Below are 82,249 nucleotides of genomic sequence, written 5' to 3'. Positions count from 1 at the left end.
CGAGGAGAATCCCGATCGCTGTTCGGGTGTTCGACCGCAGGATCTCGATGTGGTCGGAGCGCGGCTCCGTCAGGACGGGCTCGTCACCCCGCTCGGTGTCCCGCATAAATCGGCTGGTTGAGTATGATTGGAAGGATTACTTAACGCTATGGGGCGGACGGTGGATCGCGTACAGTCCCGACGCGGACCGTTCGATGCAGGCCGCCTGACGCGGACTGTTCGACGCAGGCCGCCTGACGCGGACTGTTCGACGCAGGCCGCCTGACGCGGACTGTTCGACGCAGGCCGCCTGACGCAGGTCGGACCCACCGTCGCAGTCCGACTATGCGGAGAGTATATACAGAGTAAGCGAGAGGGTTGGATACGAACGTCTTCCTATGCAGCGTGTCGATCCTTTCGTCCCGACGACGACGCTCGCCGAGCGCATCCGCGACGGGGACGTCGCGCCGAGCGATGCTGTCGCGACATACCTCGACCGCATCTCTCGGGACAATGACGACCTCAACGCCTTCATCACCGTCACCGACGAATCAGCGCGAAGAGCGGCCGAGCAGGCCGATCGAGCGGTCGACGACCCCGAAGAAGCACTCGGACCACTCCACGGAGTTCCGATCGCTCTCAAGGACTTAGAGAATCCGAAGGCCGGCGTTCGGAACACGCTGGGGTGCGTCCCGTTCGCTGACGCCGTCGCCGAGCGGACTGCAACGACGGTACAGCGGTTCGAGAAGGCCGGAGCGATCGTCCTCGGGATGACGAACGTCCCGGAACTGGGCCACGCTGCGGTCACGGACAACGAACTCCTCGGGCCGACCGCGACCCCGTTCGACGGCGACCGAAACGCCGGTGGGTCCTCGGGCGGCAGCGCCGCCGCCGTCGCCGCCGGGATGACGTCGGCGGCGATCGGCAGCGACGCCGGCGGATCGGTACGCATCCCGGCCTCGTTCTGCGGCATCTACGGGTTGAAGCCCTCGTTTGGCCTCGTCCCGCTGGACACTCGCCCGAACGCGTTCGAGAAGAGTGTTCACCACGACGTGAAAGGGCCGCTGACCCGGACCGTCGCCGACGCCGCTCAGGTGATGGACGTCTTAGCCGGCTACGACTCGACCGATCCCGACAGTCTCCCGTTCGAGATGGACTTCCTGGGGGCCGTGAACCGCTCGATCACAGACCTCCGCATCGGGTACAGTCCGGACCTCGGCGTGTTCGACGTCGATCCCGCCGTACAGTCGGTCGTCGAGGACTCGCTCTCGGCGCTCGTCGACGCCGGGGCGACGGTCGAGGAGATCAGCCTCGATCACGGGCTCACGGCCGACGAACTCAAAGACGCCTTCCTCACGACCTGGGCCGTCCACCTGCGGAGCATCACCCGAAACATCGAACAGCACGCCGAGATCGACTTCTCACAGCGACGAGACGAACTCTCGGACTCGCTGATCGAACTGCTAGACATCGCGGCCGACCGGGGCGTCGACGACCTCGCCGACACCGGCATCGTCCGGACCCGGATGTTCGACGCCATCCAGTCGGTGTTTGAGGCGTACGACCTCCTCGTGACGCCGACGACGGGGACGACGGCCCCGGACCTCCGACCGACGCACGACCACTGGGACTGGGTGGCGCGGCGGTTGCTCACGTGGCCGTTCAACTGGACGGACCACCCCGCCGGCACGGTACCCGCCGGGACCGACGACGAATCAGCACCGGTGGGGACGCAACTCGTGGGGCCGCGCTTCGGTGACGAGACCGTGCTCGCTGCGAGCGCCGCGTTCGAGCGTGAGCGGCCGTGGCAGTACCTCTACGAGTGAGCGTCGACTGCGGCGCTGTTCGACCGGCGCGGGCCAGCGCGCTCGCGGGAGACGGAGAATGGGCGCGAAAAGCAATCGACATTTTTGCGAGGAGCTTCGACGGGTGGGTATGGAAGACCTCGGTACCCCGGTCCTCGACAACCACCTCCACCTCGACCCGGAGCACGGCCGCGGACTCGAGGCCGTCCGCGACTTCGCGCGGCTCGGCGGGACGCACCTGCTCGTCGTGAACAAGCCGTCGTGGCTCCTCGGCGTCGAGGCCGAGACGGGCGACGACTTCGACTCCGTCTTCGAGACGACCGTGGACGTCGTCTCCGAGGCCAGCGAGTTGCTGCCCGGCCGCGCGTGGCCCGTACTCGGCGTTCACCCCGGACTCGTCTCACGCCTCGTCGAGGACCGCGGATTCGCCCCCGAGGAGGCGAGCGAACTGATGCGCGCCGGCCTCGACCGCGCTGCTGAGTTTGTTCGCGCGGGCGACGCACTGGCCCTGAAGTCAGGCCGACCGCACTACGAGGTCTCCGATGCGGTCTGGAGGGCCTCCAACGACGTGATGCGCCACGCGTTCTCGCTGGCGGCCGACCTCGACTGCGCCGTCCAGTTGCACACAGAGGCGGCGGACGATCTGACCAAGATCGCCGAGTGGGCCGAAACGCGGGGACTGCCCGCGCACCGCGTGGTCAAGCACTACGCCGGCGGGATGCTCGCGGGGCCGACCCCGAGCGTGATGAGCGAGAAAGATCGGCTCGAAGTCGCCGCCGACCGGGCCGAACCGTTCTTGATGGAGACGGACTTCGTCGACGACCCGGACCGGCCGGGTGCGGTCCTGGGCCCGAAGACGGTCCCGCGTCGCGTCCGCTGGCTGCTCGACGCGGGCCACGACGATGCCGTCGCCAACGCGCACGTCGAGACGCCCGACCACGTCTACGGGATCGACACCGAGGCGACGCTGTCACGGTAGCGCCGAGAGGCGGCCCGAGAGCGCACCGGAACGCGAGGGCGACCGAAACACGCCGTGATCTCCACATTCACCCCCGCTACGGGCCTCTCTTGACCCGTCGTGACCGCCTCGTTCCAGCGCTCGACAAGAAAGGCATTTGAATCCCGGCGGGAATGGTGCAGTATGACCGAGGCCGAAGAGACCTACTACACCGAAGAACGCTGGCACAACTGGCTTTCGCGCGTCGAAGAAGAGGACCTCGATCCGGAGAACGAAGACTCCGCGCGCCTGCTGTTGAATCTCCAGGACGACGCCGCCATCGCGATCGCGAAGATCGTCTCCGCTTACGAGGACGACCGTCTCGACGACGACGAAGCGATCGACGAACTCGAACGCGTCCGCACGATCGTCCTCTCTGAGCCCGAACTGGACATCGAAGACGACGCCGCGCGCGAGGACAAAGAGATGCTCGTCGACGGCGTCCAGACGAGCCTCGTCTGCGTCTTCTACGCTGCCGAGGAGTACATCGTCGCCGGCGCGGCCGAAGAGGTGCCGCTCACCGAGTACGTCGAGGCCGCCGCCGCGGCGGAGGCGGAAGACGACATGGACGCGGCGCTTGGCTATCTGGTGCAGGCGGGCACGCGGATCATCCACGGCGACGAACTCGATATGGCGATCGCCGAGGACCTGGAGTACGGGCTCGTCTCCGAGTGGGTCAACGGACTCGACAGCCTCCAGAGCGCGATGAGCGACCCCGAGGTCGTCGAAGAGGAAGACTGACCGACTCGGCCGTACGCCGCGTCACGAGCGGCGGACCCGCCCGGCGGATCACGGCCTCGGTATCACCCGACGGGCGGCACGTTTTTATCTGGCAATCGCACATTCGGAGGTATGGATTTCCGGGGGGACGAGCGGGCCGTCACGGTCCAGATCGGCGCTGTCCTACTCCTCGGGTTTCTCGTCGTCACGCTCTCGCTGTATCAGGCGACGGTGGTCCCCGACCAGAACAGCCAGGTCGAGTTCCAGCACAACCAGCGCGTCCAGGCGGATATGCAGGAAGTCCGGAACGCGATCCTCGGGACCGCGGCGACGGAGTCCTCCGCGCCCGTCGGGGTCGAACTCGGAACGCGGTATCCCTCCAGAGTCGTCGCCGTCAATCCGGCACCGCCGAGTGGCTCCCTCTCGACGACTACCCTCGGGAACATTAGCATCCAGAACGCTGAGGCGAACGACAGCACGACGGCAACCGCGGACTACCCCGAGACCGACGACTTCTGGGACGGGACGCCGCGCAACTACACGACGACGTCGCTCGTCTACCAGCCGAACTACGCGAACTTCCAGAACGCGCCGACGACCGTCTACGAGAACGGCGTGGTGTACAATCGCTTCCGTTCGGGGAACCTCACGCTGACCGGGCAGCCGGTGGTCGCCGGATCGCGTATCTCACTCATCGTGCTCTCGGGAGACCTCTCTCGGAGCGGATCGGGAACGCTGACCGTCGATCCCCGCGCGGTGAGCGTCTCGACGCGGACAGTCAGCATCTCGAACGACAGCGACGGCGGCGACGTCTCGGTGGTGCTCCCCTCGCGGCTGGACAACGAGACGTGGGAGGGCTTGCTTGATCAGTCCGGTCAGTACGACCCCGACAACAGCTCCGACACCGCACACGTGTACGCCGTCGAGAACCGCCCCGACGGCGTCGAACTGTTCTTCGAGCCGGGGGTGACCTACCAGCTGAAGCTCTCGAAGGTCGGCGTCGGCACGAACATCGGCACCACCGAGCCCGCGTATCTGACCAGCGTCGACGACCTCGTCGAACAGCCCTTCGAGGACCGGACGTACCCCTTCGTCGTCGAGTCACGCGATCGGTACAACAACCCCGTCCCCGCGAACGTCCTCGCCGCCAGCGAGCGGACGTCGATTCCGAACGGCGTGACGGTCGAACCGGGACGGTACCGATACCAGTACACCGCGCCCGCACCCGGCGACGACTGGGTGAACATCACCTACCGGCGAGCCGCCGACGGCGACGAGTACAACGTCCGGAGTACGTCGTTCGACGGGAGTCTCCCCGAGAACGTCCAGTACACTCCCGAGATTCAGTCGGCGGCTGGTGGTGGAGGTGGCGATGGTGGTGACGGCGGTAGTGGGGGACCCGATCCTGGCGGTGACAACGCCTTCGGGAGCCTCAGCCAGCAGTCGTTCAGTGGCGGTCCGGACCAGGGGTACGTGAAGTTCACTGTCACGAACCAAGAGGCGTCGTCCTTGACTATCGAATCAATCTCGATCGACTCGGACGGTGCAAACCGTATCTTCGAGCAACAGGGAGGAAGCGATGAAGGGAACACCGAGATGTACCTCGCGTCCGACGGTTCGTCCACGTTCTACGAATCCGGAGACAGCGATGGAGATTACTATACACTGGGGAACACGCGACAGCTCAGTAGCTCGATCACGGTCAATTCTGGCAGCGACTTGACCGTGACCTTCGCACAGTTCCGAAACGGGGGTTCGGAAGCAAATATGGAGAATGACCAAGTGAGCGTGACGTTCTACTACTCCGACGCCAACGCTGACCCGACGACGGTTACGTTCCAAGTCCAGCCGTGATCACTGCTCGGTACTCCACGGAGATTCAAATCTGATATTCTAAGACGAGGTTTCAATTCCGTTCGATACGAACAGTCGGCAATGACCGCTCCGACTGACCACCGCGCCCAGACGGAATCCCTCGCGAGCCTGTTGCTCATCGCGGTGGTCGTCGTGAGCGCGACGACGTTCGGAGCGTACTACGTCGCCTCGACGACGGGCGGGGCCGGTGGCGGAGCGGCGGGCGGTGCCGGCGGCGCGGTCGGAGCCGAGGTCGACGTCTCGATCGCCGCCACCGAGCGCCAACTGACGTTGTCACACAACGGCGGTGCGACGCTCTCGACGGCGGACCTTCGCGTGACCGTCGAGAACGCTTCCGGCGAATACGACTTCGGCTTCGAGAACGGGACCGTCCGCGGCGGCGACGCTGACGGACGGTTCGAGCCCGGCGAGACGTGGGCGCTGGACTGGACCCAGTCCGCGGGCAGCGAGGTCACGGTGACGCTCGTCGACGCTTCGTCGGGGATCGTCGTCAGCCGGAGTCTGACCGTCGAGTCGTCCACGACGTCCGACGGCGACGGCTCCGCCGAGGGCGCAGGCGCGGGTGAGTTGACGATCGCCGTCGACGCCGGGGACGATCGGCGGGTGTCGGGCGAGGCGGGATCCGCCGTCGGACTGAACGGGAGCGTTCCGGACTCCGCCGACAATCTGGCGTACGAGTGGCGCGTCGTCGACGACGACGGACTCTCCCCGGACGCGATCGAAATCACGAACGCGGAGACGCTCGACCCGACCTTCGAGGTCCGCGAGAATGTCACTGACCGGAACCGGACTGTGACCGTCGAGTTCACCGCGGAGAACGGGACCGCGTCCGGGAGGGATTCCGTCTCCGTCACCGTCGAGGCGATCAACCGCCCGCCGGTCGCTGACGCGGGCGAGGATCGGACGTGGGACGGTGACGACGAGGACAGGGATGGATCCGAAGACGGCCGGGGACCGCCGGACGATAAGCCCGGACCACCCGAGGAATCTGAGAAAGACGGGTCCAACTCGATCAGGGCACCCGGATCGGCTGTGGTCCGCCCGGCGGTGACGATCGATTCCGCGCCCGTGTTCGCGGACAGTGACGGAGGCGACGTGGACCTCGATGACCCGTACGTCGAACTGAACGGAAGCGGAAGCTTCGACCCCGATGGCGACGACTTGCAGTACGACTGGCAGGTCGTCGACCGCGGCGACTTCCAGAGCGACGAACTCGATCTGGTCGATGCTGACAGCACCAAGCCCAAACTGGTGCTCCTGGCGCTCCCCGAAGAGGAGTATCGGAACGTCACGGTCGAATTGACGGTGACCGACACGTCGGATGCAACCGACTCCGATCGAGTGAACGTGACGGCGGTCCCGACCGACGAGTTCGAGCGAGAGGATATCGGGCCGCCCTGGATCCCTGACTTCTTGGAGAAATTATTCGAGCGGTTCTTGGGCGATCGACCCGATCAAAATGATGGGCCGAGCGACGGGCCGGAGGACGAAGACAGTATCTTCGGCTCTCTTCTGAGGCTGCTGGAGTGACTGAAAGGCCCGAGTACGCCTCTACGCACTCTCCAATAATTCGACACGTGTCGACACCGGCATCGACACATCAATAAGCGATACGGGAGACGTGGTAGCTATGACTGCCGTCGGCATCGACGCGATCGAGATCAGGACGGGGAAACTTCGGCTCGACCTCCCGAACACGTTCGCCCCGGTCAAAGGCGAAGACCCCGGAAAGTACACGAAGGGGATCGGAATCGAGTACTCCTCGCTCCCCGACGTGTACGAGGACATCGTCACGATGGGGGCGAACGCCGCCAAACAGTTGCTGGACCGGAAGGGGCTCACGCCCGAGGACATCGGCCGGATCGACGTCGCGACCGAGTCCGCCTTCGACAACTCGAAGCCTGTCTCGACGTACATCGCGGGCTGTCTTGAACAGGTCTACGACGGCGACTTCCACCACGCGAACAAGGGCGAGCGGAAGTTCGCGTGCCTGGCGGGCACCCAGAGCATCGACGACGCGTACAACTGGATCCGCGCGGGTCGCAACAGGGGCCGCGCGGCGCTCGTGATCGCGACCGACACGGCGCTCTACGAGCGCGGCGATCCCGGCGAGGCGACGCAGGGTGCGGGCGCGGTGGCGATGTTGATCGACGAGGACCCGGACATCGTCGCGCTCTCGACCGAGCAGGGGTACGGTAGCGCCGACGAGACCGACTTCCTCAAGCCGAATCAGCAGTTCCCGAGCGTCGACGGCAAGCGGTCGATCAAGGTGTACCTCGCTCGGATGCGCGAGGCGCTCGAAGACTACGAGTCGGTCACGGGCGACACACACCCCGACGACTTCGTGTACTTCCCGTTCCACACGCCGTATCCGGGGATGGTTCGGAAGGCCGCGCTGCTCGGCTACCGCCACATCACGCGCGGGACCGAGATCGAGGACGCCCTCGCCGACGACATCGGGATGCAGCCCCGCGAAGACGACTACCCGGACCGCGAGGCGTACGAGGACGCGATTCGGGCGTATATGGACGAACTGAAAGAGACCCGACGGTACCAGGAGTGGTACGAACGGGCGATCGATCCGACCGTCGACATCTCGGGACAGGTCGGCAACTGGTACACCGGCTCGGTGCACGTCGCGCGGCTCTCAGCACTCAGTGCGGCCGTCGAAAACGACGTGGATCTCGTGGGCAAGCGGCTGCTCGTCGGTTCGTACGGCTCCGGAGCGCAGGCGGAGATCCACAGCGAGACGGTGCAAGACGGCTGGCGCGAGGCCGTCGAGGCCGTCGACGTGGCGCCGCAGTTAGACGCCCGATACGACCTCGATTTCGACGAGTACGAACTCATCCACGACGTCCACAACCACGAGAAGGAGGCCGATGTCGAGGAGTTCACCGCGCCCGAGGACGAGTTCGTCTTCACCGGCTGGGGCCGGATGAACGAACGGCGCTACGAGTACATCGAGTAGGCTGTCGGGCCGCTCCGCCAGCGTGACTCAACAGCATCCGTCTTCTGGCGACCACCGGCAGGCGTCGCCCGCCATCAGGTCGCGCTCTTCAATGTGAGCTGACAGACACGCGTAGTTGCAGAAGTACGTGGGTGATCCACAGTCGTCGTCGCAGTCGCGGACGCAGATCGGATCGTGATCGAAGATCTGCGAGTCACAGTACGCGCACGCCTCGTCCGTGTCGGGAGTCGAGACCGTCGCAGTGGACATATCGGGTCCACGTGGGCGGCTGAAGAAAGTCTTACGTGGGGTTGCCAACTGATCGAGCGGGCAGCCGCTCTACGGGAGTCGTCGCAGATCCTCCAGCGTCTCCTCTAGGTCCCGGTTCGAGATGGCCAGCGAGAACCCATCGATCGTCGCCAGCGACGGGGCGTGCTCCCAGAGGTCGTCCTCGGTGAGGCCGTGGAGGATGACCGCGTTCGGCGTCGGGTTGACGACACGCATCGCGACCAGGGGCGATTCCCCGCGCGTGACGCCGGTGAAGACCAGTGCGCGCGACGTCGACTGGCCGTAGAGACGGTAGAACTCCTCCGAGGAGAGACGGGTGATTGCCTCGATGCTGTTGATGACCGTGTGGCCGCTGATCCGATCCTGATCACCGCGGACGAGTTCGGTCGCGTCCATCGCATCGTAGAGCGTCTCCAGCGGGATCGACGTCGGGTACTCACGAAGGTCCTGGACGATATCGCTCTCGAAGCCGGCCGAGATGACGCGGGCGTACTGGCGGATTCGGCCGCCGCCGCGGGACTCGTCGATCGCTAAGAGCGCCTGGACCATCCGGCGGACGACGCCGATGCCGGGACTCTCTCTCCGCCCGCTCTCGTAGTCGGAGATGACCGACGAGGAGACGTCTAACTGTTCGGCGAGGGCGGTCTGGGAGACGTCGAAGTCCGTCCGCCACTTCCGGAGCGTCGCGCCGGGGTCGTCGCTCAAGGTGATCTCGCCCGCGATGCGGCGCGCCAACTCCTCTCGGGGGACCGTGGTCACGGTCGGGCGCCTCCGTCACTCGCTCGCACTCGGTGCATTCTGCCCGGAGGTGGACGAGACAGGTGCAAAAGCGTATCGAAGGTGGGGTTCGACGAACGACGACGCACACTCGGCGTGACACCGGGAAGAGGGGCGAAGCATTATATCACAGCACGGGACCAGCGGGGATGTGGTCTGAGACTGACCCCGCGTCGGACCGCGGTTGTTCGGCACGTCGACGCGGGGCCGCGAGGCGTGCCGACTGTTCGCCAGGGGTTTCAGTCCCCACCGAGAGGCAGGCGTGATCCTCGTCGCGTCGATTCTGGTCGCGACTCGATCTGCAGGAACGTTCAAGTCCGCCGGCGCGTCAGTACCCGTCGGTGCCTTCGACCCTCGTTCACGTGGCGATTGCGCTCCTGCTCGCGGCCGGACTTCTCGGTGAGGCGTTCGATCGCCGGAGCGCGCTCGTCGTCGTCGGCGTGACGGTCCTCCCCGATCTCGACGTCGCCGTCGAGCCGCTGCTCTCGGGCGCGCACCGATCCGTAGGTCACACGTTCCTGCTGCCGGCGCTCGTGCTCGTCGTGCTCCTCTGGGAGACGCGACTCCGGTCGGCTTCGTCACTCCGCGAGCGCTACGGGCAGCGCGGCGTGCAGGTCGCCTTCGTGGCTGTGGGCTGTCTGTTCGGTGCGGCGATCGTCCCCGATCTCGTGGTAGGCGGCGTCAACGCCTTCTACCCGCTCCACGACCAGTTCTACACCGTCGACGGACGGCTGTTCTACTCCACGGATCGGGGATGGATTCAGACGTTCGTCGACCTCTCGCCGCCCGCCCAGACACAGGATGGGCCGCGAACGACGGCGAACTTCGACTTCCGGACCGTCCTCGACTCAGAGCCGACGCTGGGCCAGGACGGTGGCGACGGGGGGAACGCCGACAGCCAGCAGCGCGTCGAGCGGCTCTTTCCCGTCGCGATGACGGGATTTCGCGCGTGGTTGCTCCCGCTGTCGGCGTTCGTGACGGCCGTCCGGCTCCGGCAGGCCGACTGAGCGGCCACGAATGGGTGCGTTCTTGTCGACGCTCGATCGAACACGCACGATGACCGATCCCGCAGATGCGATCACGATCCGCCCGTACGACCCAGCAGCCGACGACGCGAACGCGCTCTGGGCGTTGAAACGTCGTTTCGAGCTGGGACTCGGCTCCGGGACCGGCAGCGACGAGAAGGAAGCGACGTACGCCGCGAAACTGACCGACGACTACCGCGATCGGTGGCTCGCGTGGGTGCGTCAATGCGTCGAAGAGGACGCCGACTGCGTCGTCGTGGCCGAGCCCACGGCCGGAACCGACGGGTCGGCCGAGTCGACGCCGCCGTTCGTCGGGTACGCCTTCGTCCTCCCAGAGTCGCTGGCGTTCGTCTGGGACGCCGCCGTGCTCAACGAGATCTACGTCCGGCCGGCACAGCGCGGCACGGGCGTCGCCGACGATCTCTTCGAGTCCGTCCTCGCGTGCGCTCGCTCGCAGGCGCTCCCGCTCGATCGGATCGTACTCGACGTGGACCGCGAAAACCCGCGGGCGAGGGCGTTCTACGATCGATACGGCTTCGAGCACTGGGGCGAGATGGTCGCCCGGGAGCTGTGAGTCACTCCCCGCCGGCGAACGATCCCAGGGCGCCGCCTACCGCTCCGAAGACCAACGGGTAGGCGAGGCCGGCCAGGAGGATCGCGGTGACGAGCGTCGGCCCGGCTGACGCGTCGCCGACCGGAATGGAGAACAGGAACGCGCCGACGAGCGCGAGCGGCAGGTAGGTGACGGTTGTTGTCACACCCGCAACGCTCCCGGAGAGGGCTCCATCGGCGCGGCTGACGACGCCGACGACCGCTCCCGCGATCAGCAGGACGACCGGCGGGAGCAGAAAGAGCCACCCGGGGAACGTGTCGCCCCGGCCGACGAGGTTCACTGCCGTCGATCCGAACAGCCCGGGGACCTCTGTCGTGACGTAGTGCGCGTTGAAGAACACCCAGCCGACGAGCTTCCACGTTCCGGGATCGCCGGTCGCGAGTTCGAGGACGCGGGACGCCAGCGAGTTCGAGAGCTGTTGGCCCGCCACGGCGTAGGTGAGGGCGTACGTCAACAGGAACGCGAGGGCTCCGCCGGCGGCGCCGATCAGCGTGGTTCGAGCGTGCGGCACCAGACTTCCCTGTGACGACGAAGAGCGTGACATCGATAGAAGATGTCCGCCCGCTCGTAGGTATCTTCTGGTTGACGGATTTGGGGGGCGCGATCAGTCTTGACGGGGCCGTTCGGTGCCAGCACGTCCGTCTGGGCGCTCGGCGGTGATCAGGTGCACTGCGTCGGGTGCGACGACGACTCGGAGTCTCGACCCCGCGTCGACCGCGAGCGACTCGAACTCCGGCGGCGACACCGTCGCCGTCAGCGTGAGCGGTGCGTGCTCCAGTTCGACGACGACGCGGTACTCGTCGCCCTCGTTCAGCCAGCGGCGGACCCTCGCTTCGACGAGGGCTTCCCCCGGATCTAGACTCGCTGCGGGTTTACGAAGCCGAACGCGAGACGGGTGCACACACGCTGTGAGCGTCGAACCGACGGCCGGCCCGGAATCGGCGTCGGCGGCGACTTCGAACCGAACGTCGCCGACGCGGAGCGTCACCGTCTCCGGGTCGCGAGCGGCGACTGACGCCTCGAAGATGTTCTCGTTGCCGGTGAAGTCGGCCACGAACCGTGTCGCGGGGCGTTCGAGGACGGCAGTCGACGGCCCCGTCTGCTCGACATTCCCGCCACGGAGCACCGTGATTCGATCGCCGAGCGCCGTCGCCGTCCGCTGATCGTGCGTCACCAGCACTACCGGGATCCCGATCGTGTCGAAGAGGTCGTGGAGTTCGCTCCGGAGGCGGCGGCGGATCGGCGCGTCGAGACTCGATAGCGGCTCGTCGAGGAGCAGTGCGTCGGGCTCTGTCGCGAGTGTCCGGGCGAGCGCGACCCGCTGTCGCTCGCCGCCCGAGAGCGTCTGTGGCCGCCGATCGAGTACATCCTCGATCTCCAGCAACTCCGCCAACTCCGCGGCGTACGCCGGATCCGAACTGGCGTAGGCGATGTTCGCTTCGACGGTCATGTTCGGAAAGAGCGCGCCGTCCTGGAACACCAAGCCGACGTTCCGACGCTCCGGGGGGAGCCCCTCGATCGATCGGCCGTCGAGCGTGATCCGGCCCGCGTCCGGCTGGAGAACGCCCGCGATCAGCCACAGCAACGTCGTCTTCCCGCAGCCCGAGGGCCCGAGAACCGAGAGCACTTCCCGATCGACCGTGAGATCGATTGGACCGAGATCGAACCCGCTGTAGGCCCGTTCGAGCCCTTCGAGTTCCAGACTCATTCCCACGGGTTGGATGCGACGGTGTTGAGGATGGCTAACGCGGCGATCGACACGACAATCAGGATGATCGCGACCGGATACGCGTCTTCGAGGCCGAGCGAGACGAACGACACCCAGATCTGGACCGGCATCGTCCGGGGGTAGTACGCCAGCATCATCGTTGCTCCGAACTCGCCCATCGCCCGGGCGAAGGCGAGCGTCACCCCCGCGAGGATTCCCGGCCCGGCCAGCGGGAGCGTGACGTTCCGGGCCGTCGCCCAGCGGCCCTTCCCCAGCGACCGCGACGCGTACTCGAGCGTTGGATCGACCGCCTCGAACGCCGCCTTCGCGGTCACGACGACGAACGGCGAGGCGACGAACGTCTGGGCGAGGACGACACCGGCCAGCGACCGAGTGAGTGGGATCCCGGCCGTGGACGCGAGGCTCCCGACCACCGTGTTCGGCCCGACCACGGTGAGCAACACGACGCCCCCGACGGTCGGCGGCAGCACCAGCGGGAGGATCACGGCGGCGAGAACGAGGTTCTTCACGACCGCGTCGGTGCGGGCGAGCCAGTACGCGAGCGGCAACCCGAACAGCGTGGCCAGGACTGTCGTGATCGACGCCGAGAGCAACGAGGTGCTTGCCGCGCCCAGCACAGTCGCGTTCGTCATCTTTCCGAGGACCTCGCCGGGCGGCACGGCGAGGAACAGCGAGGCCATCGGCGCGAGATAGTACACGAGCAACACGCCGCCGAGCAGCAGCGTGACCGTGAGCCAGTCCAAGCGTCGAACCGCCCCGGCTCGAGTGGAGTGCGCTGCCATTTTGCTCAGATGAGAACCGTGAGTTGGGAAATACCGTCGGTCAGCGAGCGGTCGGTTTCGCGGTTCGATCGAGTCGTGGTCGGTCCCCCAACCGCCTCACGGACTCGACTGGGAGGGGTTCCCTCGTAGATCGGAAAGCCGTCGCGACGGACGAACCCCGATTCGGTGAGGTAGTCTCCGGTGGTGTGGACATCGAAGACCGACAGGGCCGCATCGCTCAGCGTCCGGATCGTCGAGGCGTAGCCGATAGTGCCGCCTCGGACCTCTTGGCCGCTCCGCAGCGTGTACGAGACGGTCCCGTACCACGCCGACTCGTGTGCGGGGTTGCTGAGGTCTATTTGGTCCGGGAGTTCGACGTAGTCGTAGCCGCGCTCGACGGCCATGTTCCGGTACGCGAAGGCCGCATCGATCGCGCCGGCCTCGAACTGGCTGAGCAGCGATGTCTCCGGATAGATCTGGTTCCGTTCGAGGAGCCGCGCTCGCAGGTCCGACGCGCCATCGTAGTACCGCGAGGCGAGTTCGAGCGTGAACAGCGTGCGGTAGCCCAGGGGATCGAGGTCCGGGTCCGTCCGCCCAATGCTGACGTCACTGTCGGCCAGCGAGTCGTACCACTCGTCCTGCCCGGCCGCCGCGACGCGCTGTCCGCCGTCGGTGTCCGGGTTGTAGACGATCACGATCGCGTTGCTCGCGAACACCGAGTACCACGGCGGCGTGATCGGGCCCTCGAAGAGCGCGGTGTCAGCGACAGTGACGATATCGGGGTCGCGCTGGCCCTCGGCGATCATCCGTGCGACCGTCGCCGACCCGTGTGACTCGATTCGCACCGGAACGTCGACCGCGGGCTTCAGTCCGTTTTCGAGCGCGTGCTGGAGGCTCCCGGCAGAGAGGATCGCGACCGTCGCGGACGACCCGCTGTCGCCGCCCGCCGTCCCCGTCACCGACCCAGTCGGAGTCGCGCCCTCGGCTCCGCCCCCGCTGCCGGCACAGCCCGCTAACCCGGCCGCAGCGGCCACGCCGGCGGCCCGCAGGAACCGGCGTCGCGTTCCGCGGGCGTCCTCTTTGGCCATACGCGATAGACCGTTCTTTGAGGGAAAAGATTAACTCAAACACTTCTGTTTGATCGGTATGGTCGCTGTCGAGTCGACGACGCTGACCGAGCGCCAACTGGAGGTCCTCGAACTCAGAGAGCGAGGGCTGACGCAGCAGGAGGTGGCCGAGCGACTGGGCACCACGAACTCGAACGTCAGCGCCGTCGAGCGGGCGGCCGAGGCGAACGTCGAGAAGGCCCGGCGGACCCTGGAGTTAGTTCGAACGGTCCGCTCGCCGGTCCAGTTCTCCGTCGACCCGGGCACGAGCTTCGACGAACTCGTCACCGCCGTCTACGACCACGCCGACGAGGCCGGGGTCAAGATCGACTACTGCCGCCCGGAACTCTACACGCACCTGTACGGATCACTCGACGGCTGTACGAAACAGAACGAACTCACCTCGCCCATCGAGGTCGGTATCACCAACGACGGCGAGGTCCAGGTGTTCACCGATGCGCCGTGATCGCGAGACGAGTCCGATGCGTCACCCGTGAGGAGCACGCCGTCACTCGATACCGACAGACGGCTTCTCGCGCCGGCCCGTGATCGTTTCGGGGGTGAGGCGGTAGAGGTCGTACGCTAATTCTCGCGGATCCTCGTCGTACACGGTGAAGAACGGGATGTCGATCGCGCGGATCGAATCGACGACAGCCCCGTCGATGCTCGCCTCGGGCACGTCCGTCAGTGGGCCGCGGACCACGACCGATACCCAGCCCTCGTCGGACTCGTTCGAGACGACGAGCGCGACACCGTCGGAACTGTTGAGAAACCGCCGCTTTTCGGAATCCTCACCGAAGCCCAGTCGGAGATACACCTCGCCGGCGTCGCCGTCGTAGCCGTACGAGATGGGAATCGCGTACGGCTCGTTGTCGTCTGCGAGCGCCAGCACTCCCACGCCGCCCGTTCCGAGAACCTCGTCGATCGCTGATCGGTCTAACACCACCGCGCTCTCTTCATCACTCATACCTACCCGTTCGCCACGTACACTCATAAATTGTTGCTCGAATTGCACGAACGCCCGTGGCAGACGTCCGGACCCCGCTACTGACGCTCCGCAATCACTAAACGCGCGACCGACTACACTCCGACAATGACCGACTGGACCGAGCGGTACCGTCCCACGACGCTCTCTGCGGTCCGCGGCAACAACAAGGCCCGAGACGCACTCAAAGAGTGGGCCGAGACGTGGGACGACCACCGCGAACCCGTCGTTCTTCACGGGTCGCCCGGCGTCGGCAAGACGTCGGCGGCGCACGCGCTGGCGAACGATATGGGGTGGGAGGCCGTCGAACTGAACGCCTCCGACGAGCGGACCGCGGACGCCATCGAGCGCCTCGCGGGGCGCGCCTCCCGGAACGCCACGCTCTCGGGATCGGTCGGCGACGGTGGTGACGGCCGCCAACTGGTGATTATGGACGAGGCCGACAACATCCACTACCAGTACGACCGCGGCGGGGCGAAGGCCGTCACCCAGTTGCTCAAAGAGTCGAATCAGCCGATCGTCCTCATCGCCAACGAGTACTACGAGATGTCGAACGGCCTCCGGAACGCTGCACAGGAGATCGAGTTCCGCGACGTCTCCGCGCGCTCGATCGTTCCCGTCCTGCGCGACATCCTCCGGAAAGAGGGCATCGAGTTCGAGGCGGAGGCGCTCGAACAGATCGCCGAGGCCGACAGCGGCGACCTCCGCGCGGCGGTCAAGGATCTCCAGGCGACCGCCGACGGATCGGACCGCGTCACGCCCGAAGACGTCACGACCGGATCGCGGAACCGCTCGGTCGGGCTCTTCGAGTTCCTCGACGCCGTGCTGAAAGAGGAGTCCGCCCAGGACGCGCTCCAGACGGCCTATGCCGTCGACGAGACGCCAGAGGACCTGTTGCAGTGGATCGAGGACAAGGTCGGCCTCGTCTACGAGGACGACGAACTCGTTCGTGCGTACGACTTCCTCGCGAACGCCGACGTCTGGACCAGTCGCGTGTATGCGACCGACTACGACTACTCGTGGTGGCGCTACGCCACTGACAACCTCGCCGGGGGCGTCGCGGCCGCACGCGATCACACCCGCGGTGGCTGGACGCGCTACGGCGGCGCGCCGTACCGCTCGACGCGCGATTCGACGCGCGACGAGGTCGTCCGATCGATCGCCGAGTCCGGCGGCTTCTCGATGTCGACCGCGCGCCTCGACGTGCTGCCGTTTCTCGCGGCGATGACGCACCACTGCAAGCCCCGCGATCTCACCGTCGCGATGGCGGCGTGGTACGACCTCGACGAGGCCGCGGTCTCGTACGTCACGGGCAGCGGCGAGACCACGAACAAGGTCCAGTCGATCGTCGAGGACGCGGCCGAACTTCGCTCGGAGGCGGTTGAGGACCACGCCGACGGTGCGTTCGCGGGCGGACGCCCGGCGGACTCCGACACCGCCGAGGCGGACGCCGACGCGGACGACGGTGCCGACGACGACAGCCAGCAGACGCTGGCTGCCGACGTGCTCGACGACGGCGACAGCGACCCGGAGGACGCGGACGACGCCGCGGCCGACGACGACGACGGGCAGGCCGGCCTCTCGGACTTTATGTGAGTCGCCGCGGGCGGATACGGAGGCAAAGCCACCGCGCCTACGCGGTCCGACCGGGCACCGCGAACCGCGTCGCCGTCACGTCGATTGCGACGCCGAGGAGCGCGCCCGGAATCGAGCACAGCGCGCCCACGACGGCCCCGAGGACGGTTCCGGACACGAGCAGTCCGATGATCGCGCCGCCGACGCCACCGACCACGTATCCCGTGGTCGCACACCGAACGCTCCTGGCGTACGCAGTGTCGCGCAGCAGGAACGTCACGAGCGCGCCGAGGGCGATCGGGCCCCCCTCCCCGAGCAGCGCGACGAGCAGGCCGACGGCGAGCGCGCTGAGCAATACGCGGAGGAAGCCGACGAGCGCGCCGGCCGAGAGATCCAGACTTTCGACTCCTGGGACTGTTCCTGAGGCGAACAGGAACACGCCGAGCACGATGCCGAGACCGTGGACGGCGAGGAGCGTCGCGTCGAGGCGACTGCCCGTCACGCTCGCCAGAAGCAGACTCACGCCGGCGAGAAGCGGGAGGACGAGCGCGACGGCGGCGACGCCGAGGAGGACGACGAAGCCGGCACCGGGGACGTTGGTCATCACTCGACGCTTTCGCCCCGGCCGATAAGTGCTTTGTCGGCGACTGCGGCGCTTCGTGCGGTCCGAACAGCGTCCTCATAGTGTTTACTCTCATCTCTTACCGCCGGGCGCTGCCAACGGGGGTGGCGCTCAGCGGTAAAAAGTGAGAGTAAACACTATCAGAGGATCTTCGAGAGGAACTGTTCGCCGCGCTCGGTGTTCGGGTCTCCGAAGAACGACTCCGGCGCACCGGATTCGACGATCCGCCCCTCGTCCATCAGGACGACGCGGTCGCCGACCTCACGGGCGAAGCCCATCTCGTGAGTGACGACCATCATCGTCATCCCGTCGTCAGCGAGTTCCCGCATCACGCCGAGCACCTCGCCGACGAGTTCGGGATCGAGCGCGCTCGTCACCTCGTCGAAGAGCATCACTTTCGGATCCATCGCCAGCGCGCGAGCGATCGCGACCCGCTGTTGTTGCCCGCCGGAGAGCTGATTCGGATACGATGTCGCCTGTTCGAGCAGTCCGACGTCTTCGAGTAGTTCCTCGCCTCGCTGCCGGGCGGTGTCCGCGTCGATCCCGCGCACTTTCCGCGGCGCGAGCGTGACGTTCTCCAGCGCCGTCTTGTGGGGGAAGAGGTTGAAGGACTGAAAGACCATCCCGATGCGCTGGCGGAGCCGGTTGATGTCGCCGTCGGGGTCGGAGATGGACTGCCCATCGAGGCGGATCTCGCCCGCCTGGATCTCTTCGAGCCGATTCGCACACCGGAGCAGCGTCGACTTCCCCGACCCCGAGGGGCCCACGACGACGCACACGTCGCCGTCGGTGACGTCCAGCGAAATCTCCTTGAGGACGTGCGTGTCGCCGAAGTACTTGTCAATGTGGTCGAACTCTAAGATGACGTCGTCACTCATTCGTCTCACCACCCCAGTCGGCGCGGTCTTCGAGATACGTGACGAGTCGCCCCATCGGGATCGTGATCGAGAGGTACGCGATCGCGACCAGCACCAGCGGCGTCCACGGGTCGAAGGTCGCGCTGTTCACGTCGCGGAACTGCTGGATCAGTTCGGGGATCGCGATCACCGTCAGGAGCGAGGTGTCTTTCACGAGAATGATCTGGTCGTTACCGACCGCTGCCAGGGCATTGCGCCACGCTTGCGGGATGACGATCTCCCGCATCGCCTGCACGTAGCCCATCCCCAGCGACCGGGCGGCTTCCATCTGTCCGTCCGGAACGGCCCCGATGCCTCCGCGGACCGCTTCGCCGACGTACGCGGCGTGGTTCAGTGTCAGTGCGATGATCGCCGTCGGGAAGCCCCAGTTCTGCACCGGGAACGTCCCCGGCCACAGCGTCGGGACCCCGAAGTAAATGACGAAGATCTGAAACAGCAGCGGTGTCCCGCGGAAGAACTGGACGTAGGCCGCGGAGATCCCACTCGTGATCCGGGTCTTCGAGACCCGGGCGAGTCCGACGAAGATGCCGCTCGACACCGAGAGCACGCTGCTGATACCGACGATGCTGAGTACCAGGCCGTACGCGCTGATGAACTGCGGAAGAATCGTCGGGACCAACCCGAACTGGACCTGCGAAGCGAGAATGTAGAGCACTAAGAGAACGACGCCCAGTGCGAAGAAACTCGACACGGCGACGCCGAGGTACTTCAGCGTCCGGTCGTCGAGAAACCCGTCGGCGACAGCGTTGGCTTCCGGCGATGCGCTCGAGTATGAGTCTGCCATAGGTGGGGTAAGAAAGCGGAGCCAGTTGAGATTAACCCGAGAAGTACTCCGAGTAGATCTCGTCGTACGTGCCGTCTTCCTTGATCGCCGCGAGCGCCTCGTTGACGCGCTGACGGAAGGCGTCGTCGTCCTGCCGGAACGCGATACCGTAGTTCTCGATCGTGAGTGTCAGGTACGGCGGGGCCTCCTGATCGCTCTCGGCGGCGACGCCCTCGCCCTCGAGGAAGACGACGTCGTCGCGTCCGTTGGCGAACTCGGCGTTGACGGTGTTGTCGTTGATGACGGCGTCGACCTGCCCGTTGATGAGCGCCTGGAACGCGCCGTTGATCTGGTCGTACCGGTTGAGTTCCAGTTCGCCGTCGAACTCCTCCTGCAGCTGTTCGGCCGCCCCGGCGCCGGTCGTCCCCTTCTGGACGCCGACTGGCCGGCCGCGGAGGTCCTCGCGGGAGGTGATCTCACCGTCGTCGCGGACGATGACGGTCTGGTACGCGGTGAAGTACGGATCCGAGAAGTCGACCTCCTCGGCCCGGGTCTCGTTGATCGTCATCGCGGACATGATGATCCGGAAGTTGTTGTTGTTCAACGAGGGGATGATCGAGTCGAAACTCGTGGGCTTGAACTCGTAGTCGACGCCCAGTTGCTCCTCGAAGACTGCCGCCGCGATGTCGACGTCGAAGCCCGTCAGTTCGCCCGAGGTCGTCTCGTACTCGAAGGGACGGTAGGGGATGTCCGAACCGATCACGACCGTCTCGGGAACGACGGACTCCGTCGTCTCCGCCTCGGTCGTCGATTCGGTCATCGAATCGCCGCCCTCGGTCGGCGTCTCGGTCGCTGTCTCCGTCGAGTCTCCGCCCGATCCGCCGCCAGTACACCCGGCGACGAGGCCGCCGGCCAGAAGACCCGTTCCGGTCTTCAGGTACGTCCGTCTGTCCATAGCAAGGTTGCATTATATAGAGGAATATAACAACGTGTCGCTTTGGCACCACGTCCGTTCACCTATCGGACACGTTTTCGACCGACCGAATGGAGAGCAAGCAGCGACTCGAACAGATTAACGACTCCAGTGGGAGACGGTCCCCACTCCACCGACCCGTTCGGTCGGTCCTCAATCGCCGCCCGGGACGCCCCGAGCGTCCGAACCGACGCCGCCCCGGCGGGCAGTGAGCCACGCGGTCGCGACGAGGGCGAGCGCGAGCAGGCTGCCCCCGATCGAGACGTACTGGAGCGTTCCGCCGTAGACCAGCCGTCCCACGACGAGGAGCGAGACGACGACCAGTCCGGCCGTCGCCGATAGCCGCCGGACGCGCCGGACCCCGGCGGACCGGTCCGGCGTCGCCCACACCGCCGCGGCGAGCAGCGCCGCGTAGGCGCTCAGCCCGAGGAAGTAGTAGGCGGCCTGGACCGGCGGCCCGAACGTGAGGAATGTGTGCGGGGCCAACAGCAGCAACACCGGGAGTAGTACGCCCGCGACGCCGAGCGCCTGTCGCGACTGAGCGAACGGCGCGTACGCCAGCGCGGCCGCGAGCGCGACGCCGGAGAAGATGATCGACGCCGTGCCGAAGTGCGCGAGCAGTACCACCCACTGGTAGGTCGTCACCGTGAGCGCGCCGAGGATGATCTGGGACGGCAGCAGGACCGTCGAGCCGGCGAGCGCGAGGCGGATCCGCCGGTCTGCGCCGCGCCGCCACGCGAGGATCGTCGTCCCGAGGACGACGAAGCCGGTGATCATCGCGACGAAGCGGTGGAACCACTCGATGAAACTGCTCCAGTTCGCCGGGAACAGGCCGAGGAAGCCGTCACAGAGCGGCCAGCGCCCGGCGCACGTCAGCCCCGCGCCGGACGCGGCAGTGTACACGCCGAGAACCATCAGGATTCCCGTGAGCGCCGCCGAGACCCCGACGAGACGACGAAGACGCACGTCCATACTCGACCGTCGGATCCGGAGACACTTGAATCGCTCTTTCGGCGGGCCTCGCCGTGTCGATTCGACACGTTTCAGTGGGTTCCGCGGGAACGTGCGCGTATGAGTGACGAGACGCCGCCGGAGGATCGCGCGACGGCGGCTGACGGCGACGACGACGCCCGGCGCGTGGTCGATCGGACGGACGAACACCTCGAACACCGACGCGAGCGGCTGTCGGCCCACCTCGACCGCGAGGGACTCGACGCCGTCTGGTTCGCCCGGCCGAACTCGTTCGCGTGGCTCACCGGCGGCAGCAACGTCGTCGACCGCGACGCCGACGTCGGGGTCGCGGCCGCGGGGTACACCCGGGCGGACGGGTTCGTCGCCGTCACGGATACCATCGAGGCCGACCGGCTCGCGCGCGAGCAGCTTCCGGAGCCGTTCTCCCTCACTGCGACGCCCTGGTACGAGTCTTCGCTCGCTGAGGCCGTCGCCGATGCGACCGACGGGGACGGCGCTGCCGACTTCGACGTCCCCGGGTTCGAAGCGGTCGATGCGAGCCCACTGCGTCGCCCGCTCTCTCCCACAGACATCGAGCGCTACCGCACGCTCGGCCGCGAGGTCGCGGCGGCAATCGAACGCGTCGCGCGCGAACTTCAGCCCGCCGACACCGAACGCGAGGCGGCCGCCGGCCTCCGGATCACGCTCGCGAGTCAGGGCATCGAAGCGCCGGTCGTCCTCGTCGGCGGCGACGAGCGCGTACAGCAGTACCGACATTTCACGCCGACCGGTGCCGAACTCGGCTCGTACGCGCTCCTCTCGGTGACGGCCGAGCGCGGCGGACTCTACGCCAGCGCGACGCGGACGGTCGCGTTCGCGGACGCGCCCGAGTGGCTGACGGACCGCCACGAGACCGCGATGCGCGTCGAGGCCACCGCGCTCGATGCCACTCGCCGCGCTGTGCGTGAGGGGACGGACGACCCCACGATGCCGTCAGTCGAGACCGCGGGCGACGTCTTCGACGCCGTCGCCGACGCGTACGACACGCTCGGCGAACCCGAGGAGTGGCGAGCGCACCACCAGGGCGGCGCGACGGGGTACGCGGGGCGCGAGTGGCTCGCGACCCCTGAGAGCGACGAATCGGTCGAGGCGCCGCTCGCGTACGCCTACAACCCCAGCGTTCGGGGCACGAAATCCGAGGACACCGTGCTCCTCACCGGGGACGACGTCGAAGTGCTGACGGGGGGCGAACGCTGGCCGACGCAGCGCGTCGAATCCGCGATCGAGGGCAGCGACTTCGCGATCGAGCGTCACGCGGTCCGCCGACTCGACGACGCGTGACCGGAGCCGGAAAACACGACTCGCCCCCGAGTTGTGATTCGTTGTCTGTCGAATCGGCCTTCGACAGGTATCTTTTTTTGTGCCGGTATCCTCGCCGCCGCTATGGGACTTGACGACGACGCGCGGGAGTATCACCGTGAGGATCCTCCCGGCAAGATCGAGATTTCGACGACGAAGCCGACGAACACCCAGCGGGATCTCTCGTTGGCGTACTCGCCGGGCGTCGCTGCCCCGTGTCGCGACATCGACGCGGACGCGAGCCGCTCTTATGAGTACACCGCGAAGGGGAACCTCGTCGGCGTCGTCTCGAACGGCAGTGCCGTCCTCGGTCTGGGCGACATCGGCGCGCAAGCCTCCAAGCCGGTGATGGAGGGGAAAGGCGTCCTGTTCAAGCGGTTCGCCGACATCGACGTCTTCGACGTGGAACTCGACCTCGAGGAACCGAGCAAGATCGTCGACACCGTTCGGGCGATGGAGCCGACCTTCGGCGGCATCAACCTCGAAGATATCAAAGCCCCCGAATGCTTCGAGGTCGAGTCCCGCCTGCGCGAGGCGGTCGACATCCCGATCTTCCACGACGACCAGCACGGCACGGCGATCATCTCGGGCGCGGCGCTGCTGAACGCCGCCGACGTCGTCGACAAGGATCTCGAGGATCTGCGGGTCGTCTTCTCCGGTGCGGGCGCGTCAGCGATCGCGACAGCGCGGTTCTACACCTCGCTGGGCGTCCAACACGAGAACATCGTGATGTGTGACTCCTCGGGGGTCATCGGGACCGACCGCGCGGAACTCAACGAGTTCAAAGCGGAGTTCGCGTCCGACACGGACGACGACACCCTCGCGGAGGCGATGGCGGGTGCCGACGTGTTCGTCGGTCTCTCCGTCGGCGGGATCGTCTCCCAGGAGATGGTGGCGTCGATGGCGGAGAACCCGATCGTCTTCGCGATGGCGAATCCCGATCCCGAGATCGATTACGAGGCGGCGAAGGCCGCCCGCGACGACACGGTCATTATGGCCACTGGCCGCTCGGACTATCCCAATCAGGTCAACAACGTCCTCGGCTTCCCCTTCATCTTCCGCGGTGCGCTCGACGTCCGTGCGACCGAGATCAACGAGGAGATGAAGCGCGCTGCGGCGGAAGCGCTCGCCGACCTCGCACGCCAGGACGTCCCCGACGCCGTCGTCAAGGCCTACGGCGACCAACCGCTGCAGTTCGGTCCCGATTACGTCATTCCGAAGCCGCTCGATCCCCGCGTGCTCTTCGAGGTCGCGCCCGCGGTCGCGGAGGCAGCGATGGAATCGGGCTGTGCCCGGACGGACGTCGATCTCGAAGCCTACGAGGAGCGCCTCGAGGCCCGCCTGGGCAAGTCGCGTGAGATGATGCGCGTCGTCCTCAACAAGGCGAAGTCCGACCCCAAGCGGGTCGCGCTCGCGGAGGGCGGCGACGAGAAAATGATTCGCGCGGCCTACCAGATGCGCGAACAGGGCATCGCTCACCCCATCCTGGTCGGTGACACCGACGAGATCAGACAGACGGCGACGGACCTCGGCCTGGAGTTCGATCCGGAGATCGCCGACCCCTGGAAGGGCGACTGGGACCACTACGCCGACCGCCTGTACGAACTCCGGCAGCGCGAGGGCATCACCAAGCGCGAGGCCCACGAACTGATCCGCGGCGACAGCAACTACCTCGCGAGCGTGATGGTCGAACAGGGCGACGCTGACGCGATGCTGACGGGACTGACTCACCACTACCCGTCGGCACTCCGTCCGCCCCTGTCGATCATCGGCACCGCGCCCGACGCGGAGTACGCGGCCGGCGTCTATATGCTGACGTTCAAGAACCGCGTCATCTTCGCCGCCGACACGACGGTCAACCTCGATCCCAACGCCGACGTGCTGGCGGAGATCACGAAACACACGGGCGAACTCGCCCGGCGGTTCAACGTCGAACCGCGCGCGGCGATGCTGTCGTACTCGAACTTCGGTAGCGTCGACAACGAGGGGACCAGAAAGATCCGCGACGCCGTCGAATCACTCCACGCCGACGCGGACGTCGACTTCCCGGTCGACGGAGAGATGCAGGCCGACACCGCGGTCGTCGAAGACATCCTGAACGGCACCTACGAGTTCTCCGATCTCGAGGACCCCGCGAACGTGCTCGTCTTCCCGAACCTCGAGTCGGGGAACATCGGCTACAAACTGCTACAGCGCCTCGGCGGTGCAGAGGCGATCGGGCCGATGCTCGTCGGGATGGACAAGCCGGTGCACGTCCTCCAGCGCGGCGACGAGGTGAAAGACATCGTCAACCTCGCCGGGGTCGCTGTCGTCGACGCGCAAGAGTAGCGAGTCGCGACCGCGGTCACTCCCGGTCACTCCCCGGTGACCGAGACGGCGTTTGTCCACCGGTTCCGCCCAGCAACCGGGGCGCGAACGCGCGCTCAGGGCGACACGAATTCGACACCGCCGATCTCGAATCGCGCGCCACCGGCCTCGCCGTCCGTACAGCGGATCCACCAGCCGTGCGCATCGGCGACCTGCTTGGCGATGTTCAACCCCAGTCCCGTCCCGGTGCGTGTCGTCGACGTGCCCGCCTCGAAAATCGCCGCGCGGTCGTTCGATGACACACCCGGTCCGTCGTCTTCGACGTAGAATCCTCCCTCGAAATCGCCCACCGTCACGGTGACCTGGTCGCCGCCGTGCTCGACGGCGTTTCGAGCGAGGTTCTCAAGCAGTTGTCGGAGACGGCTCCGGTCGGCCAGGATGTGCCGGTCGGTGTCGGTCACGAGGGTCCCGTCGGCCGTCGGCACCGTTCGCCAGCAGGTCTCGGCGACCGAAGCGAGGGCGACGGATTCCATCCCTGACACCCGCTTGCCGACTCGCGACAGCGTCAGGAGGTCCTCGATCAGTGCTTCCATCCGGTCGTGCGCGGTGACCACCTCGGCGAGATGGTCGCTGTCACAGGCGTCGCTCAGCAGTTGGATTCGGCCCTGTGCGACGTTCAGTGGGTTTCGGAGGTCGTGGCTGACGATGCTCGCGAACTCCTCGAGGCGCTCGTTCGTCGCCCGCAGTCGCTGTTCACGGGCTTTCTGGGTCGAAATGTCTCGCGTGTTGACGACGTAATAGCCGTTCGGGGTTGGATTGCCCGAGGCGATGGACTCCACCCAGGTGTAGGACCCGTCGGCCTGTTCGTGTCGGTATTCGACCTCCTCGACGGTGGATTCGTCGCTAACGACAGACAGAAACGCGGCGACGACCCGCTCGCGGTCGTCCGGATGGAAGTACTCGGCGACCTGTTCGCCCACGAGTTCGTCCTGTTCGAATCCGAAAATGCGCTCGATCGCGGGGCTCTCGTACTGAACGATGCCGTCGCTGTCGAGGACGGTCAGGAGATTCGTCGAGTGTAACGGCAGCGCATCGAGCGCGACCCCCGGCCCGGAACCCGGCGACGCGGACGAATCCGTCCGTCTGTCGCGATTCATACACACCTATGCGAGCGGGCCGATATGGCTCTTTCTCCCCGTTCTGGGAGGCCGCTGCCACTATCGCGAGGACGGACTCTCTCTCGGGCTCCGGGCCGTCCCGCCGGACCGTTCAGTCGCTCGCGCGCCCCTCGAATCGCGAGGGCGGCGGGTACTGCGGTTCGGCGTTCGCTTCGCCGCCAGCGCTCCCACGGGGCGGTTCGCTCCCCCCGAGGGGTTCGGGGACGACGCAGCGATCGGCCCGCCGATTCACGTGTGCGTATTCACGCGGTGCGTTCGCGAGCGGGTGAGCCGGGTTCTCACGACCGTCGAGTCGCGCTGCCCGCAGTTCGTCGAAGCCCGCAATCCGCGCACAGATGCCCCGCCAGTGGGACTCGCTGCCGGGCGGGATCCGCTCGCCGCCGGTCGGCCGCCACTCGGTGCCGTCGCCGGCGCCCGCGAGCACCTCGCCGTTGACCGCTCCGGCGAGGTTGTCGTGATCGACTAACACGCCGATTCGGGCGTCGTCAGGCGTCCGCGCCGCCAGCACGTCGAGTCCGAGGTGCAGTGCGCGATACTCGGCGACGTTGTTGTTCGGCGCGGCATCCGGCACCGAGAGTCGCGCGACGCGGGTGCCGTCGTGCGCTTCGATCACAACCCCGAGGCCGCCGCCGTCGCCGTCGCGACGATACGAACCGTCGGTGGCGACGTAGAAGTGTCGGTGGTGCGTTCGCGGCGGGTGCGCGATGTGTGGCGTCGGGGAGTCGTCGAACAGGTCACGCAGCGTCGACCGGCCGTGAGCGGCCATACGCTCACTATCGCCCGCTGATTGTTAAAGATATCTCAGGTCAGAGCCGCCGCGACCAGACCGGTCGTCGCATCGCGTCTCCGGAATAGTTAGACCGGGGGCCGACGAACCGTCCGGGTATGACCGCAACTCCGACCCTGCTGGCACGCGATCTGATGACCGAAGACGTCGAGACCGCCTCCCCCGACGACGACGTGAGCGAGGTCCTCGGACGACTCGCCACAGTCGGTTTCAACGGCTTCCCCGTCGTCGACGACGCGGGGACGCTGGTGGGAATCGTGACCCAGCACGACCTCGTCGGCCTCTTCGAGACCCAGGACCGGACGCTGTGGATTCCGGTCGGCTTTCCGCCGTTCATAGAGACGCTCACCTACGCCATCGACGTCTCCTGGGACGATCTCGATCTGGGCGTCGACCTCCTGCAGAACGCGGACAAACCGATCCGTGAGGTGATGACCGAAGACGTGGTCTCGGTCGCACCCGACACCGCGCTCGACGAGATCATCGACCTGCTCGCGGACGACGACCGCGACATCAACCGCCTCCCAGTGGTCGAGGACGGCGCAGTCGTCGGTATCGTCGCCCGTCAGGACGTCCTCCGGGCGATCCGCGACGAACGACGGCGCGACGCCGAGTGATCTGCCACGCCGAGGCACCGAGGGATCTGCCACGCCGAGGCACCGAGGGATCTGCCGCGCTGAGACAGGGGGACCCGCCACAGCACGCCCTGTCTGTACACCGCGGGAATTCCGAGGTTACAGCGCGTCGGCTCCCTGTTTCTCGTTGAGCGCATCACTGATCAGGACGGCCTCTCCGGCCTCGGTGAAGCCGTACGTCGTCGCGTTGGCGCCCCCGTCAACCACGATCGCCAGCCGCCCGGCGTAGGTGTCGTCGTCCGCCTCGTACTCGTCGATGACGACGACGTCGTATTCGTCGATCGACCAGGGGCCACCGTAGGCGTAGTGATCGTTGAACGCGGTCTCGACCGCCGCCAGTTCTTCGTCGGTCGGCTCTCGGTAACTCTCAGTCACAGGCGGGTCGTCACCCTCTCGGGTAAAAAAGCATCGTGAGAACGAAACGTTGAGGGCCGGCCCTGTCTCAGTTCCGCTGTGACACGCTATCGGAACGTGCTGCTGTTCGTCCTTCTCGCGGCCGCGTGGGGCTCGGCGTTTATGGCCATCAAGGCCGGTCTGGCGTACATCCCTCCCGTTCTCTTCGCGGCCCTTCGCTACGACGTCGCCGGCGTGTTGATGCTCGCGTACGCGTTCTACGCCACCGACCGCCCGATCCCGCGGGGCCGTGGCCAGTGGGCGCTCGTCGCTGTCGGGGCTACGCTCCTCATCGCCGGCTACCACACGCTGCTCTTCGTCGGCGAGGCCGACCCCGCAGTCACCTCCGCCGCCGCGGCCGTCATCGTCAGTCTCAGCCCCGTCCTGACGACTGGATTCGCTCGCCTGTTCCTGCCCGACGAACGTCTCACGGCCCTCGGAATCGCCGGGCTACTCCTCGGCCTCGTCGGCGTCGTCGTGCTCTCGAATCCCGACCCGCAGAACCTCCTCGCGGGCGGCGCGGCCGCGAAACTGCTCGTCTTCGGGGCCGCGGCCGCGTTCGCGCTCGGGTCGGTGCTCACCCGGCGCATCGAAGCCGAACTCCCGATCGAGACGATGGAAGCGTGGTCGATGGTCTTCGGCGCACTCATTATGCACGGCATCAGTCTCGGGCTCGGTGAGTCCCTCGCCGACGCCGTCTGGTCAGTCGAATCGCTCGCGGCGCTGTCGTACCTCTCGCTCGTCGCGAGCGCGCTCGGCTTCCTGATCTACTTCGACCTCCTCGATCGCCTCGGACCGATCGAGATCAACCTCGTCTCCTACGTCGCCCCGATCGCTGCGGCGCTCGCCGGCTGGGCGTTTCTCGCGGAGGTGCCGACGGTCAACACCGTCGCCGGCTTTGTGATCATCTTCGCCGGCTTTCTGCTGTTGAAACGCCGCGCCATCCGCTCGGAACTGCCCCGGCTCCGGCGGCTGGTCTCTCGATCCTGAGCCGCCCGTTGCGTGTCCTCCCGGGCGGTGCGGAATCGCACCGAGTCACCGAACCACAGCGATTCGGGGCGTCAAGAGCCGAGAGCGGTGAGCGGTGGCGAATGCGCCGAGCGGCGGCGAGGACAGCCAGAGCGATGAAGGCTGAAAAGGAGACGAGAGCAGCGAGAGCGATGAAGGCGAAAAAGGAGACGAGAGCAGCGAGAACGACGAACGCGGCGGCGAGTCCGCTACAGTTCGATGTCGTCGGTGTGGAACGCCCCTTCGTCGACTTCGGCGTCGTACTCTTCGATCGCGGTGAGGATCATCTCGAGGGTAGCTTCGGGGGTCCACCGGGCCGTGTTGACCGTCAGGTCGTAGAACGACTGATCGGTGATGTCGATGTCGTAGTAGGAGTCATAGCGGCCGGCTTCACTGACTTCCCGGACGCGCATCTCCGCCTCCATCTCGTCGCGGTGACGGGTCCGGTCGACGCGGACCTCCGCGGGGGCGTCGAGCCAGATCCGGAGGTCGGCGCGGTTGCCGGCGAGCCATCCGGCGAGCCGAGATTCGAGGATGAACGGCTTGCTCGAAGCGCCCCACTTCTCGGCGATCGTCCGGAGCCGACGGTCGAGCGCGCGATCGATCTCGTCGGTCTCGTCGGTCTTCGCGATGAGTTGGGACAGCGAGAGGTCGCGGTCCTCGGCGAGCTGTCGGAAGATGTCGCCACCGGAGACGTATCCGCAGTCCAGCGCCGCCGACAGTCCCTCACAGAGCGTCGTCGCCCCGCAACCCGGCGGTCCCGAGACCGTGATGAAGAGGTTGCTGTCGACCGACCGCGCCGTCGGGACGTCGTCGTCTGTCATAGATATCCCGGACTTATCACGGGAGCACAAAAAGCCGCTGGAGTGGGCTCGTCGCTGGTCCACGGAACTGTGTGACGTGCCATCGCGACTGCGGACGAGTGCGAGTGCCGGCTCATCCGCGCCCGATCGGCTCTGGGACTCCACAGCAACGAAGAAAGATCAGCGCCCAGTATAAACGTTCTACGCGGATCTCAGGCGTTCGTAAAACGTCGAGCCACCCTCATGTTCGCCGATGAAGCGAACTGAACACACCGCAACGCTCGCGCAGTTATATGCCTCTCCCCGTGTATGAATGGAATGAGGTTCCCCACGATGTCAACCGCTCTCCCCCCGTTCGGTTCAGAACGCCTCAGTCGCGTCCGCGACGCCGTCAGTTCGCGCTCGACGGCCGTCCGCCCCAGCGAAACGCTCGTCGCCCCGCTCAGGTTCGTCGCCTTCTGGGCCGCAATCGCTCTCCCGTTCCTGTACCTCCCGCTCTTAGTCGGGGGGCTCACGGGCGGCGAACCCACGGTATTCGGCGCACTGCTGTTCGCGAACGTCGCTGCGCTCGTCCTGGGTCACGACTACCACTCCGACGCCGACCGCGCCTGAGGCCTGCGCCCGCCCTCCCGACGGCCGTCAACGCAGCGCCCTCCCGACGGCCGTCAACGCAGCGCCCTCCCGACGGCTGTCACCACTTCACACGCACTCCTTCGAACCGCCAACGGTTACGGCGCGGCGGTTCTTGCTCACGTATGACCGACGACGCCGACGCCAGCGACAGTGACAGCGGTGCCACCGACGCTGACGGCACTGCCGCCGACGCACCGACCGACGACGAGTACGTCGAAACGCTCCGGGCGAACCGCGCCGAGAAAGACGAGTTCTTCGGCTCGCACCCGCAGTCACCGATCCCGCCGGAACACCGCGACGACTTCGAGGGACTCGACTACTTCGCTCCGGCCCCCGATCTTCGAGTCGAGACCACCGCGACGGTTCACGAGGACCCGGAGCCCGTGCCGATGGAGACGACCGCCGGCAACGAGGTCCGCTACGTCCGCGTCGTGACGTTCGCCTTCGAACTCGACGGTGAGTCCCACGAACTCCACGGGTACAAACAGCGCCCCGACGACGATGAGGAACCGGTCTTCGTCCCGTTCCGTGACAAGACGACCGGTCAGGAGACCTACCGCGGCGGGCGCTACATCGAACTCCACCCCGAAGGCGACCTCGCCGATGGCGAGACGGTCACCATCGATTTCAACCTCGCGTACACGCCGTTCTGCGCGTTCAGCGAGACGTTCTCCTGTCCGCTCCCGCCCGAGGAAAACTGGCTGGAGGTCGCCGTTCGCGCGGGCGAGCGGGACTGGTCACCGTAGTCGCTCCTCGCAGTGCTCCGCTGTCGACGCCGCTTAGTCCCACGACAGGCCGACTGAGTGCGTGGGCGCATCGAGCGGGCTCGTCGGAAGATCCGCCTGCACGTCGGGGTCGTTGTAGCCGCCGGGCGCGACGTCGTTCGGCCCGTCCGGGTAGAACAGTGACGCGAGCAACTGGATCTGCTCGCGCCCCACGCCCAACTCGAACTGGCCGCCGCCGTACAGCTGTACGTCGTGCGCTTCGGCCCACTCGATCGTCGCGAACAGCGACTCGATACTGCCGAATCGCGACGGTTTGATGTTCAGCCACTCCGGCTCGAACGGCAGCGCCTCGACGGACGCCACCCCGGTGATCGGGTAGTCCCACGAGACGCGGCGGTCCGCGCCGTCGAAGAGCGGCCGCGTCTCGTCGGTGAAGGCGGGATCCTCGAACACGGCCTCGGGGAAGGTATCCAGCAACCGCTCGTAGAGCGCCGGGTCCGGTTCGGTGTCGACCTCGGTGTCCTCATAGAGCCCTTTCAGGTCCAGAATCCGGACCGCGTCCGTCGCCGCCACGTACTCGATCACCGCCTCGGTCCACTCGGGAGTCGGATCGAGTTTGAACTCGCTGTCCGGATACGCCTCACGGACCGCAGCGAGCCTGTCGGTGCTCGGCGGCTCACCCAGTCGCATCGAGACGACGAAGCGAAGCGGCCGGGGCTCGCGGCCGATTACCTCGCCCAGTGAGAGCCCGTTCTGACGCAGCGCTAGATCCAGCGCCGCCGATTCGAGCGCCCAGCGCCGGTAGGGGTATCCGGTCTCCCGCTCGGGTGCCTTCGTCGGGAACAGTTCCAGGTCGTCGAGGTGGGCCGAGAACGACGCGACCGTGTACTCGCCGGTGAGGTCGAACGGCGGCACGTCCGCCAGCGCGTCGTGGTCCTCGGTGTCGTAGGTGACGTCCTCGCCCCGACCGGTGTGCGCCGCTCCGTCCCCGTCCGGACCCGAGAGGTGGAACGTGGTGGTCGTCCGGACGAATCCGCTCGAAGTATCGCGGTCGCGACGCGTCCGATCGGTCGACTCGATCGTGAGCGGGAGATCCGCGACGGCGTCGAAGAGGTCGTTCATCCAGCGACTGTTGGTGGAGCGGAGTGAAAAGCGACGGGTCGGCCCGCGACGCCCGGACTACGACCCCCGTTCGAGCCGCGCCTCGAGCTTCTTCGCTCGCGTGGCCAGGGCGGCGAACGTCGCGAGGAAGGTGAGCACGACCGCGCCGGCCGCTGCGAGTTGGAGAGCGGTCGATCCGCCGATCACCGCGCTGTCGGCCACCGGGAGGGCCGTGTGATGCGGGTCGCCGACGATCGGGACGAAGTAGTCGACGACGTCGTTGAGGCCGTACCACGCGAGCGCGACCCCGACTGCGCGGACCGGGAAGTCGGCGATCCGGTGGAGGACGAACGCCTCGAGTACCATCGCGAGATGGCTCACGAACAGGAAGACGTAGAGCGGGAGCCAGGTCGTCTCGAGGAACGGCCCCGCGAAGACCGCGAGGACGTACGGCGTCCACAACCCAAGCTTCCAGCAGCCGAAGAACGCGAGCGCGGCGAGGTACTCGTTGGTCCGACCCAGCTTCCAGCTCGCGAACGCCAGGGCGATGAACAGCGTCGCCATCGGGCTGTCAGGGACGAACGGCCACATCGCGACCGGTTCGGCGGCGAACTGCCACGTGACGAGCGGGTCCGACAGCGGCAGCGGATGGAAGCCGTAGTACCAGAACCCGAACGCCGTGCCGAGGAGGTTGATCGCGACGACGACCCACGCGATGCGGAGGCCGAGGTTCTCGAGCCACCGGGGAAGCGGTGCGAGCCACCGCGGGAGGGCGTCTCCAGCGGGGAGGCCGACGTCCGAGACGAGCCGCTCCAACCGCGAGGACGGCGCGGGAGACGATGCCATTATCGACCGCTCGGCGCGCGGCGAAAAAGCCGTGCCGGTTCCGGAACCTCGTCGCGACCGGATCACGGCTGGTCGCGTGCCCGCGGACGCGGGCGTGAGTGATCCGTTTAAGTACGTCCGACCGCAACTGAAGTGTATGGCTGAGGAGACCGATCTGTCCGAACTCCGCCGTGGGACTGAACTCGTCAAACGCGGGTTCGCGCAGATGCAGAAGGGCGGCGTCATTATGGACGTCGTCGACGCTGAACAGGCGAAGATCGCCGAAGAGGCCGGAGCGGTTGCGGTGATGGCGCTGGAGGCTGTGCCCGCAGACATCCGCAAGCGCGGCGGCGTCGCGCGGATGCCCGACCCCGCCGACGTGAAAGACATCGTCGAGTCGGTGTCGATTCCGGCGATGGGCAAATCCCGGATCGGCCACACGAAGGAGGCCGAGATCCTCCAGTCCGTGGGCGTCGATATGATCGACGAGAGCGAGGTGCTGACCCCCGCCGACGATCGCTACCACATCGACAAGCGAGACTTCACCGCTCCGTTCGTCTGCGGCGCGCGCAACCTCCAAGAGGCGCTCCGCCGGATCGACGAGGGCGCGGCGATGATCCGCACCAAGGGTGAGGCCGGCACTGGCGACGTGAATCAGGCCGTCCACCACCAGCGCAACATCAAGAGCTCGATCCGCGAACTCGTCGGCAAGACGCACGAGGAGCGCGAGAAGTGGGCACGCGAGCACGAAGCGCCCGCCGACCTGGTCCACGAGACCGCCGAGATGGGCCGGCTCCCGGTCGTCAACTTCGCTGCGGGCGGCATCGCGACGCCCGCCGACGCGGCGCTGATGATGCATCACGGCTGCGACGGCATCTTCGTCGGATCGGGAATCTTCGGCGCGGAGAACCCGCCCGCGATGGGCCGGGCCATCGTCGAGGCCGTCAACAACTGGGACGATCCGGACACGCTCGCCGAGATCGCCTCGAACCTCGGCAAGGGGATGAAGGGCGAGGCCAACGCCTCGATGCCCGAAGAAGAGAAACTCCAGGGCCGCGGCGTCTGATCGGTTTCCGTTCCGCACTCTTTCTAGTCCGTATCTCCGTATCGACTCTCGAAGCAGCGCCCGAGCAGCAACAGAATCGAATCCCGATCAGTACAGCGTCGCGCCCTCGCTGACGCGTGTCTGGTACGCCCGCGAGTCGACGTCGACGCCGGCGAAGGCGTCGACCATCGCTGCGGCGACGTGTCGCTGATCGGCCTCACGGCAGGCCGCGATCACCGCCGGGCCCGCCCCGGAGACGGTGACGCCCGTGGCACCGGCGTCGAGTGCGGCCGCTCTGACGGCGTCGTAGCCGGTGATGAGGTCCGCCCGCGCCGGCGTGACGACCCGCTCGTCCATCCCGGTCCCCACGAGTTCGGGATCGTCGCGACACATCCCGACCGAGAGCGTCGCGGCCGCCCCCACGGTGTGGACGACGTCGGCCATCGACGCCGACTCGGGGACGACGGCCCGCGCGTCCCGTGTGGAGACGGCGATCTCCGGGAGGCACGCGACCAGCGGGATTGACGCGTCGACGGTCGTGACCGCGCCGTCACGGGCGACGGTGAAGCCGCCGAGTAGCGCCGGTGCGACGTTGTCCGCGTGGGCCTCGCCCGACACGACCGCCTCGCCCTCGGCGGCGACGGAGACCAGTTCCCGTCGCGACCGGCCGCGGTCGTAGAGGGCGTTCAGCGCGACAGCCGCCGCGGCGGAACTCGCCGCTGAGGAGCCGAGTCCCGAAGAGGGGCGAACGCCCTTGTCGATCTGGATGTGCGCCGGGGCGTCGAGGGCCTCTGCGACCGCGCCGACGACGTTCTTCTCCGGGTCCTCGGGGATGTACTGGCTGCCGACCCCGGTCATCTCGATCGTCGTCCGGTCGGCCTTCTCGACGCGGACGACGTCGGCGGGACGGTCCAGGGCCACGCCGAAGACGTCGAACCCGCTGCCGAGATTCGCGCTCGTCGCGGGGGCCCTGACCGTCTGCATACGCGTCAGATTGCCCAACACCGGGTAAAAAGGTAGCGAACGATCAGCGGACGGCAGTCGTCTCGTGGCCCGCCGTGACCGCCGTGGAGCGGAATACACTTTTGGGCCGCCGCGATAGTGGACGTATGATCGGCGTCGTCGGCGGCGGGATCGCCGGACTCGCGGCCGCCCATCGGCTGCAGCAGCAGGGCCACGATATCCAGGTGTTCGAGGCAACGGACCAGATCGGCGGCCTGGCAGCGACCTACGAGACGGCCGGTGACCAGATCGAGCAGTTCTACCATCACCTGTCTAAATCCGAAGAGACCATCGTCGAACTCGCCGAGGAACTCGGGTTGGGTGACCGGATCGAGTGGCGCGTCGGCACCAACGGCTACTACGTCGACGGCGTGGTCCATCCGCTGGACACTCCCTGGGAGATCCTCGCGTACCCGCATATGAGCCTCTACGACAAGTTCCGGCTCGGGATGCTCACCCAGGGGATCGACGTCCGCGGGCTCGTCCCCAACTTCGACGCCTACGACGACCTCTCGGAGTACGAACACGACACCGTCCGGGAGTTCGTCGAGGAACACACCACCGAGAGCGTCTACGAGAACTTCGTGGACCCGCTCTTGGATGGGAAGTACGGCGATCGGAAAGACGACATCTCCGCGGCGTGGTTCCTGGGTCGGGTCCGCTTCCGCGGCGAGCGCGACCTCCTGCGCGGGGAGATCCTCGGCTACTTCGACGGCGGCTTCGGACGTCTGTTGGACGCGCTCGTCGACGCGGTCGGCCGGGCGAACATCACGACGAACGCACCGGTCACCGACCTCACGGTCGACGACGGGGCGGTCCAGTCACTGACGGTGGCGACCGAGGGCAGAGGCGACGGTCCCGCCGGCGACGTGGCCACCGAAACCCACGATGTCGACGCCGCGGTGGTCGCGACGATGCCGAACGTGCTCGAATCCCTCACGGGGTACGCCTGCGACATCGACTTCCAGGGTGCGGTCTGCGGACTGGTCACGATGGAGGAGTCGCTCCTCGACACCTACTGGCTGAACGTCGCACACGACGCCCCCTTCGGGGCGCTCATCGAACACACGAACTTCGTCGAGCGCGAGCGGTACGGCGGCGATCACCTGCTGTACGTCGCCGCCTACGTCCAGGACAGCGAGGAGGAACTCTGGCAGCTGGACGACGACGAGGTCCGGGAGACGTGGCTCGCAGAGATCGAGTCGATGTTCCCCGACTTCGATCGCGAGGTGGTCTCGCAGTTCCGCATCGCTCGCAACCCCCGCGCCGCACCGATCTACGAACGCGGCTATCTCGATCTCGTGATCCCGTACCACCTCGACGAGGACGTCGGCGAGGGCGTCTACTACGCCGGGATGGCCTCCGCGGCGCAGTATCCCGAGCGATCGCTCAACGGCGGCGTCGTCGCCGGCTACGAGGTGGCGGACCGGATCGACGATCGACTCGCTGGAACCACTGGAAGTGATGCGACAGCGACGCCGGAGCACCAGCCCGCGGGCGAACGGGACGCGCCGTCGGCAGACGACGTCGAGTCTGAGACGACGTCCTAGCCGAGAACGCGGGCAAACCCAGCACGTGCGCGTTCAGGCCTCTGACTCGTCAGTCTCGCCGTCGACGTTCTGCATTCCCGGGGCGACCTCGACGTCGACGTCCTCGGGGGCTTCCTGCCCGCCGACGTGGATCTCGCCGTCGTCGTCTTCGACGTAGACGTCGTCGGCGAAGCCGCCGACTGCGTGCGGGTGCTCGGGCTCCTCGAGCCGCTCGGGCGTCGAGTCGGCGGCGGGAATCTCCTGGGTGTGGAAGTCGCCGAGGGGATTCGCGATGTCGATGTCGTAGCGCTCGAAGAACGCCTCGTAGCGCTCGTAGTGTTCTTCGAGTTCCTCGGCCGGGAACTCCATCATCTCGGTCCAGCCGTGGTTGTAGAAGTCGAAGTTGGCCTGGATGTGGGTGATCTCGCGGGCTTCGGCCTCAGAGAAGCCCTCTTCGAGGGCTCTGACGTAGGTGTCGAAGGTGCACTCGAAGAACGCCGCCATATGCGGCTCGCGTTCCTCGCGGTGTGACGGATCGGCCTTCTCGCCGAAGACGCGCACGTGGAGGTCGACGAGTTTGTCCGTCGCGATGTCGCCGACGACCGGCATCGTCAGCGCTTTCTTTGCCGCAAAGTGGCGGATGTTCTGGCGGAGTTTCATCGAGTCCGCGTAGGGACCGGTCGGCCTTGAATGACACGCGTTTCCGAGCCGCTGCGTCCGGTGACCGCCGTCTGATCCGGCGTCTCCGCGGACGAGGAACCCGCTCTGGTGCGACAGGGCCCAGGTGCGTGGCGAACAGTCGGCACACCGCGCGTAGCGACGTCGTATGAGCGTCGCTTCTCCCCGCGTCGACGTGCCGAACGACCGCTGCCCGACGCGGGACTCTCATCAGGTCACGCGCGTTCTGGCCCCGGGTTAGTATAAAACGCTTCGTGCGGGCGAACTCCGAGGGGCCACAAACGATCGGGAGAGCGAGTCTCGTCCTGTTTCCGGGCTGATCAGTCGTCTTCGCTCGCGCCCCAGGACTCGACGCGACGCGGCCGGTCAGAGACCGCTTCGACGTCGATCGGCTCGTCCTTGGTGTCGAGGGCTTCGAGCGCGGCGAAGGCCGAAGCGGTCGTCGAGAAGTAGGTGATCTCCTCTTCGACGCAGACCTCGAGCGGGTCGCGATCGCGCGAGACCACGAGATCGATCCTGCCCTCACGGAGCGCCGAGGCGAGTTCCTCGTGGCTGTCGAACTCGACCAGGTCGAAGTGCGCCGCGTACCCCTCGCGGAGTGCCCGCGCGTCTTCGGTGTCGGGCTCGGGGAACTCCTCGGCCGAGAGATCGACCCACGCGGTCCCCGACTCGGGGATCGGCTTGCCGGTCGAGTCCTGCGCTTTGTCGTAGGCCTTTCCGAACGTGGACGCCGTGCCCATCACCTCGCCCGTGGATTTCATCTCGGGGCCGAGGCGGGGGTCCGATCCCGGCAGGCGGTCGAACGGCAGGACGACCTCCTTGACGCTCACGTCCTCGGGGATCTTCTCGTCGACGTCGAGGTCTGCGAGCGTCTCGCCGGCCATCACCTTCGCCGCGAGCTTCGCGATCGGGACGTCCGTCGCCTTCGAGACGAACGGAACCGTCCGCGAGGAGCGGGGGTTCGCCTCGAGGACGTACACCTCGCCGTCCTTCACGGCCAACTGGACGTTCAGGAGTCCGACCGTGTCGAGCGCGGTTGCGATGTCCTCTGTGACCTCGCGGACGCGCGCCATCGTGTCCTCGGTGAGCGAGCGCGGCGGGATCATACACGCCGAGTCACCCGAGTGGACGCCGGCGCTCTCGACGTGTTCCATCACGCCGCCGATGATCGCGCGCTCGCCGTCGGAGACGGCGTCGACGTCGAGTTCGATGGCGTCCGCGAGGAACTGATCGATGAGGATCGGCTTGTCGGGGGAGACCCGAACGGCCTCCTCGATGTACTCTTTGAGTTCCGCATCGGAGTGGACGACGTCCATCGCGCGGCCGCCCAGTACGTAGGAGGGACGGACGAGCACCGGGTAGCCGATGTCGTTGGCCAGTTCCAGCGCCTCGGCCTCGCTCGTCGCGGAACCGCCCTCGGGCTGGAGGATGCCGAGGTCGTCCATCAGACGGTTGAAGCGGTCGCGGTCCTCCGCGAGGTCCATCGCGTCGACGCTCGTGCCCAGGATCTCGCAGTCGAGTCCCCGGCGGTCGATCTCGGACTTCAGCGGGTGCCCGATGTTGACCGAGGTCTGCCCGCCGAACTGGACCATCACGCCGTCGGCGTCGGCCGCCTCGATCACGTCGGCGACCTCCTCGGCGGTGATCGGCTCGAAGAACAGCCCGTCTGAGGTGTCGTAGTCGGTCGAGACCGTCTCGGGGTTGTTGTTCACGACGTGCGCGTCGATCCCCATCTCACGCAGGGCCTGGACGGCGTGGACCGAACAGTAGTCGAACTCGACGCCCTGGCCGATCCGGATCGGGCCGCCGCCGACGACCACGACGCTCTCGACGTCGCGATCGACGCGGAGTTCGCCCGCGGCGGCGTCGCCCTCGTAGGGGCCTCTATAGAACTCCGGCTTGCGCGAGGAGTAGTAGTACGGCGTCTGCGCCGCGAACTCGCCGGCGCAGGTATCGACCTGCTTGTACGTGCGGCCGGGGACGTCCGTCTCGATCTCGCTGACAGTCGCGCCGGTTGCCGAGGCGATTTCGGCGTTCGTGACCCCCGCGGTCGCGGCAGTCGTGAAGTCGCCTTCCTGGGCGGCGTCCATCGCCTTCGAGACCCGCTGGTACCGCTCGAGGTACCACGGTTTGATGCCGGTCAGTTCCTGGACCTCCGCCACGGAGTAGCCGCGGTCGAACGCCTCGAAGATGGCGAACGTCCGATCCGGCGTCGGCCGTTCGAGCAGTTCGGTCTCGAGGACCTCGTCGGAGACCGTCTCGACGTCGGTCGCGGGCTCGTACTCCGTCGAGCGGATCGCCTTCAGCATTGATTCCTCGAACGTCCGTCCGATGGCCATCGCTTCACCCGTGGACTTCATCGCCGTCGAGAGCGTGAAGTCCACGTCGTCGAACTTGTCCTTGGGCCACCGCGGAATCTTGGTGACGATGTAGTCGATCGCGGGCTCGAAGGCGGCGGTCGTCTCGCCGGTGATTTCGTTTTCGATCTCGTGGAGCCGCTTGCCGAGCGCGACCTTCGCCGTCACGCGGGCGATCGGATAGCCGGTCGCCTTCGAGGCGAGCGCGGAGGAACGGGAGACGCGGGGGTTCACCTCGACGACGCGGTACTCGCCGCCGGGCGTACCGTCGTCGTGCCAGGCGAACTGGATGTTACAGCCGCCCTGAATGCCGAGTTCGCGGATCACTTCGAGGGCCGCGTTGCGCATCTCCTGGTGGCCCTCGTCGGGGATGACCTGCGAGGGCGTCACGACGATCGACTCCCCGGTGTGGATCCCCATCGGGTCGATGTTCTCCATGTTGCAGATGATGATACAGGAGTCGTCGGCGTCCCGCATCACCTCGTACTCGAGTTCGACCCAGCCCGAGATGGACTCGGTGATGAGCACTTCGTTGTTGCGTGAGAGGCGGAGGCCCTTGCGGACGCGCTCGTACAGTTCCTGTTTCTCGTGGACGACGCCCGATCCCGACCCGCCGAGCGTGTAGGTCGTCCGGGCGATGACCGGGAGGCCACCGACCATCTCGACGGCGTCGTCGACGCGGTCACGGAGATCGTCTTCGGTGAGGCTCTGGACCTTCTCGCCGTCGTCGAGCGAGATGGTAGTCGACGCGGGGACGGGCTGGCCGATGTTCTCCATCCGCTGGCGGAAGAGGTCGCGGTCCTCGGTGGCGTAGATGGTGTCGAGCGGCGTGCCCATAATCTCGACGTCGTGTTCTTCGAGGATTCCCTGTTCGGCCAGTTCGGCGGTGACGTTCAGTCCCGTCTGTCCGCCGAGGCCGGCGATCACGCCGTCGGGCTCCTCTTCGCGAATGATCTCCGCGATGGCCTCCGGCGTGATCGGCTCGATGTAGACCCGGTCGGCCATCTCCGGGTCGGTCATGATCGTCGCCGGGTTCGAGTTGACGAGGACGACTCGGGCCCCCTCTTCCTGGAGCGCGCGACAGGCCTGCGCGCCGGAGTAGTCGAACTCGGCCGCCTGTCCGATCTGGATGGGTCCGCTACCGATGAGCAGGATCGTCCGATCCTCGGACGCTGCTCCACTCGAGGTGTCCTCGTCAGTCATCACTCCGAGTGAGTCCGCACATCGTAATAAGCCCGGCGAAACACTACGAGATGCGAAGTTGGATTTCGAAATTCGTAACAACCTCGGAGGGACGCCACAGCGGTCGATGCGGGTCCCTCCGTCTCGTCCGGGACGGACACGGGCGAGCGAAATCCGACGCCGACAGCAGACTGGGAGTGGGAGCGACGCAGGACCCCGAGCGCCCGACGCACCGCTGTGAGTGGGCGTACGGCGCACACGGTTGAGAGCATCGCCATCGGGCGACTGGAGACGCGAGAATATCCGTCCCCGGTCCGGGGGCCGGCACGAACGGCGTGGCGTGGAGCGCTACTCGGCGAGTCGGTAGCGGTACGGACTCCCCTCGACGACCTCGATGGGTTCGCCGCGGTCTGCGGCCTGGCCGAGGACCGTCGCGACGCGATAGGAGGAGTCGAACGCGTCCACGCCGCGCTCGCGTAACCGGCCGAGGATCTGGCTCGCGGTCAGCGGCTCGTCGGCGGCGGCGAGGACGTCGCGGATGTCCTCGAACCCGGACGGCCGAATCGTACTCATATCCGCATACAGGACCGCTAACGGCTTATGTTTCAGTGTGACGCACGTCTGACGGGCCCGGAAGCAGTCGGCCGATCTTCGCGTCAGACGTGTGAGACGGCGGTCCGACGGGCTGAGGGATCCGAGACCGTCGTGATTCCGATCGGATCCCTGTGAGTCCCGCGGGCGGTCCTACTGCGCGTAGACGTCGTCGCCGTCGAGGTCGCGCTCGGCGCGGTACTCCGCAACGAACTCACTCACGTCGAAATCTAGCATCTGCCGCTCGAACTCTGAGACTGCGGACTCGTCGTCGGCGTGGCTGACGGCGTGTTCCATCAGCTCCACTACGAGTTCGACCACGACCTCGTGTAACCGCCGTGAGTCGAAGTCGGTCACCCAGACGATCCCCGCGCCGACGTCGCCGTCGTCGGAGACGTCCGCGGAGGCCACCTGTTCGGGGAACTCCTCGAGGACGATTCCCATCAGGTGTGCGGTCCCGAACTCGGGCATCTCCTCGCTCGTCGTCTCGACGGCCTCTCGCAGAACCGACACCAGAAAGTCGGGTAGGAACCGTTCCGCGGGGTGCGCGTCCATCACGACGGCGTGGCGCTCCCCGCACCCGCACTCGAACTCGCGCATTCCCAGATCGAGCGAGCGGACGCCCTTCGCCTCGCCACAGGGCAGATCGAGCGTCTCACCACCGCCCGAGGGCTGCGGTCGCGTCATAGGCTGCGTTGTCGACGCCTGCGGTTAAACGTCGCGTTCGAACGTGGGAGAGGGGACTCCAGGCTGCCTCGATCGCGAGACGCGGTCAGTCGCTCGCCGTGGCGTACAGGAGCGGACCGACGACGAGCAGTGCGATACCGAGGAAGAGATAGTGGACCGGCACGAGCGACTGTGGCGTCAGTGCGAAGACGAGCCCGAATACGATCGCGTTGAGCGCGACGAGCTTCTGCGATCGCAGGGGGAGTACGCCCACCGTCGCGAACGCGAAGACGAGCAGCAGCGCCTGCCCCACGTTGTAATTGAGCAGAAAGCTGTCGACGAGCTGTAGGGGGAGCATCCTTACTCGGGAGTTCGGCGCGAATCGAGTATTAAAGTTCCGTTCTCCGCGGCACGTTGGCGCCTGCAGCACCGGGGCCCTCCCGGAAGCGCTCAGACCGGCAGCCGTCGTCCAGCGATCACGGCGCTGAGACACCCCAGGCAGACGACCGCCAAGCCGGCGGCGTAGGTCCCCGTGAGATCGTAGAGGGCACCGATGAGGAACGGCCCGAGGAAGCCGCCGACCTCGCCGACAGCGAAGACGAGTCCGACGGCCGTTCCCGTGAGTTCGGGGCCGACACCGTCGATCTCCGCGGGGACCATCCGGACTAGGGGCGACAGTCCGCCGACTCCGAACCCGACGGCGAGCGCGCCGCCGACGGGGATCGCGAGCGGAACCGGCGCGAACAGCAGCGTGGCGGTTCCGAGCGAACAGAGACCCGCACAACCGGCGAGCACCGACCCCCGCTGGCCGAGGCGGTCCGACGCCGCGGGAACGACGAGCGTCCCGACGGCCTGTGCGACCACGAACCCGCTCACCAGTGAGGCCGCGAGCGCCGCACCGACGCCGCGCGACTGGAGGACGGTCGCGAGCCAGTTCTGCAGTCCGTGCGTGACGAGCAGGTAGACGCCACCGACGACGACGAGGAGCCGCATCGGCCGGTTCGAGAACACCCGACCGAGGTCCTGCGTGAGCGCAGCCATCGAGAGCGTCGGGCGGTCGTCGGTTCCCCTCGCGCCCGCGGTGTGTCCGATGGCGTCGAGCGGTGCCTGCCGGACGATCACCCACCAGAGGAGCGCGTACGCGAGCACCGCGACGCCGGTGTACCGAAACAGCGGCCGCCACCCGCCGAGGGGACCGCCCAGCACGGCGCGCCCGATGCTGAAGGCGGCGGCCGTCCCGGCCAGTGACCCGACGACGTACATCGACGAGGGGGTGCCCGACCGCTCGGGCGGGAACAACTCGGAGACGAGTTTCGGCAGGCCGAACGTGATGGCTGTCCCGCCGACGCCAACGACCACCGTGAGTGCGAGCAGCGCCGGGAAGGTCTCAGCGGCCGCGCGCCCGATCTGTGCGCCACCGAACAACGTGACGCCCGCGCCGATCGCCCTGTACGGTCCGACGTAGTCGGTCACGACCCCCGAGAAGAGCGAGACTGGCACGTACGTGAGCGGGATCGCGCCCGTGAGGACCCCGGCCTGCGTACTCGTCAGCCCGAAATCGGCGACGATGGCGTCGAGCCACGCCGGGAGCGAGAACCAGACGAACGTCAGCGAGGCGTACGCGATCGCACCGAGTCCCACGAGCGCGTAGCGGCGTCTCCTCGACACACTCGTCGGTCGCCCGGCAGGGGGGTCAATGGTGGGGTTCCGGCGGCATTCGTCCCGACTCGCCGGCGTCAGTTCGGACCGGAGATGTCCATCGGTCTGATCCAGCCGTACCAGACGGCGAACACCATCCCGCCGTACCCGAGGACGAACACGAGTTCGCCGAGCGCGTTGTAGCCGAGTTCACCCAGAGACCGACGGACGATCCCCGAGCCGGCGATGCCGACGAGCAGAATCACGAGCAAGAGCACCTTGTCCCGCGTGAGTGCGAAGAGTTGTCCGTTGCCGGAGTCCGTATCGGGATCGTCTTCGGCCATCGGCTTCGATTGGACCTGCAGACTCCTGAATGACTCGGTCCGCGTTCGGGTTTCACCCGCCGCGCGTCCCCGGTACGGGGTACTGCCCGCCACGAACGACGTCGAGCAGCACCCGACGAGTCGATCCAGCAGCGAGGTTGTGCGAACTGATCCGGGACCGGACCGACGACGACTCGCCACTGCTCGGATCCGACTTGCCACTGCTCGGATCGCACTCGCCACTGTTCGGATCTAACAGCAGACGGCCGCTGGCGCGCTCGTGGGGACGAGCGGTGCGACGAGCACGCTCCAGTGATCGGTCCGCCGGGGACCCGTTCACTCTTCGGCACCGTCCGCGACGCGTGATCCCGTATCGCCGTCCGGACCGATGGCGGCGGCCGGATCGTCGCCACGGACGCCCTCACGAACGGCGCGGCGGACCCCGACTTCTGCGATCGACGCCGCGCAGTCTGCGGTCTGACGGATCGCCGCGACTGCCTGAGCGACGCGATAGTCTGCGCCGGCGGTCTCGAAGAGCCTTCGCTCGATGGCGTCGACCGACTGCCGGACCGCGTCCCGTCGCTCGAACACCGACCAGAGATCTCCTGGACTCGGACCGGCGACGGCGTCGGCGGCGACTTCGACTGCCTCGCGGGCGTCCGCTGCGGCCGCCTCGATCGCCGCCGTGGTGTCGGACGGGTCCTCGCGTCCGAACGCGTCCGCGTCGACCTCGACGGCGATGTTCGCGATCTGCTCGGCGTGTGCGGCCACGTTCGCGAGTTCCCGCGCAGTCCGGTAGAACCGAAACAGATCCAGGCGGCTCTCTCCGAGGGTGTCGACTTCGTCCAACCGCGTGAGGCTCCGGACGAAGTACCGTTCGATCATCGCGGAACACCGCTCGGCGCTCGTCCCCCCGCCCACGCTGTCGAGGCTCTGGTCGGGATCGCAGAGCGCGCTGGTCGCCGTCCGGTGTCGTGAGAGGGCGACGAACTGGAGTTGTCGAAGCGACTGCCGGACGGACACCGCGTCGGCGTCCAAGACGCTCTGCACGAGGACGTGCTCGTCGGTCTCCGCACCGATGGTGACGCCGGCCATCGCCCGCACGGCCGATCGGATCGCCGTCCGGTGATCGCTGGGTAACTGCCCGTCGCCCTCCAGCCGGATCTCGCGTGCGCCGGTGGCGTACGCGGCCTCCAGGACTCGTCGGAGCCGGCCGGGCCGCTCATCGCACGACAGCGACACGCGGAGTTCGTCGATCTCGGCGTCGTCCGTCTGGATCACGAGCACGCCATCGAGGTGGGCGTGCAGGTCGACGACGTCGCCCGCAGAGAGCCCCTGCTCTGTCGCCCACTCTCGCGGCAGCGACACGGTGAACGTTCCGTTGCTTACTTGCTGGATCTTTCGGGTTTCCATCTGTGTGCGGATAGACGTGGCGCGCTCGTCGGCCTGTTCGACTCCGACCCTGCGGTGCTGCGGACGTCTCAGCCGAACTTCCCACTGATGTAGTCGTCGACGCGCTGGCTCTGTGGATCCGCGAAAATCTGCTCGGTGCGGCCGTATTCCGCAAGCCTGCCGCCGGTGAGAAACACCGCAGTCTGATCGGAGATCCGCTCGGCCTGCTGCATGTTGTGCGTGACGATGACGACCGTGTACTCGCGGGAGAGTTCGTGTATGAGTTCCTCGATCTTCGAGGTCGCGATCGGATCCAGCGCCGACGCAGGCTCGTCCATCAGCAGGACTTCTGGATCCGTCGCCAGCGCGCGGGCGATACAGAGTCGCTGCTGTTGACCACCCGAGAGACCGAGCGCGTTGTCGTCGAGTCGATCCTTGACTTCGTCCCACAGCGCCGCCTGCCTGAGCGAGCGCTCGACGAGTCGCTCCTCACTCTCCTCGTCGCTCCGTCCGAACAGTCGTGCGAGGAGTCCGGTGTCGATGGTCCCGTGCTTGCGCGGCCCGTACGAGATGTTCTCCCGGATCGACTTCGGGAACGGGTTCGGTGACTGGAACACCATCCCGACGCGCTTGCGGAGTTCGACCAGATCGACGCCCTCCTGGTAGAGTTCGTTCTCGTCCAACTGAACCGAGCCATCGACGCGGGCCGAGTTGATCCGGTCGTTCATCCGGTTGAGACAGCGCAGGTACGTCGATTTCCCGCAGCCGGAGGGGCCGATGAGCGCCGTGACGCTCCGTTCGGGAATGTCCATCGAGACGCCTTTGAGCGCGTGCTCGTCGCCGTAATGAACGTCCAGGTCCTCGACGGCGAGTTTCGCCTCGCCGTCGAAGTCGTAGTCGGTCCACTCCGCGCGTAGCTGTTCGTCCGATTCGCCGGTCGTCGTCTGGCGTGGCTGCGCCGTCTCAGCCCCTTTCTGTGGGGATTCGATTTCACTCATAGTTCAGTCTCCTCCGGAAGTAGTACCGCGTCACGATTCCGACCGCGTAGAACGACAGCACGACAGCGAGCAGGACGAGCGCCGTCGCCCACCGGAACTCGTCGGGGTTGCCGACGTTCCCGGATGCGCCGACGCCTGCAGTGATGAGCGCATAGAGTTGATAGGGGAGGGCCGAAGTCGCTTCTAAGAGTTGGGGGTTCGCCACGAACGGCGGCGACGCGGTGAACTGGAAGCCGCCGAGGACGTTCGCGGTCTGGCTCCCGGGAACGAACACTCCGCCGGCCATCGTCAGGAGGATGGGGGCGGTTTCGCCGGCGATCCGGCCGACGCCGAGGATGACGCCGGTGACGACGCCGGGAAGTGCGGCCGGGAGCACGACGCTGCGGATCGTCTGCCACTTGGTCACGCCGAGCGCCGCGCTCGCGTCGCGGTACTCGTCGGGCACCGCGAGCATCGCCTCGCGGCTGGTGATGACGACCAGCGGCAAGAGCATGAACCCGAGCGTCAGCATCCCAGAGAGCAGTGATTTCCCGTTGCCGAACCGCGGGATGAGGAACGCGAACCCGAACAGGCCGAAGACGATGCTCGGGGTGCTCCACAGCCCGTTGGTCGCCACCTCGACGACCTGCGTGAAGCGGCCGCGTTCGGCGTATTCGGTGAGGAAGATCGCCGCGCCGACGCCGAGGGGCACGGCGAACAGCACTGCCCCCACGACGAGCCAGAACGTCCCTACGATCGCCGGGAGGACGCCGTTGAATTCGTTGAGGAGGCCGACGCCGTTCATCACGAACGGCCAGGCGACCGGCAGCGAGAACGAGAACCCGAAGCCGAACAGCGAGATCGTCGACTGCGGGCCGACGCCCGCGCCGACCGCGACGCCCCGGAACAGGCCGGGGAGCCCCTTGAACAGGGTGAACGCGACGAGGGAAAACAGCACTGTCACGATCGCGCCGGCGTTGAGATATATCAGGAGGTAGGCACCGGCGCGCCGGCCGCGAGCGCCGAACCCGCCGTAAGCCTTCGCGGCCGCCCACCCAGTGAGCAGCGCGCAGAAGACCGTCAGCACCGGGATCATGAACTCGGCCGTCAGCGACGCCTGCTGTTCCCAGCCGAGGCCCCACACCGACTGGGCGCCGACGAGGTCGCTCAGGAACACGAGTCCCGTGAGGACCGCCACCGCGCCCGCGGGTGCCGTCGAGCCGATATCCTCGCCGGGGAGCACCGTGACGGCGAACCCGACCCCGCCGGTGAGGAGGGCGGCGGGTAGCCAGCCGACGAGCCCGAGGCCGAACAGTTGCGACGCGACGATTCCGCCGCCGACGAACCACACGAGCGCGAACACCACGGCGGCGACCGCGCCCGCGTCCGGCCGCGGGTTCGTCTCTACCACACTGAACCGAGAGCCGAGACCGAACGTCACGACTGCGCCGCCCTGCACGACGAGGAGCGCGCCGAGCAGCGTCAGCGTCGGGAATCCAACGAGCGTCCCCGTGAGCGCGATCAGCTCGAACATCGCGGCGAATCCGAGTCCGAAGAGCACTGCCGCGATGCCGATCGAAATCGCTGCGACGGCGACCGCGGTGGTGGTGTTCGAGCGGATCAGTCGCGTCCGCGTGGCGCCCGACATCAGACGTCGCCTCCGAACTTCTTTCGCATCCGCCACTCGATGTACTGCGATCCGATCGAGATGACGAGGACGGTGACGAAGAGGATCACGCCGGCGACGAACAGCGCGTCCATCTGGAGGCCGTCGGCCTCGCCGTAGTTCCGCGCGATCAGCGACGTGAGCGTCTCCTGGCCGTAGAAGACGTTGTACAGCGGGTCGGTGATCCGAGGAACGCCGCGGAGCATCACCGTCGCGGCCATCGTCTCCCCGATCGCTCGGCCCACCCCGAGCAGGACCGCGGCCGACACGCCCGAGAAGGCCGCCGGGAGCGTGATCGAGGTCATCGTCTGCCAGTCGGTCGTTCCGACCGCGAGCGACCCGCTCTTCATCGACTCAGGCACGGTGTTGAGCGCATCCTCCGCAACGGAGACGATCGTCGGGAGCGCCATCAGCCCGACGACGACGCCGACGAACAGGTACGTCCCCTGTCCGAGGATCCGGAACTGATCGGAGGCCCACGGACTCAGGACCGTGAAGCCGATGAACCCGTAGACGATCGAGGGGATCCCAGCGAGGATCTCGACTCCGGGCTTGACGAACTCGCGAACGGGCGCGGGAGCGATCTCCGAGAGGAACAGCGCCGCAGCGATCCCGAGCGGGGCGGCGACGACTGTCGCGATGACGGTGACCATCACCGTCCCGTGGATCATCGGGACCATCGAGTACCGGATCGGCGACGAAACCGCGTCCCAGTTGGGCTGGGTGAACATCCTGAGGCCCGGCACGGAGACACCGAGGACCGTCGTGCTCTCGTAGACGAGAACGGGGACCGACTCGTAGAAGATGAACGTGATGATCAACAGCAGGATGACGATCGTCGAGACCGTCATCGTCAGCATAAGCAGTCTCGCCGTGAGTCCTTGATAGCGGATCCAGCCGTACCCCGCCGCCCCCAGAAAGACTGCGAAGGGGACAATCGTGTAGGCCGATACGAGGAGGAATCCGACGAACGCGCTCAGGAGCGCGAGCGACATCACACCGACGACGGCGAGCGCTTCTCGATCAGTCGTCGCGAGGAACTCGCGGAACCGTCGGACGTGCCGTGCGAGCGTCTCAGCGCCCGTCTCTGTCTCAGCCGCTTGTGCCATCGTTGCTCTGTGTATGCATTGAATGAATGGTGAAGGGACGAGGCGGTGGAGTGTGTCCGCAGTCGAACCGAGCGACCCTACATCTGCTCGGGCAGTTTCGCCTTCTCGGACTCGATGTCGCTCGTCGGCAGCGGGATGTAGTTGTTCGCCTCGACGAACACCTGCTGACCGAAGTCAGTCAGGAACATATTCATAAACGCTGCTTCGCGCATATCGGTCCCCTCCGGCGTTTCGTCGGTGATCTTCGTGTACTGGTGGAGATCGCGGTTGAGGGGGTAATCGGAGTCGAAGATCGTGTTCTCGGCGTCGCGGTCGGGCTCGTACACAGTTCCCTCGAAGTTGATCGCGATCGGCGGCGCCGACTCGCTCGTGAACGCCAGCGCCATATACGCGATCGCGCCCTCGTTCTGGGCGACGGCCGTCGCGACCTGCTGGTTCTGGCCGAAACGGGTGTTGACACCCGGCATCGGCGCGTCGGCGCTGCCGAGCATATTCAGGCGGAACGAGGTGTCTGTGCCGGAGCCCTCCGCGCGGCCGATAACGTAGATCTCCTGGTCGGGGCCGCCGACCTCGCTCCAGTTGGTGATCTCGTCTTGGTAGATCTGCCTGACCTCCTCACCGGTGAGCTGCTGGACGCCGTTGTCGTAGACGTCGCCGCTGACGACGACCGGCTGGCCGTCGCGGCCCAGCACGTGGTCGACGACCTCCTCTTCGGCTTTGCTCTCACTCCACCCCAGTTCGGCCGTGATCGGGCCCGAGGAGTTGCCGATGTCGACGAGGCCGTCGACGACGGACTGACACCCGGTCCCCGAGTGGCTCAGCCCGATGCTCGTCGGGAACGGCGGCGTCGCCTGCTCGCCGCTCGGCTCGAAGCCGTAGAGGCTCGCGAAGTAGTCGGCCAGCCGCATATCCGGTTCGCCGAGCGCCTCCCAGCCCGGGACCGTATTACCCTCTTCGGGGTTCGACCCCCAGTACTCCCCGTCGCTCGGCGGCGCGTTCGAGTTCCAGTAGGAACTCCCCTTGTTCGCGATGGGATAGACCGTCGACGATCCCTCGGCGGTAAGCATCGACGGGCCGTCGCTCGAACTCGAGGACCCGGACTGAGACTGGGTCGATCCCGACGTCGATGCGTCTTCTCCCGACGATCCCTCAGTCTCGGTCTCCGACCCCGACTGAGAGGAACAACCGGCGATGCCGGTCACTCCGATAGCCCCGGACGCGACGAGGAATTTCCGACGTGATACGCGGTCTCCGAAGCGCTCTGATTCGCGCGTCATCACCTGGATGCATCCGACTTCACGCAAAAGTGGTTTATAATAGGGATATCCAGCAGTCGGGTCCCGACGGTTCCCGTCCGGATCGCTCCCCTCCAAGACGTATCTCCACAGACCGCTCGATATCGCTATATATCCCCCCGTACGCCTCATAGCAGGACCGAAACCCTCCCGCCGAGACCGACCCACCGATGACGACGAACCGAGACGAGCGTCGGCGCGCGGTGATCGGGCAGTCGACGGAGGAGGCGGTAGACGCGATCGTCGCGGCCGACCCGACACGCGATCCCGAGGACGTCCGATCAGCACTCGACCACGTCACCGAGGACGGCCACGTGACGCAAGCGGGCATCGAAGCGACCGTTTCGGACGTCGCGAAACGCCTGGCGACAGCGGAGACCCGCGTCGAACTGGCAGCGTCGGCACTCGACGACGCGATGGCGGCCGCGGCCGCGTACGACGACATCGACGTCGTCGCGGCACGCCTCGAACAGTATCGCTCGACGCTCGACGCGGCCGCGTCTCGGGTGGACCGACTCGGATCGGCCCTCGCGAGCGTTTCGACCCCCGCGGACACCGTCGAGTCGGTCTACGAATCGGTCGTCGAACTCCGCGAGATCGCCGCCGACGCCCGAGAGGCGCAACAGCAGGCCGATCAACTACAATTGGACCTCGACGACTTCGAGGCCTGGCTCGCCGACCCCGACCGCCGGCGGCGGGGCATCGAAGAGGATGTCGATGTCGTCGAAGACACGCTCGACACCGTTGCGGGTGAGGACGTCGAGAGCGCCGAGGCGTGGGTCGACGGCGTGCTTCGACTGGAACTGCTCTCGCTTCTGGTGGCGGATCTCCGGAGCGAACTCGCTGAGCTCCAGACGATGGCCACGCGGGACGGCGTCGGTGAGGCGTACGGGAGCGAGATCGAGCGGCGCCTCACGGAGATCGAGTCACGGGCGGGCGCGATCCGCGAGCGGCTCGAAGGCGGTGCCGAGTCAGCGTGGCGTGCGCAATACGCGGACCGCATCGCGTCGTTTCGAGACGTGATCGAGGCGGCGGACCCCCCCGTCGCATGGGGCGAAGTCCAATCGGAACTCCGACGGGCCCAGTCGCTGGATGAGCCGTACCCCCGGTGAGCCGACCGATCACTCGCCGTCGACTCGCCGTCGCATCGCCCGGAGATACCCTTCGGCTGTCTCGTCGTCGACTTCGAGCGTCGCTCGAACCGTCTCACACCCACGCAATAATCGCTCCCGCTCCGCGTCCGTGGGAACCTTGTTCGCCGTGACCGACTCGACGGTATCCAGCAGCTCGTCGGCGCGCTCGGGTTCACCCTCGGCGACGTGGGTCGCCGCGGCGTCGAGGAGTTGTGTGAGCGCGGCCTGAACATCCGGCGGCAGCGGCGGCGATGACGCCATCTTCAGGACTCCGTCGTTCGTTTCTGCTCGCCCCAGAATCCGTCGTGCTTCTCGACAGCGAGGTCGTCGGTCACGCGCACCTGACACGCCAGCCGCAAGCCCGAGTCGGGGTCGTGGGGCGGGATCGACAGCCGCAGCCGTTCCCGACGCGTCGGTTCGCCGGCGTCGCCGCGGATCTCGACCGCACACGTGCCACAGCTCCCGTGTCCGTGACACGAGACCGCCCGAGGGCCGTTGTGGACGGACGCGTCGGCCGCCAGTAACACGTCCCGCAGCCGCTCGCCGGACGCACAGTCGATCTCCTCCCCGTCGTACTCGACAGTCGGCATATTACTGAATACGGCATCGAGGGCCTTGGGCTGTGTGGCGGCGGCCGGGTGCATTCAGGTCAGGAATCGCCTCTCTCGCTTCGGAAATCGGGGAATGGACGCTCCCGCCGGACCTCACCGGCACGAAGGCGTCGATGACACCACGCGACCCGCGAGACCCGGTCTCGTCACGCCGCTCTCGGCGGGACCGCGTCACGCTGACCAGACGAAGACGTCGGTGGCCGTGGCCGCACCCACCGCGAGACCGCCGCCGTCGAGGCCCACGCCGGTGAGGTTGCTGGTCAGCGAGGTCTCGAGGTCCCATTCCCATCGACTCCGCGCTCCGTCGGACGTGCGAGCCACGGCCACGAGCCGGCGACGGTCGGTCGTTGGCACGAGGAGTTCCACCCGCCCGTCGCCGTCGAGATCGGCCGCGAGGGCGCCACCGAGAGTGCGGGATCCGTACACGTGCGAAGACACTCCATCGAGGGTTGCCCGAACGCTCAGATCTCCGTCCTCGAGCCGGTAGTACTCCAGTCTGTGCGTGACGTGCGGCTTCAACACGGCGGCGAGTTCTGTGGAGCCGTCGGGACCGAAGGGGCCGACCGCGAGCTGGTGTCGCCAGCCGGGGCCGTCGACGGGACCGGTCGCGATGCGCTCGCCGGCCACCGAGTAGACGGCGATGCGTGCGCCGCGTTCCGCGTCGGCAATCGTGGTAACGATCTCCGGTTCGCCATCGCCGTCGAGATCAGCCACGAGCGGCTGGAGCCCCTCGAAGACGAGCGGGGCATCGAGTTCAGTTCGAGCGACTATCCTCGAGTCCGTCGGATCGACCACGACCAGAGACGACGGTTCCAGTTGGTCACCGAGTGCGCCGTGTCTGTAGCGATCCGTCACGTCCCCGTAGACGACGTACCTGCCGTCTCCGACCGCGGCCGGTCGGGCATCGGTCGGGGCCTCGACGGGCAGCCGATGGCGCTCGTCGCCGTCGACGACGAGGTCCCCGTTGGCAGCCACGTACAGTCTGTGCGTCCCCGCCGGTCCGGACGCGACGATCTGGCCGCCATTCCGGCTCATACTCGAAGGATGGTCGAGCACCGTCGGCGCTGCGCCACCGCTGGCGACGACTGGCGGGCGTTCGGGCGACTGGTGGTGCAGGCGCATCTCGTCGGCGACCCTCCCACCGGTGACCTGGAACCGGGTCGCGGTCCCAGCCGCTGTACTCACGGTCCAGTAGCTCCCCCGCGGTGCCGGATGGGCGACCAGCCACTCCGGGCGAGCGTCGACCGCGAACCGAACGGGCTCGCTGTCCCGAAGGTCCGCGGACCCAGACACGAACCGGTTGCCAGTCGGCTGGGGGTGGGTGTACCAGTAGGGCCCCGAGGCGGGCTCGGTCGCTTCTTCGGGGGTCGACTCGACCGTGGACGTCGACTCGCCGCGGCGACCCCCACAGCCCGCGAGCCACAGCAGGGCGGCAGGGCTGGCTCTCAGAACCGTTCGGCGCTGTGGCATCGCCGGAAAATGGGTCAGCAGCGGGGTAAACGTACTTACTGCCGCGCCGAGCGGACCTTGGGAAGGGCTCCACGGATCGCGACCGTCAGTGCGAATACACCAACTCCTGCGACCTGTACCAAGAGACTCGGGCCGAAGGCGATGATCAGGAACAGGAGCGCCCGAAAGGCCCGTTCGTAACTGGGGAGCTTCCGTCCGAATTCGATTCCCATCGTCACCGAGAGCGCGACCATCAGGGCGACGAACTGGACGACCAGCGCGATCGGCGTTTCCGGGAAACTCCAGAAGATCAACTCTGGATTGAATACGAACATAAACGGAATCAGGAACGTTGGACCACCGAGACGCAGTGACTCGATGGCGGTCTCGATGAATTCGGCTCCCGAGATGGTGATCGCCATCGCCACAGCGAGCGCCACCGGTGGGGTGATCGCCGAGAGCAGCGCATAGTAGAAGACGAACATATGGGCGACGATCGGTTCGACGACGAAGCCCTGGAGCGTTGCGAGTTCGACGATGACGGGCGCGATAATCGTCGCGACGAGCAGGTACGCCGCGGGCGTCGGAATCCCGAGTCCAAACAGTAAGGCCAGGATCATACTGATGACGAGGATGCCGACGAATGAGGTCCCCGTGAGCGCCGACAGTGCGAACGTGATCCGGTTGGTGAGACCTGTCGCACTGAAGATGTTGATGACGACTGCCAGCGCCGCGAGCAGCGCGACGAACGGGGCGGCCGAGGCACCGCCTTCTCTGAGTCCAGCGGCGATTTCGCCGAGGTATTGACGAACGGCACCGGCCCCCGCCCCTTCGCGCCAGAGCAGATAGAGGAGCCGTGTCCCAAACAGCGTCAGGATCGTGTACATCCCGCTGTACAGTGGCCCGAACCGCAGAACGATCAGGAGGTAAATCAGGACAACGAGCGGCACGAGAAACTGCGCGCTCTTGAGCAGGAACACGGAACGGGGTTCCTCGGACGTGTCGTCCATATCGACTCCCGTGTCCGACGCCGAGGCGGATTGTTCTTCGTTTGCCTCGTCGCGCTCCGACCAGTCGTACCATAGCGACCACTGATAGACGCCGTAGCTCGTCACCGAGTAGTACAGTATCGCTGGAATGGTCGCGGCGATCGCAACGTCGGCGAAGGGAATTCCGAGGATATCAGACATAATGAACGCTGCCGATCCCATAATCGGCGGCAGCACCTGTCCGGCGGTGCTGGCGACGGATTCGATCGCACCCGAGTGCTTCCCGAGAATACCGCGCTCTTGCATCAGCGGGATGGTGAACGATCCGGTGGCGGCCACGTTGACGCCCGCACCGCCCATCATCGTTCCCATAAACATACTGGAGACGACAGCAGTCTGCGGAACGGCACCACTGAATGCACCTTCGAGTCGCTCGGTGAGCTGGAGGATGAGATCGAAGCCGCCGAACATTCGGACGATCCCAGCGAAGATGACGAATATCGCGACCCACGTCGCTGCGATCTGGGTGAGGAACCCGTAGACCCCCTGTAAGGAGATGGTGTTCTTGAAAATTATCGTCTCCAACGAGATGCCGCCGTGAGCCAGGATACTCGGGAGCTGCGGGCCGCCCACGCCGTAGATGACCGTCACTACGACGAGTGCACCGAGGATCCAGCCGAACTTATCGGCGGTGACGATCGTCACGAGGACGATCAACGACGCACCGATGATGATGTCGACATTGTTGTAGACGACGAACGCGCCGGTCTCAAGCCATCGGTCGAAGACGACTTGGACGTATCCTACCGAGACGACCGAGAGCGCCGCTAAACTCAGCATAACGAGTGCGAGCACGCGGGGATAGGAGGCCCCAGTCTTTCCGTCCCACGTCCGTCGAGCGCGGGCGAGGAAATACGCCGTCAGCGACAGTCCGAGGACGAGGTTCGTGAACAGTTGCTTCGGGAGATACGAGTCGACAGCGTAGGCGATCACCGCGACAGAGAGCAGCAGCGCTGGCACGCCGACGAGGAAAGATTGAACGTCGTCGAACCCCGCTGCGTCTCGGAACCGCTCCATAATGTTAGGGCTCAGAAGCTCCCTTCTGTGAGGCTTTCATCCCACAGATCGTTCTCCTTGAAGAATTGTACAGCACCGGGGTGGACTGGCACTTCAGCGTGAAGCGCCGCCGTCCACAACGAGTCGTCAGAGAACAGTTCCCAGGCTGGATGCGCGTCGACCAGACCCTGTCTGTTGTCCCAAAGCGCGCTCAGGAGGTTGTAGATACTGTCGGCGGACACTTTGTCAGTGGTAAAGTGGGGATAGTCGACACGAACGGTCGTCGTCTCGGATTCTTGGGTGTACTCCTCGATGCTGTCACCGAAGGCGTCGTTCGACAGCGTCTGCAGGGAGAGCCACGGGTGCTCTTCGATCATCCCCTGTGACTCCTCGGACAGCCCGAGTAGCCGGATCTCGTTGTCGGAGTACATTTGTTGCATAAAGCCGGGAGTAAGTCCGCTCACGATACCCGGACCACCGGCAGCGTCGACGCGGCCAGCGCTGAACTCCTGGGCGATCTCAGTGACGCCTTGATGTACTAGTTCGTAGTTCTCCTCACCGACAATGTTGTCGAGCGCCTCTCGGTAGTACGCTTGGTACGTCGATCCCTGGGGACCGGTTGCGATGGATGCCCCCTCCAGGTCCGACCAGTTCTGGTAGTCGGAGCCGGTCGGCACCACCACCGGTTCGATGAGCGTCGTCTGCGTCGACATCTGATAGAGGTCGTGGTTGAAATCGACGCTACCGAAGGGTCCTGCACGCTCGACAGCGTCGAGCCCGGCCTTCGCCGTACCGAAAGCCAACTCGCTCTGTCCGCCGACGAGTCGCGACATCGATTCACCACTCGTCCCGGAGACCACGTCGAGGCTGAGGTCGGTTTCTCGATCGAGGACGCCAGCCGCCGCGTTGTGCATCAGGAAGGTGACGCCGTTTTGTGGCCCAGAGATGAGTCGAAACGTCGAGAAGTCCTCAGGCTCGGGTCCACTCTGCGTCGTCTCGGTCTCTCCGCCGGTGTCGCCGGAGCTATCGTCACCACTGGAGTCACTGTCGCCACCAGTACCGCCTCCCATACATCCAGCGAGTGCTGTCACTGCGGCCGTTCCACTGAGGTACTTGATCGTCTCCCGGCGTGTCGGCCCGTTGTTCATCATAATTCATTCTTCGTGTGTTATTCGACCATTATAATTGTTTCTGAAATCTTATGTTTCGTCTGTGTGAATGCCGTTTGTTGCCTTCAAGACGTAAAAATCACGCCTTAGAAATTCTATAAGAAAAATTATCTAAATGTGCTACTATTTACCCTCTCCGGGTACCGAGAGGCTACCGTCACTTCTCCCAATATTGGCCGAAGATATATCACGTATCATATGAAATTCTATGGCGAATGTGAACGGTTCGCAAGAGCGAAACAGCGGCTCAGTCGATCATAAAATTAGTTATCGATCCAACAAGTACAGTATAAAAATGCTACTAATTTTTTCGCTCTAAGTTATGCGGACGTTCAGTCCGGTCTTCGACGGGTGCAGATTCGTATTTAAGGCTGAGTTCGATCTCGTTCTTGACGCCCAGTAACCGGTCTGAATAGTCATCGACGAGCGTTTCCTCGTCAAGGCGGTGAGCCGGTCCGGCGATACAGATTGAGCCGATCGGGGACCCGTCGTCCAGTTGGATGGGAACGCTCACCGCGTTACCGCCACTGACCGCCTCTTCGAGATGGACGGCGAATCCGCGCTCGCGGATCTCTTCTAGCTCCTCGTACAGTGCGTCCTCCGCTGTGATCGTCTGCTCCGTGTACGCGGGGAGCCCCCGACTGGTGATGATCGATTCGACGCGTTCCGGAGCCATCTGCGCGAGGATCGCTTTCCCGGCCGAAAATGCGTGAAGATAGCCTCTGAAGCCGACGCGGGTGAAGGAGCGGTAGAGCTCGTCACCCGACTTGAGATAGATGTACACCGCGAATCCGTTCTCTTCGACGACACACCAGACTTTCTCGCCGACCTGGTCAGCCAGCGCATCCACCTTAGGCTTCGCAGCGTAGTACAGCGGATGGCTTCGTTGGGCCTGAATTCCGTAGTCGAGATACAGTTGACCGATTCGGTATCCGCCGTTGTATTCGGCGATGTATCCGGCCTCTTCGAGCGTATTCAGATGTCGGTACACCGTGCTCTTCGCGCGGTCGAGATCGCTCGCGACTGCAGAGAGGGACGCCGGACCGTTCTCCTTGAGATACCGGAGAATGTCGAGCGATTTTCGGGTCGCATCGACGTGCTTTGCACTGTCACCCGTCGACGACTCCCCGCTCTGGTCTGTCATACGAGTTCCTCTCACCCGTCACAGAAAAGTTTCACTCTCGCGAACAGGATCGAATATCCTACTTGTACGTACGTTATCGGGGCTCAGCCGGAAGGTATAATCCGCAAATCGGCAATGGCTACCTATGACTCGTAGCGTTGATCGCGGGATGGTGAGTGGCGTATGGAAGTGACGCTCTTGGGGACCGCAAACCCGATCCCGACACTGGACCGTGCGGGCAACGCGATCCTCCTCGAGATCGACGATCACCCGTATCTGATCGACTGTGGTCCCCGGACGGTGTACGAACTGCTGCGGAACGAGGTCGATCCGGGGGCGATCGACCAGCTCTTTTTCACCCATCATCATATGGACCACAACCTCTCGTTCTTCCACCTCGCGATCGTCGGCTGGACGGCCGGTCGAGAGTCACTCCAGATATATGGTCCGACGGGGACTGATGCCCTCATCGATGGCCTGTATGAAGTATGGGCGGAGGACCTGGAATACCGTATTGAGGCTGGCTATCCCGCCGAAGGGATCGAAAACATCAGCTGGGATCGCGTCACGTCGGACTTCGAACTCGAAACTGAGTCGATGGCGGTCGAAGCACTCCCGGTCGAACACTCGATCGAGACCTACGGGTACAAATTCACGGAGAAATCGACCGACTCAACCGTGGTTCTCTCTTCGGATACGGCTCAATTCGATGGCCTGTCGGAGTTCGCTGCTGACGCTGACGTTCTGGTGATGACTTGCGGGATCACGCCGGTCGGTGACGTTCCCGACGATGGGTTCATCTGGGAGAAGTACACGGAACCCTACCCGGAAGACCAACGGAACGTGCTGATGAACTATCACGTCACACCGACACAGGCCGGTACGATCGCGGACGAGGCGAACGTTGATACACTCGTTCTCACACACTTCACCCCCTATCCTGACCGAGAGGAGATTGAGGCCAAAGCCGGTGCCGTCTTCGATGGCGAGGTCGTCGCTGCCGAAGACGGGTACTCGTCAGTGGTGTGAGTTCTTCGCGCGAGTGGGGTGGTTGTCAGTGTGGTGGTGGGCGTGAAACAGCGGCGAGACGATTCGCCGTCGGAGAGAGTGTGGCACCGAAGCGAACCGGACGGCTGATCCAGCGGACGTCTGCCACGGACGATCGCTCGGAGCGGACGGTCTAGTTCCCTATCGAAGGGAACTGTCTGTGCCACAAGTTCGCGATACGACATAGCCCACTGCGGCGATCTGACGACAGTTCCCAATCGATACCCGTTCGGCATCTTATTATTGTAGGGTGAGAAGGAAGGCATCAGTATGACTGGTGCTGGCGAGGAATCACCGGCGAGACATCACGGAGGCGATATTGATCTGGACGAGTCTGTGGACGTCGAACCGTCGTCCGAGCTCCAATTCTGTGATATCGAAGGGTTAGAAGAGCGAAAGCGTCGGCTTCGAGAGTCAGTCGTCGATCCGGCAGTCACCGACCGTCACGAAACGATCGGTGCCAGCGGGATCCTGATACACGGACCCTCCGGGGTCGGGAAGACCCATCTCGCCCGGGCACTCATCGGCGAACTGGGATTCGATCAGATCACGATCACGCCGACGGATCTCCCGCTCGAGTCGCCTGACGAGACAGCACAACTCCTCGTCGATCTGGCTCAGTTCGTTCGATCTCGGGCCCCGTGCGTCCTGTTCTTCGACGAGTTCGACGCTATCGCACCGACTGACGACGAAGACCAGTACGGACGGCCAAGCCAGGTCGGAGCCGCTCTCAAATCTACTCTGGATACGATCGACGCCGCGGAAGAGAACGTCATCGTCGTTGCGACGGCGACGCACCTGAGTGACGTCGAACGCACGGTCCGCCGGTCAGGCCGGATCGACATCGTGATGGGGGTAGACACTCCGGAGGAGAGCCGTCGTCGGCAAATCCTCGCGACGGAGGTTCGCTCGGTCACCACCCACGCCGACGCGCTCGACGCCGTCGAAGCCGACATCGACTTCGAGCGCTGTGTCGAACTCACGAGTGGGTTTGTGACGGCGGAGATCGTCGCCGCGGTGGAACGCGCCGGCCAGATCGCGATCGCCGACGCGGCGTCGGAACAGGCCCGGATCGACCAGACTGCACTCCGGACGGCACTCGAAGAGATCGGCCAACGCAAGGGTCGCCGTGAGCACAGTGTGAGAGATTCCACGACCGGGGCCCCAGACGACGAGGCGGTGGCGCACTCGACCGACCGCGAGGCTCAGCAGGACAGCCCCGAGGCGTCGTCGAGCGACGCTCGACCGGGGAGCCAGAACGACGTCGCGGAAGCACAGAAGGACTCGGACGACAACTCCCGTGGCATCGAAGGGCACGTCCCACATCTGGTCGGGTCCCCGTCGATTCCCGACGTCACGTACGACGATATCGGCGGCCTCGACGCAGCAAAACGACGCCTGCGGGAGTCTGTGGTCTGGCCCAAAAAGTACCCCGAGCAGTTCGACGCACTCGACATCGACCCCCCTACGGGAGTGCTGCTCCACGGGCCGCCAGGAACCGGAAAGACGATGCTGGCCAAGGCAGTGGCGAACGAGAGCGATCACAGCTTTCTGTCGGTGAAGGGGCCGGAAATATTCGACAAGCACTTCGGCGAATCCGAACAAGCAGTACGGGACCTCTTCCGCAATGCCCGAGGGGTCGCGCCGGCGCTGATATTCTTCGACGAGTTCGATAGCATCGCTGCCCAGCGGGGCGGGTACAGCGCCGGGAGTGACGTCACCGACAGCATCGTCAACCAACTGCTAGCGGAGCTCGACGGGATGGATCCGCTCGGAGATGTCATCGTGATCGCGGCGACGAACCGGGTCGATATGCTCGATCCGGCGGTGCGCCGCCCGGGTCGATTCAGCATCGAGATACCCGTCTCCCGTCCCGACGAAGCGGGCCGTGAGGAGATCTTCCAGACCCACCTCCAGGATCGACGGCTGGCTGACGAGGTCGGCCCCGAGTGGTTGGCCCGCGTGACTGACGACAGATACTCCGGTGCGGACATCGCCGCGCTGTGCGACGAAGCCGCGATGACTGCACTCAGGGGCGCTATCGACGACGGCAGTGCTCCCGAGACGATGGCCGCAGACAGCGAGACACAGATGGATGAGACACCGAGTATCACGCGCGCGGATTTCCAGCAAGCGCTCGCCCGTGTCGATCCGGCGAGCGATGACCGCGACTCCGACACGCAGTCGCTGCGCTCGTACCGGTGAGAACATCGATGCGTCTGATCGTCCGTGGCACGACGACCTCGCCGACGGGAACATAACGGGGTTCTGATAGGAGGCCTTTTGAGCGGCGCGGCCAACGGTTTATATATGACCGGCGCCCCGGATCCGCACGACCCGCCGCGGGTGATGAGTACTCAACACCCCGACAACGCAACGGTGCCGTTCTTTGCGGAAGGGGATGTAATCGAGGGTGAAACCGAAGTGCGAGAAGCGTACTACGCCTACTCTCACCTCGGCTGTGACGAACAGATGTGGGACTTCGAGGGCAAAGAGGGCGACGAGTACGCGGTCAAGAAGTTGCTCTCGCGGTTCGACGACTACTTCGCCGACGAGCGACTCGGCGCCGAGAACCGGCTCACGCTGCGCGGACCCAACCCCGACCTCGAGGAGTCCGAGGCGAAGATCCTCCTCGAGATTCTGGAGTCGATCCCCCGGTCGTATGACGCTGCTGAGGCGTTCTACCGGAACCTGCGCAATATCGACGGCGAGGGCGAACACAGGACGGTCGCTCCCATCCACGAAGTGATCGTTCCAATGGTGACCTCCGCGAGCCAGGTCAACGCCGTCCACGACTACTACGAGGACTTCGTCGTTGGCAAGGCCGACCGCGCGATCGACGGCCGCACCGTCGCCGACTGGGTCGGCCCCTTCCGCCCCGAGGAAATCGCGGTCATTCCACTCATCGAGGACCGCGAGTACCTCCTGAACGCCGACGAGATCCTTCGGGGCTACCTAGAGGGGCGAGACCGCGACGCCCAGCGAGTCTTCCTCGCCCGCTCGGATCCCGCGCTGAACTACGGCTCTCTCGCGGCCGACCTCGTCAACAAGGTGTCGCTTCGCCGCCTGTACCACGCGGCTGCGGACCTCGACGTGGAGCTCTATCCGATCCTCGGCGCCGGCCCCGCGCCGTTCCGCGGCGGACTCACTCCGGACACCGTCGACCGCGTGCTGGACACCTACCCCGAGGTGGAGACGTTCACCGTCCAGTCCGGCTTCAAGTACGACTACCCGCCGCAGGACGTCCAGGCAGCCATCGAGCGGCTGCGCACCGCCGAGCGTGACCGTACCGCCCCGGAGGTGGACGAATCGCGGTTGCTCGCTGTCGCCGATCGCTCGGCCGAGCGCTACTCCGAGCAGGTGAGCGAGGTGGCCCCGACAGTGAATCGGCTCGCGGAATACGTGCCTCAGCGTCGCGACCGCAAACTGCACGTCGGCCTGTTCGGCTACTCCCGCGAGGTGGGCGAGATCGAACTACCGCGGGCGATCACCTACACCGCCGCGCTGTACAGCATCGGCTTCCCGCCCACGCTGATGGGCCTCGCTGGCCTGGAAGCGGACGACTGGGCCGTCGTCGACGACTGCCTGCCGGGGTTCCGCGAACTCCTAGCGAGCGCTGCCCGGTACTACAACCCCCGCTCGCTGTCGGTGCTGCCCCTGGACGAGGACGAGGTGCGACCCGCACTGGACCGTGTGGACGTTACCCCTGATCCCGACCACCGCGCTGCGACCGACGAGGTGATCGACGCACTCGACACGGGTGGCGACGTTCGATCCGGCATCGTGCGTGCCGCCCGGTGCCGACAGTTCCTGGGGTGAGCACGTCACTCTCCGGACACTCGGACTAACGGACAGATTGAACCGTCCGGTTCTCGATCTATTTCTCTCACAGGCACATCGATCGGGGGGCCAAGTCCGAACGGCGACCCGGAGCTAAGCGTCACGCTTACCGACGCGTACTCCTCGCCAGTCGACGATTTCGGCGACGGGGATACGACCGTCTCAGCGACTGACTGGGACGGGTGGTCGCACTCCCACCTCGCAGGAACGTCGTCGGATTTCTCCGCGGTTTCCACCGATCCGATCTCGGGAGAACACTCGGGCCGCATACGGACTGAGGGGGCCGAAGCAGAGATATTAGTAACGCGGTCCTCCGAGACGCAATCGAACTTATCGCTAAAAACGAGGATCTCCCAAAACACCGGCAACTCGAACGATTACTTCAAAATCAGGCCCGAAACTGGAAACGGAGATCGCTTCGGGTTCATCCAGTTCAAGCACGGTGATATCATCGAATGGCGGACGGGTTCATCAAGCACCACGCTCAGGGACTCCTGGAATGCTGATACCGTCTACGAGATTCGATTCGGGTGGGATTTCGCCAACGGCCAAGCGACGATATATATAAATGGTGTCGAAGAAGGCACTGTCCAACTCGAAAACTCTCCGAGTGGACTCGGGGCCGTATCGATCAACCCGGACGCAGACGGAGGATCCGCGACGATTGACCACTATATCGACGATGTGTCGGCCGGAGAGTCCGTAGACTCAGTTGATCTTACCGTCTCAGACGGGAACGGCGCATCAAAATCATTCACCGGCCTGAGCGTTGGCAACACAGCCACGAAAGAGTGGAGCGACCTGAGCACGTCATCGTCGAAACTCGATTTCTCGACTGCCGCAGATGTCGGCGGGTGGATAAACGTCTCGGCAGACATCCGCGAAGAGACCCAAACAACGGATCCCACGGCTGAACTTAACAACGTCTCGAAGAGCTACAGCGGCACGCTCGCCGGCGGGGAGACTATGTCGTTCACCTTCGACTCGTCGGTCCTCAAGGACGAGACGAACCGGCTGAACGTCTCGGTCGGCGACGGAACGCTCTCCGCAGACGCTCCCGATCCAGTCGTCTATCTCGAGTACTCCCACGAGGCGTCGAGTTCGATCTCGACCGAGTATTTCAGTAACGGCCTCGTCGAGCGCTACAATGTCTCGAATACGTTCTCGGCGACACAAACCGACGCCACACTCGAGGTGCCGTTCTCCTCGACGGTCTACCGCCTTGCCGAACTCGAGTGGTCGATCAACGACGGCTCTTGGAGCAGCGTCCCGGACAGCCGGTACTCGTGGTCGAACAACACCCTCGTCGTTGATCTGAAAGACGGCGATACGGACGGTGACGTCGACGCGGGCACAAAGATCGAAGTTCGCACCGAGGGCCGGATGGTCGACGTGGCGAACGGCGCGATCTCGGTGCCCGAACCGACCGATCCCGATGCGGCCCAGATTGACAGCAAGATCCAGATCGAGAGCCGCTCGAGCGATTTCAGCATCGGCATCGAGTCCGGTGAGCGAATCCACTACGCTTACAAGGAGAGTTGGGATACGACCGAGGACTCGAGCGTGGTCGCCGCCGATGGTTCCCAGCAGATCTACCTGCCGAACGCCGACGCGGGAGACACCGCGTGGATCACGACCGCGCCGATCGAGGTCATCCCGCAGTCCGGTGACGCTCGCGTTCGCGTGACGGATCCGGACGGGCCGACGATCAAGATCAGCGGCGGACCGAGTGCGCTCGGTGACGACGTCCAGATCCGCTACTACGCGGTCACGGACGGCAAGACCTACGAGGCGTATTCGGTCAGCCGAGAGCGTCCGGTCTCGAAGGATACGGCGGAGAACGGCGCCGCAGTGTTCTCGATCGACGATAGCGAGGAGACGATCCGCCTCCAGCTCGCCGGGAGCGATTCCGGCGGCAGTGGTGGGGACTCCTCCTCGATCAGCGTAGGCTCGTGGCCGCAACCCGATCCGGGCACGACGCTCCAGGAGATCGGCGTCGTCGTCGCGTGGGCGGCGCTCGTGGTGCTATTGGTCGCGGCGACGGGGCGCTCGGAAATCGCCGGCCGCCGGCGTTGGATCCTCGTCGGCACGATCGGGATCGGTACGGGCCTGCTCTCGATCGAGGTGCTCCGGCCGGGCACGATTTCGACGGCGATCGGGACGGGACTCCAGGACGTCGTCCCGCTAGCCGGGCTCGCGGCGATCGGCGTCGCAGGCTACTCGATCGTCTCGTGGTGGCAATCGCGTCAGAAAGAGGCCGCCACGCCAGAGACGTCGGTGAGCTTCAATCTGAGAGGGAACGAGTGAGATGTTCGCGGACCTCGCTCGGCAGGCGGTCACGGCGCTCGGGATCAAGGGCGTGAGCACGGTCGCGCTGGTGTTGTTGGTCTCGATCGCGCTGTACGCTCACAAGGCTGCCTCAGCGGGGCAGAAGGTCGTCTACGTGGGTTCAACGCTTCAGCACGACCTGAAAATGGTCGCAATCGTGCTGACAGTTTTGCTCGTCCTCGGGGTAGCGACGCTGGATGTCCAGCGGGGACAGGAACTACTCCAGGCCGGCCTCGAGGAACTCCGGCGCTCGGGGATCGTCGATCGACTCGTAGGGATGGTACGATGAGCCGCCTCGCTGATCTGAGTCTCGAGGACCTGCTAACGCTTGGGGGCCCGAGGATCCGTGGGATCGTGCTGTTCGCAGGGCTCGGGATCCTAGCGCTGGTGAACTACCTCGATCTCGTCGGCGTGCTGGGACTCGGGTGGATGAACGACACTGTCGGGTGGGCTGCCGCCTTCTGGACGGGATTCGTCGCCCTGCTGATCAACTCCCGGCGGGAACTCCACAAGCGGGTGAAAGAACTCGGTGCGCTGCTCGTCTTGGTGTTCGGACTCGTCGCGGTCGGCCTCGTGACGTCGCCGGGTCTGGGGCCGACGTACTGGTACCACGAGACACTCGTGGGACAACTGACGTGGGCTGCGGCACCGTCGGTCGGGAACGCAGGGATCGTCCTCGGAACGGCGTACCTCGTGGTCCTCGGCATCGAGTGGATCTCGGAGTACTGGTATCTCCGACAGACGACGGCCGAGGAGCGCATCCTCGAGGAAGATCCCTGAGCACGATCAACAAGGCCGTCCCTCGGGTTCGTGCGTCCGGTACGCGGTGGCGGCTATGCACCCGCTCGCTGAACTGCCACGCGTCTACCCGGCGTGTGGACGTGATCGACAGCGTGTCTGATCGAGTCAGCCAAACGATTTTACGCTGTCAACGTCAACGTTGACAAGAGAGATGGCCACCGCAGACGAGCAGATCCGGATCAGTGACCGGGTAAAAAAGCGACTCGACAGCCGGCGACGGGAGGGCGAGTCCTACAACGACGTCCTCGATCGGCTGCTTGGAGAGACGGCTGATAGCGACTTCGAGGGCGGATTCGGGTTGTTGTCGGAGGCCGAAGGTGAGTGGATTCGCGATCAGCGCGCCGACGCGAAAGACGAGCGGAAAGAGCGGATGCGCGGACTCGGGGACGTATGAAGGTCCTCGACGCGAACTTTCTTATCGACTATCTCAGCGGTGTCCCAGCGACGAAAGAGTACTACGAGGCTAACGGCGGCGACGACGAGACCTGGATTATCCCGACACCAGCCTACGCCGAGACCATAGTCGGCGTCGGAAACCACCCCGATGGTGAGGTCAACGAGGCCATCGAGGCCTTTGGCTGGGGTGAGGTCGTCTCGGTAAATGAGGAACTCGCCGAGACGGCCGCAAGGATCGCCGACGAGATCGAACCCGGTGGACCGTACCTTGATGGTGTCGACGGTCTCGTGGCCGCCGTCGGTCGCGAGTGGGGCGCGCCGGTCGTCTCCGCTGACGGGGATTTGACCCACGAGGAGACCAAGCGCGTCGTCGACGTCGAGGAATATCGATAGACGTCCCCAAGGGCTATTCGCTCAGTACAGTGCTTAGGACGCACGATCTAACTGATTTCAAATGTTATCTACTTGTCGACATAGATTACCAACTACCGACACAAAATATAAGATTCAATGGTTGAACCGTACTATTGACTATGGAAACACCTCACTGTCCAAGTTGTGAGACGCAATTCAATGAGGGGTCCGGACTGGGAACGCCATATGACGATCCGACAAGCAGTGCCGAGCACGACACGTGGTGTTGTACCGAGTGTGGGGCGGTTCTGGGTGTGACTTACCACGGCTAGGAACCGGGAATTGAGCAGGAACTCTGTCAAGACGCAAGCAGAGTCTCACAGCTGGTTCAGCCGTGAAACCGTGAAATAAACACCGAAATGAGGGTTCTTTGACACCGCAGAAGGTCAGGGTGCTCGGTGTCGATAGCGCCGCGCCCTCGTCGAGCCCGCGGACTCGATCAGGTCGTAGTGCTCCAGCGACTGGAGGTAGTTCCGACGGGTGGACTTCGCCCGCGGCCCGGCGACGCGGCCCTCATACCGAGCGTGAAGATCTTCCGCGCAGATTTCGCCGGCTTCGCTGATGATCTCGTAGAGGTGGCGCTGATGGGTCCCGAGCGTGTCGACGTTCCGCTCGTGGATCTCCTCACGGGCGTCCTCTCGGACGGCTTGGACGCGCTCGGTGGTCAGGGTCTCCGCACCGCTCTCGACGGCGTCACGGATCGCACGGCGCAGACAGATGCTGTATCAGATCGCCCCGTCATCTACGCGAGATCTGTCAGGAACGAGCTGCTGGACGGAGAGAACCTATGCAGCGACGAACTCGACATCCGTGATCTCGAACCGGGCCCCGCCATCTGGCCCGTCTGTGACACGGATCTGCCAATTGTGGGCAGTGACGACCTGTTCGACGATACTCAGTCCGAACCCAGTTCCTTCCGATGACCTCGAATACCCGGCCTCGAACACCTCATCACGCTCGCCGGACGGAATCCCCGGCCCGTCGTCCTCAATGTAGAACCCGTCGTCTAGTTCCCCGACCGTCACAGTCACGTCCGTCCCGCCGTGTTCGACTGCGTTCCGAAACAGGTTCTCAAACACCTGCTTGAGGCGACTTCTGTCGGCCCGAACGCCTCGATCGATGTTCGTGATCAGTACCGCCTCGTTCGTCTCGACGTTCTCCCAGCAACCATCGATCATCGTGGCGAGGTCAACCGGCTGAGTGTCGGTCACCTCTCTCCCTTCCCGGGTTAGCGTCAGGAGATTATCAATCAGCGCCGCCATCCGGCCAAGTGCCTGTTCGAGGCGGTCGAGATGTTCGCTGTCACACTCCTTGGCGGCCAGTTCGAGCCGCCCGGTAGCGACGTTCAGCGGATTCCGCAGGTCGTGTGAGACGACACTCGCGAACTCTTCGAGCCGTTCGTTCGCACGCTTGACCGACTCACGTTCGGTGATGTCGATATACATCGCTACCGTTCCGATGATTTCGTCCTCAGCGGTCCGGCGCGGAACCGCACGCAGGACCGTCTCAATAACCTCACCGTCGATAGTCACGAGGCCGCGTTTCTCTCTCGTGAACTGTCCGTCAAGCGAGCGGCTATATCCTCCCGATAGCAGTATCTCCGCTGACTCGCGCGTGTAAAACTCCGCGAGCTCGCTGCCGATGATCGCATCCTCATCGTAACCAAGCGTCTCGACGAACTGGCTGTTGCAGTCCTCGATGATCGGCTGTCCGTTTTCGGATCGCGTGAGAATCGTCATCACTGGGGCTTCCTCGAACAGCGTCCGGTACTGGACTTCGTACTTCGTCGCCAGTTGATCCAGTTCCTCGGTTTGTTGTTCCAGCTGGCGCTCGCGTTCCCTCCGTTCAGTGATGTCGCGGGCGATACCGATGATCCCCGTCGGCTCTCCCTCGTCGTTCGTCATCCGAACTCCTCTGAACTCGTGTGGGACTTGTCGCCCGTCTGCAGTCGTAATCTCGGCTTCGGTTACGTGTGAGCCGGTCTCTAATATCTCGTGGATCGAGTGGTTGATTGCCTCGCGGTGCTCGCCTTCGAAGAACTCAAGAGCGTTCATCGATCCGATCTGCTCGTCAGTGTAGCCGGTTAGTTCCGGCAACTTACTGTTCCACCGTTGGAAGTTGCCGTCGGTGTCGACGAAATAGAAGATGTCTTCCAGCGTATCGAGACTTCGCTCAATTAATGCCTGCTCCTCCTGAAGTTCTTGTTCGCGCCTCTTTCGTTCGGTGATGTCCTGAAACTGGGAGAAGACGGCGACGACCGCTTCGTCCTCATCGGTTACGACGCGGTTGTGCCATTCGCAGGTGATTCGATCGCCGTCCTTTCGGACGTTCTTGTTGACGCTTCGGTATCCCCCTTGGTTTTCGAGAAGGTCGGACACGACATCGGCTACCGCATCCCGGTCAGAATCAGGAACGATCTTCTCCCACGACTGGCCGAGCAAATCAGTCTGAGTATATCCGAGGATATCTTCGGCGACATCGTTCATACGGACGAAGTCGAACTGTTCGTCCCACTCGATGACGCCGAGCGGTGACTGCTCGAAAAAGAAGTTGAGACGCTTCTCTCGCTCGGCGAGTTCGATCTGGGCGTAGTAATTATCTACCGCGTTCCTGATCCGGTTTGCAAGGACGGTGTACTGGCTGGTCCCAGTTTTCTTCTGCAGGTAGTCAGTGACACCTGCCGAAATGGCGTCGCTGGCGACTTCCTCGCTACCCTTGCCGGTATAGAGAATGAAAGGGAGGTCAGGATACTCCTCTCGGACGGCCTGCAAGAATTCGAGGCCATTCCGTGCTGGCATCTCGTAATCGGAGACGATACAGTCGAACAGTTCGCTGTCCAACCGATCAAGCGCCTCATCTGTGCACGTTTCGATCTCGACGTCGAATCGGTCATTTTTACGTTCAAGAAACGTCGTCGCCATCTCTGCGAATTCCGGATCATCATCCACATATAGAATTCTCATAGATCCATCGCAATTGTCCATTATATTCAATTGAGATGGTCTCGTCAAAATCGTTTTGAAAGCTATCTTTCGAAGAGAATGAACTCAGATCAATACGTGGGCCGGGACAGTCACAGTACGCGGATCTGTGTTCTCGTGGCTTTCTGGTGGATCCCATCGTAGAATCAGGTGATCACCTGTGGTACGAACGTGCCGAAATACCCCAACGTTCACCAGCATTTTATACACGTCTTCACCGGAAAAGTTCCGTGACATCATCGCTACTGCAAGACATCCGGAAGATCATCGCTCTGTGACCGAGCGACTTCAGGATCAACACCGAGGTCACGTATCTCCTCGTCGGTTGGAGACCGCCCGCCATCGCCTTTTACCGTCTCAAAGACGGCATCAAGATTATCAAGTGCTACGTCTCGAGTTTTACCTTGGGCAGTCACTTCAAACGAATGCTGTATCACACCGGGCCGTCATCTGCTTGGAGTCTGTCAAGAACGAACTGCTGAATATAGAGGATGTAGTCAGCACGGGGACCGCGTTATTTTCTCAAAATGAATCCTGAACCAACCGATAGAATTTGCCTGCGTATTGAGCAAACAAGAAACTGTCACTTTGACAGTTCAATGCTGACGATATTACCGGTTGGCGAATTCTCCTCAACAGTAATCGCACCCTCTGACTGAGCGATGATCAGGTTAACCAGCCACAATCCCAGGCCACCACCGTGGTACAGCGGTGTTTGCTCTGTTTCGCCCACCAATACGTTTCGTTCAATTTCAGGGATCCTGGGCCCAGTATCTTCTATATCGATCCGAACAGTCTCATTGGCCTCGCTGACAGTGAGGGTGACCTCTGGCGACGACGAGTCGTCGTGAACGACAGCGTTCGTAACAAGTTCCTTGATCGCTTGTCCAAATTCTGTTGTTGCCCTGGTAGTCACTTCTTTAGAACAGTCAACGTCGATCGTCGCTTCCGGGTACTCCGATTCTAAGCGGGAAGTAATCTGCTGGAGCAGGTCACAGATCTCAATCTCTTTCTGGATCGGTTCATCACGCAATAGCTCCGTTATCTTCCGTTCCTTTTCAGCCAGCCCGAGCAGTTGGTCGCTCTTTTCGACAATCTTCCCAGCGGAGGCACCAATCTCACTCGTGGTTCCAGACTGAATCAGTTCGGCCTGTCCTTGAATCACGTTCATTTCGTTGCGCAGATTGTGGCGGAGCACCCGGTCAAGAACCGCTATCTGCTCTTGGCGTTGTTTCCGCTCGGTCACGTCCTGTTGGAAGCCGACGTAGTTGATCACCTCACCGGCATCGTTTCTCACGGGCGCAATTTCGAGATGGTTCCAAAACTCCGAGCCATTCTTCCGATAATTGCGGATCTCGACCGAGACTGGCTCTTCGGCGTCAATCGCCTCTCGGATTCTGGTGACTGTGTCCGGGTCAGTGTTCTCGCCTTGGAGGAATCGACAATTCTTCCCGAGAACCTCATCGCGTGGGTATCCCGTTATGTCCACGAACGTATCGTTCACGTAAATCATCGGATTCTCTTCCTGGTCGGGATCCGAGATACTGATCCCAACTGGCGCGTCGTCAATCGCCTGCCTCCGCCGTGCGAGCGCCTCCTCTCGTTCTTTGCGCTCTGTGATCTCATCTTGGATTCCGACGAACGCGTGGATGTCATCACCGTCGGTTACCGGCGCAATGGTCTGCATTACGATGTACCTTTCACCGTTTTTCCGGCGGTCAACAATCTCTTCTTCCCACACGTCGCCCGAACGAATGGTCTCCCAAAGCTCATCGAAATATTCGTCTGACATTTCGCCGGAGTTCAATATGTGTGGTGTTTTCCCGACGGCTTCTGACTGGGTGTATCCGGTCATCTCTTCGAACGCCGGGTTAACGTACTCGATTGTCCCATCCGTGTCGGTGATGAAGATCGCGTGGCCCGCAGATTCGACCGCCCGCTTAATCCGCTGGAGGTCGCGTTCGCGCTCTTTGCGATCGGTAATATCCTGCATTGTCCCACGAACCCGGGTCAGTTCTCCGTCCTCGTGCTGTGGTTCAGCGCGCGTTCGGACCCATCGTTGGCTGCCATCAGCATCGATGAGTCGAACTTCGAGATCGTACGGCTCACCTTGCTCAACAGCTTTCTCAAATGCATCTTCGAGAATTGGTCGGTCCTCAGGATGGTAATACTGGAAGCTCAACTCCGGAGACGCCGTTGTGTCCTCTGGGAGCGCGTGGATACGAGACACCTCGGTAGTCCACCATCCGCTTTCAGCCTCAATATCATACTCCCAAGCACCGACGTTCGCAATATCTTGGGCCTTCTCGAAGAGATCGACTTGCCGTTCGAGTTCCTGTTCCCGTTCTCGTAATGTGAGCGATTGCTCACGGAGCCGAAGCAGAGCTGCCAACCGCCAGTGCAGTTCCGATTGCTGAATCGGTAATGTGACGATCTCGTCGATTGACTCCGTAACCACGTTGTCGGTCAACTGCCCGGCATCCGTATCGATGATTTTTGACCCACTCTCCGGAACCAAGAGAAGATATGGGAGCAAGACGGGGGCCAATCTCGTTTTCTTCGCCCGGAGCGCAGCAAGGTGTTCCTCAAAGGCTCCTTTATCGACAACACACACGTCAAAATCGGTGTCGTCGATACTCTCCGCCAACTCAACGGCCTCGTACGAGGGGTGATCGTCGATCCATTTGACGAGCAACTTACGATTGCCTGTATCTGAAAGGAGCGGGAGAACGCGACTCCGAGCATTGGGAACCGCTTCAGGAGTATCTGTCAACAGGAGTCACCTCAGTGGATAATGCTCTCGGGAGTTCGAATTCGATGCTGGTCTCGCACATATCAGCATCGCTGATCTGGAGTGTGCCCCCGTACCGCCCCAGTGTTTGTATCCAATCGGCAAGCCTTCCCGTCTGTGAGAGCAGCGGCAGGATTTGTGCTGGTGACGAGGCTGCCCCGGGGGGCTCAGCGGGTCCAGACGTCGGTGGCTCAGTCTTCATTGTTGTTCCACGCTGGTGTGCCAGTGAGAATTCCTCGGAGCTCGGGAAGCGGTTCACCGACGCGTAGCCCATATTCAGTGATCTCCAGTTCTCTGAGTTGGTTCTCGTAGTCGCTCGTACGCATCTTGAGGACGCCGATGACTTTCCGGAGTGATCCTTTGTATTCCACCTGGCGTAGGACGACGATGCTGTCGGCAAGGTGACTCATCCCCTGGTCGGTCGCACGGAACTCACCGGTGATCTCGTGAACTTCGTTGGTGACAATTCCTGTTACACCCATATTCCGGAGATAGCGACCGATCTTGACGAGATGCTGCATCGGATCCGTGCCGACGCCCCGCAGCGACTGTTCGAACCCGCTAGTTCCGTCGATCATCACGATCTCCGCGTCGTTGTCTTCGACTTCCGATCGGATCTGAGAGGTGAATTCGTCGATTGTGAGTTCCTCTGGCCCGATCACCTCTACCTTGAGCGTTCCCCGATCGATCAGATCTTTCACGGGAATGTTGACGGCTTCCGCACGCTCGAAGAGCGTCTGGCGATCCTCTTCGAAGCTATATAGGACCGAGCGTTGGCCCCGTCCCGCAGCTTCCTTCATAAACTGGAGGCCAGTCGTCGTCTTGCCAACGCCTGTCGGCCCACTCAGAAACGTCATCGTGCCAGTAGTGAGCCCTCCCGATAGCAGCGAGTCTAGTTCAGGAACCCCTGAGGAGAGTTTTGTTGAGGTGCGCTCGCGCTCGTGGCGGTTGGGATTGAGTCGTGGCCACACCTGCATCCCCGCATCGGTGATTTGGAGCGTGTGATGGCCGGATCTGACAGACGATCCGCGGAATTTCGAGACGTGAAGCGTCCGACGGTCTGATTCTTCCCCCAGATTAATCACAGCATCGACCAGAAATTGGAGGTCGTCGTCGGGCATCGACTCGGCAGCCTGAGACGTCAGTAAGACTGTCGCACCCTCGCTTTTGAGGTAATTGACGAGTCCAAGGATCTGTGAGCGGAACTGGTGGTCGTCAGGAGCAAGATACCGAAATTCGGTAACTGGATCGACGACTACGTAGTCTGGGTCGATTTCTTGAATCTCCGTACGAATATTCTCAACGAGTGAGGGTGTTTCCACTTCACCAGACTCAAACAGGGTGTACGTCTCTTCGCTCTGAAACTGGTCGCCAGAGGCGGAAAGATTGAGGAAATTGAGAGCGTCGATATCGAACTCGAAATCCCGGGCAGTATCCCGGATGTAGTTTTCAGGCTCACCGAGGTTGATGTACAGCCCGATTTTGTCAGCGTTGATGCCAGCGGCGAGAAAGTGCAACGAGAAAATCGACTTGCCCGACCCAGGTGGTCCGCGGACGAGGGTAGCAGTTTCAGGAAGATAACCGCCGTGTAGGATATCGTCTAGGCCTGGAACACCGGTCGGGACCCGGTTTTGATTATCTTCATACATAGTACGCAGATATTAGTATGCTTACGCATATGTTTTCGCACATCTTTCAGTTGCTGACTGTATCCTGCGTAAATGGATTCCCGGTGTAATACAGTGTTTGTCTAGACAGATCGATTTGTGAGTCCCCTTTATCGACCGATTGGCTGTTCGCAATCTGCCCCCTCTTCATACGAGATACGCGCCCTCAATTCAGCACGGACGATGAGAGCTGATAGATATTAGACCGCTTTCATCGGTGGTGGATTTGTCGAAGAGCGTCAGCCGTGGCTCTTCCGGAAATGCGGATGTACTTCTGTGCTGTTGCTAGGTCGCTCCACCCCATAAGCGCTTGGAGTGGCACCGGCGCAACCCCTTGGTAGGCGTGGTAGCTGGCAGCGGTCGCACGGAGACAATGAGGATAGACCCGACCGTCAATGTCTGCTGCCTCTGCGGCAGCTGTCACACGTCTATTGACAGTAGTACGGGATCGAGGGAACGAGTCGTATTGGTCGGTGAATCGTTCCAGACACAGCTCAAGCCGCAGCGACAGGTCAACAGGAATCGACCGAGAGGAAGCAACCGTCTTCGGGTGCCAGCGAGCTTCCATCGCTTCTTGCTGTGTGAGTTGTGCATTGTGAGTCGTTTCTTGTGCTGCTTGCCGACGACAATAGCCGCACTCGCAAGGTTCGTGTTGTGGAATGCGAAGCAGCATCCGATCCCAATCAAGCCACTCTGCTTGGAAGTGCGCGATTTCGCCAGCCCGGAGTCCGAGTCGGCCAGCAGCCAGACAGACGAACCGAGCCTGCAAGTCCCGCGGCTCCGACAGTGAATTACACGCTTCCAACAGGAGTTCGAATTCTCGGTCTGTGAGTGCATCCTCGTGAGTGTGCCGCGTCGTCAGGGATTGTCGATGCTGCTGTGCCCATTCATTCGACTGCTGATAGTTGTCCGTCATCCACCACAAAAACGCTGCGCCCCCGAATTCAAAGGCGGCATATCAGTGACAATTCAACAGAGTGCCCGCTGAATTAGAGGCAAGAGGCTGGCGGCTACATCGGGAGTCATACAACCTCAGGAGCCCCTATTCAATTACCTCGAAGTGTTGGCCTGATGGTACAGTGAAACCGCTACCTGAACACGTCTGTGTTCGCTAATCGAGTATGTCGGGGTCGTCTTGATCAAGTGGGTCTTCGACCTCACCAATAATGGTCTCTAGCAGGTCGGTGACAGTCACCTGCCCGACCACATCGCCCTCCTCGATGACGAGCGCGAGTTCCTGCCCTTCCGTCTGGAACTGATCGATCGCATCACTCACGTCGGTATCGGGTGAGAGCGTCATCGGCGGTGCTGCCAATTCAGTGAACTCGCGGTCACCGGCGAACAGTTCTTCACGGTGGTTGAACAGCGCCGGACTGTAGACGACTCCACGGAAGTCGGTCAGGTTCTCACCAATCAGCGGATACCGCGTATGTGGGTGCTCTTCGAGTTTCCCGAAGTTCGATTCGAGATCGTCTTCAGTAGACAGTGCCACGATATCCTCGGGCGGAATCATGACCTCTTCTACCGATTGTTCACCGATGGTCAAGGCGTTCATCACTTCCTCACGGCGGTCCTCAGCCACCTCGCCCTCTTTGAGTACCGATCCAAGTTGGTTCCGGAGGTCTGCACGGGTTTTGATGACTTCCTCACCGGTTTCTGTCCATGATTGGGTCATCTCGATGCCGAACAGGCCGAGTGTTGCCTTTGCAACCGAGTCACCGACCCAAATGGCCGGAGCGAGTATTTTGGCAAACCAGTACAGTGGTCGTGCTCCATACTGGGCGACCTGTTTGGAGCGTTCAACGCCGAGGTACGTCGGTGTCTGTTCGCCGTGGGTGAGATGGACTAGGTTGATAAGAAGAAATCCGAGGAGCGAACCAGCCCCGATCGATGCCAGGGTCGTGTTTTGGAACAGCGGTTCGAACAGGGCTGCGAGTCCGGGTTCGGCGATAATCCCCAGTGCAATACTGGTCCCGGAGATCCAGACCTGACACGTCGTCAGGTAAAACTCCAAGTCGTTAGTCATCTCCCATGCGAGTTCGAGTCCGGGTGTGTTGAGCTCCGATTTGGGGTACTGCCTGAGACGGGTCAGGGCGAATTCGATTGCAACAAAGTAGGCGTTCACCCCGATAAGAACGATTCCACCGAAAATCCGTAGTCCGATCTCAAGCGGTTCCATCATCGGACCGTACTGACAGTAGACAAAAAATAGTGTTCACATCGAGACAATGACGAAGACACAAAAAGCACGGTACACAGGCACAACCAGGTCACAAGATACGCGCGTTCGGTCTTGCACAACCCTATATGACAAGGTTCCGATATAGAGATCTCGTCAGTGACCGATACAGAGGCTGCATCTATCACTGGGGTATGCTATGGAACCATCGGAGTAGGCAGGAGCGCTATATCGGAATCTCCTGAAGAAACAGAGATGCTTGTTCTCAATAGAAGCCCAAACTGCTACATCTAACTGGTTGACGGCTGGGGATTGATACGGATGGCTTGTGGGCTGAACAGCCTCATATTATTTTTATAGCCCCTTGACTTCACTTCCGGTAATAGACATAACTGAACTGATAGAGAACCTCTTACACCTTGGACGTACTAATCTGACTTACTTCTCTCCAATGATGTCAACATCGGTTGATACGGAAGGTATGATACCGATTCTACGAGAGACTCTATGCTGAAATGCTACCTTCCGGCGCGTCCGTGTCGAATGCCACGTAGCTCAACGCGCCAGTAGTATTGTCGGCGTCGCTCGTCACGGTGAACTCGTATGTATACGTGCCATCATTGTTTCCTGTGATGCTGTCCCAAGTCACGTCGAATCCGTTACTCATCGTCACGGTCTCTCCAGGCGTGATCATCTCGGACACCGTATCCTGGTTCTTTGTCTCGACTGTCAACTCGCTGTCCTCGCTCCCTGCGGTGAATGTGAATGTATCCGTTTCGCTACGACCGTCCTCGCCCAGCGCAGGTTCAGAGGTAGACTCGAACTTGATGTTGCCGGTTTCCTGCTTGTAGTCGGCCTCGACGTTGTACGTGAAGTCGGTATCTGCCTGTTCGGTGTAACCGAAATCGACGCCTGTTAGGTCAGCATCGAGATCCGTAATCTCGTAGCCGCCCGAGTTTTGCGTTCCCACATAGTCATCCGGGGTCGCCACGACCACCGAGTAGTCCTCGCCACCAGGAATGTCTCCGAACGTGTAGGTGCCGTCAGTATTCGTAGTTGTGGTGGCCACAACGTTTCCGGCGTCATCTTCGAGCGTTACCGTAATGCCACCCCACCCACTCTCGTCTTCGTCGAACGAGCCGCTACTATCCGTGTCAGTATAGACCGAGCCCTTGATGTCGTGGAGACAGCACACGATGGTGTATTCTGCCACGTAGAACCAAGCGCCCTTGCCGTCTTCAAGCGCACTCTTACTCCCACCTGCATAGGCAGTTTCGCCGTCGTTCGAGAGATCTGAATCCGCGTCTTCGTCGTTATCCCTGCCATCGTCGCTCGCAAGCGCTGTGTGGGCAATGACGTAGTAGTCATCACCACACTCCACGGTTTCGCCCAGATCTGCAAATGGCACAGTAACCGTGTACGCATCCGAATACAGATTTTCAGCTTTATAATCGGCTTGTCCCGGTGCCGGTCGTTTATCCGGAACCGCATCCGCCGTCGAATAGATATCCACGTGGACCTCTTTGAGGTCGGCACTCTCGTTCGTGTCGTAGGTCACGTAGATATTGTCTTTATCACTGCTGAGCGTGACGGTTCCCGCGTCGTTGTCTTGGCCAGCCCACAGCGAGAATACCTGGGATTTGTAGCCATCACTACACTCTCCTTCACCTGCTGGATCGTAGGGTCCAGCCCCGGCGTAGCCCGTTTCGCCGCCGTTTCCGCCACCCTTTTTTCCTTTTCCTCCTTTCCCAGCCGCGACTCCCGAAAGGCTACCACCCATTCCAATAGCGACGAGTGATCCCTTCAGCACCGATCGGCGACTCGATTGTGTGTCACGATTACTTTTTTGCTCTTGTGATCCATTCTGCATATAGAATAGATGTGTCCACACACGTATAAAAGTAAGATAACTGATAAGTAAGTATCCGACTTTCCAGGCAGTAAGCGAGATATCACACGTGCTCATAAACGAATGAGGATGTACAGTATGATCATCTGCAGATAGAACCACTATATTGATCGGTTCTACTGATCTCATTTAATGACGCTGCGTACAAGATTCGCGCGTTGTATTCAGCACGCCGCTATGAACATTAAGCAATCTGGTAAAATATCAGCGGTACATTCGTACGCAGGCTCTCAAGGCTGATTCGGCCGTGAGATCGTGAAATAAACACCGCAATAAATCTCCTATGACACTCTCACCGCGTTTCAACTGGAGGGTCGAATTTTTGCGCAGCCGCAGGGGTATTTTCTGTTTCTGTCCCTTTTAGGGACACTTTCCTAACGGAATCTTCCCACCCGCCGGGAACGCCGAAGAAAATTCTATCCCAGAAGACTCCGAAACCAACGAATCCAGCGAGAACACGAGTCCACGCGAAACGGGGGTTAGGCAGGTGAGTATTTAAAGAAAAGAAGCGCAGGACGGTGTTGCCACTCAGCAGTCACCGCGCTACCAGTCGATCTGCTCGCGCCTCACGAGACCGTCATCGCGATTCCGGCCGCGGATCTTCCGCGCCTCGAACTCGAGTTCCACGAAATCCAAGACGTCGCGCCCGGCACGACACCATGCGTCGAGCCCCTTCTGGAGGACCTCTCGAAGCGTCGGTTCAGGATCGGTCTTCAGTTTCGAGAGGACTGTATCGAACCGAATCTTCCCTCGATCGCCGTTTAGGTCGAACTGCGCGCCGTACTTGTCCATCCAGCGCTGGATCGCCGAGTCCGCGGCCGATCGCGTCTCGACGTTCGCGAGCTTCGCGACGCGCTGGACACTGTCACCGACGAAGTCCTCGACGCGCTCGACGATCGCAGTAATCTCTTGGCGGATCTTCTCCGAGTAGTACCGGACGAGGCCGTTGTCGTTCACCACGACGTCGCCGATCTCCTCGAGGGCGCGGTAGATCTGACTCACTGAGTAGCCCGTCTCGTCGGCGATCTCGTCGTAGCGAGCCTCGCCGCCGTCAGTCGCGAGCGTCTTCATTACGTCGCGGGCACTGGGCGAGAGGTCTTGCAGGACCGTCGTGATCAGGTTCTCCTGTTCGGCCTCCAGCGCCGGCGTGGGATCATCCCAGTAGCCGAGCGACCGGTCAGACTCCTCGAGCTCGAAGTGATCGTCCTCGACGAACACGGTCGGGTCGGCCTTGATCGGCACGCCAGCCCACCGAAGAACATTCACCAGCGTCTCGTCGAGCTCGCGAACGAGGTCGTCCCGATCGGCCCACTTCACCGAGTGGCCGTTACTGCTGTACTCGCCGGTGAAGCTGTCCGTCGTGTTCAACGACTTGTGGAACGCGACCCCGAACTTCGGTGAGGAGAGTGGATCGTCGCCGCTCTCCTCTGAACGGACGTGCTTCGGGTGGTAGCTCTTCAGTCGCTTCCCGAGGTGATGATCATCGATCAGATCCGACGACGAAACGGGATCGAGATCCATCGCGTGTCGGTATCCCACGATATCGGTGTTGTCTCCCTTGTAGACCCACTGTGAGCCCTTCTCGTCGGCGAGCAGGTGCATCACCGAGTAGAACGCGCCGGTGGACCGCGTGAGCTTCTTCGCGTACTCACGCTTCAGCCTGACGTAGCGCTCGAGCGTGCTGATGTTAGAATCGCCTCGGATCCGGTTGAAGTAGCGCCGGGAGATATCGGTGTCGGCGTGCTCCGCGAGTTCTTGGAGCGACCGCTGGAGAAGCCACTGGTACTCGTCGAACGAGAGGTTCGATCCTTGGAGGTGAATCTGACAGCCTTCACCGCCGCACCAAGGGATCTGAGCCTCGTCTCCGTTCGGCTTCTTGAGTCCATCCCAGCGGGGGGATACGACGTAGTCGGCCTTCGACTCGGTGAAGACGTTCTCGACGTGAATCTTCCACTCGTAGACCTTTTCGCCGTTGATTGGATCGGACGGACGCGGGGCGAGACCGGTATCGGAGTTGTAGCTGAAGCGGATCTGCCACTCCTCGCCGCCGACCTCCCGCTGGATCTCGGCGTACCCGTCGAGCTTCTGGATCCCGAGCTGGGTGAGCGCCCAATAGGGGCTCAGTCCGTTGTCAGTGAACCACCAGAAGGCGTCGATCTCGTGGTAGGCGGGTGACTGGTGACTCACCGCGATTCCTCCTCGAGGACGTCACGGACGTTCCAGTAGGTCGCCTTCTGACAGCGGTGACAGACGTGCTTGAACGACTGCCCGAGAGAGACGGCCTCGGGGACGGCCTTCGGGTAGCGCTTCGTCCGGACCTGCCGACAGCCGACGCAGATCGCCTCGACGGCGACGCCGTACTCGCCGGCGGCAGGGTCGAGGGACTTACTCACGCTGATCCCTCCGTGGGTTCGCCCTCGAGGAGCGCAGCGCACGAACGACAGACGTGCTTCCCCTGGACGACGACCTCGGCGTCGTTGTCACACGGGCCGAAGCAGACCTCGGTCAAGAGGAGTCACCTCCCGGGATCCGGACCTTCGACCGTGGTGGGAGGCCGTTCGATGGCGAGTACTGCTTCTCGGAGGGTCTGGTCGATCGACACTGGTAGCAGAGGACGACGAGGTGCTCGCTGTCGGCGAGGAGGCAGTTGCGCGCCTGATCGAGGCGGGTGATGCGGCGGCCGCACTCGTAGCACTGCGTCACCGCTGCTCACCTCCGTCGGTCACGGCCGGATCTGGGCCGCCGTCTCGGAGGGCTCTCGGCGGACGGAAGCGATCTCGAGCGGGACAGGAGCGTCGGATGTGGAGCGAGAGAGGGTGACGATCGCGGAGTGGCTCGCCACAGAGAGGACACTCGACGGTGACGATCCGAGTGTCTCCGTTGGCGGCGACGCGTCTCTCGAGCGTCACGCGGACCACCTACCTGTGGAGAGAATCGAGTAACTGAACGGGGGGCCGTCAGAATATTTCTTCTGTTTCGAACAGAGAGGCCTCTCTGGAGTTTCGTTATCGGACGAAATTAGGTGGCTGGGGAGTTGTGGCCCCGAATTCCGGTCAGCAAGACGCCGACCGGATTGGGGATGGGCCAACACGGATACTGGAAAGCCGCATCTCGATGCGACGCGGCTACGGGAATCCCGGTAGACATCACAGATCCTCCGCGATGAAGTCCTCCCGCCGAAGCATCTGCTCGCGCTTCGACGCTTGATCATAATGTCGATCAAGTGTCTGTTCGGTCGCATCGGCCCGATCACTGAGAACCGGCTTCGGAGTACCCGCGTCGAGGTGAGCCGTCAGCGACCCCGTCCGAATCATATGAGGAGATCGGGACGAGGGGCAGCTGCTCGCCTTGTCGTGGCGTGTTGCCTCGCAAGTATCTGGATCCCGGTCGTGAGGACACTCCAGACCGTACATACAGGGCCGCGTATCCGTCTTTAGCTAAGAGGAGAACCACGTGACAGTGACGGCTTATCGAGGCTTCTTTTCGAGAGGAATGAGGAGGCAACCGCTGTGCACACAGAAGCCTCCTCATCGAGAATCATGCGTCGGCTTACTACACTGTTTCCTTCCGAGTTCCTCGAAGAGCACGCCGAGGAACTCGGCGTGGTCGAGCGAGAGGGCAAGCTACAGGTACCAGTCCTCGTGTGGGCGCTCGTGTTCGGCTTCGCCGCAGGCGAGAGCCGAACACTCGCTGGCTTCAGACGCAGTTACAACTCCACGGCTGATGAGACGATCTCACCGGGTGGCTTCTATCA

At 64.0% G+C, this 82,249-nt stretch carries 75 protein-coding genes and 1 pseudogene; 29 read left to right on the top strand and 47 right to left on the bottom strand.

All coding sequences use genetic code 11. The features are described 5' to 3' along the window. Positions 1–377: 377 nt before the first annotated feature. From BLU74_RS15985 to hmgB, 6 genes are all read left to right on the top strand, one after another. Positions 378–1,805 carry an amidase gene (locus tag BLU74_RS15985; protein WP_089769157.1) on the top strand — a complete coding sequence of 476 codons (1,428 nt, stop codon included), beginning with the start codon at positions 378–380 and terminating at the stop codon, positions 1,803–1,805. A 109-nt stretch (positions 1,806–1,914) separates the two neighbouring features. Continuing rightward, positions 1,915–2,763, top strand: coding sequence for a TatD family hydrolase (locus BLU74_RS15980; protein ID WP_089769155.1), 849 nt, complete (start codon positions 1,915–1,917; stop codon positions 2,761–2,763). A gap of 162 nt (positions 2,764–2,925) precedes the next feature. After that, positions 2,926–3,522, top strand: a complete 597-nt coding sequence (locus BLU74_RS15975; RefSeq protein WP_089769153.1) for a DUF2150 family protein — start codon at positions 2,926–2,928, stop codon at positions 3,520–3,522. 111 nt (positions 3,523–3,633) lie between these two features. Then, positions 3,634–5,355, top strand: coding sequence for a hypothetical protein (locus tag BLU74_RS15970; RefSeq protein WP_089769151.1), 1,722 nt, complete (start codon positions 3,634–3,636; stop codon positions 5,353–5,355). Between the two features lie 81 nt (positions 5,356–5,436). Then, positions 5,437–6,906, top strand: a complete 1,470-nt coding sequence (locus BLU74_RS15965; RefSeq protein ID WP_089769149.1) for a PKD domain-containing protein — start codon at positions 5,437–5,439, stop codon at positions 6,904–6,906. Positions 6,907–7,006: 100 nt separating this feature from the next. Next, entirely contained in the window at positions 7,007–8,344 is a 1,338-nt protein-coding gene (hmgB, locus tag BLU74_RS15960) for a hydroxymethylglutaryl-CoA synthase (protein WP_089769148.1), read from the top strand. Between the two features lie 27 nt (positions 8,345–8,371). Here hmgB and BLU74_RS15955 read toward each other — a convergent pair whose 3' ends face one another. Next, a complete protein-coding gene (locus BLU74_RS15955) occupies positions 8,372–8,593 on the bottom strand; it encodes a hypothetical protein (protein ID WP_089769145.1) in 222 nt (73 codons plus the stop codon). Between the two features lie 69 nt (positions 8,594–8,662). Beyond that, positions 8,663–9,370: a helix-turn-helix domain-containing protein gene (locus BLU74_RS15950; RefSeq protein WP_089769143.1), complete on the bottom strand. Its 708-nt coding sequence runs from the start codon at positions 9,368–9,370 to the stop codon at positions 8,663–8,665. A 359-nt stretch (positions 9,371–9,729) separates the two neighbouring features. On the opposite strand from BLU74_RS15950, the gene BLU74_RS15945 reads away from it, so the two are divergent. Together BLU74_RS15945 and BLU74_RS15940 are read left to right on the top strand one after the other, a co-directional pair. Then, positions 9,730–10,395, top strand: a complete 666-nt coding sequence (locus BLU74_RS15945; RefSeq protein WP_089769141.1) for a metal-dependent hydrolase — start codon at positions 9,730–9,732, stop codon at positions 10,393–10,395. 49 nt (positions 10,396–10,444) lie between these two features. Further along, on the top strand, positions 10,445–10,987 hold the full coding sequence (locus BLU74_RS15940; protein WP_089769171.1) for a GNAT family N-acetyltransferase: 543 nt from the start codon (positions 10,445–10,447) through the stop codon (positions 10,985–10,987). 1 nt (position 10,988) lies between these two features. Here the strand turns inward: BLU74_RS15940 and BLU74_RS15935 are convergent, their stop codons facing one another. The 4 genes from BLU74_RS15935 to BLU74_RS15920 are packed head-to-tail and all read right to left on the bottom strand — an operon-like array spanning position 10,989 to position 14,604. Further along, a complete protein-coding gene (locus BLU74_RS15935; protein ID WP_089769139.1) occupies positions 10,989–11,570 on the bottom strand; it encodes a DUF7978 family protein in 582 nt (193 codons plus the stop codon). 60 nt (positions 11,571–11,630) lie between these two features. Then, positions 11,631–12,734, bottom strand: coding sequence for an ABC transporter ATP-binding protein (locus tag BLU74_RS15930; RefSeq protein ID WP_089769137.1), 1,104 nt, complete (start codon positions 12,732–12,734; stop codon positions 11,631–11,633). Next, positions 12,731–13,537, bottom strand: a complete 807-nt coding sequence (locus BLU74_RS15925; protein WP_089769134.1) for a molybdate ABC transporter permease subunit — start codon at positions 13,535–13,537, stop codon at positions 12,731–12,733. Before BLU74_RS15925 ends, BLU74_RS15930 begins: the two co-directional genes overlap by 4 nt. Before the next feature lie 5 nt (positions 13,538–13,542). After that, on the bottom strand, positions 13,543–14,604 hold the full coding sequence (locus tag BLU74_RS15920; RefSeq protein WP_089769133.1) for an extracellular solute-binding protein: 1,062 nt from the start codon (positions 14,602–14,604) through the stop codon (positions 13,543–13,545). A gap of 58 nt (positions 14,605–14,662) precedes the next feature. On the opposite strand from BLU74_RS15920, the gene BLU74_RS15915 reads away from it, so the two are divergent. Next, positions 14,663–15,088 (top strand): Tfx family DNA-binding protein, encoded by a 426-nt coding sequence (locus BLU74_RS15915; protein ID WP_089769132.1) that lies wholly within the window; start codon positions 14,663–14,665, stop codon positions 15,086–15,088. A 42-nt stretch (positions 15,089–15,130) separates the two neighbouring features. Here BLU74_RS15915 and BLU74_RS15910 read toward each other — a convergent pair whose 3' ends face one another. Then, entirely contained in the window at positions 15,131–15,589 is a 459-nt protein-coding gene (locus BLU74_RS15910) for a pyridoxamine 5'-phosphate oxidase family protein (protein ID WP_089769130.1), read from the bottom strand. Positions 15,590–15,715: 126 nt separating this feature from the next. Between BLU74_RS15910 and BLU74_RS15905 the strand changes: the two genes are divergently transcribed. Continuing rightward, positions 15,716–17,203, top strand: a complete 1,488-nt coding sequence (locus BLU74_RS15905) for a replication factor C large subunit (protein WP_089769128.1) — start codon at positions 15,716–15,718, stop codon at positions 17,201–17,203. A gap of 37 nt (positions 17,204–17,240) precedes the next feature. Here BLU74_RS15905 and BLU74_RS15900 read toward each other — a convergent pair whose 3' ends face one another. The 5 genes from BLU74_RS15900 to BLU74_RS15880 form a co-directional block, all read right to left on the bottom strand. Further along, positions 17,241–17,786, bottom strand: a complete 546-nt coding sequence (locus BLU74_RS15900) for a hypothetical protein (protein ID WP_089769126.1) — start codon at positions 17,784–17,786, stop codon at positions 17,241–17,243. A gap of 158 nt (positions 17,787–17,944) precedes the next feature. Then, a complete protein-coding gene (locus BLU74_RS15895; RefSeq protein ID WP_089769124.1) occupies positions 17,945–18,682 on the bottom strand; it encodes an amino acid ABC transporter ATP-binding protein in 738 nt (245 codons plus the stop codon). Further along, positions 18,675–19,505 (bottom strand): amino acid ABC transporter permease, encoded by an 831-nt coding sequence (locus tag BLU74_RS15890; protein ID WP_089769122.1) that lies wholly within the window; start codon positions 19,503–19,505, stop codon positions 18,675–18,677. Before BLU74_RS15890 ends, BLU74_RS15895 begins: the two co-directional genes overlap by 8 nt. 31 nt (positions 19,506–19,536) lie before the next feature. Next, a complete protein-coding gene (locus tag BLU74_RS15885; protein WP_089769120.1) occupies positions 19,537–20,439 on the bottom strand; it encodes a basic amino acid ABC transporter substrate-binding protein in 903 nt (300 codons plus the stop codon). Positions 20,440–20,610: 171 nt separating this feature from the next. Then, the gene (locus BLU74_RS15880) at positions 20,611–21,429 is read right to left on the bottom strand and encodes a COX15/CtaA family protein (RefSeq protein WP_089769118.1); all 819 of its coding nucleotides are present in this window, start codon (positions 21,427–21,429) and stop codon (positions 20,611–20,613) included. 99 nt (positions 21,430–21,528) lie between these two features. Between BLU74_RS15880 and BLU74_RS15875 the strand changes: the two genes are divergently transcribed. Together BLU74_RS15875 and BLU74_RS15870 are read left to right on the top strand one after the other, a co-directional pair. Then, positions 21,529–22,749 carry a M24 family metallopeptidase gene (locus BLU74_RS15875; protein ID WP_139175876.1) on the top strand — a complete coding sequence of 407 codons (1,221 nt, stop codon included), beginning with the start codon at positions 21,529–21,531 and terminating at the stop codon, positions 22,747–22,749. A 102-nt stretch (positions 22,750–22,851) separates the two neighbouring features. After that, a complete protein-coding gene (locus BLU74_RS15870; RefSeq protein ID WP_089769116.1) occupies positions 22,852–25,095 on the top strand; it encodes an NADP-dependent malic enzyme in 2,244 nt (747 codons plus the stop codon). Between the two features lie 95 nt (positions 25,096–25,190). Here BLU74_RS15870 and BLU74_RS15865 read toward each other — a convergent pair whose 3' ends face one another. Together BLU74_RS15865 and BLU74_RS15860 are read right to left on the bottom strand one after the other, a co-directional pair. Beyond that, a complete protein-coding gene (locus tag BLU74_RS15865; protein WP_089769113.1) occupies positions 25,191–26,231 on the bottom strand; it encodes a sensor histidine kinase in 1,041 nt (346 codons plus the stop codon). 112 nt (positions 26,232–26,343) lie between these two features. Then, positions 26,344–27,018, bottom strand: a complete 675-nt coding sequence (locus BLU74_RS15860; protein ID WP_089769111.1) for a ribonuclease H family protein — start codon at positions 27,016–27,018, stop codon at positions 26,344–26,346. Between the two features lie 119 nt (positions 27,019–27,137). Between BLU74_RS15860 and BLU74_RS15855 the strand changes: the two genes are divergently transcribed. Further along, positions 27,138–27,656 carry a CBS domain-containing protein gene (locus BLU74_RS15855; protein ID WP_245705820.1) on the top strand — a complete coding sequence of 173 codons (519 nt, stop codon included), beginning with the start codon at positions 27,138–27,140 and terminating at the stop codon, positions 27,654–27,656. A gap of 117 nt (positions 27,657–27,773) precedes the next feature. Here the strand turns inward: BLU74_RS15855 and BLU74_RS15850 are convergent, their stop codons facing one another. Continuing rightward, complete coding sequence (locus tag BLU74_RS15850; RefSeq protein WP_089769109.1) at positions 27,774–28,049, bottom strand: hypothetical protein; 276 nt, start codon at positions 28,047–28,049, stop codon at positions 27,774–27,776. Positions 28,050–28,127: 78 nt separating this feature from the next. On the opposite strand from BLU74_RS15850, the gene BLU74_RS15845 reads away from it, so the two are divergent. After that, positions 28,128–29,057 carry a DMT family transporter gene (locus tag BLU74_RS15845; RefSeq protein ID WP_089769107.1) on the top strand — a complete coding sequence of 310 codons (930 nt, stop codon included), beginning with the start codon at positions 28,128–28,130 and terminating at the stop codon, positions 29,055–29,057. Positions 29,058–29,284: 227 nt separating this feature from the next. On the opposite strand, the gene cmk is transcribed toward BLU74_RS15845, so the two are convergent. After that, on the bottom strand, positions 29,285–29,899 hold the full coding sequence (gene cmk, locus BLU74_RS15840) for a (d)CMP kinase (protein WP_089769106.1): 615 nt from the start codon (positions 29,897–29,899) through the stop codon (positions 29,285–29,287). Positions 29,900–30,211: 312 nt separating this feature from the next. Between cmk and BLU74_RS15835 the strand changes: the two genes are divergently transcribed. Together BLU74_RS15835 and BLU74_RS15830 are read left to right on the top strand one after the other, a co-directional pair. Then, positions 30,212–30,490 carry a DUF8028 family protein gene (locus tag BLU74_RS15835; RefSeq protein WP_089769165.1) on the top strand — a complete coding sequence of 93 codons (279 nt, stop codon included), beginning with the start codon at positions 30,212–30,214 and terminating at the stop codon, positions 30,488–30,490. A gap of 143 nt (positions 30,491–30,633) precedes the next feature. Continuing rightward, a complete protein-coding gene (locus tag BLU74_RS15830; RefSeq protein ID WP_089769104.1) occupies positions 30,634–31,257 on the top strand; it encodes a DUF1684 domain-containing protein in 624 nt (207 codons plus the stop codon). A gap of 33 nt (positions 31,258–31,290) precedes the next feature. On the opposite strand, the gene BLU74_RS15825 is transcribed toward BLU74_RS15830, so the two are convergent. After that, positions 31,291–32,358 carry an enolase-like domain-containing protein gene (locus BLU74_RS15825; protein WP_089769102.1) on the bottom strand — a complete coding sequence of 356 codons (1,068 nt, stop codon included), beginning with the start codon at positions 32,356–32,358 and terminating at the stop codon, positions 31,291–31,293. A 57-nt stretch (positions 32,359–32,415) separates the two neighbouring features. Further along, positions 32,416–33,183: a DUF1405 domain-containing protein gene (locus tag BLU74_RS15820; RefSeq protein WP_089769100.1), complete on the bottom strand. Its 768-nt coding sequence runs from the start codon at positions 33,181–33,183 to the stop codon at positions 32,416–32,418. 136 nt (positions 33,184–33,319) lie between these two features. Between BLU74_RS15820 and pdxS the strand changes: the two genes are divergently transcribed. Then, positions 33,320–34,228 (top strand): pyridoxal 5'-phosphate synthase lyase subunit PdxS, encoded by a 909-nt coding sequence (pdxS, locus tag BLU74_RS15815; protein ID WP_089769163.1) that lies wholly within the window; start codon positions 33,320–33,322, stop codon positions 34,226–34,228. 87 nt (positions 34,229–34,315) lie between these two features. On the opposite strand, the gene BLU74_RS15810 is transcribed toward pdxS, so the two are convergent. Then, complete coding sequence (locus BLU74_RS15810) at positions 34,316–35,191, bottom strand: homoserine kinase (protein WP_089769098.1); 876 nt, start codon at positions 35,189–35,191, stop codon at positions 34,316–34,318. A 125-nt stretch (positions 35,192–35,316) separates the two neighbouring features. On the opposite strand from BLU74_RS15810, the gene BLU74_RS15805 reads away from it, so the two are divergent. Continuing rightward, positions 35,317–36,759: an NAD(P)/FAD-dependent oxidoreductase gene (locus BLU74_RS15805; protein WP_089769096.1), complete on the top strand. Its 1,443-nt coding sequence runs from the start codon at positions 35,317–35,319 to the stop codon at positions 36,757–36,759. A 33-nt stretch (positions 36,760–36,792) separates the two neighbouring features. Here BLU74_RS15805 and BLU74_RS15800 read toward each other — a convergent pair whose 3' ends face one another. From BLU74_RS15800 to BLU74_RS15740, 12 genes are all read right to left on the bottom strand, one after another. Beyond that, positions 36,793–37,398, bottom strand: coding sequence for a DUF6149 family protein (locus BLU74_RS15800; protein WP_089769094.1), 606 nt, complete (start codon positions 37,396–37,398; stop codon positions 36,793–36,795). Between the two features lie 338 nt (positions 37,399–37,736). Further along, positions 37,737–40,976: a carbamoyl-phosphate synthase large subunit gene (gene carB / locus BLU74_RS15795; protein WP_089769092.1), complete on the bottom strand. Its 3,240-nt coding sequence runs from the start codon at positions 40,974–40,976 to the stop codon at positions 37,737–37,739. Between the two features lie 327 nt (positions 40,977–41,303). Then, positions 41,304–41,528, bottom strand: a complete 225-nt coding sequence (locus BLU74_RS15790) for a helix-turn-helix domain-containing protein (protein ID WP_089769091.1) — start codon at positions 41,526–41,528, stop codon at positions 41,304–41,306. A gap of 171 nt (positions 41,529–41,699) precedes the next feature. Continuing rightward, positions 41,700–42,233: a DUF5815 family protein gene (locus BLU74_RS15785; protein ID WP_089769089.1), complete on the bottom strand. Its 534-nt coding sequence runs from the start codon at positions 42,231–42,233 to the stop codon at positions 41,700–41,702. Positions 42,234–42,318: 85 nt separating this feature from the next. Beyond that, a complete protein-coding gene (locus BLU74_RS15780) occupies positions 42,319–42,570 on the bottom strand; it encodes a DUF8006 family protein (protein ID WP_089769087.1) in 252 nt (83 codons plus the stop codon). 92 nt (positions 42,571–42,662) lie between these two features. Next, positions 42,663–43,880: an MFS transporter gene (locus tag BLU74_RS15775; protein WP_089769085.1), complete on the bottom strand. Its 1,218-nt coding sequence runs from the start codon at positions 43,878–43,880 to the stop codon at positions 42,663–42,665. Positions 43,881–43,948: 68 nt separating this feature from the next. Beyond that, positions 43,949–44,194 carry a DUF7996 family protein gene (locus BLU74_RS15770; protein WP_089769083.1) on the bottom strand — a complete coding sequence of 82 codons (246 nt, stop codon included), beginning with the start codon at positions 44,192–44,194 and terminating at the stop codon, positions 43,949–43,951. Positions 44,195–44,509: 315 nt separating this feature from the next. Continuing rightward, entirely contained in the window at positions 44,510–45,586 is a 1,077-nt protein-coding gene (locus BLU74_RS15760; protein ID WP_089769079.1) for an AbrB/MazE/SpoVT family DNA-binding domain-containing protein, read from the bottom strand. A 68-nt stretch (positions 45,587–45,654) separates the two neighbouring features. Continuing rightward, positions 45,655–46,563 carry a phosphate ABC transporter ATP-binding protein PstB gene (gene pstB, locus BLU74_RS15755; protein ID WP_089769077.1) on the bottom strand — a complete coding sequence of 303 codons (909 nt, stop codon included), beginning with the start codon at positions 46,561–46,563 and terminating at the stop codon, positions 45,655–45,657. Next, on the bottom strand, positions 46,556–48,190 hold the full coding sequence (gene pstA / locus BLU74_RS15750) for a phosphate ABC transporter permease PstA (protein ID WP_089769075.1): 1,635 nt from the start codon (positions 48,188–48,190) through the stop codon (positions 46,556–46,558). Before pstA ends, pstB begins: the two co-directional genes overlap by 8 nt. Then, entirely contained in the window at positions 48,190–49,317 is a 1,128-nt protein-coding gene (pstC, locus tag BLU74_RS15745; RefSeq protein WP_089769073.1) for a phosphate ABC transporter permease subunit PstC, read from the bottom strand. The genes pstA and pstC overlap by 1 nt, the downstream gene beginning before the upstream one ends. Before the next feature lie 77 nt (positions 49,318–49,394). Beyond that, positions 49,395–50,594, bottom strand: a complete 1,200-nt coding sequence (locus tag BLU74_RS15740) for a substrate-binding domain-containing protein (protein WP_089769071.1) — start codon at positions 50,592–50,594, stop codon at positions 49,395–49,397. Between the two features lie 188 nt (positions 50,595–50,782). Here BLU74_RS15740 and BLU74_RS15735 point away from each other — a divergent pair, with 188 nt between their 5' ends. Beyond that, the gene (locus BLU74_RS15735; RefSeq protein WP_089769069.1) at positions 50,783–51,724 is read left to right on the top strand and encodes a hypothetical protein; all 942 of its coding nucleotides are present in this window, start codon (positions 50,783–50,785) and stop codon (positions 51,722–51,724) included. Positions 51,725–51,733: 9 nt separating this feature from the next. Here BLU74_RS15735 and BLU74_RS15730 read toward each other — a convergent pair whose 3' ends face one another. From BLU74_RS15730 to BLU74_RS15705, 6 genes are all read right to left on the bottom strand, one after another. Further along, entirely contained in the window at positions 51,734–52,006 is a 273-nt protein-coding gene (locus BLU74_RS15730; RefSeq protein ID WP_089769067.1) for a DUF8101 family protein, read from the bottom strand. Between the two features lie 2 nt (positions 52,007–52,008). Further along, on the bottom strand, positions 52,009–52,335 hold the full coding sequence (locus BLU74_RS15725) for a 2Fe-2S iron-sulfur cluster binding domain-containing protein (protein WP_089769065.1): 327 nt from the start codon (positions 52,333–52,335) through the stop codon (positions 52,009–52,011). Between the two features lie 192 nt (positions 52,336–52,527). Beyond that, on the bottom strand, positions 52,528–53,826 hold the full coding sequence (locus BLU74_RS15720; RefSeq protein ID WP_089769063.1) for a hypothetical protein: 1,299 nt from the start codon (positions 53,824–53,826) through the stop codon (positions 52,528–52,530). 35 nt (positions 53,827–53,861) lie between these two features. Continuing rightward, positions 53,862–55,871, bottom strand: coding sequence for a TRAP transporter permease (locus tag BLU74_RS15715; RefSeq protein WP_089769061.1), 2,010 nt, complete (start codon positions 55,869–55,871; stop codon positions 53,862–53,864). 11 nt (positions 55,872–55,882) lie between these two features. Next, on the bottom strand, positions 55,883–57,001 hold the full coding sequence (locus tag BLU74_RS15710; RefSeq protein ID WP_089769059.1) for a TAXI family TRAP transporter solute-binding subunit: 1,119 nt from the start codon (positions 56,999–57,001) through the stop codon (positions 55,883–55,885). Between the two features lie 319 nt (positions 57,002–57,320). Then, positions 57,321–58,163, bottom strand: coding sequence for an IclR family transcriptional regulator (locus BLU74_RS15705; RefSeq protein ID WP_089769057.1), 843 nt, complete (start codon positions 58,161–58,163; stop codon positions 57,321–57,323). Between the two features lie 162 nt (positions 58,164–58,325). Here BLU74_RS15705 and BLU74_RS15700 point away from each other — a divergent pair, with 162 nt between their 5' ends. From BLU74_RS15700 to BLU74_RS15665, 8 genes are all read left to right on the top strand, one after another. Next, positions 58,326–59,171, top strand: a complete 846-nt coding sequence (locus BLU74_RS15700; RefSeq protein ID WP_089769055.1) for an MBL fold metallo-hydrolase — start codon at positions 58,326–58,328, stop codon at positions 59,169–59,171. A gap of 288 nt (positions 59,172–59,459) precedes the next feature. Further along, positions 59,460–61,394, top strand: a complete 1,935-nt coding sequence (locus tag BLU74_RS15695; RefSeq protein WP_089769053.1) for an AAA family ATPase — start codon at positions 59,460–59,462, stop codon at positions 61,392–61,394. Between the two features lie 105 nt (positions 61,395–61,499). Beyond that, complete coding sequence (ppcA, locus tag BLU74_RS15690) at positions 61,500–63,008, top strand: phosphoenolpyruvate carboxylase (RefSeq protein ID WP_217635392.1); 1,509 nt, start codon at positions 61,500–61,502, stop codon at positions 63,006–63,008. A 987-nt stretch (positions 63,009–63,995) separates the two neighbouring features. After that, complete coding sequence (locus BLU74_RS15685) at positions 63,996–65,336, top strand: hypothetical protein (RefSeq protein ID WP_139175874.1); 1,341 nt, start codon at positions 63,996–63,998, stop codon at positions 65,334–65,336. Between the two features lies 1 nt (position 65,337). Next, positions 65,338–65,646: a hypothetical protein gene (locus BLU74_RS15680; protein ID WP_089769049.1), complete on the top strand. Its 309-nt coding sequence runs from the start codon at positions 65,338–65,340 to the stop codon at positions 65,644–65,646. Next, positions 65,643–66,137 (top strand): hypothetical protein, encoded by a 495-nt coding sequence (locus tag BLU74_RS15675; RefSeq protein WP_089769047.1) that lies wholly within the window; start codon positions 65,643–65,645, stop codon positions 66,135–66,137. Before BLU74_RS15680 ends, BLU74_RS15675 begins: the two co-directional genes overlap by 4 nt. 172 nt (positions 66,138–66,309) lie before the next feature. Further along, positions 66,310–66,552, top strand: a complete 243-nt coding sequence (locus BLU74_RS15670) for an antitoxin VapB family protein (RefSeq protein WP_089769045.1) — start codon at positions 66,310–66,312, stop codon at positions 66,550–66,552. Beyond that, positions 66,549–66,947 (top strand): PIN domain-containing protein, encoded by a 399-nt coding sequence (locus BLU74_RS15665; protein WP_089769044.1) that lies wholly within the window; start codon positions 66,549–66,551, stop codon positions 66,945–66,947. The genes BLU74_RS15670 and BLU74_RS15665 overlap by 4 nt, the downstream gene beginning before the upstream one ends. An 806-nt stretch (positions 66,948–67,753) precedes the next feature. On the opposite strand, the gene BLU74_RS15660 is transcribed toward BLU74_RS15665, so the two are convergent. The 10 genes from BLU74_RS15660 to BLU74_RS18635 form a co-directional block, all read right to left on the bottom strand. Then, positions 67,754–69,916: a hybrid sensor histidine kinase/response regulator gene (locus BLU74_RS15660; protein ID WP_175454683.1), complete on the bottom strand. Its 2,163-nt coding sequence runs from the start codon at positions 69,914–69,916 to the stop codon at positions 67,754–67,756. A 275-nt stretch (positions 69,917–70,191) separates the two neighbouring features. After that, complete coding sequence (locus BLU74_RS19705) at positions 70,192–70,365, bottom strand: type II toxin-antitoxin system HicB family antitoxin (protein WP_449271662.1); 174 nt, start codon at positions 70,363–70,365, stop codon at positions 70,192–70,194. A gap of 167 nt (positions 70,366–70,532) precedes the next feature. Next, positions 70,533–72,722 carry a PAS domain S-box protein gene (locus BLU74_RS15650; protein WP_089769039.1) on the bottom strand — a complete coding sequence of 730 codons (2,190 nt, stop codon included), beginning with the start codon at positions 72,720–72,722 and terminating at the stop codon, positions 70,533–70,535. 209 nt (positions 72,723–72,931) lie between these two features. Beyond that, complete coding sequence (locus tag BLU74_RS15645; protein ID WP_089769038.1) at positions 72,932–74,389, bottom strand: ATPase domain-containing protein; 1,458 nt, start codon at positions 74,387–74,389, stop codon at positions 72,932–72,934. 229 nt (positions 74,390–74,618) lie between these two features. Next, a complete protein-coding gene (locus BLU74_RS19620; RefSeq protein WP_089769036.1) occupies positions 74,619–75,323 on the bottom strand; it encodes a tyrosine-type recombinase/integrase in 705 nt (234 codons plus the stop codon). A 195-nt stretch (positions 75,324–75,518) separates the two neighbouring features. Continuing rightward, positions 75,519–76,586: a hemolysin family protein gene (locus BLU74_RS15635; RefSeq protein WP_089769034.1), complete on the bottom strand. Its 1,068-nt coding sequence runs from the start codon at positions 76,584–76,586 to the stop codon at positions 75,519–75,521. Positions 76,587–77,091: 505 nt separating this feature from the next. After that, positions 77,092–78,456, bottom strand: coding sequence for an SdrD B-like domain-containing protein (locus BLU74_RS15630; protein ID WP_175454682.1), 1,365 nt, complete (start codon positions 78,454–78,456; stop codon positions 77,092–77,094). Between the two features lie 582 nt (positions 78,457–79,038). Beyond that, positions 79,039–80,682, bottom strand: coding sequence for a DUF7845 domain-containing protein (locus tag BLU74_RS15625; protein WP_089769030.1), 1,644 nt, complete (start codon positions 80,680–80,682; stop codon positions 79,039–79,041). After that, on the bottom strand, positions 80,679–80,888 hold the full coding sequence (locus BLU74_RS15620) for a hypothetical protein (protein WP_217635390.1): 210 nt from the start codon (positions 80,886–80,888) through the stop codon (positions 80,679–80,681). Before BLU74_RS15620 ends, BLU74_RS15625 begins: the two co-directional genes overlap by 4 nt. 112 nt (positions 80,889–81,000) lie before the next feature. Beyond that, on the bottom strand, positions 81,001–81,198 hold the full coding sequence (locus tag BLU74_RS18635; RefSeq protein ID WP_139175872.1) for a hypothetical protein: 198 nt from the start codon (positions 81,196–81,198) through the stop codon (positions 81,001–81,003). A 98-nt stretch (positions 81,199–81,296) separates the two neighbouring features. Between BLU74_RS18635 and BLU74_RS19075 the strand changes: the two genes are divergently transcribed. Together BLU74_RS19075 and BLU74_RS15610 are read left to right on the top strand one after the other, a co-directional pair. Beyond that, positions 81,297–81,437 carry a hypothetical protein gene (locus BLU74_RS19075; RefSeq protein ID WP_175454681.1) on the top strand — a complete coding sequence of 47 codons (141 nt, stop codon included), beginning with the start codon at positions 81,297–81,299 and terminating at the stop codon, positions 81,435–81,437. A gap of 597 nt (positions 81,438–82,034) precedes the next feature. Further along, positions 82,035–82,249 (top strand): annotated as a pseudogene (locus BLU74_RS15610) (IS4 family transposase); the annotation flags it as partial.

The organism is Halobellus clavatus (assembly GCF_900107195.1).
Taxonomy (GTDB): domain Archaea; phylum Halobacteriota; class Halobacteria; order Halobacteriales; family Haloferacaceae; genus Haloquadratum; species Haloquadratum clavatum.
Note: the sequence above shows the minus strand (reverse complement) of the source record. Positions and strands in the feature narration are given on the sequence as shown.

Excerpts from the sequence above, each read along its gene's own strand:
- BLU74_RS15985 (WP_089769157.1), top strand. The coding sequence starts at position 378 with ATGCAGCGTGTCGATCCTTTCGTCCCGACGACGACGCTCGCCGAGCGC.
- BLU74_RS15980 (WP_089769155.1), top strand. The coding sequence starts at position 1,915 with ATGGAAGACCTCGGTACCCCGGTCCTCGACAACCACCTCCACCTCGAC.
- BLU74_RS15975 (WP_089769153.1), top strand. The coding sequence starts at position 2,926 with ATGACCGAGGCCGAAGAGACCTACTACACCGAAGAACGCTGGCACAAC.
- BLU74_RS15970 (WP_089769151.1), top strand. The coding sequence starts at position 3,634 with ATGGATTTCCGGGGGGACGAGCGGGCCGTCACGGTCCAGATCGGCGCT.
- BLU74_RS15965 (WP_089769149.1), top strand. The coding sequence starts at position 5,437 with ATGACCGCTCCGACTGACCACCGCGCCCAGACGGAATCCCTCGCGAGC.
- hmgB (WP_089769148.1), top strand. The coding sequence starts at position 7,007 with ATGACTGCCGTCGGCATCGACGCGATCGAGATCAGGACGGGGAAACTT.
- BLU74_RS15955 (WP_089769145.1), bottom strand. The coding sequence starts at position 8,593 with ATGTCCACTGCGACGGTCTCGACTCCCGACACGGACGAGGCGTGCGCG.
- BLU74_RS15940 (WP_089769171.1), top strand. The coding sequence starts at position 10,445 with ATGACCGATCCCGCAGATGCGATCACGATCCGCCCGTACGACCCAGCA.
- BLU74_RS15935 (WP_089769139.1), bottom strand. The coding sequence starts at position 11,570 with ATGTCACGCTCTTCGTCGTCACAGGGAAGTCTGGTGCCGCACGCTCGA.
- BLU74_RS15930 (WP_089769137.1), bottom strand. The coding sequence starts at position 12,734 with ATGAGTCTGGAACTCGAAGGGCTCGAACGGGCCTACAGCGGGTTCGAT.
- BLU74_RS15925 (WP_089769134.1), bottom strand. The coding sequence starts at position 13,537 with ATGGCAGCGCACTCCACTCGAGCCGGGGCGGTTCGACGCTTGGACTGG.
- BLU74_RS15920 (WP_089769133.1), bottom strand. The coding sequence starts at position 14,604 with ATGGCCAAAGAGGACGCCCGCGGAACGCGACGCCGGTTCCTGCGGGCC.
- BLU74_RS15915 (WP_089769132.1), top strand. The coding sequence starts at position 14,663 with ATGGTCGCTGTCGAGTCGACGACGCTGACCGAGCGCCAACTGGAGGTC.
- BLU74_RS15910 (WP_089769130.1), bottom strand. The coding sequence starts at position 15,589 with ATGAGTGATGAAGAGAGCGCGGTGGTGTTAGACCGATCAGCGATCGAC.
- BLU74_RS15905 (WP_089769128.1), top strand. The coding sequence starts at position 15,716 with ATGACCGACTGGACCGAGCGGTACCGTCCCACGACGCTCTCTGCGGTC.
- BLU74_RS15900 (WP_089769126.1), bottom strand. The coding sequence starts at position 17,786 with ATGACCAACGTCCCCGGTGCCGGCTTCGTCGTCCTCCTCGGCGTCGCC.
- BLU74_RS15895 (WP_089769124.1), bottom strand. The coding sequence starts at position 18,682 with ATGAGTGACGACGTCATCTTAGAGTTCGACCACATTGACAAGTACTTC.
- BLU74_RS15890 (WP_089769122.1), bottom strand. The coding sequence starts at position 19,505 with ATGGCAGACTCATACTCGAGCGCATCGCCGGAAGCCAACGCTGTCGCC.
- BLU74_RS15885 (WP_089769120.1), bottom strand. The coding sequence starts at position 20,439 with ATGGACAGACGGACGTACCTGAAGACCGGAACGGGTCTTCTGGCCGGC.
- BLU74_RS15880 (WP_089769118.1), bottom strand. The coding sequence starts at position 21,429 with ATGGACGTGCGTCTTCGTCGTCTCGTCGGGGTCTCGGCGGCGCTCACG.
- BLU74_RS15875 (WP_139175876.1), top strand. The coding sequence starts at position 21,529 with ATGAGTGACGAGACGCCGCCGGAGGATCGCGCGACGGCGGCTGACGGC.
- BLU74_RS15870 (WP_089769116.1), top strand. The coding sequence starts at position 22,852 with ATGGGACTTGACGACGACGCGCGGGAGTATCACCGTGAGGATCCTCCC.
- BLU74_RS15865 (WP_089769113.1), bottom strand. The coding sequence starts at position 26,231 with ATGAATCGCGACAGACGGACGGATTCGTCCGCGTCGCCGGGTTCCGGG.
- BLU74_RS15860 (WP_089769111.1), bottom strand. The coding sequence starts at position 27,018 with ATGGCCGCTCACGGCCGGTCGACGCTGCGTGACCTGTTCGACGACTCC.
- BLU74_RS15855 (WP_245705820.1), top strand. The coding sequence starts at position 27,138 with ATGACCGCAACTCCGACCCTGCTGGCACGCGATCTGATGACCGAAGAC.
- cmk (WP_089769106.1), bottom strand. The coding sequence starts at position 29,899 with ATGACAGACGACGACGTCCCGACGGCGCGGTCGGTCGACAGCAACCTC.
- BLU74_RS15835 (WP_089769165.1), top strand. The coding sequence starts at position 30,212 with ATGTCAACCGCTCTCCCCCCGTTCGGTTCAGAACGCCTCAGTCGCGTC.
- BLU74_RS15830 (WP_089769104.1), top strand. The coding sequence starts at position 30,634 with ATGACCGACGACGCCGACGCCAGCGACAGTGACAGCGGTGCCACCGAC.
- BLU74_RS15825 (WP_089769102.1), bottom strand. The coding sequence starts at position 32,358 with ATGAACGACCTCTTCGACGCCGTCGCGGATCTCCCGCTCACGATCGAG.
- BLU74_RS15820 (WP_089769100.1), bottom strand. The coding sequence starts at position 33,183 with ATGGCATCGTCTCCCGCGCCGTCCTCGCGGTTGGAGCGGCTCGTCTCG.
- pdxS (WP_089769163.1), top strand. The coding sequence starts at position 33,320 with ATGGCTGAGGAGACCGATCTGTCCGAACTCCGCCGTGGGACTGAACTC.
- BLU74_RS15810 (WP_089769098.1), bottom strand. The coding sequence starts at position 35,191 with ATGCAGACGGTCAGGGCCCCCGCGACGAGCGCGAATCTCGGCAGCGGG.
- BLU74_RS15805 (WP_089769096.1), top strand. The coding sequence starts at position 35,317 with ATGATCGGCGTCGTCGGCGGCGGGATCGCCGGACTCGCGGCCGCCCAT.
- BLU74_RS15800 (WP_089769094.1), bottom strand. The coding sequence starts at position 37,398 with ATGAAACTCCGCCAGAACATCCGCCACTTTGCGGCAAAGAAAGCGCTG.
- carB (WP_089769092.1), bottom strand. The coding sequence starts at position 40,976 with ATGACTGACGAGGACACCTCGAGTGGAGCAGCGTCCGAGGATCGGACG.
- BLU74_RS15790 (WP_089769091.1), bottom strand. The coding sequence starts at position 41,528 with ATGAGTACGATTCGGCCGTCCGGGTTCGAGGACATCCGCGACGTCCTC.
- BLU74_RS15785 (WP_089769089.1), bottom strand. The coding sequence starts at position 42,233 with ATGACGCGACCGCAGCCCTCGGGCGGTGGTGAGACGCTCGATCTGCCC.
- BLU74_RS15780 (WP_089769087.1), bottom strand. The coding sequence starts at position 42,570 with ATGCTCCCCCTACAGCTCGTCGACAGCTTTCTGCTCAATTACAACGTG.
- BLU74_RS15770 (WP_089769083.1), bottom strand. The coding sequence starts at position 44,194 with ATGGCCGAAGACGATCCCGATACGGACTCCGGCAACGGACAACTCTTC.
- BLU74_RS15760 (WP_089769079.1), bottom strand. The coding sequence starts at position 45,586 with ATGGAAACCCGAAAGATCCAGCAAGTAAGCAACGGAACGTTCACCGTG.
- pstB (WP_089769077.1), bottom strand. The coding sequence starts at position 46,563 with ATGAGTGAAATCGAATCCCCACAGAAAGGGGCTGAGACGGCGCAGCCA.
- pstA (WP_089769075.1), bottom strand. The coding sequence starts at position 48,190 with ATGTCGGGCGCCACGCGGACGCGACTGATCCGCTCGAACACCACCACC.
- pstC (WP_089769073.1), bottom strand. The coding sequence starts at position 49,317 with ATGGCACAAGCGGCTGAGACAGAGACGGGCGCTGAGACGCTCGCACGG.
- BLU74_RS15740 (WP_089769071.1), bottom strand. The coding sequence starts at position 50,594 with ATGACGCGCGAATCAGAGCGCTTCGGAGACCGCGTATCACGTCGGAAA.
- BLU74_RS15735 (WP_089769069.1), top strand. The coding sequence starts at position 50,783 with ATGACGACGAACCGAGACGAGCGTCGGCGCGCGGTGATCGGGCAGTCG.
- BLU74_RS15730 (WP_089769067.1), bottom strand. The coding sequence starts at position 52,006 with ATGGCGTCATCGCCGCCGCTGCCGCCGGATGTTCAGGCCGCGCTCACA.
- BLU74_RS15725 (WP_089769065.1), bottom strand. The coding sequence starts at position 52,335 with ATGCCGACTGTCGAGTACGACGGGGAGGAGATCGACTGTGCGTCCGGC.
- BLU74_RS15720 (WP_089769063.1), bottom strand. The coding sequence starts at position 53,826 with ATGCCACAGCGCCGAACGGTTCTGAGAGCCAGCCCTGCCGCCCTGCTG.
- BLU74_RS15715 (WP_089769061.1), bottom strand. The coding sequence starts at position 55,871 with ATGGAGCGGTTCCGAGACGCAGCGGGGTTCGACGACGTTCAATCTTTC.
- BLU74_RS15710 (WP_089769059.1), bottom strand. The coding sequence starts at position 57,001 with ATGATGAACAACGGGCCGACACGCCGGGAGACGATCAAGTACCTCAGT.
- BLU74_RS15705 (WP_089769057.1), bottom strand. The coding sequence starts at position 58,163 with ATGACAGACCAGAGCGGGGAGTCGTCGACGGGTGACAGTGCAAAGCAC.
- BLU74_RS15700 (WP_089769055.1), top strand. The coding sequence starts at position 58,326 with ATGGAAGTGACGCTCTTGGGGACCGCAAACCCGATCCCGACACTGGAC.
- BLU74_RS15695 (WP_089769053.1), top strand. The coding sequence starts at position 59,460 with ATGACTGGTGCTGGCGAGGAATCACCGGCGAGACATCACGGAGGCGAT.
- ppcA (WP_217635392.1), top strand. The coding sequence starts at position 61,500 with ATGACCGGCGCCCCGGATCCGCACGACCCGCCGCGGGTGATGAGTACT.
- BLU74_RS15685 (WP_139175874.1), top strand. The coding sequence starts at position 63,996 with ATGTCGTTCACCTTCGACTCGTCGGTCCTCAAGGACGAGACGAACCGG.
- BLU74_RS15680 (WP_089769049.1), top strand. The coding sequence starts at position 65,338 with ATGTTCGCGGACCTCGCTCGGCAGGCGGTCACGGCGCTCGGGATCAAG.
- BLU74_RS15675 (WP_089769047.1), top strand. The coding sequence starts at position 65,643 with ATGAGCCGCCTCGCTGATCTGAGTCTCGAGGACCTGCTAACGCTTGGG.
- BLU74_RS15670 (WP_089769045.1), top strand. The coding sequence starts at position 66,310 with ATGGCCACCGCAGACGAGCAGATCCGGATCAGTGACCGGGTAAAAAAG.
- BLU74_RS15665 (WP_089769044.1), top strand. The coding sequence starts at position 66,549 with ATGAAGGTCCTCGACGCGAACTTTCTTATCGACTATCTCAGCGGTGTC.
- BLU74_RS15645 (WP_089769038.1), bottom strand. The coding sequence starts at position 74,389 with ATGTATGAAGATAATCAAAACCGGGTCCCGACCGGTGTTCCAGGCCTA.
- BLU74_RS19620 (WP_089769036.1), bottom strand. The coding sequence starts at position 75,323 with ATGACGGACAACTATCAGCAGTCGAATGAATGGGCACAGCAGCATCGA.
- BLU74_RS15635 (WP_089769034.1), bottom strand. The coding sequence starts at position 76,586 with ATGGAACCGCTTGAGATCGGACTACGGATTTTCGGTGGAATCGTTCTT.
- BLU74_RS15630 (WP_175454682.1), bottom strand. The coding sequence starts at position 78,456 with ATGCAGAATGGATCACAAGAGCAAAAAAGTAATCGTGACACACAATCG.